Annotated in this window: 93 protein-coding genes; 42 read left to right on the plus strand and 51 right to left on the minus strand. The window is 73.5% G+C overall.

The annotated features are described in order from the left end of the window. Positions 1–648 precede the first annotated feature (648 nt). Positions 649–1,098 carry a PTS sugar transporter subunit IIA gene (locus A3IG_RS0119760; protein ID WP_026220447.1) on the plus strand — a complete coding sequence of 150 codons (450 nt, stop codon included), beginning with the start codon at positions 649–651 and terminating at the stop codon, positions 1,096–1,098. Positions 1,099–1,212: 114 nt separating this feature from the next. Further along, on the plus strand, positions 1,213–2,883 hold the full coding sequence (gene ptsP, locus A3IG_RS0119765) for a phosphoenolpyruvate--protein phosphotransferase (protein WP_018385322.1): 1,671 nt from the start codon (positions 1,213–1,215) through the stop codon (positions 2,881–2,883). 60 nt (positions 2,884–2,943) lie between these two features. On the opposite strand, the gene A3IG_RS30545 is transcribed toward ptsP, so the two are convergent. Both A3IG_RS30545 and A3IG_RS0119775 read right to left on the minus strand, forming a co-directional pair. Further along, complete coding sequence (locus A3IG_RS30545) at positions 2,944–3,897, minus strand: hypothetical protein (protein WP_018385323.1); 954 nt, start codon at positions 3,895–3,897, stop codon at positions 2,944–2,946. A gap of 106 nt (positions 3,898–4,003) precedes the next feature. Then, the gene (locus A3IG_RS0119775) at positions 4,004–6,016 is read right to left on the minus strand and encodes an acetoacetate--CoA ligase (RefSeq protein ID WP_018385324.1); all 2,013 of its coding nucleotides are present in this window, start codon (positions 6,014–6,016) and stop codon (positions 4,004–4,006) included. Positions 6,017–6,207: 191 nt separating this feature from the next. Between A3IG_RS0119775 and A3IG_RS0119780 the strand changes: the two genes are divergently transcribed. Next, the gene (locus A3IG_RS0119780) at positions 6,208–8,532 is read left to right on the plus strand and encodes a glycoside hydrolase family 31 protein (RefSeq protein ID WP_018385325.1); all 2,325 of its coding nucleotides are present in this window, start codon (positions 6,208–6,210) and stop codon (positions 8,530–8,532) included. Here the strand turns inward: A3IG_RS0119780 and A3IG_RS30550 are convergent. Continuing rightward, positions 8,485–9,381: an enoyl-CoA hydratase/isomerase family protein gene (locus A3IG_RS30550; protein WP_018385326.1), complete on the minus strand. Its 897-nt coding sequence runs from the start codon at positions 9,379–9,381 to the stop codon at positions 8,485–8,487. The two genes, A3IG_RS0119780 and A3IG_RS30550, sit on opposite strands and share 48 nt — an antisense overlap. A gap of 10 nt (positions 9,382–9,391) precedes the next feature. Beyond that, a complete protein-coding gene (locus A3IG_RS0119790) occupies positions 9,392–9,922 on the minus strand; it encodes an NUDIX domain-containing protein (protein WP_026220449.1) in 531 nt (176 codons plus the stop codon). Positions 9,923–10,187: 265 nt separating this feature from the next. Between A3IG_RS0119790 and A3IG_RS0119800 the strand changes: the two genes are divergently transcribed. Beyond that, complete coding sequence (locus A3IG_RS0119800) at positions 10,188–10,553, plus strand: DUF962 domain-containing protein (RefSeq protein WP_040911992.1); 366 nt, start codon at positions 10,188–10,190, stop codon at positions 10,551–10,553. A 172-nt stretch (positions 10,554–10,725) separates the two neighbouring features. Here A3IG_RS0119800 and A3IG_RS32035 read toward each other — a convergent pair whose 3' ends face one another. Then, positions 10,726–13,944, minus strand: a complete 3,219-nt coding sequence (locus A3IG_RS32035) for an AfsR/SARP family transcriptional regulator (RefSeq protein WP_018385329.1) — start codon at positions 13,942–13,944, stop codon at positions 10,726–10,728. Between the two features lie 590 nt (positions 13,945–14,534). On the opposite strand from A3IG_RS32035, the gene A3IG_RS0119815 reads away from it, so the two are divergent. Together A3IG_RS0119815 and glpK are read left to right on the plus strand one after the other, a co-directional pair. Continuing rightward, complete coding sequence (locus A3IG_RS0119815; protein WP_018385330.1) at positions 14,535–15,248, plus strand: MIP/aquaporin family protein; 714 nt, start codon at positions 14,535–14,537, stop codon at positions 15,246–15,248. A 90-nt stretch (positions 15,249–15,338) separates the two neighbouring features. Beyond that, the gene (glpK, locus tag A3IG_RS0119820; RefSeq protein WP_018385331.1) at positions 15,339–16,844 is read left to right on the plus strand and encodes a glycerol kinase GlpK; all 1,506 of its coding nucleotides are present in this window, start codon (positions 15,339–15,341) and stop codon (positions 16,842–16,844) included. A 161-nt stretch (positions 16,845–17,005) separates the two neighbouring features. Here the strand turns inward: glpK and A3IG_RS0119825 are convergent, their stop codons facing one another. Genes A3IG_RS0119825 through A3IG_RS0119840 form a run of 4 tightly spaced genes read right to left on the minus strand, consistent with a single transcriptional unit; the run spans position 17,006 to position 21,049 of the window. Beyond that, complete coding sequence (locus tag A3IG_RS0119825; RefSeq protein WP_018385332.1) at positions 17,006–17,623, minus strand: GTP-binding protein; 618 nt, start codon at positions 17,621–17,623, stop codon at positions 17,006–17,008. Continuing rightward, the gene (locus tag A3IG_RS0119830) at positions 17,604–18,020 is read right to left on the minus strand and encodes a DUF742 domain-containing protein (protein ID WP_018385333.1); all 417 of its coding nucleotides are present in this window, start codon (positions 18,018–18,020) and stop codon (positions 17,604–17,606) included. Before A3IG_RS0119830 ends, A3IG_RS0119825 begins: the two co-directional genes overlap by 20 nt. 9 nt (positions 18,021–18,029) lie before the next feature. Further along, the gene (locus tag A3IG_RS0119835; RefSeq protein ID WP_018385334.1) at positions 18,030–18,446 is read right to left on the minus strand and encodes a roadblock/LC7 domain-containing protein; all 417 of its coding nucleotides are present in this window, start codon (positions 18,444–18,446) and stop codon (positions 18,030–18,032) included. Beyond that, the gene (locus tag A3IG_RS0119840; protein ID WP_026220450.1) at positions 18,443–21,049 is read right to left on the minus strand and encodes a sensor histidine kinase; all 2,607 of its coding nucleotides are present in this window, start codon (positions 21,047–21,049) and stop codon (positions 18,443–18,445) included. Before A3IG_RS0119840 ends, A3IG_RS0119835 begins: the two co-directional genes overlap by 4 nt. A 531-nt stretch (positions 21,050–21,580) precedes the next feature. On the opposite strand from A3IG_RS0119840, the gene A3IG_RS30560 reads away from it, so the two are divergent. Then, a complete protein-coding gene (locus A3IG_RS30560; protein WP_157862290.1) occupies positions 21,581–22,018 on the plus strand; it encodes a hypothetical protein in 438 nt (145 codons plus the stop codon). Here the strand turns inward: A3IG_RS30560 and A3IG_RS0119850 are convergent. The 6 genes from A3IG_RS0119850 to A3IG_RS0119875 form a co-directional block, all read right to left on the minus strand. Next, positions 22,015–26,661 carry a hypothetical protein gene (locus tag A3IG_RS0119850; protein WP_018385337.1) on the minus strand — a complete coding sequence of 1,549 codons (4,647 nt, stop codon included), beginning with the start codon at positions 26,659–26,661 and terminating at the stop codon, positions 22,015–22,017. The genes A3IG_RS30560 and A3IG_RS0119850 overlap by 4 nt on opposite strands. A 101-nt stretch (positions 26,662–26,762) precedes the next feature. Then, positions 26,763–27,683 carry a hypothetical protein gene (locus A3IG_RS0119855; RefSeq protein WP_018385338.1) on the minus strand — a complete coding sequence of 307 codons (921 nt, stop codon included), beginning with the start codon at positions 27,681–27,683 and terminating at the stop codon, positions 26,763–26,765. Positions 27,684–27,783: 100 nt separating this feature from the next. After that, the gene (locus A3IG_RS0119860) at positions 27,784–29,289 is read right to left on the minus strand and encodes a hypothetical protein (protein WP_018385339.1); all 1,506 of its coding nucleotides are present in this window, start codon (positions 29,287–29,289) and stop codon (positions 27,784–27,786) included. Positions 29,290–29,386: 97 nt separating this feature from the next. Next, positions 29,387–33,130 (minus strand): hydantoinase B/oxoprolinase family protein, encoded by a 3,744-nt coding sequence (locus A3IG_RS0119865; protein WP_018385340.1) that lies wholly within the window; start codon positions 33,128–33,130, stop codon positions 29,387–29,389. 56 nt (positions 33,131–33,186) lie between these two features. Beyond that, entirely contained in the window at positions 33,187–34,584 is a 1,398-nt protein-coding gene (locus tag A3IG_RS0119870; protein WP_026220451.1) for a hypothetical protein, read from the minus strand. Positions 34,585–34,885: 301 nt separating this feature from the next. Further along, positions 34,886–36,358 carry a DNA-binding protein NsdB gene (locus tag A3IG_RS0119875; protein WP_018385342.1) on the minus strand — a complete coding sequence of 491 codons (1,473 nt, stop codon included), beginning with the start codon at positions 36,356–36,358 and terminating at the stop codon, positions 34,886–34,888. A gap of 341 nt (positions 36,359–36,699) precedes the next feature. Between A3IG_RS0119875 and A3IG_RS0119880 the strand changes: the two genes are divergently transcribed. Continuing rightward, positions 36,700–37,827 (plus strand): aminoglycoside phosphotransferase family protein, encoded by a 1,128-nt coding sequence (locus A3IG_RS0119880; RefSeq protein WP_026220452.1) that lies wholly within the window; start codon positions 36,700–36,702, stop codon positions 37,825–37,827. Positions 37,828–37,870: 43 nt separating this feature from the next. Here A3IG_RS0119880 and A3IG_RS0119885 read toward each other — a convergent pair whose 3' ends face one another. Both A3IG_RS0119885 and A3IG_RS0119890 read right to left on the minus strand, forming a co-directional pair. Further along, complete coding sequence (locus tag A3IG_RS0119885; RefSeq protein WP_026220453.1) at positions 37,871–38,371, minus strand: hypothetical protein; 501 nt, start codon at positions 38,369–38,371, stop codon at positions 37,871–37,873. Between the two features lie 130 nt (positions 38,372–38,501). Next, a complete protein-coding gene (locus A3IG_RS0119890) occupies positions 38,502–38,750 on the minus strand; it encodes a DUF397 domain-containing protein (protein WP_018385345.1) in 249 nt (82 codons plus the stop codon). Between the two features lie 271 nt (positions 38,751–39,021). On the opposite strand from A3IG_RS0119890, the gene A3IG_RS30565 reads away from it, so the two are divergent. The 4 genes from A3IG_RS30565 to A3IG_RS0119910 all read left to right on the plus strand — a co-directional run bounded on the left by A3IG_RS30565 (position 39,022) and on the right by A3IG_RS0119910 (position 43,246). Next, positions 39,022–40,968, plus strand: a complete 1,947-nt coding sequence (locus tag A3IG_RS30565; protein WP_078500720.1) for an ABC transporter ATP-binding protein — start codon at positions 39,022–39,024, stop codon at positions 40,966–40,968. A gap of 149 nt (positions 40,969–41,117) precedes the next feature. Then, positions 41,118–42,110 carry a dihydroxyacetone kinase subunit DhaK gene (gene dhaK, locus A3IG_RS0119900; protein WP_018385347.1) on the plus strand — a complete coding sequence of 331 codons (993 nt, stop codon included), beginning with the start codon at positions 41,118–41,120 and terminating at the stop codon, positions 42,108–42,110. 78 nt (positions 42,111–42,188) lie between these two features. Further along, positions 42,189–42,824, plus strand: coding sequence for a dihydroxyacetone kinase subunit DhaL (gene dhaL, locus A3IG_RS0119905; RefSeq protein ID WP_026220454.1), 636 nt, complete (start codon positions 42,189–42,191; stop codon positions 42,822–42,824). Further along, a complete protein-coding gene (locus tag A3IG_RS0119910; RefSeq protein ID WP_018385349.1) occupies positions 42,821–43,246 on the plus strand; it encodes a PTS-dependent dihydroxyacetone kinase phosphotransferase subunit DhaM in 426 nt (141 codons plus the stop codon). The genes dhaL and A3IG_RS0119910 overlap by 4 nt, the downstream gene beginning before the upstream one ends. Before the next feature lie 42 nt (positions 43,247–43,288). Here the strand turns inward: A3IG_RS0119910 and A3IG_RS0119915 are convergent, their stop codons facing one another. The 9 genes from A3IG_RS0119915 to A3IG_RS0119955 form a co-directional block, all read right to left on the minus strand. Next, on the minus strand, positions 43,289–43,765 hold the full coding sequence (locus tag A3IG_RS0119915; protein WP_018385350.1) for an NUDIX hydrolase: 477 nt from the start codon (positions 43,763–43,765) through the stop codon (positions 43,289–43,291). Continuing rightward, entirely contained in the window at positions 43,752–44,477 is a 726-nt protein-coding gene (locus tag A3IG_RS0119920) for a TetR/AcrR family transcriptional regulator (RefSeq protein WP_018385351.1), read from the minus strand. Before A3IG_RS0119920 ends, A3IG_RS0119915 begins: the two co-directional genes overlap by 14 nt. Next, entirely contained in the window at positions 44,474–45,430 is a 957-nt protein-coding gene (locus A3IG_RS30570) for an enoyl-CoA hydratase family protein (protein WP_018385352.1), read from the minus strand. Before A3IG_RS30570 ends, A3IG_RS0119920 begins: the two co-directional genes overlap by 4 nt. Further along, positions 45,427–47,109 (minus strand): AMP-binding protein, encoded by a 1,683-nt coding sequence (locus tag A3IG_RS0119930; protein ID WP_018385353.1) that lies wholly within the window; start codon positions 47,107–47,109, stop codon positions 45,427–45,429. The genes A3IG_RS30570 and A3IG_RS0119930 overlap by 4 nt, the downstream gene beginning before the upstream one ends. A 129-nt stretch (positions 47,110–47,238) precedes the next feature. Beyond that, positions 47,239–48,441, minus strand: coding sequence for an acyl-CoA dehydrogenase family protein (locus A3IG_RS0119935; protein ID WP_018385354.1), 1,203 nt, complete (start codon positions 48,439–48,441; stop codon positions 47,239–47,241). Further along, positions 48,438–50,552, minus strand: a complete 2,115-nt coding sequence (locus tag A3IG_RS0119940) for an ATP-binding protein (protein WP_078500761.1) — start codon at positions 50,550–50,552, stop codon at positions 48,438–48,440. The genes A3IG_RS0119935 and A3IG_RS0119940 overlap by 4 nt, the downstream gene beginning before the upstream one ends. A 106-nt stretch (positions 50,553–50,658) precedes the next feature. After that, positions 50,659–52,263 carry an acyl-CoA carboxylase subunit beta gene (locus A3IG_RS0119945; protein ID WP_018385356.1) on the minus strand — a complete coding sequence of 535 codons (1,605 nt, stop codon included), beginning with the start codon at positions 52,261–52,263 and terminating at the stop codon, positions 50,659–50,661. Continuing rightward, a complete protein-coding gene (locus A3IG_RS0119950) occupies positions 52,260–53,987 on the minus strand; it encodes an acyclic terpene utilization AtuA family protein (RefSeq protein ID WP_018385357.1) in 1,728 nt (575 codons plus the stop codon). Before A3IG_RS0119950 ends, A3IG_RS0119945 begins: the two co-directional genes overlap by 4 nt. After that, complete coding sequence (locus tag A3IG_RS0119955; protein ID WP_018385358.1) at positions 53,984–54,835, minus strand: TIGR03084 family metal-binding protein; 852 nt, start codon at positions 54,833–54,835, stop codon at positions 53,984–53,986. The genes A3IG_RS0119950 and A3IG_RS0119955 overlap by 4 nt, the downstream gene beginning before the upstream one ends. A 325-nt stretch (positions 54,836–55,160) precedes the next feature. Here A3IG_RS0119955 and A3IG_RS30575 point away from each other — a divergent pair, with 325 nt between their 5' ends. Further along, entirely contained in the window at positions 55,161–56,249 is a 1,089-nt protein-coding gene (locus tag A3IG_RS30575) for an O-antigen ligase family protein (RefSeq protein WP_407701035.1), read from the plus strand. A 122-nt stretch (positions 56,250–56,371) separates the two neighbouring features. Here the strand turns inward: A3IG_RS30575 and A3IG_RS30580 are convergent, their stop codons facing one another. After that, positions 56,372–56,593 (minus strand): putative quinol monooxygenase, encoded by a 222-nt coding sequence (locus A3IG_RS30580; RefSeq protein WP_018385360.1) that lies wholly within the window; start codon positions 56,591–56,593, stop codon positions 56,372–56,374. 115 nt (positions 56,594–56,708) lie between these two features. Beyond that, entirely contained in the window at positions 56,709–57,287 is a 579-nt protein-coding gene (locus tag A3IG_RS0119970) for a hypothetical protein (protein WP_051087567.1), read from the minus strand. A 394-nt stretch (positions 57,288–57,681) separates the two neighbouring features. Between A3IG_RS0119970 and A3IG_RS34620 the strand changes: the two genes are divergently transcribed. Next, positions 57,682–58,620 (plus strand): polysaccharide deacetylase family protein, encoded by a 939-nt coding sequence (locus A3IG_RS34620; protein ID WP_018385363.1) that lies wholly within the window; start codon positions 57,682–57,684, stop codon positions 58,618–58,620. Positions 58,621–58,650: 30 nt separating this feature from the next. Here the strand turns inward: A3IG_RS34620 and A3IG_RS0119980 are convergent, their stop codons facing one another. Continuing rightward, a complete protein-coding gene (locus tag A3IG_RS0119980; protein WP_018385364.1) occupies positions 58,651–59,460 on the minus strand; it encodes a glutamate racemase in 810 nt (269 codons plus the stop codon). 121 nt (positions 59,461–59,581) lie between these two features. Between A3IG_RS0119980 and A3IG_RS0119985 the strand changes: the two genes are divergently transcribed. Then, complete coding sequence (locus A3IG_RS0119985) at positions 59,582–60,142, plus strand: cysteine hydrolase family protein (protein WP_040912012.1); 561 nt, start codon at positions 59,582–59,584, stop codon at positions 60,140–60,142. A gap of 127 nt (positions 60,143–60,269) precedes the next feature. Here A3IG_RS0119985 and A3IG_RS0119990 read toward each other — a convergent pair whose 3' ends face one another. Continuing rightward, on the minus strand, positions 60,270–61,655 hold the full coding sequence (locus A3IG_RS0119990; protein ID WP_018385366.1) for an MFS transporter: 1,386 nt from the start codon (positions 61,653–61,655) through the stop codon (positions 60,270–60,272). Between the two features lie 268 nt (positions 61,656–61,923). On the opposite strand from A3IG_RS0119990, the gene A3IG_RS0119995 reads away from it, so the two are divergent. Next, complete coding sequence (locus A3IG_RS0119995; RefSeq protein WP_018385367.1) at positions 61,924–63,093, plus strand: glycosyltransferase; 1,170 nt, start codon at positions 61,924–61,926, stop codon at positions 63,091–63,093. Positions 63,094–63,261: 168 nt separating this feature from the next. Here A3IG_RS0119995 and A3IG_RS30585 read toward each other — a convergent pair whose 3' ends face one another. Together A3IG_RS30585 and A3IG_RS0120005 are read right to left on the minus strand one after the other, a co-directional pair. Then, entirely contained in the window at positions 63,262–64,515 is a 1,254-nt protein-coding gene (locus A3IG_RS30585) for a helix-turn-helix domain-containing protein (protein ID WP_018385368.1), read from the minus strand. Between the two features lie 104 nt (positions 64,516–64,619). After that, positions 64,620–66,527 (minus strand): AMP-binding protein, encoded by a 1,908-nt coding sequence (locus A3IG_RS0120005; RefSeq protein WP_018385369.1) that lies wholly within the window; start codon positions 66,525–66,527, stop codon positions 64,620–64,622. 271 nt (positions 66,528–66,798) lie between these two features. On the opposite strand from A3IG_RS0120005, the gene A3IG_RS30590 reads away from it, so the two are divergent. Then, entirely contained in the window at positions 66,799–67,920 is a 1,122-nt protein-coding gene (locus A3IG_RS30590; protein ID WP_018385370.1) for an AraC family transcriptional regulator, read from the plus strand. On the opposite strand, the gene A3IG_RS0120015 is transcribed toward A3IG_RS30590, so the two are convergent. After that, positions 67,908–69,161: a class-III pyridoxal-phosphate-dependent aminotransferase gene (locus tag A3IG_RS0120015; RefSeq protein WP_158676921.1), complete on the minus strand. Its 1,254-nt coding sequence runs from the start codon at positions 69,159–69,161 to the stop codon at positions 67,908–67,910. The two genes, A3IG_RS30590 and A3IG_RS0120015, sit on opposite strands and share 13 nt — an antisense overlap. Positions 69,162–70,270: 1,109 nt before the next feature. Between A3IG_RS0120015 and A3IG_RS0120020 the strand changes: the two genes are divergently transcribed. After that, positions 70,271–70,963 carry an SGNH/GDSL hydrolase family protein gene (locus A3IG_RS0120020; protein ID WP_078500725.1) on the plus strand — a complete coding sequence of 231 codons (693 nt, stop codon included), beginning with the start codon at positions 70,271–70,273 and terminating at the stop codon, positions 70,961–70,963. A gap of 178 nt (positions 70,964–71,141) precedes the next feature. Here A3IG_RS0120020 and A3IG_RS0120025 read toward each other — a convergent pair whose 3' ends face one another. After that, positions 71,142–72,641, minus strand: coding sequence for a TerD family protein (locus A3IG_RS0120025; RefSeq protein ID WP_026220459.1), 1,500 nt, complete (start codon positions 72,639–72,641; stop codon positions 71,142–71,144). Between the two features lie 215 nt (positions 72,642–72,856). Between A3IG_RS0120025 and A3IG_RS0120030 the strand changes: the two genes are divergently transcribed. The 4 genes from A3IG_RS0120030 (at position 72,857) to A3IG_RS0120045 (ending at position 78,797) form a co-directional block, all read left to right on the plus strand. Next, complete coding sequence (locus A3IG_RS0120030) at positions 72,857–73,990, plus strand: glycosyltransferase family 4 protein (protein WP_018385374.1); 1,134 nt, start codon at positions 72,857–72,859, stop codon at positions 73,988–73,990. A 486-nt stretch (positions 73,991–74,476) separates the two neighbouring features. Further along, positions 74,477–75,013 carry a DUF6643 family protein gene (locus tag A3IG_RS0120035; RefSeq protein ID WP_026220460.1) on the plus strand — a complete coding sequence of 179 codons (537 nt, stop codon included), beginning with the start codon at positions 74,477–74,479 and terminating at the stop codon, positions 75,011–75,013. 315 nt (positions 75,014–75,328) lie between these two features. Continuing rightward, a complete protein-coding gene (locus A3IG_RS0120040; protein WP_018385376.1) occupies positions 75,329–77,761 on the plus strand; it encodes a right-handed parallel beta-helix repeat-containing protein in 2,433 nt (810 codons plus the stop codon). Between the two features lie 187 nt (positions 77,762–77,948). Continuing rightward, complete coding sequence (locus A3IG_RS0120045; RefSeq protein WP_026220461.1) at positions 77,949–78,797, plus strand: DeoR/GlpR family DNA-binding transcription regulator; 849 nt, start codon at positions 77,949–77,951, stop codon at positions 78,795–78,797. A gap of 48 nt (positions 78,798–78,845) precedes the next feature. Here A3IG_RS0120045 and A3IG_RS30595 read toward each other — a convergent pair whose 3' ends face one another. Continuing rightward, positions 78,846–79,799, minus strand: a complete 954-nt coding sequence (locus tag A3IG_RS30595; RefSeq protein ID WP_018385378.1) for a glycerophosphodiester phosphodiesterase — start codon at positions 79,797–79,799, stop codon at positions 78,846–78,848. Between the two features lie 314 nt (positions 79,800–80,113). Here A3IG_RS30595 and A3IG_RS0120055 point away from each other — a divergent pair, with 314 nt between their 5' ends. Then, positions 80,114–80,452 carry a hypothetical protein gene (locus tag A3IG_RS0120055; RefSeq protein WP_026220462.1) on the plus strand — a complete coding sequence of 113 codons (339 nt, stop codon included), beginning with the start codon at positions 80,114–80,116 and terminating at the stop codon, positions 80,450–80,452. A gap of 102 nt (positions 80,453–80,554) precedes the next feature. Here A3IG_RS0120055 and A3IG_RS0120060 read toward each other — a convergent pair whose 3' ends face one another. Further along, positions 80,555–81,529 (minus strand): helix-turn-helix transcriptional regulator, encoded by a 975-nt coding sequence (locus A3IG_RS0120060; protein ID WP_018385380.1) that lies wholly within the window; start codon positions 81,527–81,529, stop codon positions 80,555–80,557. Between the two features lie 97 nt (positions 81,530–81,626). On the opposite strand from A3IG_RS0120060, the gene A3IG_RS0120065 reads away from it, so the two are divergent. Next, entirely contained in the window at positions 81,627–82,028 is a 402-nt protein-coding gene (locus A3IG_RS0120065) for a RidA family protein (protein WP_018385381.1), read from the plus strand. A gap of 299 nt (positions 82,029–82,327) precedes the next feature. Here A3IG_RS0120065 and A3IG_RS0120070 read toward each other — a convergent pair whose 3' ends face one another. Both A3IG_RS0120070 and A3IG_RS0120075 read right to left on the minus strand, forming a co-directional pair. After that, positions 82,328–82,729 carry a hypothetical protein gene (locus tag A3IG_RS0120070; RefSeq protein WP_018385382.1) on the minus strand — a complete coding sequence of 134 codons (402 nt, stop codon included), beginning with the start codon at positions 82,727–82,729 and terminating at the stop codon, positions 82,328–82,330. 340 nt (positions 82,730–83,069) lie between these two features. Beyond that, positions 83,070–84,260 (minus strand): ROK family protein, encoded by a 1,191-nt coding sequence (locus A3IG_RS0120075; RefSeq protein WP_018385383.1) that lies wholly within the window; start codon positions 84,258–84,260, stop codon positions 83,070–83,072. Positions 84,261–84,316: 56 nt separating this feature from the next. Between A3IG_RS0120075 and A3IG_RS30600 the strand changes: the two genes are divergently transcribed. Beyond that, a complete protein-coding gene (locus A3IG_RS30600; RefSeq protein WP_104530804.1) occupies positions 84,317–85,603 on the plus strand; it encodes an MFS transporter in 1,287 nt (428 codons plus the stop codon). A gap of 166 nt (positions 85,604–85,769) precedes the next feature. Beyond that, positions 85,770–86,129 (plus strand): DUF6480 family protein, encoded by a 360-nt coding sequence (locus A3IG_RS32040; protein WP_018385385.1) that lies wholly within the window; start codon positions 85,770–85,772, stop codon positions 86,127–86,129. A gap of 68 nt (positions 86,130–86,197) precedes the next feature. Here the strand turns inward: A3IG_RS32040 and A3IG_RS0120090 are convergent, their stop codons facing one another. Next, on the minus strand, positions 86,198–86,620 hold the full coding sequence (locus A3IG_RS0120090; protein WP_018385386.1) for a MarR family winged helix-turn-helix transcriptional regulator: 423 nt from the start codon (positions 86,618–86,620) through the stop codon (positions 86,198–86,200). 85 nt (positions 86,621–86,705) lie between these two features. On the opposite strand from A3IG_RS0120090, the gene A3IG_RS0120095 reads away from it, so the two are divergent. Next, positions 86,706–88,223 (plus strand): MFS transporter, encoded by a 1,518-nt coding sequence (locus tag A3IG_RS0120095; protein WP_018385387.1) that lies wholly within the window; start codon positions 86,706–86,708, stop codon positions 88,221–88,223. Positions 88,224–88,484: 261 nt separating this feature from the next. Further along, a complete protein-coding gene (locus tag A3IG_RS0120100) occupies positions 88,485–88,679 on the plus strand; it encodes a hypothetical protein (protein WP_018385388.1) in 195 nt (64 codons plus the stop codon). A 45-nt stretch (positions 88,680–88,724) separates the two neighbouring features. Here the strand turns inward: A3IG_RS0120100 and A3IG_RS0120105 are convergent, their stop codons facing one another. Further along, the gene (locus A3IG_RS0120105) at positions 88,725–89,141 is read right to left on the minus strand and encodes a RidA family protein (protein ID WP_018385389.1); all 417 of its coding nucleotides are present in this window, start codon (positions 89,139–89,141) and stop codon (positions 88,725–88,727) included. 247 nt (positions 89,142–89,388) lie between these two features. Here A3IG_RS0120105 and A3IG_RS0120110 point away from each other — a divergent pair, with 247 nt between their 5' ends. Continuing rightward, complete coding sequence (locus tag A3IG_RS0120110) at positions 89,389–90,411, plus strand: NUDIX hydrolase (protein ID WP_018385390.1); 1,023 nt, start codon at positions 89,389–89,391, stop codon at positions 90,409–90,411. A 93-nt stretch (positions 90,412–90,504) separates the two neighbouring features. On the opposite strand, the gene A3IG_RS0120115 is transcribed toward A3IG_RS0120110, so the two are convergent. After that, entirely contained in the window at positions 90,505–91,866 is a 1,362-nt protein-coding gene (locus A3IG_RS0120115; protein WP_018385391.1) for a dipeptidase, read from the minus strand. 144 nt (positions 91,867–92,010) lie between these two features. Here A3IG_RS0120115 and A3IG_RS0120120 point away from each other — a divergent pair, with 144 nt between their 5' ends. Beyond that, on the plus strand, positions 92,011–93,237 hold the full coding sequence (locus A3IG_RS0120120) for a geranylgeranyl reductase family protein (RefSeq protein WP_026220464.1): 1,227 nt from the start codon (positions 92,011–92,013) through the stop codon (positions 93,235–93,237). A gap of 145 nt (positions 93,238–93,382) precedes the next feature. Then, complete coding sequence (locus A3IG_RS32045; RefSeq protein ID WP_157862307.1) at positions 93,383–93,904, plus strand: hypothetical protein; 522 nt, start codon at positions 93,383–93,385, stop codon at positions 93,902–93,904. Positions 93,905–93,970: 66 nt separating this feature from the next. Here A3IG_RS32045 and A3IG_RS0120130 read toward each other — a convergent pair whose 3' ends face one another. Next, the gene (locus A3IG_RS0120130; protein WP_018385394.1) at positions 93,971–94,975 is read right to left on the minus strand and encodes a LysR family transcriptional regulator; all 1,005 of its coding nucleotides are present in this window, start codon (positions 94,973–94,975) and stop codon (positions 93,971–93,973) included. Between the two features lie 153 nt (positions 94,976–95,128). On the opposite strand from A3IG_RS0120130, the gene snpA reads away from it, so the two are divergent. The 4 genes from snpA (at position 95,129) to A3IG_RS0120150 (ending at position 100,466) form a co-directional block, all read left to right on the plus strand. Next, a complete protein-coding gene (snpA, locus tag A3IG_RS0120135) occupies positions 95,129–95,788 on the plus strand; it encodes a snapalysin (protein WP_026220465.1) in 660 nt (219 codons plus the stop codon). 346 nt (positions 95,789–96,134) lie between these two features. Continuing rightward, positions 96,135–99,245 carry a GH92 family glycosyl hydrolase gene (locus A3IG_RS30615; protein ID WP_018385396.1) on the plus strand — a complete coding sequence of 1,037 codons (3,111 nt, stop codon included), beginning with the start codon at positions 96,135–96,137 and terminating at the stop codon, positions 99,243–99,245. 134 nt (positions 99,246–99,379) lie between these two features. Beyond that, entirely contained in the window at positions 99,380–99,745 is a 366-nt protein-coding gene (locus A3IG_RS0120145) for an FAD-dependent oxidoreductase (protein WP_018385397.1), read from the plus strand. 154 nt (positions 99,746–99,899) lie between these two features. Then, positions 99,900–100,466, plus strand: a complete 567-nt coding sequence (locus A3IG_RS0120150) for a GNAT family N-acetyltransferase (protein WP_018385398.1) — start codon at positions 99,900–99,902, stop codon at positions 100,464–100,466. A 107-nt stretch (positions 100,467–100,573) separates the two neighbouring features. On the opposite strand, the gene A3IG_RS0120155 is transcribed toward A3IG_RS0120150, so the two are convergent. Together A3IG_RS0120155 and A3IG_RS0120160 are read right to left on the minus strand one after the other, a co-directional pair. Beyond that, the gene (locus A3IG_RS0120155; RefSeq protein ID WP_018385399.1) at positions 100,574–101,044 is read right to left on the minus strand and encodes an OsmC family protein; all 471 of its coding nucleotides are present in this window, start codon (positions 101,042–101,044) and stop codon (positions 100,574–100,576) included. A gap of 89 nt (positions 101,045–101,133) precedes the next feature. After that, a complete protein-coding gene (locus A3IG_RS0120160) occupies positions 101,134–102,048 on the minus strand; it encodes an NADP-dependent oxidoreductase (RefSeq protein ID WP_026220466.1) in 915 nt (304 codons plus the stop codon). A 282-nt stretch (positions 102,049–102,330) separates the two neighbouring features. Here A3IG_RS0120160 and A3IG_RS0120165 point away from each other — a divergent pair, with 282 nt between their 5' ends. Next, positions 102,331–102,855 (plus strand): hypothetical protein, encoded by a 525-nt coding sequence (locus A3IG_RS0120165; protein WP_018385401.1) that lies wholly within the window; start codon positions 102,331–102,333, stop codon positions 102,853–102,855. A 118-nt stretch (positions 102,856–102,973) separates the two neighbouring features. On the opposite strand, the gene A3IG_RS0120170 is transcribed toward A3IG_RS0120165, so the two are convergent. After that, on the minus strand, positions 102,974–103,993 hold the full coding sequence (locus A3IG_RS0120170) for an ROK family protein (protein WP_018385402.1): 1,020 nt from the start codon (positions 103,991–103,993) through the stop codon (positions 102,974–102,976). Between the two features lie 193 nt (positions 103,994–104,186). Here A3IG_RS0120170 and A3IG_RS0120175 point away from each other — a divergent pair, with 193 nt between their 5' ends. Continuing rightward, positions 104,187–105,167: a LacI family DNA-binding transcriptional regulator gene (locus A3IG_RS0120175; protein WP_018385403.1), complete on the plus strand. Its 981-nt coding sequence runs from the start codon at positions 104,187–104,189 to the stop codon at positions 105,165–105,167. Between the two features lie 136 nt (positions 105,168–105,303). Here the strand turns inward: A3IG_RS0120175 and A3IG_RS0120180 are convergent, their stop codons facing one another. After that, positions 105,304–106,584, minus strand: a complete 1,281-nt coding sequence (locus A3IG_RS0120180) for a DUF6986 family protein (RefSeq protein WP_018385404.1) — start codon at positions 106,582–106,584, stop codon at positions 105,304–105,306. A gap of 214 nt (positions 106,585–106,798) precedes the next feature. On the opposite strand from A3IG_RS0120180, the gene A3IG_RS0120185 reads away from it, so the two are divergent. Then, the gene (locus tag A3IG_RS0120185; protein WP_018385405.1) at positions 106,799–107,035 is read left to right on the plus strand and encodes a hypothetical protein; all 237 of its coding nucleotides are present in this window, start codon (positions 106,799–106,801) and stop codon (positions 107,033–107,035) included. A gap of 233 nt (positions 107,036–107,268) precedes the next feature. On the opposite strand, the gene A3IG_RS0120190 is transcribed toward A3IG_RS0120185, so the two are convergent. Together A3IG_RS0120190 and A3IG_RS0120195 are read right to left on the minus strand one after the other, a co-directional pair. Then, a complete protein-coding gene (locus A3IG_RS0120190; protein ID WP_018385406.1) occupies positions 107,269–108,231 on the minus strand; it encodes an electron transfer flavoprotein subunit alpha/FixB family protein in 963 nt (320 codons plus the stop codon). Positions 108,232–108,296: 65 nt separating this feature from the next. Further along, entirely contained in the window at positions 108,297–109,082 is a 786-nt protein-coding gene (locus A3IG_RS0120195) for an electron transfer flavoprotein subunit beta/FixA family protein (protein ID WP_078500742.1), read from the minus strand. A gap of 336 nt (positions 109,083–109,418) precedes the next feature. Between A3IG_RS0120195 and A3IG_RS0120200 the strand changes: the two genes are divergently transcribed. Next, the gene (locus A3IG_RS0120200; RefSeq protein WP_018385408.1) at positions 109,419–110,135 is read left to right on the plus strand and encodes a lysophospholipid acyltransferase family protein; all 717 of its coding nucleotides are present in this window, start codon (positions 109,419–109,421) and stop codon (positions 110,133–110,135) included. A 43-nt stretch (positions 110,136–110,178) separates the two neighbouring features. Here the strand turns inward: A3IG_RS0120200 and A3IG_RS0120205 are convergent, their stop codons facing one another. The 3 genes from A3IG_RS0120205 to A3IG_RS0120215 all read right to left on the minus strand — a co-directional run bounded on the left by A3IG_RS0120205 (position 110,179) and on the right by A3IG_RS0120215 (position 113,610). Then, positions 110,179–111,240: a threonine aldolase family protein gene (locus A3IG_RS0120205; RefSeq protein WP_026220467.1), complete on the minus strand. Its 1,062-nt coding sequence runs from the start codon at positions 111,238–111,240 to the stop codon at positions 110,179–110,181. Positions 111,241–111,314: 74 nt separating this feature from the next. Next, on the minus strand, positions 111,315–112,067 hold the full coding sequence (locus A3IG_RS0120210; protein WP_018385410.1) for an SDR family NAD(P)-dependent oxidoreductase: 753 nt from the start codon (positions 112,065–112,067) through the stop codon (positions 111,315–111,317). A 121-nt stretch (positions 112,068–112,188) separates the two neighbouring features. Beyond that, positions 112,189–113,610, minus strand: coding sequence for a DUF6421 family protein (locus A3IG_RS0120215; protein ID WP_026220468.1), 1,422 nt, complete (start codon positions 113,608–113,610; stop codon positions 112,189–112,191). Positions 113,611–113,851: 241 nt separating this feature from the next. On the opposite strand from A3IG_RS0120215, the gene A3IG_RS35745 reads away from it, so the two are divergent. From A3IG_RS35745 to A3IG_RS0120230, 3 genes are all read left to right on the plus strand, one after another. Further along, positions 113,852–113,983, plus strand: a complete 132-nt coding sequence (locus tag A3IG_RS35745; RefSeq protein ID WP_018385412.1) for a hypothetical protein — start codon at positions 113,852–113,854, stop codon at positions 113,981–113,983. A gap of 118 nt (positions 113,984–114,101) precedes the next feature. Further along, positions 114,102–114,818, plus strand: a complete 717-nt coding sequence (locus tag A3IG_RS0120225) for a glycerophosphodiester phosphodiesterase (protein WP_018385413.1) — start codon at positions 114,102–114,104, stop codon at positions 114,816–114,818. Between the two features lie 92 nt (positions 114,819–114,910). Continuing rightward, positions 114,911–115,297: a VOC family protein gene (locus A3IG_RS0120230; protein WP_026220469.1), complete on the plus strand. Its 387-nt coding sequence runs from the start codon at positions 114,911–114,913 to the stop codon at positions 115,295–115,297. Positions 115,298–115,343 lie beyond the last annotated feature (46 nt).

Raw genomic sequence — 115,343 nt, forward strand, 5'->3', positions numbered from 1 at the left:
GTGAATGCTTCACCCCTACACACCCAACCCACCACACATCGGCGGCAGGCCAGGCCTCGGAGGTCACATACGCGGCAGAGCGGCGGTCCGTCACCGGGAAAAATCGGCGACCACCACCAGCGTCCCTGCATATGTTGTTTCAAAGAAACCACCCGACAGGCAGCCCCAGCCCACACCACGCGGGCCAGAACCCACCCATCCGGGGGTATCAACTAATCTGGCGTTGATTTTTGGTACGCTGTTGAGTTCTCAAGGAACGAACGCTTGATGCTTTTTCTTTCTCCGCCTTCCGGCTTGGCCACTACCTTAGCGCATTCTCCGGACCGGTCCGAATCGCTCTTCCGCTTGTTGACGCGGTGTTGAACCGAGCGATCCGATTCGGCGTGTGAAGGACACACCTGTCCGCAGCGACCTGCCTCAGCGGAGGTTGAACCGTACATCGGTCGGTCCGCGAGTGGCAAATCGATCCTGCGGAGGGCCAGTTGGCGTCCGAGTCACTGTTCGGACCGCCTTTGTGATCACCGCAGGTGAGGACCGGCGGAGGCAGCCGGAATCCTATGTTCTGATGATTTAGGCTGCTGGGCAGTACCGCCGCCCAGTGACACCGTTGGACCGGCGCCTCTGTACTGCACCTTGGGAGGCTTCCCCATGACGACTGTGACGTCGCCGATGGCCGGTCGGGCGATCGGACTGTCCGCGGTACCTGATCCCGTGTTCGCCGGAGCGATGGTCGGCCCGGGGACGGCCGTCGATCCGGTCAGGGGGCCCGCCGAGGCAGTGGCACCGGTGGACGGTGTCGTGGTCTCCCTGCACCCGCACGCGTTCGTGGTGGTGGACCCGGACGGGCACGGCGTGCTGGTCCATCTGGGGATAGACACCGTGCAGCTCAATGGTGTGGGCTTCGAGACCCTGGTGAACAAGGGCGACACCGTCACCCGCGGCCGACCTGTGGTGCGGTGGAACCCTGCGGCCGTGGAGGCGGCCGGCAAGTCGCCGATCTGCCCGGTGGTGGCCCTGGAGGCGACCCGCGAGTCGCTGTCCGAGGTCGCGGAGGACGGCGCCGTCACCGTGGGGACCCTGCTGTTCTCCTGGCGCTGACCACAGCTCCGCGGCTGGTCGGGGCGCCCACCGGTCGGTGCTCCGACGTGGCTTGACCGAACAACGACGAACCCGCGGCGGCACCGCCGCCGCATCGACGGGAGACGAGTGAGCATGGAGACCACGCTGCGCGGCGTAGGCGTCAGTCACGGGGTCGCCATCGGGCAGGTGCGGCACATGGGAACCGCGGTCCTGGAACCGCCGGCCCGGCAGATCCCCGAGCGTGACGCGCCCCGCGAACAGAACCGCGCCCAGCAGGCGGTGGAGGCGGTGGCGGCCGACCTGGTGGCCCGGGGCAACCTCGCCGGTGGCGAGGCCCAGGCGGTGCTCGAGGCACAGGCCATGATGGCCCAGGACCCGGAGCTGATGGCGGACGTGGAGCGCAGGATCGCCGTCGGCAGCTCCGCGGAGCGGGCCATCTACGACGCGTTCGCCGCCTACCGCGCGCTGCTGGCCGCAGCCGGTGACTACCTGGCCGGTCGGGTGGCCGACCTGGACGACGTCCGCAACCGCATCGTTGCCAGGTTGTTGGGCGTGCCGCTGCCCGGTGTGCCGGACAGCGACGAGCCGTACGTGCTGATCGCGCGGGATCTGGCTCCGGCGGACACGGCGCTGCTCGACCCCGGGTTGGTGCTCGGGTTCGTCACGGAGGAGGGCGGTCCCACCAGCCACAGCGCCATCCTGGCGCGGGCGATGGGCGTGCCCGCGGTGGTGGCGCTGCCCGGGGCCGCCGACCTGCCCACGGGTGTGGTGGTGGCCGTGGACGGCAGCACCGGCGAGGTCGTCGTGGAGCCCAGCGAGGAGAAGCGGGCCGCCCTGGAACGGGCGGCGCGCGAACGGAGCGCCGTGCTGGCCGCCGCCTCGGGGCCCGGGGCCACCTCGGACGGTTATCTGGTGCCGCTGCTGGCCAACATCGGCGGGCCCGCCGACGTCTCCGCCGCGGTGGAGGCCGGCGCCGAAGGGGTCGGCCTGTTCCGCACGGAGTTCCTCTACCTGGACGATTCCAAGCGGGCCCCCTCCGAGGAGCGGCAGGTGGAGGCGTACCGGCAGGTGCTCGAGGCGTTCCCCCAGGGCCGGGTGGTGGTGCGGGTCCTGGACGCGGGCGCGGACAAGCCCCTGGAGTTCCTCAACCACGGCGACGAGCCCAACCCGGCGCTCGGGGTGCGGGGCCTCCGCCTGCTGCTGGACCACCCGGAGGTGCTGAGGACCCAGCTCCGGGCCCTGGCCAGGGCCGTTGAGGGGCTTCCGGTGCACCTCGAGGTGATGGCGCCGATGGTCGCCGACCGAGCGGACGCCAGGGCGTTCGCCGTGGCCTGCCGGGAAGCCGGGCTCCAGGCGAAGTTCGGGGCGATGGTCGAGGTCCCCTCGGCGGCGCTGCGCGCGCGGGCGCTGCTGAAGGAGGTCGAGTTCCTGTCCTTGGGCACCAATGACCTGGCGCAGTACACGTTCGCCGCGGACCGGCAGGNGGGGTCTCTGTCCCGGCTCCAGGACCCGTGGCAGCCGGCGCTGCTCGACCTGGTCGCGGCGTCGGCGGAGGCGGCGCGGGAACTGGGCAGGGCCTGCGGGGTGTGCGGTGAGGCGGCGGCGGACCCGGCACTGGCCTGTGTGCTGACCGGGCTCGGGGTGACCAGTCTCTCCATGGCGGCCCAGGCGATCCCGTTCGTACGGGCGACGCTGGCCACGCACACCCTGGCCCAGTGCCAACGCGCGGCGGCCGCGGCCCGGGCGCAGGACAGCGCGGCACAGGCGCGGACCGCTGCCATGGCGGTGCTGTCCGGGGAGTAGACGCAGGGGCGGTGCCGGGCACCGGCACCGCGGAAGCGGTCGCGGAGGGGCCCGGGGACGTCATGGCGCGTCCCCGCTGCCGTCCGGCCCGTGCCCGGACGGGGGGAGGTCGAGGGGGAACCCCGCCTCGTAGTCGACGCCGTGCTCCGGGGCGATGGGCTCGCCGGTGCGGTGGTCGGTGCAGTAGGCGTCGAACACCTCGCCCGCGGTGAGGGGGCGCAGCGCGCCGTCGCGCACGGCCCAGCCGCGGACGGTGTCCCGGCCTTCGGGCTCGGGGCGGGTGCGCAGGACCACTCCGCCTCCGCCCCCGCTGAGGAGGCCGGCGGCGAGGACGGCGCAGAACAGCGCGGCGTCGTCCTCGGGCAGCTCCCGGGGGCCGGGGGTGGAGCGGACGTGGACCGCGGCGAGCAACGGCGTGCCGTGCACGGTGGCGCTGCACACCAGGTGGTGCTCCCCCGGGCCGGCACGCTCCACCAGGGCGGTCAGCTTCCCGTGCATCTGCTGGTAGGCGACCGCGCCGGAACCGTGGGCGTCAACGACGGCGCGGGCGGCGGCGTGGACCCTTCTGCGTTCGGCGCCGTGGAGCGCGGAGTGGACCAGGTCGTCCAGCGGCTCCCCGCCGTAGGGCACCGCGGCGCCGGGCCCGGCGGCGTCCGCCGCGTAGCGGGCGCGGGTGACCGGGGTGTCGGGGTCCAGGCCGTGCCGGGCGCAGAAGGCAGTGAACTCGGCGGGGTCGAAGACGGCGACCCGCACGTGGAGGCCCCGGGAGCGCAGGGCGCGCAGCAGCTCCTCGACGTGGCGGAGGTAGGTGCGGTAGTCGGAGAAGCCGAAGCTGGCGTACTGGCGCATGGCGCAGAAGTCCTCGGGCCCGACGAGCACGGCCACGGTGCACGGGACGTCCCGGCGGAGCGCTGCCCGGGCGGAGCGGCCCCGGCCGCCGGCGGCTCGGGAGCGCCGGGGCCCCGGCGGCCGGGGTGACGGGCTCGGCTGCTCGGGCTGGTACCTGGTGGCCATGGCTTTCCCCCTTGGCTCGGCGTGTGACACGACAGGAGTCGATGCTCACTCACCGTAACCGGGGAGTCTGACAACCGGCACCGGGGCGTTCGCCGCCCCGGGCGGCTCAGCGGTCGGGGTTCGTCGCGGCGCGTTCCCGAGCGAGCCGGGCGAAGAACTCCAGGAGCGTCACGTCGTCCACCGAGCCGGGGTTGACGGCCTTGTCCAGGGCGGCGCCCTGGAGCAGCTTCTTCACCGGGACCTCGATGCGCTTGCCGGTGAGGGTGTGGGGCACCCCGGGCACCTCGATGATCTCGTCGGGGACGTGTCGGGGGGAGACCTGGTCGCGGATGGTCCGCTTGATCTCGTCGCGCAGGGCGTCGTCGAGGCGGCTGCCGTCGGCGAGGTGGACGAACAGCGGCATCCAGTAGCCGCCGTCGGGTTGTTCGACGCCGATCACCAGTGACTCGCGCACCTGGGGCAGGCGCTCCACGGCCTCGTAGATGTCGGCGGAGCCCATCCGCACGCCCGCCCGGTTCAGGGTGGAGTCGGACCGGCCGTGCACGATGACGGTTCCGCGGGAGGTGAGGGTGATCCAGTCGCCGTGCCGCCACACCCCTGGGTACGTGGCGAAGTAGCTCTCCCGGTAGCGCTGGTCGTCGGGGTCGTTCCAGAACCGGACGGGCATCGACGGCATGGGGCCGGTGACGACGAGTTCGCCGACCTCGTCGACGACGGGTGCCCCGGTGGCGTCCCAGGACTGCACGTCGCTGCCCAGGCAGGGGGCCTGGAGTTCGCCGAGGTACACCGGCAGGGTGGGCACTCCCCCGGCGAAGCAGCTACACACGTCGGTGCCGCCGCTGACCGAGGCGAGCCAGATGTCGGACCCCACTTCCTGGTACACCCAGGAGAAGCCGTCGGGCGGCAGCGGCGATCCGGTGGTGGCGACGCACCTGACCCGGCGCAGGTCCAGGTCGCGGCCGGGGTGCAGATCGGCCTTGCGGCAGGCCACGACGTAGGCCGCGGAGGTGCCGAAGACGGTGACACCGGTCTGTTCCGCGATCCGCCACTGGGCGTCCCGCTCCGGGTATCCGGGGCTGCCGTCGTATAGGACGACGGTGGCGCCGGCGAGGAGGCCGCCGACGAGGAAGTTCCACATCATCCAGCCGGTGGAGGTGTACCAGAAGAACCGGTCGTCGGGGCCGAGGTCGAAGTGGAGCGCGGTCTGCTTGAGGTGCTCGAGGAGGATGCCGCCCTGGGACTGGACGATGGCCTTGGGCAGACCGGTGGTGCCCGAGGAGTACAGCACCCACAGGGGGTGGTCGAACGGGACCTGTTCGACGTGCAGTTCGTGGTCCCCGGAGATGGCCTGGTCCCAGTCCACGGCGCCGTCCGGGGTGGGGGTGCCGAGCAGGGGCACGTGTACCACGGCGCGCAGGGTGGGGAGTTCGCGGCGGAGTTCGGCGACGGTGTCGGTGCGGTCGTGGGTCTTGCCGCCGTAGGTGTAGCCGTCCACGGTGAACAGGACCACGGGTTCGACCTGCTGGAACCGGTCGAGCACGCTGCGGGCGCCGAAGTCGGGGGCGCAGGAGGTCCACACTCCGCCCACCGCGGCGGTGGCGAGCAGGGCGACGACGGCGTGCGGGATGTTCGGCAGGTAGCCGCTGACCCGGTCGCCGGGGCGGACCCCGAGGTCGCGGAGCAGGGCGGCGACGGCCGCGACCTGGCGGCGCAGCTCGGCCCAGCTCGTCTGCTGCGGCTGGCGCCGCTCGTCCAGGTGGATCAGGGCGGTTTCCGCGGGGTGTTCGGTGGCCCGGCGCAGGGCGTGCTCGGCGTAGTTGAGGGTGGCGCCGGGGAACCAGCGGGCGCCTGGCATGGCAGCGTCGGCCAGGACCGACTGGTGGGGGCTGGTGAAGCGGACGTCGAACCACTCGGCGACGGCCTGCCAGAACTGGTCGGGTTCACGCACGGACCAGGCGTGCAGGGCGCGGTAGGACGCCAGGGGGTCGCCTTCGGTGGCGGTGGGGGCTCCGTGCCGCTGCGCCGCCCAGGACTGGAACCGGGTGATGTTGGCGGCTTCCACGCGTTCCGGCCGCGGCTGCCACAGCGGCTCGGTCTCGTCCTGTTCGGTGCTGCTCATCTGCGGCTCCCGGGTGTTCCCTCGACGTCGGGTGGCGGCGCCGGGTGGCGGCGCGTTGTTTGCCCTGCCCCCGCCCGGTGCGCGGGTGTGCGCCGGGCGGCTGGCAGGGACGATGCCATGTGATCCTCCCTGGTGCCAAGGGGACCTCTGACCGGGGGCCGCGATCCCGGTGGGTGAGCAGGTGGGAGGGTATGGGCATGGTGGTGCGTGGCCGGATGCGGTCCCTGGAGTCTCCCGGTGCCGGGCATCGGCTGCGTTCGCTGCGGGACGCCTTCGTGCGCCGCCGGTTGGACGCCCGCTACCTGCCGGCAGGAGGCAGGGAACGGGCGAGGGCGCCGGGTCAGGTGCGGAGCGCGGAGCCGTTGCCGGGCGGCGGGGTGTTCCGGTTCGCACGGGCCGTGTTGCGGGTGCGGGTCGCGGTCGGCGGCGCGGTGTTCTGCGGTTGGGACGGGGCGGCGGCTGAGCCGTCCCACGCCCTGGTGGACGGCTGCCCGGCGGCGGACACCCGGGCGTCGCTCGAGCCGGACACCGACGGTGGTTGGCGGGTGGTGTCCGAGCGGGCGCTCGTGGTGGTCAGCACGCGGGGAACGGTGGAGTTCCGCACCCCGGGCGGGGCGCTGTTGCGGCGGGACCTGCCGCCACGGTGGTGGGACGCGCCGGAGGCCGTCGGGGGCGGGCGGTGGACGCAGCGTTCCGAGTTGGCCGCGGACGCCGACGTGTTCGGCCTGGGGTGCCGGGCGGCGGGGCCGCGGCTCCCGGAGGGCGAGTACCGGCTGTGGAACACCGCGCCGGGTGTGGTCGGCCCGGGGGACGATCCGCTGTCGCTGACCATGCCGGTGCAGGTGGTCGCGGCCGGGGCGGGGTGTCACCTGGTGTTCCACGACAACACCTGGGACGGGTGGGTCCGGTTGCGGGACGGGGCGGAGGGCGCCGGTTCCGGGCACGACCGGCCCGCGGGGTGCGAGCTGCGGATGGACGGGGGGCCGCTGCGGTACTGGGTGCTCCTCGGGCCGCCGGCCCGGTTGTTGCAGGGGTGGACGACGTTGACCGGGCGGCCGGCCCTGCCGCCGCGCTGGGCGCTCGGGCACCAGCACGCGCGGTGGGGTCCGCCGGCCGCCGGCGGGGTGCGGGAGGTGGTGGCCGGTCATCTGGGGCGCGGACTGCCGCTGTCCGCGGTGCACCTGGACACCGACCACCCGGGGGGACGCCGGGGGCGGTCGTTCCCCGACCTGCCGGGGTTGGTCGAGGAGTTGCGGGCCGCGGGCGTGCGGCTGGTGTCGGTGACGCGTCCCGCGGTGCGGGCCGAGCCGGGGGACGCGGAGTACGACAGCGGCACGGCCGCGGACGTGTTCTGCCGGGACCCGCGGGGTCGGGTGCTGCGGACCACGACACGGGCGGGCACGTCGGTGTTCCCCGACTTCACCTCCGCGGCGGCCCGGCAGTGGTGGGGCGAGCTCCTGGAGCTCCACGGGTGCGCCGGGGTGTGGCACGTCGGGGACGAGCCGGCGGTGTCCGCGGCGTTCGGGGAGCGGACCCTGCCGCGGTCCACGCGGCACTGCGGGGACGGCGCGGGGGGCGACCACCGGTCGGCGCACAACGTGTACGGGCTGCTGATGGCGCGGGCGGCGCACGAGGCCCTGGAGCGGTCGTGCCCGGACCGGCGCCCGTGGGTGGTGGCGCGGTCGGGCTGGGCCGGGATGCAGCGGTACGCGGGCTGTGGGGTCGGGGAGGTGACGGCGCAGTGGGCCGGACTCCGGGTCGCGTTGGCGCTCGTCCTGGGCCTGGGGCTGTGCGGCGTCCCCTACTCGGGCGCCGATGTGGGGGCGGGTGCCTCCGGTCGGCCGTCGCCGGAGCTGTACCTGCGGTGGCTCCAGCTCGGGTCGTTCCTGCCGTTGTTCCGGACCCGCGGGTCGGCCGTGGGGTGGCCGGAGCCCTGGGAGTTCGGGCCCGAGGTGCTGGAGCGGGCGCGGGCGGTGTTCGCCGAACGTGAGCGGCTGCTGCCGTACCTGTACACGCTGGCCCACGAGGCGCGGCGCACCGGGGCGCCGTACGTGCGTCCGGTGTGGTGGCACGAGCCGGGTCTTGCCCCGCTGCGCGGTGTCGGTGACGCGTTCTTATTGGGGGACGCGCTGCTGGTGGCGCCGGTGATGGAGCCGGGGGTGGAACACCGCCGGGTTCGGCTGCCCAGTGGGCGCTGGTACGACCGGGCCACCGGGCGGGCGTACACCGGGCCGGGTGTGGTCGAGCTTCCGGCGCCACTGGAGCGGGTGCCGGTGTTGGTGCGCGCGGGCGCCGTGGTGCCGGTCGCCACGGCGGACGGGATGGAGTTGGAGGTGTGGGCGCCGGAGTCGGGCGACCTGGGCGGCGGCTCGCTGGTGGTGGATGCCGGGGACGGGTGGTCCGGGTCCGTGGTGGAGGAGTACCTGGTGCGTCGGGTCGACGGGCGGGTCGTGGTGGAGCGGGCCGGTTCAGCCGTCGTCGGCCGCCGGGTGCGCGTGCGCGGGGACGACGGGTGAGGGCCCGTCCCAGGTGAACCGGGGGGCGCGGCGTTCCGCGAACGCCGCGATGGCCTCGGGGACATCGGCGCAGGAACGAGACTCCCGTTCCCAGGCCAGGGACCGCGCCGGGTCCGGGCCTGGGGCGTCGATGAGGTCCTTGGCCGCGCGGACGGTGAGCTGGGAACGGCCCGCGACGGTCCTGGCGAACGCGTAGGCACGGCGCGGCGCCTGGTCCTGGTCCCAGACCTGGTCGACGAGGCCGATCCGCAGCGCGTGGGCGGCGTCGACGAGCTCGGCCGAGTACAGCAGGTACTTGGCCGCGGCGGGTCCGACCCGACGGACCAGGCGGTGGGTGGACTCGGCGTCGTAGACGATGCCGAAGCGGGCCGGGGTGATCCCGAACCGGGCTGTGGGGTCGGCGAAGCACAGGTCGCAGGCGACGGCGAGCTGGCACCCACCGCCCACGCAGACGCCGCTGACCAGGGCGATGGTGGGTTTGGGGAACGTGGCCAGGGCCCGTTCCGCGGCGGCGTTGGCGGCGTGGAAGGCGTCGGCGGAGCCCGGGGTGGCGTAGTGCCGCCTCAGGTCGTGCAGGTCCGCGCCGGCGGAGAACACGCCGCCGGTGCCGGTGAGCACCAGCACCGCGGTGTTCGGGTCCCGGGCCAGGCGGTCGAGGATGCCGGGCAGCGCGGCCCACATCCGGGCGGTGAGGGCACCCAGGGCCTGCGGCCGGTCGATGCGCAGGGTGGCCACCTGGTCGGCGACGTCGACCCGCAGGCCCTCGGGGAGTTGGTCCTCGTCGGGGCCCGTGGCGGGACGGCTCCGCGGAGGCTCGTCGGTCGGGTGCGGGGGCGCGGTGTCGGTCATCGTGGGCGGCTCACCGGTACAGCCCGTCGAACCAGCACCTGGCGGCCCTGGTGTGCAGGGGGAACGCCAGCTCGTCGGGGGCGGGCAGGAACTCCCAGCCGCCGGTCTCCTCGGTGGGGCTGGACGGCGGCAGGTCGGCGAGGTCCCGTTGTTCGAGCACCCCGAAGACCAGGAGTTCGCCGTGGCCGGTGCTGATCACGTCGGCCAGGCGGACCTCGGTGGCGTCGGCTTCGATGCCGGTCTCCTCGGTGAGTTCCCGCGCCACGGCCTGCTGCCAGGTCTCGCCGACCTCCATGTACCCGCCGGGCAGGGCGAGTCGGCCGCGGCGGGGCTCGATCCTCCGGCGGATGACGACCAGGCCGGGCGGGTCGTCGCGCAGGCGCGCCGGCAACAGGGCGACGGCGACCGGCAGCGGGTTGCGGTAGGTGGTGGCGCCGCACTCGGCGCAGTCACGGGGCCAGCCCAGGTCAGGCGGGAACGCGGTGCCGCAGGAGGAACAGTGGGAGTTCCTGGTGCGCACGGCAGGGTCAGTCGCGGACACGCTCGGACTGTATCCGCTGCGGGTGACGGCCCGGGGGGCGGCCCCGCCGGGGCCGGCGGTCCCCCGTCGGGAGGGGCCCGCGGGGGTCGCCGGCCCGGTGACCGGGTGACCGGCGCGGCGGGGCCACCCCCGTGGGTCCCGCCGCACCGGACAACTGTGGGGAGGCGTGCCGGGCCGTGGGCCGTTCCACCGGTCGGCGACGACCGGGGCGAAGTGGCGCTCCACGACCTGGCCTTGGGGCCTCACCTCGAACTACCGTGTGGGCATGGTGACGCCGAGCACACAGACGCACACAACGTTCGAGGAGTTCTGGCCGTACTACGTCGCGATGCACTCCAAGGCGGCCACCCGGTGGGTGCACCTCCTGGGGACGCTGACCGGGCTCGCGGTGACCGGGTACGGTCTGGCGCGCCGCCGCCGCAGGTTGCTCGCGGGGCTTCCGGTGATCGGTTACGGGACGGCCTGGCCCGCGCACTTCCTGATCGAGAAGAACAACCCGGCGACGTTCGGGCACCCCCTGTGGTCGCTGCGCGGCGACGTCAAGATGATCAGGACGATGCTCGCCGGGCGTGATCGCGAGCTCGCCGAGACCGCCGAGAAGTGGCTGGCCGAACACCGGGACGCGGCCTGATCGCAGCGCGGGACGCGGGGGCCTCGGTCCCCGTCCCGTCGTCTGTGGCAGCCTGCCGCGCATAGCGTCCCCGTGTGGTCTCGCGTCTCGCCACACGACTATGCCGAAGGGCGCTGACCGAAACCTGGACGAAACCTGGACGCGGCCGGTGGCCGTGGTGGCCGCTGACGGGTCAGCGGGGGTGCTCCACGGGGAGTCGGCCGGCGGCGCGCAGGCGCGCCCCGACCTCGTCGGCCTCGGGCATGCCCAGGTCGCGGTAGAGGTCCAGGGCTCGTTCCCAGTGCCGCAGGGCCACCTCCCGCCGGCCCCGGGAGTCCTCGATCTCGGCGATGGCGGCGTGTGCCCGGGCCTGGTGGGCGGAGCGGTGGATCTGGGTGGCCCGGGCCAGCGCGGTCCTGTGGTGGACCAGTGCCTGTTCGAGTTCGCCGCAGGCGCGCAGGGCCCGGCCGACGCCGTCCAGCGCCGGGATCTCCAGGTCGTGGTCCCCCGCCTCGCGGGTGAACGACAGCACCTGGCGGTGGGTCCGCAGCGCCGCCTCCGGTTGGCCCTGCATCCGTGTCACGTGGGCGAGTTCGTTCAGGGCGCGGTGGGTCCCCCAGGGGTTGTCCAGTTCCCTGAAGACCGTCAGGGCTTGTTCCAGGTGCTGCCTGGCTTCGTCGAGGTGACCGAGGCCGGCCTCGATCCGGGCCAGGTCCTTGAGCACCGCGGCCCGGTCAGGCGCGTTGTCGTACTGGCGCACGAGGTCCAGTGCCGTACGCAGGTGCGCCAGCGCCTCCCTGCGCTGCCCCAGCCAGTGCCCGGCGATGCCCACGGCACACAGCGTGGCCACCTCCTGGCTGCGGTCCCCGGTCCTGCGGACCAGGACCAGGGACCGGCTCAACGAGGCCAACGCCTCACCGAAGCGGGCCAACCGGACCTGCACGAGACCGAGTTCGAACAGGGCGCGGCTCTCCCCCGCCAGGTCCTCGTTGCACCGGGCCGCCAGCAGGGCCTGCCGGTGCAGGGTCAGCGCCTCGGAGTTCAGCGAGCGGGCCTGGAGGTAACGCCCGAGAATGGTGGACAGGTGGCTGACGTGGTGCTGGTGGCCGAGGCGGACGCCGAGGTCGGCGGCGGCCAGGAGGTTGCAGCGTTCGGCGTCCAGCACGGCCAGGGCCTCGGAGAGCCCGGCCATCGGGGGGCAGCCGGACCGCGGGGGCGCGATGCGTGGCCTGCGGTGACGACCGTGCGGGGCCATCACGTCCATCGCCACGGAGGCGGTGTGCACGTAGTGGTCGAGGAGCCGCCCCAGGGCCGCGTGCCGCTCGGCCGGTGACTCCTCCCGCTGGGCGGTCTCGGCCGCGTGCCGGCGCAGCAGGTCGTGGAAGTGGAAACGGCCGGGCTGGGAGGAGCGCAGCAGGTGGGCGTCGACCAGGGCCTCGAGTAGCCGACCTGTCTCCGCGCGGCCCGTCTCGAGCAGGGCCGCGGCGGCCCAGACATCGATGTCCGGCCCCGGGTGCAGGCCGAGCAGCCGGAACAGCCGGCGCTGCGGTCCGGTGAGCTGGCGGTAGGAGAGCTGGAAGGCCGCGGCCACCCCGCGGTCGCCCGCCTCGAGTTCGGCCAGGCGCTGCTCCTGGTCCCCGAGTCGCTCACACAGGTGAGCGAGGGTCCAGGCGGGCCGTGACCGCATCCGGTTGGCCACGATCCGCAGGGCCAGGGGCAGCCGGCCGCAGAGCCGGGCGACCTCCTCCAGCAGCTCCGGGCTCTCCCCCACCAGCCGTTCCTGGCCCAACACGGTGGTGAGCAGCGCGACGGCGTCGGACATCGGCAACACGTCCATGGACAGCGGCCTGGCGTCGTCCAGGCCGGTCAGCCGGTTGCGGCTGGTGATCAGCACCAGGCAGCCGGGGGCGCCGGGCAGGAGCGGGCGGACCTGGTCCTCGGTGGCGGCGTTGTCCAGCACCAGGAGCGCCCGTCGGTTCGCCAGGAGGCTGCGGAACAGCGCGGACCGCTCGGCCACGCCGTGCGGGACGTGCTCGCCCGGCACCCCCAGGCCGCGCAGCAGCGTGTTGAGGGCGTCGGCGGGATCGACCGGCGCCATGCCCTCGGCGAAGCCGTGCAGGTCGATGAAGAGCTGCCCGTCCGGGAAGTGCGGGGCGAGCCGGTGCCCGGCTCGCAGCGCCAGGGAGGACTTGCCGACGCCGGCCATGCCGTCGATGGCGTGGATGACCACCGCGGTGGGGCCCTCGATGTCCCGGTACCGCAGCAACTGGGCGAGCTCGGGGCCGCGGCCGGTGAAGGAGGCCAGGTCCGCGGGGAGTTGGGCTGGCGGGGGGAGGACCGTGGCCGCCTCGGGGTCGGGTGTGGCCTGTTCGGGGCCCCGCGTCGTGGCCCCGTCGCGCTCCGGACCCACCGGCCCTGCCCCGGCGGGAGCGGAACGGGTGGGAGCGGAACGGGTGGGGCCCGAGGCCGTCCCCCGCGCGTCGGCGGGTGCGGAACGGAGAGCGGGGCCACGCCCGTCGGCACGCGACGGCCGTACGGGGTCGGTGGGGCTCGTGGGAGCCGTGGCGACCGGAGTCGTCCGTGGCCGTCCGGCACCGGTGGTCGTCGCCGTCGCTCCGGCGCCCCGGGGTGGTGTGGGGCCGGGCGGGAGGGAGGCCGGGGCGTCCACCTGGCCGCGCAGGATGGCCAGTTCCAGCTCCCGGAGGTCCGGGCCGGGGTCGATGCCCAGGTCGTCCGCGAGCCGCTGGCGCAGGCGCTGGTAGGCATGGAGGGCGTGCGCGGTGCGGCCGGCCCGGTGCAGGGCCAGCATCAACTGGCCCACCAGCCGTTCCCGCAGCGGGTGGGCGGCGACCAGCTCGGTCAGCTCCGCGACCAGCCCGGCGTGCTCCCCGATCGCCAGGGCGGTGTCGAACCTGTCCTCGAGCGCGGCGAGCCGGAGTTCTTGGAGCCTGGCCGTGGTGGCGGTCACCGTGGGCGTGGGGGGAACGTCGGCCAGCGGCTGTCCGCGCCAGAGCCGTTCGGCCCGGCCGAGCAGGGTGACGCAGTGCTCCGGGTGGCCGGCCTGCTGCGCCAACCTGGCCTGGGCGAGCAGCCGCTGGTACCGGTGCAGGTCGAGTTCCTCGTCGGAGACGTCGAGCAGGTAGCCGGGGCGGCGGGTGACGAGCCGTCGGGCGGTGTCGGGACCCGCGGGCCGCAGCGCCCGGCGCAGCCGCGAGACGTAGCCGTACACCAGGGCCCGGGCGTCCGGCGGGGGTTGTTGGGGCCAGAGCTCGTCCACGAACTGGTCCACGGCGACCAGGCGCCCGGGGGTGGCCAACAGGATGGCCAGCACCGCCCGGGTCCGGGGAGCGCCGAGGGGCAGCGGGCAGCCCTCGTGCCGCACCTCGAGCGGTCCGAGTACGCAGAACTCCACTGCCGCCAGCCCCTCTTGCCGTTTCCCCCCGCGGATGTCGGGCCCAGCGGGAACACGGGTGGATGCCGTGCGTCTCGGGTCCTGCGGACCCCGGGTCCCTGGCACGCATGATAGGGACCGGGAACAGACGGTCGAAGCACGCCGGCGCGGTTCCCACGGGATCGCGCCGATCGGGGCAACGTCCCCACGCGGTGGGCCCGGTGGTCAGGGGACGAGGTCGGCGTCGCTCGCCGGGCACCCGGGCAGGCTGGAGGACCTCCCGGAACTGGACATGGTCATGATGTCCGGTCAAGTCCTGGTCAAGCCGGATCTCGGCCTGGTGACGAACTGGGAAACGCACCGAACCGACGGGTAACTGGACCTGTTGATCTCCTTGACGCCCCCTGCCCGCACGGGAAAACTTCCGTTGTCAGTCGGCGTGATCGCGTATCGATCCCGGGCAGAGGCCTGTCCGCGTCCGGGCACGGCCGACCTTTGCCGGATACCCGAGCGGTGCCGGACGGGGGGCATCGGTCTGTGCCCGCGGTCGGCTTCGTGACCCTATGAGGGGGTGGGTCCTCGGCTTTCGGCCCTGACACGAGGAGCTGCCAGTGTTTTCCAACGGCGACGTATTCATAGGCGAACTGATCGGCACCGCGGTGCTGATCCTCATGGGCTCGGGCGTGTGCGCCGCGGTCACCCTCAAGCACTCCAAGGCGAGGGCGAGCGGCTGGATCGTCATCACCTTCGGTTGGGGTTTCGCGGTGCTGGCCGGCGCCTACATAGCGGGTCCGCTGTCCGGTGGACACCTCAACCCCGCCGTCACCTTCGCCCTCGCCATCGACTCGGGCGACTGGGACCAGGTCCACCTCTACGTCCTGGGCCAGATGCTGGGTGCGATGACCGGCGCCACCCTGGCGTGGCTCACCTACTACGGGCAGTTCGAGAAGAACGAGGAGCCCACGCTGGGCATCTTCTCCACCGGCCCGGAGATCCGGAACACCTGGCAGAACCTGGTGACGGAGACCATCGCCACCATGGTGCTGATCCTGGGCGTGCTGTCGTTCGGCATGACCAAGGGGCTCGGTGAGAGCGGCAGCCTGACCCTGATCGTGGCGCTGCTCGTCGTCGGTATCGGCCTGTCCCTCGGCGGGCCGACGGGCTACGCCATCAACCCGGCGCGTGACCTCGGGCCGCGGATCATGCACGCGGTGCTGCCGATCCCGAACAAGGGCACGTCGGACTGGGGCTACTCCTGGATTCCCGTCGCGGGACCGCTCGCCGGTGCGGCGCTCGCCGCGCTACTGTTCCGGGCGGCCTTCTGACCCTCGGGCGCGCCCGACCCGCCTCCCACTCGTGACCCAGCTTCCGCACATCGACCCGGCGTCCTCCCACCACACCCGCGAGGCACCTCCATGACCGAATCGTTCATCGCCGCCATCGACCAGGGAACGACCTCAAGCCGCTGCATCATCTTCGCCGCGGACAGCCGCATCGTCGCGGTGGACCAGCGCGAGCACGAGCAGATCTTCCCCAAGCCCGGCTGGGTGGAGCACGACGCCACCGAGATATGGAACAAGACCCAGGAAGTGGTCGCCGGGGCGCTGGCCAAGGCCGGGATCAGCCGGGACCAGCTCAAGGCGATCGGCATCACCAACCAGCGCGAGACCACGGTGCTGTGGGAGCGGGCCACGGGCAGGCCCGTGCACAACGCCATCGTCTGGCAGGACACCCGCACCGACCGGCTCTGCACCGAGCTGGGCGGGGACATCGGCCAGGACAGGTTCCGCGCCACCACCGGTCTGCCCCTGGCCAGCTACTTCTCCGGCCCCAAGGCCGCCTGGCTGCTGGACAACGTCCCGGGGCTGCGCCGCCGGGCGGAGAACGGGGAGATCGCGTTCGGCACCATCGACTCCTGGCTGATCTGGAACCTCACCGGCGGCGTCGACGGCGGCGTCCACGTCACCGACGTGACCAACGCGGGCCGGACGATGCTGATGGACCTGTCCACCCTCCAGTGGGACCCGGCCATCCTCGAGGCCATGAACATCCCCGAGGCCGTGCTGCCGGAGATCCGTTCCTCGGCCGAGGTCTACGGCACCGCCACCGGTCAGCTCGCCGGGGTGCCGGTGGCCTCCGCCCTCGGCGACCAGCAGGCGGCCGTCTTCGGGCAGACCTGCTTCGACGTGGGCGAGGCGAAGAACACCTACGGCACCGGCAGCTTCCTGCTGCTGAACACCGGTCACCGGCCGGTGCAGTCCAAGAGCGGACTGCTGACCACCATGGGGTACCGCATCGGCCAGGAGAAGCCGGTGTACTGCCTGGAGGGGTCGATCGCGATCACCGGTGCCCTGGTGCAGTGGTTCCGCGACCAACTGGGCATCATCAACACCGCCGCCGAGATCGAGACGCTGGCGGCCAGCGTGGACGACAACGGGGGCGCGTACATCGTCCCGGCGTTCTCCGGGCTCTTCGCCCCGTACTGGCGCGGGGACGCCCGCGGCGTGGTGACCGGTCTGACCCGGTACGTCACCAAGGGCCACCTGGCGCGGGCGGTGCTGGAGGCCACCTCCTGGCAGACCCGGGAGGTGGTGGACGCCATGTACCAGGACTCCGGGGTGCGCATCACCTCACTGAAGGTGGACGGCGGGATGACCTCCAACAACCTGCTGATGCAGCACCAGGCGGACGTCCTGGACGTGCCGGTGATCCGGCCGATCGTCGCCGAGACGACCTGCCTGGGGGCGGCCTACGCGGCCGGCCTCGCCGTCGGGTTCTGGCCGGACCTGGACGCGCTGCGGGCGAACTGGAAGCGCGCGGCCGAGTGGACCCCGCGGATGGCTCCGGAGGTCCGTGACCGGGAGTACCGCAACTGGCGCAAGGCGGTGGAGCGGAGCTTCGACTGGGTCGAGAGCGAGTGATCCCACCCGACTCGGCCCGCGCCCCCCGCCGGGCTCGCCGCTGACTGTCCGTCGGGAACCGTTGTGCACGCCGAACGGCCCGTTCCCCTCACTGACGAGGGGAACGGGCCGTTCGGCGTGGCGTGTGCGCCCCGGCGACGGAACCGGCCGGGCGCGCCCGGCTAGGGGGCGCTGGGCTCCGGGGTCCTGCGGCGCACCGAGGCCTCCAGGGCGTGCTCGACCACGGAGATCAGCACCTCCTTGGTCGACTCCCGGTCACGGGCGTCGCAGAGCACCACCGGCACGCTGTCACTCAGGTCGAGCGCGTCCCGTACCGCCTGCGGCGGGAACGTGCGGGCGCCCTCGAAGCAGTTGACACCGACGGCGAACGGGATGCCGCGCCGCTCGAAGTAGTCCACCGCGGCGAAGCAGTCCTCGAGCCGCCGGGTGTCGGCGAGCACCACGGCACCGAGCGCGCCGGTGGCCAGCTCGTCCCACAGGAACCAGAAGCGGTCCTGGCCCGGCGTGCCGAAGAGGTAGAGCACCAGGCCCTCGCGGAGGGTGATCCGGCCGAAGTCCATGGCCACCGTGGTGGTCTTCTTCTGTTCCACGCCGGTGGTGTCGTCGACGGGCCTGCCGGCGGCGCTCAGCGCCTCCTCGGTCCGCAGCGGCCTGATCTCGCTGACCGCGCCGACCAACGTGGTCTTGCCCACTCCGAACCCGCCAGCGATCAGGATCTTGAGTGCTACCAGATCCTGTTCCGAGTTGGCGGGCCCTGTCTCAGAGCGCCCGAAGTCCATTGATCACCTCGCGCAGGATCCTTTCGTCCGGAAGTTGGGCCGGTGGCACCGGCCGGCGGACGCGGACCAGTTCCGCGTCCAGCAGGTCGCCGAGCAGCACTCGGACCACACCGACCGGCAGATTGGTGTCCGCCGCGAGCTCCGCGACCGACATCGGCTCCACCATGCACAACTCGATGATGTGCTGATGCTCGGGGGCGAGCGCCAGTTCGCTGCTCCCCTCCAGGTCGCCGTTGACCGCTCGGGGCTCAATGACGACCAGGGCGATCAGGTCGAGCTTGTCCTCGGCCGCGCTTCGGGTGCGACCACGAGTCATCGCGTAGGGCCGGACGACCGGCCCCGCCTCGTCGTCGTACCACTGGCCCCCGTTGGCTCCTCGATCCCCGTGTGCAGGCATCAGCCTGGCTCACCCACCCATCGGAATGCCGTCGCGCGGTGCCGTTGACAGATGGATGCCAACCCGCTTGACGAGCAGTGTCATTTCGTATGCGATTTGCCCGACGTCGGCCTCCGCGTCGGCGAGCACGGCCAGGCAGCTACCGTCGCCGGCCGCGGTGACGAAGAGGAAGGCGCCGTCGAGTTCGACCAGGGTCTGTCGTACGGCCCCGGCCCGGAAGTGCCGGCCGACGCCCTTCGCAAGGCTGTGGAAACCTGAGGCGACGGCCGCCAGGTGCTCGGAGTCCTCCCGGGTCAGGCCCCGCGAGGCTCCGGTGGCCAGACCGTCGCTGGAGAGCACCAGCGCCTTGCGGATGTACGCCACGCGCGAGACGAGGTCGTCGAGGAGCCAGTTCAGCTCTCCCGCCTGGTTCGTCGGTGCGGTCATCGACCGTCCCTTTCTGTGCTGGTTCCTGGTGCTTGCCGGGCCTGACGCCCGGCACCGCCATCGCCAGAACCGCCGTCGAGGTCGCCGTCGAGGGTGCGGCCGCGCTGGAAGCCGCGCTGGAACGACGCCATCCTGGACCGTACTTCATCGGCCGAACGCTCACGCACCGGAGCGTCGTCCGTGGTCTCGGCGTCGGGCTGCTGGACCCTGAGCTGCGGGGCGATGCTGGCCTGGCGGACCCGCTTGGGCAGACTGTAACCGCTCTCCTCCTGACCTGCTCCCGCGGTGCCACGGCTGCCGGCCCGACGCTTCCCGGTCCCCGGCGTGCCGCCGGACTCACCGCTCGGCGCGGCGTGGCGCCCGGCGGACCGACCGGCGTCGTGCTCTCCCGCGGGCACCGGACGGGGCAGCCGCTCCACGGGACGACCGCGGTCGGCGACCAGGACGGGAGAACGGCGGCGTGGGAGGCGCGGAACGTTGCCGTCCCCCGCGCCGACCGAGTCGGGGGCCTGGTCGTGCTGGTCCGCCTCGTGGTCGGCGGGCAGGTCGTCGCCCGGCAGGTCGCTCACGGGGCTCACGCCCCACTCGCGGAAGGCCTCCTCGCTCTTGGCACGCTCCCCCACGGGCCTCTCCTCGTTGTCATCCTCGCCCCGCTCGGAGTCCGCGGTGTCCATGGCCGGCTGTTCCGCCGTTGCGCTGTTCTGGTCGTCGGTGAGCAGGGTGCTGGGAACGAGGACCACGGCGGAGGTGCCGCCGTAGGGCGAGGGACGCAACGAGACGCGCACGCCCAACCGCCGGGCGAGCCGGCTGACCACGAACAGGCCGAGCCGGTCGGTGTCGGACAGCTCGAACTCCGGGGTCTCGGCGAGACGCTGGTTGGCCTCGAGCAGCGCGTCCGGGGTCATGCCGAGTCCACGGTCGTCGATCTCCAGCACGAAACCGTTGGCGACGCGCTCTCCGTGCACCTGGACCTGGGTGTGCGGTGGGGAGAACACGGTGGCGTTCTCGACCAGTTCCGCGATGAGGTGGGTGATGTCGGCCACGGCGGAGCCGACGACCGCCACCCGTGGGATGCGGCGCACCTCGACCCGCTCGTAGTCCTCCACCTCGGAGACCGCGGCGCGGATGACGTTGATGAGTTGGACCGGGTTGCGCCAGGCCCGGGAGGGGGCGGAACCGGAGAGGATGACCAGACCCTCGGCGTGACGACGCATACGGGTGGTCAGGTGGTCCAGGCGGAACAGGTCGGCGAGCTCCTCGGCGTCCTCGGTCCGCCGTTCCATGGCGTCCAGCAGGGTGAGCTGCCGGTGCACCAGGACCTGGCTGCGGCGGGCCAGGTTGACGAAGATCTCGGAGACGCCCTGGCGCAGCTCGGCCTGCTTGACCGCGGCCTCGACCGCGGCGCGCTGCACGTCGTTGAACGCCTGGCCGACCTGGTTGATCTCGTCGTCGCTGTCCCGGAACTCCATGTCGGGCGCCTCACTGCGCACGTCCACCGACTCGCCGGAGGCGAGGCGGCGCATCACGCGTGGCAGGCGGGTGCCGGACAGCTCGAGCGCGGCCTTGCGCAGTCGCGTCAGGTCGCGGACGAGGGCACGGGCGATGCGGACGGAGATGATGATGGAGGCGATCACCGCGAGCAGGCCGAGGATGCCGACGACCGCGGCGTAGACGTTGACCCGGGTCTCGTACGGCTCGGCGCGGTCGGCGTAACTCGAGGCCCGTTCGTGGGCCATCTGGGCGAGCACCTTGTTGCTGGCGATGATGTTGGCGCGCCACTCATCGGGCTTCACGACAGTCGCGGCGCCCTCGGCCCCCGCGTTGAGGATCTTCTCCTCCATGCGGAAGCGCTCCATGGGGATCTTCCCCTTGGCGAGCCTGAGGTGCTCCTCGCGGCTCTCCGCGGGCAGGTCCTTGACCCCGAGGGTGAACAGCACGCGCTGTTCGGAGATGGCGGCGGACAGGGCCCGGTACTCGCCCTGCGACATGTCACCTGACGCCAGTGCGGCGGAGACCAGGGAGTCCTCTCGGGTGACGGCTTCCCAGGCGCGCACCAGGGTGACCATCGAGCCGAAGTGCTTGGACAGGTCGTTGTTGTTGATGGCTCCGAGGTCGGCGAAGAGCGAGTAGCCGGGGTCAACCAGGGCGGTGTAGCCCTTGAACGCCCCGAAGCGGTCGACCGAACCGGAGTTGATCTTCTCGCGCAGCTCCTCGACCTTGTTGAGCTCCTTCAGCAGAACGTCCAGACCCCTGTTCTGCCGGTCATTGAGAATGTCCCGCTTGTCACCGTCCCTGGCGGAGTTCCGCAGCTTCTCGATCTCACCGTCGGTGCGAGCCTGGCTGGCCTGGAGCTCCTTCAGGGAACGGGCGTCCTCGCGCTGGGAGAGGTAGAGCATGGCCTGCCGCCGTTCGTCCTGGATGGCCAACATGGTGGCTTCCATGGGACGGCCGAATGCGGCCTGGACATCGTCGATGTCCCTCAGGTCCATCACGTCCTGAACAGCGTCCACCGCGGTGAACGCCCACAGGCTGACCAGGGACACCAGTGGCACAAGAAGCAGTACCACGATTTTTCGGCGGATCGATCTCCCGCGAGAGCGCATCTTATGCGTACACCTTTGAGGCTGGGAGGCAGTCACTAAACGGCGCGAGCTTACTACCGGCAGGTGACTGCTCCGAAGTCGTGAACGATGCGTTCTCGCACGTCAACTAGGGCGCAACATAACTACTTGTCCTAGGGTTTCCGGACATCCCGCCCAGTCGCGACCCAGTGTCAACCTAGATTGTGGCTTGACTCCAGCGACACTGCCGCCACTTCTCCAGCCATGACGCCAAAAACCAGGAGGAATCTGATAGAAAGGGATATAGCACTCCCACCATCCGTCACATCGCCCTCCCTATCAGCCCCCTTCCTGCTTCACCAGGGGTTTTCTGGTCGGCAGCGGGGGTTCCGGGCACTCGAGCACGACCCGGGAACGTTCCGGACGTTCCGCGCGCGCTCTCCAGGCCCCTCCCGGAGTCGGTCCGGAGAGGGTGTGGCCAGCGGCTCGGTGTCCGGATCAGCACGCCCGCGTGGGAGCTCCCGACGAGAACGGGGCAGGATGAGCTACGTGGCTGCGGATGGTGGGGGATTCATGGCTGCACAACGTCACCATGAGCTCATTGAACACGCCTTCGCCGCACACGAGCGCAGGAGCCGTTCGCTGTGGGTGGAGGAGCCGGTCGGCCGGCGGCGGATGCCCGACCCGGTGCGACGGTCGGCGGTGCGGGCGGTGATCATCATCGCCCTGACGATCATCCAGGTGAACATCGCGGTGCTGGGCGCCCTGGCCGCCGCCTGGATCGCCGCCCCGATGACCCTGTCGGCGGTGGTCAGCACGATCATCGCCACATGGGCGGTGCTCGACGTCTGGGTCACCCGTCAGGTCCACGTCCAGCGACACGGGGTGATCTCGGAACCGAGCAGCGTGGCCCGCGCACCCCGGGGACAGCGCGCGCAGGCTCGGCCGGGTCGCCCCGCCGACCCGCAGTCCCCCGGCTCGCCCTCCCCGCCCCGGCTGCGCGGCGCCTAGGCACCGGTCGGCTCCTGGGACCTCCGGAAGACCCGGGTGGCGGTGACCTCCCCGTGGACCGCGCCGCCGTCCGGGGTCGGCAGCCCGGGGCGCAGGTGCTCCTCCACGGAGATGTACTTCAGCCCGGCCCGCAGGTCGGCGTCGTTGCGCAGCCTGATGACCAGGGGGAATTCGGCCAACGCGGTGGTGTCGAACAGGCCCGTGGTGTACAGCAACTGGACACCGAGGGCGTCCGCGAAGGACCGTTGGAGTTCCAGCAGGTAGGCGGCGTTCGCCCGGCCGATGGGATTGTCCAGGAACAGGGTGCCGGCGTGCCGGTGCCGGTCCCGTCCCCGGTCGTTGCTGCGCAGCGCCGCCATGGTGCAGTACAGGGCGATGGCGGCGGTGAGCAACTGGCCACCGGAGAAGACGTCGCCCATCTGGCCCACCGGCACCCGCTCGGCCCGCAGCACCGCGTCCGGCTTGAGGATCTCCACGGTGACGCCCTCGGGCTGCAGCGCCGCGTGCACGCCCTGCTGGAGCAGGGTGAGACCGTCCCGCCGGCCCCACTCGGCCTGGCGGGAGGCGCCGTTCTTCCGCACGGACGCCCGGGTGGCCTCGTCGATCACCTCGCCGAGGCGCTCGGTGAGCGTGGCCGGGTCGGGCTCGGCGAAGCGGATCCGCAGGAACTCCTGCCCTGACCACTCCCCCAGGCCCTCCGGCAGACGGGACAGCCGCTGCGCCGAGTGCAACGTGTCCAGGGCCGCCTCGACCAGCCCGCGCAACCGGTCCACGATGCTGTCCCGGTTGCGCAGCAGTTGCTCCAGTTCGTCGCTGAGCACCCGCAGCCGGGGGGCGAACGCGGCGGCCCAGGCCGGGGCGTGCTCGGGCAGCGAGGCGGCGGGCAGCTCCCGGATCTGCTGGCGGGCGGGCGTGCGCACCATCTCGAACCGGGCCGCGTTGGCGTGCCGGACCAGGACGTCGCACGACTCCCGGACGGCGTCCTGGGCAGCGGCCAGGTCGGCGGCGCAGCCCCGCAGGGAGCGGCGCGACTCGGCGGCCGCGGTGCGGGCCCGCTCCAGGTCGTCGGGGTACGCCGTGGGTTCCTCCGCTCCCTCCTCGCCCTGTGTGGTCGCGGCCGGCAGCAGGTCCCGCAGCAGCGCGGCGACGTCGTCGAAGCCGGAGGCCCGTTCCTGGGCGGTGCGGTGGGCGCGCACCAGGGCGGCGTGGTCGGCGTGTGCCGACTCCCACGCCTCGGTGTCGGCCGCCAACCGCCCGTTCGCGGTGCGCAGCAGGGCCTGGGCGTGCTCGGCGTCCCGGGGCCGCAGGTCCTCGGGCAGCTCGGTGTGCGCGTCACCGTCGGCCGGGGCGTGGCGCTCCGCCTCCCCGCGCAGCCGGCCGAGGTGTTCGCTGGCCGCGGCCGCCCGCCCCTCCAGGGTGTGCACCAGCGCCTCCACCCGGGCCGCCGCGGCCTGTCGGGACGGGGCCTCGGCGCCGTCCGGGCCCTGGAGCAACGCGGCGGCGCGGGTGCGCACCTTGTTGGTGAGCCGGTCCAGGTCGGCCCGGGCCGCGCTCTCCTCGCCCTCCGCCCTGGCCTGTTCCGCGCGCAGGTCGGCCCCGACCCCCACCTTCTCGTACACCTGGGACGCGGAACGGTACGCCTCGCGGAGCGCGGCCAGGGGGGCGCTCGGTGGTTCCGTGGTGGGTTCCTCCGGCGCCCCGGCGATCTCGGCGCGCTCGGCACGCAGGGTGCGCGCGGTGCGCCGGGAGTCGTCGGCGGCGCGCTGGGCGGCCCGGCGGTCCTCGTCCGCGGCGCGCGCGAGGGCCAGGCACTCCAGGGCCCGGGCGTCGGCCGCCGCCCCGTCCTCGGCCAGCTCCGCCAACCGCCTGGTCGCCGCGGGGCGCTCCCGCAGTCGGCGGGCGAGCCCGGCCAGGGCGTCGGCGGCGCGGGAAGCCTGCTGCGCCTCCTGCTGGCGCTGGTCGCGCAGCAGTACCGCACGCGCGGCCTGCCGTTCCGCGTCGTCCGCGGTGGCCCGGGCCTCGGCGAGCCGGGCGCGCGCCTCGTCGTTCCTCGCGCGGGCGGCGGTCACCGCGTCGGCGAGGGCGGCCAGGTGGCCCGGCGGGCAGGCGGCGCGCCACGAGGCGAGCCGCCCGGCCAACGCCCGGTCGGCGGCGAGTCGGGCGGTCAGCGCCCGGATCTGTTCGTCGTGGTCCGTCACCCGGGCGCGCAGGACCCGCCGCTCGTCGTCCGCAGCGTGCTCGTCGTGCATCGCGGGGTTCGGCGGCACCAGGAAGACCTGCGGGTCGGTGGCGCCACCGGGCGGCGGCGGGGCGAGCAGGGCCGCGGGCGTGCCCACCGCCACGGCCGACCGCGGCAGCAGCGCGGCCGAGGCGAGCAGCTCGCGGGCCCGCTGGTAGGCGGTGGGGTCGGTGACCACGACACCGTCCACCAGCTCGGGCCTGGCCCCGAGCACCGTGGCGTGGTCCGCCGGGTCCACGGTCTGGGCCAGGAAACGCCAGCCAGGCAGGGCCGGGATGCCGTGCTCACCGAGGAGTTCCACGGTGGCCAGCACGTCGGGCCCGGGCGGCAGCAACCCGCCGTCGCCCAGCGCGGCCAGGATTCGGTTGTCGTCCGCCGCCGCCGTGCGCAGGTCGAACAACCGGCGCTCGGCCCCGGCGACGACCCCGTCGAGGAGTTCCTGGAGCCCGTCGGCGTTGGCGTCGAGCAGCGCGGGGGTCAGACCACCGAGCCGGCCTCCGCCCGTGTCCCGGCCGGACGCCGGCGGTCCCGCGGCGGGCGCCGCGGTGGTGGCCGGTCCCGGGGAACCGTCGGGGTCCGGCGCCGGTGCGCCGAGGAGTTCGGCGAGCCGCTGGTCCTCGGCGAGGCCCTGGGCAGCCCGCGCCGCGGTGGTGTGTGCGGTCTCCGCCGCGGCCAGCGCGTCGGCCGCGCGCGCCGCGGCCAGGTCGGCGCGGGCCACCTCGGCGAGGGCCTCGGCCCTCGCGGCGAGCGCCGCGTCGGCTTCCTGACGGGTCCGGGCCCAGGCCTCCTCCGAGGCACGGCCGGTCTCCGCGGCGGCCAACGCGGCGCGCACCCGGTCCTCGTCGGAAGCGGACTCCTCCAGCCAGCCGGCGCGCACCGCCTCCGCGGTCTCCCGCTCCACCTCGGCGAGGCGCTGGCGCAGGTGGTCGGCCTCGCTGCGGGCCCGTTGGGACTCGGTGGCCGCGGTGGTGGCGTCCCGGTGCGCGGTCTCCGACTCGCCCTGCAGCGCCTCGGCCCGCGCCTCCTGCTCGTCCGCCGCGGCGTCGGCGGCGTCGGCCGCCGTGTCCAGGGCGCGCACCAGCTCCCCGGCCGCCTGCGCCCGGGCGGCGAGGGCCGGCGCCGCGTCCCGCTCCGCCTCCCGGATGGCCGCGGCGACCCGGGCGGAGCGGTCAGCGGCGGCCCGGTGCCGCAGCACCAGCTCGGCCGCCTGCCAGGCGGCCTGCGCGGTGCGGGCGTCGGCCAGTTCACGGCGCACCGCGGCGGCCCGCTTCTCCCCCGCGGCCAGCCCGAGGGTGGCGTGTCGGTGGGCGAGTTCAGCGGCGATCAGGGCGCTGCGTTCGCGCGCCGCCTCGGCCGTCGTCACCGCGTCGGCGGCGTGTGCCACCTGCTCGGCGAGGTCCGCGGCGTACCGGCGTTCCTGTCGGGCGCGCGCGGCGAGCTGCTGGGAGAGCCGGCGGGTGCGGCGCTCGGCCTCGGCGTGGATGCCGCGTGCCCGTCCCCTGGCTTCGGTGGCCTCCACCACGAGGTTGAGCAACCGCACCGAGCCGGCGGTGAAGTCCCGCTCCGCGGTCAGTTCGGCACGCCGGCCCAGCTTGTTGGCGAAGCCGTGCACCAGGTCGGCGAGTCCGTCGGTGTCGCGGGTGTCGGTGACCGCGCGGAGCAGCAGGTCCACGAAGTCCATGTCGTGGCGGACCGCGAACAGGCCGGCGGCCTCGCCCTCGTCGGCGTTCATCTCCCGTTGGTAGCGGAAGAGTTCGGGGTCGAGTCCGAGGGTGCCGAGGTGCTCGTTCCAGCGCTCGTGGATCTCCTCCCAGACGACCTCCAGGTGCGGGTACGTCCTGCCGGCCTCGGTGAGGACGTCCCGGAACCCCTTCATGGTGCGGCGGCGGCCCCGTGCCCCGGCCACACCGGGCTCGGCCACGGGCAGCGCGTCCAGGGACATGCCGGGGCCGGGCCGGAAGGAGTACCAGCTCTCGGCGAACCTGCGGGGGTCGGAGGAGACCTGCCGCCCGCGCCACTCGCTGACCTTGCCGACGACGACGAGTTCACCGGTGCGGGTGTGCTGCCACTCCAGGGCGACGTGCCCGCAGTCGTCGGCGAGCAGGAACTTGCGCAGCACCCCGGAGCTGGCCCCGCCGAGGGTGTTCCGGTGGCCGGGCAGCATCACCGAGAAGATCAGTTTGAGCAGCACCGACTTGCCGCCGCCGTTCTCCAGGAAGATCACACCGGCCGGCGCGGGCCGACGGGGCGGGCCCTGCGGCTCGTCGTCCTCGAAGATGTCGGTCTGCCGCGGGGCCGGGTTCGGCACGGGTCCACCGACCCCGCGGAGGTCCAGGACGGTGTCCGCGTAGCGGGCCCCGGCGGGACCGATGGAGTACAGACGGACCCGGGACAGCTCGTACATGGCGCTTTCTCGTGCTCGGGCCGGCCCTCCGCGGGGGCGGGCTGGCTGTGGACTGCGGACGGGGGCCGGTGCCGGCCCCGACGGGTGGAGGTCGAATCAGGTCAGGTCAGGGAGTGGTACGGCAGGACGGCGCCGTCCGCCAGGTCCTCGTCCTGGTCGCCCGGCAGCAGCACCGGGGTGCCGTCGCTGATCGGAACCACCCCCAGGTCGAGGAGCTCGGCCATGGCCGCGCTCGACGCCAGGTCGCGGACCTGGAGCTGGTACCGGGCGGTGGTGCGGTACGTGCCGCCCGCCTCGTCCCCGGTCCGGTGCAGGAACCCGGAGTCGGCCAGGAAGGCCACGGCCTTGCCCACGATTCCCGTGGTGGAGCCGGAGAGCCTGCGGGCGTCCTTCGTCGCCCCGGTGGCGCTGCGCCGGGTGTACACCCGCCAGGCGGCTTCGAGGCCGGGGCTCTCCGACGCGGGATCGGTGTTCTCCCCGGCCTGTTCCGCCCTTTCCTGGAGGCGGCGGCACGCCTGCCGGACGAACGCGTCCACCCCGTGCACGCTGATCCGCCCGACGTAGCCGTCGTCGGCCAGGTCCTGGGGGCGGGGGAACGCGAGCGCGGCCACGGCCAGGTGGGCGAGCCCGTGCAGGAAGCGGTCCGTGGAGTCGGCGGCGGCACGGCGGGAGTAGTCCCCCAGGCGCACTCCGAACACCGAGTCCTCGGCGGCGGCCACCGCCATCCCCGCCCTAGTGGACACCTCGAGCACCACCAGTCCCAGGCCGGCGGCGACCGCGTCGACGAGCCGGGCGAAGGAGGGGTCCTCGCCGTGCCTGCGGATCAGCTCGGCGTACTGCGGGTCGCGGGCCGGCAGGAGCCGGGTGCGCAGGCCGAACGCCACCAGCCGGGCGGCGTCCGTCACGTCGGCGGGGGTGACCGGGGCCGGACCGCGGTCCTCGCGCCGCCGGTCGCCGCCGGGAACGTCGTCGTACCCCCCGCCCGGCGCGGGGGCGTAGGGCTCCGCTGGGGTGTCGGTCACGGTCGGGGTCCCTTCCTGCCGCCCGTCCGGGCGCGTGTCCAGCCGCTGACGCCGGGGCGTGCACGGCGCCCCGGGGTCCGTCCTTCCGGCCCGGGCGCGGTCATGACGCGCGCTCCGCGGCCATCCCGGTGACGTCGAGCAGCGCGGTTCCGACGATCAGGTCCGCCCCGCCGAACTCGGGGTCGTCCAGGGGCGTCCCGTCGTCCCTGGCGAACAACAGCCGCCGCTCGCCCTGCCGGTACGCGACCCCCACCGGAGGACTCGCCGCGTGCACGGCGAGCAGCGTCACCAGGTAGGGCAGCTCGGGGTCGAGGGTGCGGGCCTCGGTGAGCAGGCCGGAGAGCCGGCGCGGGGCGTCGGCCGGCAGGTCGAGCAGCCGCAGCGCGGTGTCCATCTGACGGGACGTGAACCGGCTGTCGTCCGGGGTGGCCACCAGCTCGGGCTCGGGCAGCTCGGCGCCCAGGTGGTCGCGCTCGAGCGGCGGGGAGAGCAGCAGCTCCACCAGGTCCGCGACGCGCACCGCGGCGGGGTTGCGCAACCCGGCGCCCCGGGCGAAGAAGGCGTCGGTGACCCGGGTCGCGTCGGCCACGGGCATCGGCAGCAACGGGGCCAGGAGCTGCCCGTACAGGTCGGTGCCGGCCCGGCCGGGCGGCGCGGCGAACGCCTGGCGGTCCTGCTCGGCCCGGAACAGGGGTCCGGCCTCCAGCAGCCGGGACTGGAGCTGGGTGTGCCGACGGATGCAGTCCTTGACGATGTCCACCAGCTCCGCGGCCCGCCGCTTGTGCTCGGCCTTCCTGGGGTCGTCGGCGTCCGCCTCGTCCCTGACCCGGCGGATGTTGGTCAGGATGGCGTTCTCGTGGCGGTACCGGTCGGCGACGTGCTCAAGCGCCTCGGCGATCAGGTCCGGCACGCGGTTCAGCCAGTCCACGGCGCGCACGTCTCGTCGCGTGGCCTCCAGGGCGCGGCGGAGCGACTCGGCGTACTGCACCGTGCGGTACCGCGCCTGTTCCGCGGCGAGCTGCGCGTCGGCGAGCCGTCCGCGCCCGATGAGCACCTCGAGCTTGACCTCGGCGGCGATCTGGGCGCTGGTGACGTCCGTGTCCAGCGCACCCACCAGCACGTTGACCGCCTCGTCGGTGGTGCGCAGGTAGACGCCGCCGTCGGGCCCGGGGACCTCCTCGATCAGCTTGAAGTCGTAGTCCCGGCGGACGTAGGCGCCGTCCGGTCCGAACGTCCCGTACACCGCGCGGAACCCGCGGTCCACGCTGCCGACGTTGATCAGATTCTCCAGCACCCAACGGGCGACCCGCTCGTGCTCCTCCGCGGGGCGCTCCGGCGCCTGGGCAGCGACCCGGGGCAGCAGCCGGCCGATCACCTGCTCGTGCTCCGCCCCCGTGTCGAAGTCCATGCTCAACGTCACCAGGTCGATCGCCGCCAACGCCACCTCCGCCATGGAGTACACCGCGTACTCCCCGGCCAGGTTCGCCTTGCGGGCGTCCAGGTCGTGCAACGGCGCGGTGCAGGCGAGCGCGCGCAGGCGGCGGGCGAGCCCCTCGTCCGCGGCGGGCCCGGGCGCTGGCCGGGAAACGGTGGCGGTCACCCGCACAGACTAGGGGCTGCCACGGACGCCTCCGTCCCGGTGGGGCGGTTCCCGGCCTGCCGGTACACGCGCCGCGGACCCTCCCGGAGGGGGTGACGCGCCGTCACGGGGCGTCGTCCTGAGGGGTCCCGAAGCCGCCGCCACCGGGGGTGTGCACGACCAGCACGTCGCCGGGGGCGACGTCCGTCACGTCGTTCCCGGCGAGTTCGGTGACCGTGCCGTCGGCGCGTTCGACGAGGTTCCTGCCCGGCGCGCCGGGCTCCCCGCCGGCCAGCCCGAACGGGGCCGTGCGGCGGTTGCCGGAGAGCAGCGCCACGGTCATCGGCTCCAGGAAGCGCAGCCGGCGCACCGCGCCGCGGCCCCCGTGCCACCGTCCGCGGCCCCCGCTGCCCTCCCGGACGGCGAAGCCGTCCACCCGGACCGGATAGCGCCACTCCAACACCTCGGGGTCGGTGAGCCGGGAGTTGGTCATGTGGGTCTGCACCACGTCGGCACCGTGGAACCCGTCACCCGCCCCCGAGCCGCTGGCGATGGTCTCGTAGTACTGGACCCGGTCGTTGCCGAAGGTGAGGTTGTTCATGGTCCCCGCCCCCTCGGCCTGCACACCGAGCGCCCCGTACAGGGCGCTGGTCACCGCCTGGGACGTCTCCACGTTCCCCGCCACGGTCGCCGCGGGGTACCGGGGCGCCAGCATGGAGCCCTCGGGGATGCTCACCTCCAGCGGTTTCAGGCAGCCGCTGTTGAGCGGGATGTCGTCGGCGACCAGGGTGCGGAAGACGTAGAGCACGGCGGCCATCACCACGGACGTCGGCGCGTTGACGTTGCCGGGCTGCTGGGGCGAGGTGCCGGTGAAGTCCAGCACCGCGCTGCGGCTGTCCCGGTCCACCCGCAGCACGACCTGGATCAGCGCGCCGCTGTCGGTGCGGTAGCGGTAGGCGCCGTCGGAGAGGTCGGCGACGATCCGGCGGACCGACTCCTCGGCGTTGTCCTGGACGTGCCGCATGTACGCCTGCACCGCGTCGAGGCCGAACTGGGCGATCATCCGTCGCAGTTCGCTGATCCCCTTCTCGTTGGCGGCGATCTGCGCCCGCAGGTCGGCGAGGTTGGCGTCCGGGTCCCGGGAGGGGTACGGGGCCGAGGTGAGCAGCTCCAGGGTCTCGGCCTCCCGCAGCCTGCCGTCCCTGACCAGCAGCCAGTTGTCGAACAGCACCCCTTCCTCGTGCACGGTGCGGCTGAACGCGGGCATGGAGCCCGGGGTGAGGCCGCCGATCTCGGCATGGTGGCCGCGGGACGCGACGAGGAACAGCAGCCGTGGCCGGGCGCCGTCCCCGCCGACCGGCCCTCCGCCGCCCGGCGGTGCGTCGGTGGGCCCGGGCTCCGCGGGGGACTCCTCGTCGAAGACCGGGGTGACCACGGTGACGTCCGGCAGGTGGGTGCCGCCGTGGTACGGGTCGTTGATGGCGTACACGTCGCCGGGCCGCATCGTCCCCGCGTTGCGGCGCAGCACCTCCTTGATGGACTCCCCCATGGACCCGAGGTGGACCGGGATGTGCGGGGCGTTGGCGATCAGGTTGCCCTCGGGGTCGAACAGCGCGCAGGAGAAGTCGAGCCGCTCCTTGATGTTGACCGAGTGCGCGGTGTTCTCCAGGCGCACCCCCATCTGCTCGGCGATGGCCATGAAGAGGTTGTTGAAGACCTCGAGGAGCACCGGGTCCACCTCGGTGCCCACCGCGACGCGGCGCGGCCGGGGCCTGACCCGGGTCAGCAGCAGGTGCCCGTGGTCCCCCACGGCGGCCTGCCAGTCCGGTTCCACCACGGTGGTGGCGTCGTCCTCGGTGACGATCGCCGGCCCCGCGACGGCGTCCCCGGGCCTCAGGTCGTCCCGCCGGTACAGCAGCGTCTCCTGCCACCGGCCCCCGGCGAACATCCGCGCGGTCGCCACCGGTTCCAGCATCCCGGTCCTGGCGGAGGGCGTCGCGGCCGGCCGGTGGGCCGAGCCGGAGGAGCCGACGGCCTCCACCGAGACGGCCTCGACCACCAGCGGCTTGTCCATGGCGAACGCGTACCGGGTGCGGTGCGCCCGTTCGAAGGCCGCGGTCAGCGCGGCGACGACGTCCGGGTCCGACGCGGCGGCCCCGGGCGGGGCGGCGTCCTGGTCGGCACGGGACGGCTCGTTCGGGAACGGGACGGCGAGGCTGGAGTCGGTGCCGGCGTAGCGCAGGTGCACCCGGGTGGTGGTGGTCACCGTCCCGTCGGGTACGCCGTCCGCGCGCAGCTCGGCCCTGGTCCGCTCGGCGAGCCGGGCGCGGGTCCCCCGCACCCGGGGCATGCTCTCCGCGCTGAGCTCGGCCTCCACGGACTGTTCGCGGATGGCCGTGGCGTCGGCCACCCCGATGCCGTACGCGGACAGCACACCGGCCAGCGGCGGGACGATCACGGTCTCGACACCGAGCGCGTCCGCGACCGCGCAGGCGTGCTGGCCCCCGGCACCGCCGAAGCTGGTGAGCGCGTAGCGGGTGACGTCGTGGCCGCGCTGGACGGAGATCTTCTTGACCGCGTTCGCCATGTTGAGCACGGCGATGTCCAGGAAGCCGGCGGCGACCTCCTCGGGGGTGCGCCGGTCACCGGTGGCCGCGGCGATCTCCTCGGCGAGCCGTTGGAACCTCACCCGCACGGTGTCCGCGTCCAGTGGCTGGTTCGCCTCCGGGCCGAACACCGCCGGGAAGTGGTCGGGCTGCACCCTGCCGAGCATCACGTTGGCGTCGGTGACGGTGAGCGGGCCGCCCCTGCGGTAGCAGGCGGGCCCCGGCACCGCCCCCGCGGAGTCCGGGCCCACCCGGTAGCGCTGGCCGTCGAAGTGCAGGACGGACCCGCCGCCCGCGGCCACCGTGTCGATGTTCATCATCGGTGCCCGCATGCGGACCCCGGCCACCTGGGTGCCGAAGACCCGCTCGAACTCCCCGGCGTAGTGCGAGACGTCGGTGGAGGTGCCCCCCATGTCGAACCCGATCACCCGGTCGAACCCGGCCAGGGCGGAGGTGCGGGCCATGCCGACCACGCCACCGGCCGGTCCGGAGAGCACCGCGTCCTTGCCCCGGAAGTGCGCGGCCTCCCGCAGCCCCCCGTTGGACTGCATGAACATCAGCCGGACGCCCCGCAGCTCCTTCGCCACCTGCTCGACGTAGCGGCGCAGGATCGGCGAGAGGTAGGCGTCCACCACCGTGGTGTCCCCGCGGGAGACCAGTTTCATCAGCGGGCTGACCTCGTGGGAGCAGCTCACCTGGGTGAACCCCAGCTCGCGGGCGACGGCCGCGACAGCGAGTTCGTGTTCGGGGTGGCGGTAGCCGTGCATGAAGACCACGGCGGCGCTGCGCAGCCCGTCGGCGTGCGCGGAGCGCAGGGCCTCGGTGGCGGCGGCCAGGTCGAGGGGCCGGACGACCCCGGAGTGCGCGTCCATCCGCTCGGGCACCTCGATGACCCGGTCGTACAGGACGTGTGGCAGGACGATGTGCCGGTCGAACAGCCGGGGGCGGTTCTGGTAGGCGATCCGCAGGGCGTCCCGGAACCCCTCGGTGGTCACCAGGACGGTGGGGTCGCCCCTGCGCTCGAGCAGCGCGTTGGTGGCGACCGTGGTCCCCATCTTGACGATGTCGATCCGCTCGGTGGGGATCAGCTCGTCGGGGGCGAGACCGAGCATCCGGCGGATTCCGGTGACGGCGGCGTCCTGGTACTGGTCGGGGTTGTGCGAGAGCAGCTTGCCGGTGATCAGCCGGCCGTCGGGTCGGCGGCCCACCACGTCGGTGAAGGTGCCGCCGCGGTCGATCCAGAACTCCCAGCGCCCAGTCATGCGGGCATTGTCCCAAAGCCGACCCGGCCCCGGCCCCGAAGAGTGCACACGCGGGGTCAGTTCGCCCTGAGCCGGCCCCGGACGGCGGTCTGCACCTCTGCCTCCTCCGCCGGGTCGGCGGCGAGCCTGCGCAGTCGGGCCAGCACCCGGACGTCACCGATGGCGGCGTGTCTCGCGGCCAGTTCCCGGGTGTTCTCCTCACAGTCCCAGAGGCACTCCACCGCGAACCCCTCGGGGAACGACGGGTCACACGCAGAGAGCGCGTGGGCGACGGTGCCCCGCAGGTGGGAGGAGGAGGTCTCGCGGTAGACGTGGCGCAGCAGCGGGGCGGCGCAGGGCACGGGGAACCTGGCGACGCCCTCCACCAGGGCGGCCAGGCCCGGGCCGTCGGGGCCCTCGCACCGGACCTGGCGGCGCAGGGCGGCCAGCACCGCCGGGGCGTCGCGCTCGCTCCCGGCGCAGGCGAGCATCCGGGCGGCTGCCAGGCCGAGGGAGTCGTCGCGGACGCACCACGCCCTGGCCCGTTGCAGGGCCTCGTCGGTGCGCATCCGCTGGAAGACCTCGAGGGCGACGTGGGACACCCGGGGCAGCGGGTCGGCGGCGGCGCACTCGACGAGGGCGAGCGCCGCGGGGTCGTGGCGGTCGACGAGGTGGCGCAGGGCCGCGGCGCGGGCGGCCTCCGGGCCCCGGCGGGCGGCGAGCAGGAGTTCCGGGCGGTCCTGCGGGGTGGCGACCACGGCCAGGCAGCGCGCGGCGGGCGCGTCGCGGTGTTCGGCCGGGTGGGCGTCGAGGCCGGCCTGGGCCCAGGCGAGCACCTCCGTCACGCTCCAGCCCGGGGTGGGGCCGCTGGGCCGTAGCTGGCGTTGCCAGCGGCTGAAACTGGCCTGTTCCTGGGCGGCGCGGACCCGGGGGTGGTCCAGGGCCCACAGCCGCCAGGGCCTCGGCTCGTACGCCTCGGTGACCGCACGGCACAGCGCGGCGTCGCCGTCGCGGTCGCCGGGGAACCTGGCCAGTACGGCGGGACCGAGTGCCCGCAACCCCTCGTCGTCGTCCCGCAGGGCGAGCTCGTCCAGGGCCCAGGCCCAGTTGGCGCCCACGGCGGCGTACCCGCGCAGCAGGTCCCGGGCGTCCCGCCGGCCGTAGCCTGTGAGGTGGCCGAGGACGGACAGCGCGAGGCCGGTGCGCTGCTCGTCGTCGTCCAGGGAGTCGTCGGGGTGGAAGAGGTGGTGCTCGATCCCGTCCAGTTCGCCCTCGAGCTCGCTGTACAACCGGGCGTAGTACAGGGAGCGCGACTCCACGCGCCAGTCCCGGCGGGGGTCGCGCAGGACGCAACTCTCCAACGCGGCGAGCGCGTCGGCCCGCCGCGCCGCGAGGGCGTGCAGGGTCCCGTCCCCTCGGCCTCTTTGCAGAAGACCGAGAAGGGACCCGCTGGGCGCTATGTCTGGGTCGAACATGAGGTCAGCATCCGGTGTCAGGTTGCGCGGTGGCAACGGGATTTTCCCTGCCCTTGACCGGCATCCTTAACCCTGGCAGGGGAAACATCGCTTGATCCACGCCAGACGGGACCCCGTTGCGGGCCGTCCGGACACAGTCAGGTGCCGTCGAGAGACGCAGCGTACCGGGTGGACCCCCACCTTTCAGCCTTACGCCCGAAACACACGATAAGTCCATGAACGTCCCGCAAGGGCCACCCCCACGGTGGACGGTGGAGCCTCACGGACCGTCCACCGGATCCGCGGCAGGCCCGGGTGACGACTACACCCGCGCCCCGCGGCCGGGCCCGCTCGGCATCACCTCTTTGATCTCCGCACGGAGCTGCCGGATGTCCGCCTGGTCGGCGTACGCGGCGCTGAGCCGGTACATCTCACGGAGCCGGTCCCAGGTGCGGTGGGAGGAGGTCTCCCCGATGCTGAGCAGTGCCAGCCGGGCGTAGCGGTCGGCCTGGTCGGGGTCGTCACCGAGGAAGCAGGCCGACGCCATGGAGATGTAGTCGAAGATCATCGACCGTTGCCGGCCCTCGGTGCGCAGGTGGATGGCCTTCTTCGCGTGGGCCTTGGCGGGCTCCGCGGCGGCCGGTTCGTGCTCGGCCAGCGACCGGTACGCCAGGGCCTGCATGCCGTGGAGGTCGGCCTCGTCGAAGAGCTGCATCCAGCCCGGTTGCGGCCCGTCGTCCCGGTCGGAGACGAACAGCTCCTCTGCCTCGCCGAGGGTGCGCCGCACGTCCTGACCCCGCCCCATGCAGGCCAGCGCCCAGGCCTCGACGGTCCGCAGCATGGCGCGGGTGCGGGGCAACGCCTCCTCACCCGACCCCACGGCGGCGAGCCGCATCAGGTCCAGGGCGTCGCCCGGCCGTCCGAGGTGCACCATCTGCCGGGCCGCCCGGGACATCGCCTCACCGGCGCGCGGACGGTCCCCGCCCTCCCGGGCGGCGTGCACCGCGATCACGAAGTACTTCTGCGCGGTGGACTCCAGGCCCACGTCGTGCGACATCCAGCCGGCGAGCGCGGAGAGGTTGGCGGCGACGCCCCAGAGCCTGCGGTTGAGGTGCTCCGGGTGCCGGTAGGAGAGCATCCCGCCCACCTCATTGAGCTGGCCGACGACCGCCTTCCGCTGGAGTCCGCCACCGCGGTGGGCGTCCCAGGCCCGGAAGACCTCGACGGATCTCTCCAGCGCCGCGACCTCCTCCACGCCCACCGGCGCGGCCTCGTAGCGGTCCGCGGAGGCCGGGTCCACGGAGGGCGGGGAGCCGAAGGGGGCCGCGGAACGGCTCGCGGCCACCGCCGGATCGCCGAGCAGCCAGTCGTGCATGGCACCGGTGAGTGCTGATCCTGCGGCGAGCGCCGCACCCGCGCCCACCACACCGCGTCGGTTGAGCATGAGGTCCATTCCCGTGAATTCGGTGAGGACCGTCGCGGTTCGCTCGGGCGGCCAGAGCAGGGAGTCACCGAGCAGGTGTCCTCCCGTGCGCCGCCGCCCCTCGAAACCGAGGTCCTCAGTGGTCACGACACGACCGAGGCGCTCGGTGAACAAGGTGGCCAACACCTTCGGCACGGGATCGCGCGGGGTCTCGCCCGTGGTGATCCAACGGCGCACCCGCGAGGTGTCGGTCGCCAACTGGGGATGACCCATCAGGGCCGCCCTCCGGTTGACGAGCCGGGCCAGTTCGCCCTTGGACCATCCGGTGAGCCCGAACAGGTCCGCGAGTCGGGTGTTGGGTTCCTTGCCCACGTTCCAGCCCCCAGGTTTCCTCGGCGTCTCGAGGCTAGTGGCGCGGATCGACCCGCTGCGAGCATTCGCCAGCCTTCGCCAGGGCCCGCCAGATGGTGTGCCACGCGCTGGGGGCGGTGCAGTAGGAACGCGCCACCCCGTTCCCCCGGCCGGGGGTGCGGGGCGCGGACGGTGGGGTGTCGCGCCGGACGACCGCATTCCCCAGGGTGCGGTCCCGCCGGGCGGACGGCCGTCCGTGCCGCCCCGCCCCCGGCCGCCCACGTGCGGGGCGGCACGCCAGTGGTCCGCCGGCCCCCCGCCGGCCGCTCCGTCAGGCCAGGAAGGGAAGCACCTCCCCCATCATGTATCCAAGCCCGTCCTCAGTGTCCGTCCAGTCCCGGCCCCGCCAGAACCGGGCCGGCGTCGCCCCGCCCCCGGCGGGCCCCGGTCGCCGTTCCCCCGACCCCGGGGCCCTGCAGGTCGAGGGGGTGACCGGATCACGCCCGGCACCGGGCCGACCACGACCTGCCCCGGGCACCGGCAGCAGGATCGACCTGACCGGTGCGCACGGCGTGCGGCTGCGAGCCGCGATCGGCTCGGTGCAGCGGATATCGCCGGGGTTCGTCCCGACGCACCTGGTGCGACGCAACAGTCACACCGTCCTGCTCGCTGGCACGGTCGGCCGGTTGCCGGTGGTCGCGAAGTGCCTGCTCGACCACTCCCCCGCCTGGACCGAGAGGTTCCGGCGGGAGATCGTCGCCTACCGGGGGTTCGTCCGGCACCGCCCCCCGGCCCGGTTACCCCGGCTGGTGGCGGCCGATCCACAGAGCTGCGCGCTGGTGCTGGAACGGGTGCCCGGGCGGCCGGCGGCGGCCCTGCGCCACCCGGCGTCCCCCCCGCCGCGCGCCGACATCCGGGCCGCCATCGGCGCCTTCTGCCGGCTCAACCTGTGGCGCCCGCCGACCGGCGTCTTCGACTCGCCGCTGGACTACGTCGGGGAGATCACACGCTTCCACGACCTCGGGCTGTTCACCGACCGGGACGTGAGCGACCTGAAGCAACTGCTGCGCGGCCTCACCCACGCCCCCGGGCAGTTCTGTCACGGCAACGCCTCGCTGTCGCACGTGCTGCTGTCGCCCTCCGGGCCCACCCTGCTGGACTGGCAGCGCGCCGGCTGGTACCTGCCCGGGTACGACCTGGCGGTCCTGTGGTCGGTGCTGGGTGACGAGCCGCTGGCGCGGCGCCAACTCAGCCAACTCGCCCAGTCCCAGGGGACGACGTGGCGGGACGCCTTCCTGGTGAACCTGATGCTGGTGCTCACCCGGGAGATCCGCACCCACGAGACCGCGGTCCAGCGCTCCGCGTACGGCGCGGACTGCTCCCCCTCGACCCTCGCGGCCAACGAGGCCCGTCGGTTGGTGCTGCGCCGCCTGCACGACGACTGCCACGTGGCACGTCGGGCGGTGCGTGCGGCCGTCAGCACCCGCTGAGGCACGCCCCGACCGCCACGTCCGGCGCCGTGGCGGTCGGGGGTCAGCCCTGCTGGAACATCTCCGCGGGCAGTGGCTTGAGTAGTTGGTACAGGTCGTCGGTGATCGGCCGGTCCCAGGTGGCGATGGTGACCTGGACGCCGTCGTCGCGGTCGAACTGGACGCAGGCGACCCGACTCTCCGAGACCTTGATCCGGCGCACGATCAGCAGGTTGTCGCCGTGCATCACCGGGGTGTCCTCGCGCTCCACCTCGTGCACCGGCTCCTCGTTCTCCAGGGCCGCGAGGAGCTGCGTCACCTCGAACGGCGCCGCACCGGGGCCCACTTCCCGTGCCGGGGACCCCTGGGGGAGGTTGCCGATGAGCATTGCCGGGCCCCGCCCGCCGTACAGGTCGTAGCGCAGGAAGATGCCCTGGCAGCTTCCGTCGGGGCCGGCGAGCAGCGCCGCCCCCAGGCTGCCGGGCCAGTCCCCGGGGTCCATGGCGAGCACGTCGAAGTCAGGGCCCGTGGGGGTGTTCGGGGAGCGGCGGCGCAGGAACGACATGGCGCCATCGTACGTGGCCGAACCGCCTGCCCCGGCCCGGCGTCCCCCGTGGTCCGGCACCGTGGACGGCCGGTCCTGGCCGGGTGTCACGGTGCCCGTGCTCGGGCCCACCCGGGGCGCTCAGGTCAGATCAGGTCAGGTCGAACTCGCCGTCGCGGGCGCCGAGGACGAAGGCGCGCCACTCGGCCGGGGTGAAGATCAGCGCCGGGCCGTCGGGGTTCCTGCCGTCCCGCATCGCGATGTAGCCCTCGACGAACGCGATCTGCACGTCGCCGACCCCCTGGGTGCTGGACAGCCATTCGGCACCGGACAGGTCCAGCTTGGGCTTCTTGCCCTGACCCTCGCCGGCGGCCGGCTGCTCGGTCATGCTCTCCGCCACGTGTGTCTCCTCCCGAGGTGGTGGGGTCACCAGACTAGCGATCTCCCAGCACCCGGACAGCCGCTCTTCCCGGTCAATCACCCCTGGAACAAAGGGGCGTGGGGGTGGAGCGGGGACGTGCGGACGGCGGGCCGCCGCCGGGCGCCGGGCCGGGTGGGAGCCGGGGACCCCACTCGGGGCGCGGCAACGGAACCGGCTTGACCTCAAGCAACCTTGAGGTTCTATCGTCCTGGCATCGGACGTCGTTGTTGGTCGCCCTGGGAGGCCGCTGATGGACATGGAAATGACCGCCTGGTCGTCGTTGCACCGCACCGCGACCGCGCAGGCGGACCGCCGGCCGTTCTCCCGGCAGACGTTGCGCAGGATCGGCGGCTTCGCCCGCCCGCACCGGCGCAGACTCACCTGGTTCCTGTTGCTGAGCGTGGTGACGGCGGCCCTGGCCGTGGCGACGCCCGTGCTCGCCGGGCAGGTGGTGGACACCATCGTCGAGGGCGGGTCCTCCGACACGGTGATCCGGCTGGCGACGGTGATCGCGGTGATCGCGGTGGCCGAGGCCGGGCTGAACCTGGTGGCCCGCTGGTTGTCCGCGACCATCGGGGAAGGACTGATCCTGCACCTGCGCACTGCCGTCTTCGACCACGTGCAGCGCATGCCGGTGGCGTTCTTCACCCGCACCCGCACCGGCGCGCTGGTGAGCCGGTTGAACAACGACGTGATCGGTGCCCAGCGCGCGTTCAGTGACACCCTCTCCGGAGTGGTCGGCAACCTGGTGACCCTGGTGCTCACGCTCGCCGTGATGGTCCGCCTCTCCTGGCAGATCACCCTGCTGGCCCTGGTGCTGCTCCCGGTGTTCGTGCTCCCCGCACGGCGGATGGGTGGCCGGCTGGCCCGGCTGCGGCGGGAGGCGGCGAACCACAACGCGGCCATGACCACGCAGATGACCGAACGGTTCTCCGCCCCGGGCGCCACCCTGGTCAAGCTGTTCGGTCGGCCGGCGAACGAGTCCGCGGAGTTCGCCGCCCGGGCACGGCGGGTGCGGGACATCGGGGTGCGCACCGCGATGGTCCAGTTCGTCTTCGTCACCGCGCTGACCCTGGTCTCCGCCCTGGCGCTGGCCCTGGTCTACGGGCTCGGCGGGTACCACGCGCTGCGCGGCAGCCTGGACCCGGGCGCGGTGGTCGCCCTGGCGCTGCTGCTCACCCGGCTCTACGCCCCGCTGACCGCGCTGGCCTCGGCGCGGGTCGAGGTGATGAGCGCGCTGGTGAGCTTCGAGCGGGTCTTCGAGGTGTTGGACCTCGAACCGCTGATCAGCGAGCGGCCGGACGCCCGTCCGGTTCCCGAGGGCCCGGCCTCGGTGGAGTTCGACGACGTCCACTTCGCCTACCCGTCGGCGGACAAGGTGTCCCTGGCCTCCCTGGAGGAGGTGGCGAACCTCGACACCCGCGGCGGCGAGGAGGTGCTGCACGGGGTGTCGTTCCGGGCCGAGCCGGGCCAGATGGTGGCGCTGGTGGGCTCCTCCGGCGCCGGCAAGTCCACCACGGCGCAGTTGCTGCCGCGGCTGTACGACGTGGACGCCGGCGCGGTGCGGATCTCCGGGGTGGACGTGCGGGACCTGACCACCGACTCGCTCCGGGAGACCATCGGCATGGTCACCCAGGACGGGCACCTGTTCCACGAGTCCGTCCGGGCCAACCTCACCCTGGCCCGCCCCGGTGCCACCGAGGAGGAGCTCTGGGACGCGTTGCGCCGGGCCCGCCTCGACGAGCTGGTCGCCTCGCTGCCCGACGGGCTCGACACGGTGGTCGGCGAGCGCGGCTACCGCCTCTCCGGTGGGGAACGGCAGCGGCTCACCATCGCCCGGTTGCTGCTCGCCCGGCCCCAGGTGGTGATCCTCGACGAGGCCACCGCCCACCTGGACTCCACCTCGGAGGCCGCGGTGCAGGAGGCGCTGGGCGAGGCGCTCGCCGGGCGCACCGCGGTGGTGATCGCGCACCGGCTGTCCACGGTGCGCTCGGCGGACCTCATCCTGGTGATCGAGGACGGCCGGGTGGTGGAACGTGGCACCCATGCCGAACTGCTCGCCTCCGGGGCGCGGTACCAGGAGCTCTACCGGACCCAGTTCGACCAGTCCGCCGACGCCCCGCAGCGGTCCGACGGCCCCGAAGGGACGCCCCGGAAGGAGCCGGCCGGCTTCGGCGGACACGGTCCCTCGGCATAGCGGGCACGGGCGGGGGGAGGGTGTCACTGACTCGACGTCAGTTGTCCTGCACCTGTCCTCCTCATCGTCGGCGCGGCGCCACGACACCCGCATTGACCTGCGATGACCCCGGGTATGACGGGAGGTGCTAGGCTCGCCCGGAGGTAGCGATGAAGATGCTGATCAACGTCCCCGAGACCGTCGTCTCCGACGCGCTGCGCGGGTTGGCCGCTGCCCATCCCGAGCTGACGGTGGACGTGCAGAACCGGTTGGTGGTGCGTCGGGACGCACCGGTGGCGGACAAGGTGGGCGTGGTCTCCGGCGGCGGGTCCGGGCACGAGCCGCTGCACGGCGGGTACGTGGGCATGGGCATGTTGGACGCGGCCTGCCCCGGGGAGGTCTTCACCTCGCCGGTTCCCGACCAGATGGCCAGGGCGACCGCCGCGGTGCACAGCGGGGCCGGGGTGCTGCACATCGTGAAGAACTACACCGGCGACGTCCTGAACTTCAAGCTCGCCGCCGAGCTCGCCGAGGACGAGGGGATCGACGTCCGGCAGGTGCTGGTGGACGACGACGTGGCGGTGACGGACAGCACCCACACCGCGGGGCGGCGCGGCACCGGCGCCACCCTGTTCGTGGAGAAGGTCGCGGGGGCCCTGGCCGAGGCCGGGGCCCCGCTGGACCGGGTGGCGGCGACGGCCAGGAAGGTCAACGAGTGCTCGCGCAGCTTCGGTGTGGCGCTGAGCGCATGCACCACGCCGGCCAAGGGCAGCCCCACCTTCGACCTGCCGCCCGGGGAGCTGGAACTCGGGGTCGGCATCCACGGCGAACCCGGCCGGGAGCGGCGCGGGATGATGACCGCCCAGGAGATCGCCGACGTGGCGCTGGACGCCATCCTGGAGGACCTGCCACCGGGCGGACCGGTGCTGTTGTTGGTCAACGGGATGGGCGGCACCCCGTTGCTCGAACTGTACGGGTTCAGCTCGCACGTGCAGCGCATCCTGGGCCAGCGGCACGTCGGTGTGGCCCGCACCCTGGTGGGCAACTATGTGACGTCCCTCGACATGGCCGGCGCCTCGGTGACTCTGTGCCGCGCCGACGAGGAACTGCTCCGGCTGTGGGACGCCCCGGTGCGGACCCCCGGCCTGCGATGGGGCTGCTGACCCGGTGACCGGGACGGCGCACGGCGGACGACGACCGGTTGCCCCGGCCGTCGGGTGACAAGGAGTGCGATGGAAGCGGTGCTCGATGCCGCGTTCTTCCGGCGGTGGCTGACCAGGGTCACCGCGGTGGTGGAGCGTGAGGCGACGGCCCTGACCGAACTGGACTCGGCGATCGGCGACGCCGACCACGGCAGCAACATGCGCCGTGGTTTCGACGCCGCCTCGGCGGCGGTGGACAGCGAACCGCCGGACACGCCGGGCGGGGTGCTGACAGCGGTGGGTCGTCAGCTCATAAGCAAGGTCGGTGGTGCCTCGGGGCCGCTGTACGGGACGGCACTGCGCCGGGCGGGCCGGGCCCTGGGCGGGGAACCACGGGTCAGTGCGGAGCAGTTGCGGGACGCGCTCGGCGCCGCGGTGGACGGCGTCCGCGACCTCGGCGGCGCGGCGGTGGGCGACAAGACCATGCTGGACGCGCTGGTCCCGGCGGTCGAGGCGTACGGCGCGGCGTTGGAGCGCGGCGCCGACCTGGCAGGGGCGCTGGACGCGGCAGCCGCCGCGGCCCGGGACGGGGCGGAGGCCACCATCGGGCTCCGGGCCCGCAAGGGCAGGGCCAGCTACCTCGGAGAACGCAGTGTCGGGCATCAGGATCCGGGAGCGACCTCGACCTCACTGCTGGTCGCCGCGCTCGCCGATACAGCCAGGGAGGCTTCATGAGGGACCGGTTGACCAGCGAGCGGCCCCTGGTCGGGGTGGTGCTGGTGTCACACAGCCGGGAGGTGGCGGCGAGTACCGCGGCCATGGCCACGGGGCTCGTCGGGAAGGACCCCGTGGCCCCGATCGCGGCGGCGGGCGGCACCGAGGACGGTGGTCTCGGCACCAGCGCGCTCGCCGTGCTCGAGGCGGCGCGCCAGGTGGACCGGGGTGCCGGGGTGGTGGTCCTCGCCGACCTCGGCAGCGCGGTGCTCACGATCAAGGCGCTGCTCGCTGAGGAGGACGACCTGCCGGAACGCACGGTGCTCGCGGACGCCCCGTTCGTCGAGGGGGCGGTGGGGGCGCTGGTCACCGCGTCGGCGGGGGCGCCGCTACAGGCCGTGGTCACCGCGGCCGAGGAGGCGCACCAGTACCGGAAGGTGTGACCGGGACGACGGCCACCACGGCGGCCGGTGACGGCGGGACGGCTACGACAGGGGGGCCCGGAACCACGCCGGGCCGTCGCCGGCGGCACACGCGATCACGGCCAGGCTGCGTTCGCTCAGTTTCGGGAGCGCGTCCAGGGCGAACCAGCCGACCTCGAGCGACTCGTCGTCGGCCACCCGGGCCTCGCCGGAGACCGCCCGGCAGCGGAACACCACGCTGAGGAACTGCGCCAGGTCCCCGTTGGGGTAGTTGACCTCCTCACTGGTCAGCACCGCGACCAGACGTTCCACCGCCACCCGTACGCCGGTCTCCTCGAGCACCTCCCGCGCCGCGGCGTCGGCCGGCTGCTCACCCGGTTCCACGATGCCGCCGAGCACGGCCCAGTTGCCGGTGTCACTGCGGCGGTTCAGCAGCAGCCGGCCCCGGTCGTCGAAGACCAGGGCCGTCACGCCGGGCAGGAAGAGGAGCTGGGAACCCACCTGGGTCCGCAGCTCACGCACGAAGTCAGGTGTCGCCATGGTGGCACCCTACCCACCCGCCCGGCCCTCCCCCGGTCAGGACGTCGCGGGGCAGGACGTCCCCTGGCGGGGACCCGTGCAGGGCGCCGTGCAGGGTGCGGGCCCACTGCCGCACCACCCGCGCACGGCGCCCGCTGTCGTCGGTGAGGAGCCCGGCCAGCCCCAGGCCCCGGGCGAGGTCCAACGTGGCCTGCACCGACTCCCGCACGCCCGGCCGGGACTCGTCCGCTCCCAGGAACTCCACCGCGGCCCGGTGCGCCTCCCGTCCGACCCTGGCCTCGAGGTCCGTCACCCGGGGACGGGGACGCTCGTCGTTGGTGGCCGCGACCCACAGTTGGAGGGCGGCCCGGAACAACGGCCCGGTGTAGAGCTGGACCAGCATCTCCACCACGGCCTCGGTGCGCCGCGGACCCGCCGGGGGCAGGGACGCGGCGTGCGCCCGCACCGTGGCCAGGCGCCGCGCGGCGACGTCCTCGACCGCGGCGGCGAAGAGTTCCTCACGGGTCCTGAAGTGGTGCTGCGCCGCGCCGCGCGAGACCCCGGCGCGCTTGGCGACCACGGACACGGTGCTGCCGTTCCACCCAAGTTCGGCGAGGCACTCCACGGCGGCCTCGAGCAGCCGGCGCCGGGTGGCCCGGCTCCGGTCCTGTTTGGGTGCCCTGGCCGGTGGGGGGTCACTCTCGGGGACGGCGCGGACCGCGTCGGCGGTCACCTGGGGCCGGTCCGGTCGGTGAGCCCGTCCGGTCCGGCGGCGGGGTCGGCGCGCCGCGCGGCGTCGGGAGGGGAGGCGGGGGCCGCACGGTGGGCTCCGGAGACCTGGCCCCGGTCCGCGTCGTCGCCCTCGTCCCCCCGCTGGTGCCCCTCCCGAGCAGGGCGCGACCAGTCCGGCTGCCGTCGTTCCAGGAACGCGGTCATCCCCTCGATGGCCTCGGCGGTGGCGAACAGCCGGGTGGAACGGCGCAGGAAGTCCTCGACGTCCCGGTCGAAGGCGCGCAGCACCTCCTCGGCGACCATCGCCTTGGACTCGGCAAGGCCCTGCGGCGAGGCCCTGCGCAGGCCGTCGAGCACGGGGGCCAGGGACTGGTCCACATCGGTGGCGGCCTCGGTGACCAGGCCGATCCTGGCGGCCTCCGCGGCGTCGAACCGTTCCCCCGTCAGGTAGTAGCGGGCCGCGGCGCGCGGCGCCACCCGGGGCAGCAGGGGCAGCGAGATCACCCCGGGGGCGAGGCCCAGCCGCGCCTCGGTGAAGGCGAACGTGGAACGGGGCCCCGCGATGGCGATGTCACAGGCCCCGACGAGGCCGAGTCCCCCGGCCCGCACGTGCCCGTTGATCCGGGCGATCACCGGCTTGCGCATGGCGACCATGGAACGCAGCAGCCACGCCAACCGGCGCAGCGCGTCGGCCGTACCCGACTCCGCGGCGCCGCGGCGCCGGCCCCCGTTGCGGCCGGTGGCCTCGCTGAGGTCGGCCCCGGCACAGAAGACGTCGCCGGCGTGGGTGAGCAGCACCGCCCGCACCTGCGGGTCCCACGCCGCGGCGGAGAGGTTCTGGTCCAGCGCGGTCATCATCCGGAAGGACAGGGCGTTGCGGTTGGTCGGCGAGTCCAGGGTGAGGACGGCGATGCCGTCCTCGTCGGTGCGCCGGACCAGCGGATCGGCCGTCATCGCTGCCCCAGGGTGGAACGGGTGCCGGACGCCTGCTGGGCCCGGGGCCGCTCGGGCGTGGTGTCGTTCCCGGGGTGCCGTTGCCGGCCCGGCGGCCGGGTCCTGGCCCGGGCGCGCAGCTCCCTGCGCAGGATCTTGCCGGAGGCGGCCTTGGGCACCGCGTCGATGAACTCGACCGCGCGGACCTTCTTGTACGGCGCGACCCGGTGGGACACGTAGTCGATCAGTTCCTCCTCGGTCAGGTGGACCCCGTCCCTGGTGACCACGTACGCCTTGGGGACCTCGTTCCCGTCGTCGTCCAGGACGCCGATGACGGCGGCGTCCGTCACCCCCTCGTGGGTGAGCAGAACCGCTTCGAGCTCGGCGGGGGGAACCTGGTACCCCTTGTGTTTGATCAGTTCCTTCACCCGGTCCACCACGTAGAGGTAGCCGGCGGCGTCCACCCGGCCGACGTCGCCGGTGTGCAGCCAGCCGTCGGCGTCCACCATGGCGTCGGTCTCCTCGGGCTGTCCGAGGTAGCCCTTCATCACCTGGGGTCCGCGCACCAGGAGTTCACCGGTCTGGTCCACCCCGAGGTCCAGGGCGGGATCGTCCACGGAGACGATGCGCATCTGGGTGCCGGGCAGGAGCTTGCCCACGGCCCCGGGGGGCGGGCAGGGGTCGTCGAAGGCGATCAGGTGGCTGCCGGGGGACAGCTCGGTCATGCCGTACGCCTGTCGGACGCACGGCACTCCGAGCCGGCGGGCGCAGGTCACGGACAGCTCCGCGTCGAGCGGCGCCGCGGCACAGACGATGGACTTCAGGCTGGACAGGTCGTAGTCGTCCACCACGGGGTGCTTGGCCAGCGCCAGCACGATCGGGGGGGCCACGGACAGCCGGTTGATCCGGAACCTCTCGATCGCGGAGAGGAACGTGCGCAGTTCGAACCTGGGCAGCAGCACCACCGTGCCGCCCTGGCTCAGCGGGGTGTTGAGCAGCGCGGTCAGGCCGTAGATGTGGAAGAAGGGAATCACGGCCAGGTGCCGGTCGCCGGGGTCCGGGTGGTGCGCCGCGTCCACCTGGACGAGGTTGGTGGAGATGCTGCGGTGGGTGAGCATCACCCCCTTGGGCGCCGCGGTGGTGCCGGAGGAGTACGGCAGGACCGCGACGTCCTCGGCCGGGTCGAACGTCAGCTCGGGTTCGGCGGCGGTGCAGGACAGCAGGTCGGCGAGGCTCCGGTACCCCGGCGCCCCGTCGCAGACCAGGACCTCGGGTAACGGGTCGGCCCGCTCGCCGAGGAGTTCCACGGCTGCCAGCGCGGTGGGCAGCAGCCCGGAGACGGTGGCCAGCCAGCGGGCCGAGCTGTCCCGCAACTGTTTCGCCAGGTCCTCCGCGGTGGCCAGGGCGCTGGCCAGGGTGACGGTGGCGCCGGCCCTGGTCGCGCCGTAGAACACCGTGGGGAACGCGAGGGTGTTGGGGCTGAACAGCGCGAGCACGTCACCCTTGCGCAGTCCTGACGCGGCGAGCGCGGCGGCGACCCGCCGGTGGTCATGGTCGAGTCGGGCGTAGCTGACGGTGGTGCCGTCGGTGCCGTCCACCAGGGCCGGCTGGTCCCCGAGGGCCGACGCGCCGTTCAACACGAAGTCGTGGATGGTCTGGTCGACCACGGACACATCGCCGTACTCGCTGCGGAACACCATGACCGCTCCTTGTCGCCTGTGGCGGCTCACCGCGGTGGCTCGCCTGTGCTGACGTGCCTGTGCGACGTGCGTGTACTGACGGGTACCGCAGGGTCGGCGATACCGGCCGGAAGTGCAGCGTGCCATCCCTCAGTAGGACTTGGGGAGTCCCAGGGTGTGCTGGGCGACATAGTTGAGGATCATTTCCCGACTCACCGGGGCAACTCGGGCGGCCCGTGATCCCACCAGGAGGGCCCCGACGCCGTACTCGGCGGACAGACCGTTCCCGCCGAGGGTGTGCACCGCCTGGTCCACGGTCCTGACGGCGGCCTCGGCCGCGGCGTACTTGGCCATGTTGGCGGCCTCCCCGGCCCCGGCGTCGTCACCGGCGTCGTAGAGGTAGGCCGCCTTGCGGGTCATCAGCCGGGCCAGCTCCAGCTCGATGCCGCACTGGGCCAGCGGGTGGGCCACCGCCTGGTGGGCGCCGATCGGGGTGTCCCAGACCTGGCGGGTACGGGCGTACTCCACGGCGCGCCGCAGCGCGTAGCGGCCCATCCCCACGGAGAACGCCGCGGCCATGATCCGTTCCGGGTTGAGCCCCGCGAAGAGCGGGCCCAGACCCGCGCCGGCGTCGCCGACCAGCGCGTCGGCCGGCAGTCGCACCTCGTCGAGGAAGAGCTGGAACTGCCGTTCAGGGGCGGTCAGCTCCATGGGAATGGGCCGGTACTCGAAGCCGGGGGCGTCGCGCGGGACGACGAACAGCGCAGGCCGGAGCCGCGCTCCGCGCCCGGCCTGAGGGGACTCCCCCCCGGTGTCCGCCACCCGGCCCACGATCAGCACGGCGTCGGCGGCGTCCACCCCGGAGACGAACACCTTCCGGCCGGTGAGCACCCAGTCGTCGCCGTCCCTGCGGGCCACGGTGGTGAGGCGGTGCGCGTTGGACCCGGCGTCCGGCTCGGTGATGCCGAACGCCATCAGGCGGGTGCCGTCGGCGAGGCCGGGCAGCCAGCGGCGGCGCTGCGCCTCGGTGCCGAAGCGGGTGATGACGCTCCCGCAGATCGCCGGGGAGACCACCAGCATCAGCAGCGGGCACCCCACAGAACCCAGTTCCTCGAGGACGATGGTCAGCTCGGTGATGCCGCTGCCCCCGCCGCCGTACTCCCGGGGGATGTTGACCCCGAGGTAGCCCAGCTTGCCGGCCTCCCGCCACAGTTCCTCGGTGCGGCCACCGGTCCTGGCGGCGGTGAGGTAGTAGTCGGGCCCGAAGCGGCGGCCGAGGTCGCCGACGGCTCGGCGCAGCGCCCGGTGCTCCTCGCTCTCGACGAACACGGTGTCCATGGGGTGGGTGCTCATGTGTCTGCCTCCTGATGGGCCGCCCGGGAGTGCTCGGCTGGGGGTGCGGGCCGGTCGTGGCCCGGGGACGGGACGCGGGGCGCCGTGGTCGCCGGGTCCTGCGCCGCGCCCCGGGGCGGGGGCGTGGCGGCGGTGTCCCGCGGGGTGACCACGGCGAGCGGAGCACCGAGGTCCACCTGTTGTCCCGTGCGCACCAGGACCTCGGTGACGGTGCCGGTGGCCGGTGCGTTGATCTGGTGCTGCATCTTCATCGCCTCGAGCCACAGCAGGGGTTGCCCCGCGGTGACCCGGTCGCCGGGCGCCGCGGCGACCCGGGCCACCGTGCCGGGCATCGGTGCCAGCAGGGACCCGGGGGTGGTGGGCGGTTCCGGGTCGGGGAACCGGGGCAGGGCGGTGAGGGCCACCGCGCCCAACGACGATTCCACGTACACCTGTTCGCCGTGGACGGTCACCTCGAAGGCCCGGCGGACCCCCGCGGACTCCAGCACGACCCGGTGCGGCGCCAGGTCCAGCAGGCGCACCGACGGGTGGTCCTCGGCGGCGAGGCCGGCCCGGGTGAGCCGGTAGCGGACCTCGTGCTCGGTGGCCGCGGAGCGGTAGCGCTTGTGCGCGGGAGCCGAGGGGACGTTCCGCCACCCACCGGGCAGGGTTCCGAGCACGGGGGCGGCGGCGCGGTTGGCGGCGGCGTCGGCCAGGGCCGCGGCGAGCGCCGAGAGTCGTTCCGCCTCCTGCTCGGCGGCCGGACGGGAGGTCAGCGTCCCGTGGTGGCGGTCGAGGAACCCGGTGTCCACCCGACCGGCCAGGAACTCGGGGTGGCGCAGGGCCCGCACCAGCAGTTCGCGGTTGGTGGTGGGGCCGTGCACCCGGGCGCGGGCCAGCGCGTGGGCGAGCCGGCGGGCGGCGGCGTCGCGGGTCGGTGCCCAGGCGATGACCTTGGCGAGCAACGGGTCGTAGGACACCCCGACGGTCTCGCCGTCGGTGACCCCGGCGTCCAGGCGCAGCCCGTCGGGGCCGGCCGCGGCCGTGCCCCCGGGCGCGCAGGCGAACCGGGCGGTCACTCCTGGGACGTCCAGCCGGTGCAGCACCCCGGGGCTGGGCCGCCAGTCGCGGGCCGGGTCCTCGGCGTAGAGGCGGACCTCGACGGCGCAGCCGCGCGGGGCGGGTGGCGCCGGCGGCAGGGCGTGGCCCTCGGCCACGAGGAGCTGGAGTTCCACCAGGTCAACGCCGGTGACGCACTCGGTGACCGGGTGCTCCACCTGGAGCCGGGTGTTCATCTCCAGGAAGGAGAACCGCCCGTCGGGGGCGAGCAGGAACTCGACGGTTCCCGCCCCCGTGTAGTCGGTGGCCCGGGCGGCGGTGACGGCGGCGCGGTGGAGCCGCCGCCGCACCTCGTCGGACAGGCCGGGTGCCGGGGTCTCCTCGAGGACCTTCTGGTGACGGCGCTGGAGCGAGCAGTCCCGCTCCCCCAGCGCCCACACCGTCCCGTGGGTGTCGGCGAGGATCTGCACCTCGACGTGCCGGGCCCGTTCCACATAGGGCTCACAGAAGACCCTGGGATCGCCGAACGCCGCCTCGGCCTCGGCGCCGGCGGCGGCCAGGGCGTCCGGCAGCGCGTCGGGGGTGCGCACCACGCGCATCCCGCGCCCGCCTCCCCCGGCCACCGCCTTGACCAGCAGTGGCCAGGAACCCTCGGGCACGGCGGCCGGGTCCACGGCGTCCAGCACCGGCACCCCGGCCTCCGCCATGATCCGTTTCGCTTCCGTCTTGGCGGCCATCGCGGTCATGGTGTCGGGGGCGGGACCGACCCAGATGAGGCCGGCGTCGATGACCGCGCGGGCGAACTCGGCGTTCTCAGCGAGGAAGCCGTAGCCGGGGTGGACCGCGTCAGCCCCGGCGGTGAGCGCCGCGCCGACCAGTGCGTCGACCCGCAGGTAGGTGTCGGCGAGGGCGGTGCCGGGCAGTCGGACCGCGGCGTCGGCCTCCGCGACGTGGGCGGCGTCGGCGTCGGGGTCGGCGTGGACCGCGACCGTGGACACACCGAGCCGGCGGCAGGTGTGGGTGATCCGGCGGGCGATCTCGCCCCGGTTGGCCACCAGCAGCGTGGAGATCATCGCCATTCGCTGTCCCCCAGTGAAGACCGTGCGGCCCGGTGCGGGCCGGGATGGGTTCCCCGGATCCGAAGACCCGTTGAGCTCGTCAAGGCGGTGCAGGTGGGTGTCACATCCGGAAGACCCCGAAGCCGCCGCGGACCCCGCGCACCTCGGCGCCGTGCACGGCCGACAGGCACAGCCCGAGCACGGTGCGGGTGTCCCGGGGGTCGATCACCCCGTCGTCGTAGAGCCGACCGGACAGGAACAGCGGCAGCGACTCGGCCTCGATCTGCTGCTCGACCGCTGCCCGGACGGCGGCGTCGGCGTCCTCGTCGTACGGCTTGCCGCGGGCGGCGGCGGACTGTCGGGCGACCAGGGAGAGCACCCCCGCGAGCTGCTGCGGGCCCATCACCGCCGCCTTGGCGCTGGGCCAGGCGAACAGGAACCGCGGTTCGAAGGCCCGCCCGCACATGCCGTAGTGCCCGGCTCCGTAGGAGGCCCCGAGCAGCACCGACAGGTGCGGCACCCGGCTGTTCGCGACCGCGTTGATCATCATCGCGCCGTGCTTGATGATGCCGCCCTGCTCGTACTGGCGGCCGACCATGTAACCAGTGGTGTTGTGCAGGAAGACCAGCGGGATGTCCCGCTGGTTGGCGAGCTGGATGAACTGCGCCGCCTTCTGCGACTCCGGGCTGAACAGCACTCCCTGGGCGTTGGCGAGGACCCCCACCGGGTGGCCGTGGACGCGCGCCCAGCCGGTGACCAGGCTCGGCCCGTAGAGCGGCTTGAACTCGTCGAAGTCCGAGCCGTCCACCACCCGGGCGATCACCTCCCGCGGGTCGAACGGCGCCTTCAGGTCCTCCGGGACGATGCCGAGCAGCTCGTCCTCGTCGTACCGGGGCGGTCGCACCGGCGCCGGGGACACCGGTGGGCCGGCCTTGCGCCAGCAGAGCCGGGCGACGACCCGCCGGGCCTGCCGCAGCGCGTCCGGCTCGTCCACCGCGAAGTAGTCGGCGAGCCCGGAGGTGCGGGCGTGCATCTCGGCGCCGCCCAGCGACTCGTCGTCGGACTCCTCCCCCGTCGCCATCTTGACCAGGGGCGGACCGCCGAGGAACACCTTGGACCGCCCCCTGACCATCACCACGTGGTCGGACATCCCCGGCACGTAGGCGCCCCCCGCGGTGGAGTTGCCGAAGACGACGGCCACGGTGGGGATCCCGGCCGCGGACAGCCGGGTCAGGTCGCGGAACAGCGCCCCGCCGGGGATGAAGATCTCCTTCTGGCTCGGCAGGTCGGCGCCGCCGGACTCCACCAGGTTGACCAGGGGAAGCCGGTTGGCCAGGGCGATCTCGTCGGCACGCAGTGCCTTGCGCAGCGTCCAGGGGTTGGTGGCGCCCCCGCGGACCGTCGGGTCGTTGCCGGTGATCATGCACTCCACGCCCTCGATGACCCCGATGCCGGTCACCAGGCCGGCCCCCACGGGGTACTCGCTCCCCCAGCCGGCCAGCGGCGACAGCTCGAGGAACGGGGAGTCCGGGTCCAGCAGCAGCTCGATGCGCTCGCGCACCAGCAGTTTGCCGCGCCCCCGGTGCCGTTCCACGTACCGGGGACCTCCGCCGCCGACCGCCGTGGCGTGCTCCGCCTCGAGGGCGGCCAGCCGGTCCAGCGCGATCCGCCGGTTGGCGGCGTACTCGGCGCCGTTGACGTCCAGGGCGGAGCGCAACACCGTCACAGCAGCACCTCCGGGATGTCGAGTTCGCGGGCGCGCAGCCACTCGCCGAGCGCCTTGGCCTGGGGGTCGAACCGGGCCCGCGCCGCGGCGCCCTCGCCGAGGAGTCCGTCCACCACGAAGTTCACCGCCCGCAGCCGGGGCAGCAGGTGGCGCGACACCGGCAGGTCCGCGGTCTCCGGCAGCAACCGGCGCAGCGCGGGCACGGTCAGCTCGTGCGCCAGCCAGCGCCAGCCCGGGTCGTCCCGCGCCCACACCCCGACGTTGGCCGCGCCGCCCTTGTCGCCGCTGCGGGCCCCGGCGACGAGGCCCAGCGGGGCGCGGCGGGTGGGACCGGGTGGCAGCGGCGCCGGGAGCGGCGGGGCGGGCAACGGCGACGGGTCGGGCGGGGCGGTGCGCGGGGGCGGGGCCACCGGGACCCGTTCCCCGTCGGGGAGCACCACCGTGTGCGGCACCGACGCGGCGTCCACGTACCGGGCCAGGAACACCCCGTAGGGGCTGGCCGCGGCGGGCGGCGCGAGCAGGTGGAAACCGGGGACGCTGGCCAGCCCCAGTTCCACCGCCGCCCCGCTCACGGCCCGGCCGACCACGTCCGGGTCCTGGTCACGCACCACCAGGCGCAGCACCGCGCTCGCCGCCTCCTGCACCGGTGCGTCGGGGTGGTCGGTCCTGGCCAGCGTCCAGCGCACGTCGGCCGGGCGGCGCCCGGCCAGCGCGGCCTCCATCTGCGTGCGCACCAGCTTCGCCTTGGCCTCGACGTCGAGTCCGGTGAGCACGAACGCGACCTCGTTGCGCCAGCCGCCGAGGGCGTTGAGACCGACCTTGAGCAGCGGGGGCGGCGGCTCCCCGCGGACCCCGCTGATCCGCACCCGGTCGGGGCCCTGCTGGGTGAGCTCGACGGTGTCGAGCCTGGCGGTCACGTCAGGCCCGAGGTACCGGGGGCCCGCGGTCTCGTAGAGCAGTTGGGCCGTGACGGTGCCGACGGTGACCGCGCCCCCGTGGTCGGGGTGCTTGGTGACCACGCTGCCGCCGTCCTCGGCGATCTCGGCCAACGGGAACCCGGGGCGGAGCATCCGTTCCCCCGGGAGGTCGGTGAAGAACGCGTAGTTGCCGCCGGTCGCCTGGGCCCCGCACTCCAGGACGTGCCCGGCGACCACGGCGCCGGCGAGCCGGTCCCAGTCGTCCGCGGCCCAGCCGAAGTGCGCCGCCGCCGGCCCGCAGACCAGCGCCGCGTCGGTGACCCGCCCGGTCACCACCACGTCCGCGCCGGCCCGCAGCGCCGTGGCGATGCCCTGGCCCCCGAGGTAGGCGTTGGCTGCGAGCACCCGCTCGCCCCAGCCCCTGGCCAGCAGGTCGTCACCCTCCACGTGGGCGATCCGGGAGGGCACGCCGACCCGCGCGGCGAGGTCCCGCAGCGCGCCGGCGAGCCCGGCGGGGTCGAGTCCGCCCGCGTTGACCACGATCCGCACACCGCGGTCCGCGGCCAGCCCCAGGCCCTCCTCCATCTGCCGGAGGAACGTCTTGGCGTAGCCGCGCCCGGGACCTCCCGCGGGCCCCGGCCTGTCCCGGTCGCGGGCCAGGATCAGCATGGTCAGCTCGGCCAGGTAGTCACCGGTGAGCACGTCCAACGGACCGCCGGTGAGCATCTCGCGCACGGCGTCCAGCCGGTCACCGTAGAACCCCGAGGCGTTGCCGACGCGTAACGGGGCCGGGCCGCCCGGGGTCACCCGGCACGCTCCGGTGCCTGTCCCCGGTCCTCCCGCGGTCCCGCCGCGTGGTCCCCGACGCCCACGGGCCCCGGCGGCCGTCCTCCGCCGGGAGGGCCGGCGAAGGCCTGGGCGATGTCGAGCCACCGGTCGGCGTCCCGGCCGTGCGCCGTGACCGCCAGGTCCGCGCGGTGCCGGCGCTGGGTCACCAGCAGGCAGAAGTCCAGCGCGGGACCGGTCACCCGCTGCCCCGCGTCCTGCGGCCCGAACGCCCACAGGCTCCCGTCGGGTGCCGTCAACTCGATCCGGAACGGCTCGCTGGGAGGGGACGCGCCGCGCACCAGGTAGGCGTAGTCCCTGGTCCGCCACCCGATCCTGGCCACCTGCCGGAGCCGGGCCGTGGCGGTGCGCCGCCGCCCCAGCGCGTCGGCGACGTCCTGGCCGTGCGCCCAGGTCTCCATCAGCCGGGCGGTGGCCACCGAGGCGACGCTCATCGGCGGGCCGTACCAGGGCACCCGGGTCCCGGGGCTGGCGGTGCGCAGTGCCCGGTCCACGGCCGTCCTCGACTGGCGCCAGCGGCGCAGCAGCGCGGCGGGGTGTTCTCGGGCGCCGTCGTTCGCCGCGTCGTCCACGAAGGTCCGGGACCGCCGCAGGTCGTGTTCCGCCCGGGCGCGGAAGCCGTCGGGGTCCGTCAACGCCAGCAGGGTCACCTCGTCGGTCCAGGCGAGGTGGGCGATCTGGTGGGCGACCGTCCAGCCGGGGGACGGCGTCGTCAACGCCCAGGAGGCCGGTGCCAGCGGCGCCACCAGCGCGTCCAGTTCGTCGCCCTCGGCCGTCAGGTCGTCCAGCACCGCTGTGGGGTCCGCCACGGCTCAGTCCTCTCCTGGACCTCGCGTCGGTCGCGCGTCGCAGCACAGGGTGGCAGTGGTCCAAGAAACAATCAAGCACGCTTGCATGCTTCTTGGGTACCGTCACAACTCCAGCAGACCGTTCCGGTTGGCCGAAACCCGTGCCGTGCCCGCCCAGAGCACTCATGGTTTCTGCGCGGCATGTCCACATCCGTGCCAGTCACCCGTTACCGTGTGCCCACCCGATCCGCGCACGGCGGCCTTCGGCCACGGACCGGATTGCGGGGGCAAGTCCGGGGAACGGTGGCACTTTCCCCGGGTCGCATGGTGTCGGGGGGTCGGACGGATGCCGGTGGCAACCGGAAGTATGCCGTCGTCGCACGAACAGAACAGCAACGCACCCGACCTCGTCGGGGCGGCGTTCCTGGTGTGCTGCGCCCTGTGGGCGCTGATCAGCGCGGCCGGGCGGGACGCCAGGCCCGAGGGGTTCCTGCTGGCGCTGCTCGCCGTGGTGGCCGGGTACGCGGCCGGTCGGATCGCCGGCGCGGTGCTGCCCCTGGCCGCCCCGGCGCTGGCGGCCTTCGCCGTGGTCGCGGTCGTGGGCTGCGTACCGGACGGCCTGTCCGGGGAACCACTGGCCCCGCCGCTGGGCTACAGCAACGCCAACGCCGCCCTGCTCACCCTCGCCGCGGGCGCCGCCTGCTGCGCGGCCTGGGCGACCAGGATCACGCCGCTGCGCCTGGCCCTGCGGCTGCTCGCGGTGACCGCGGCAGGCATGTCCCTCGCCCTGGGGTCGCTGGCCGGGGGCGCCGCGGCGTTCGGCGTGGTGCTGTGCTCGCTGGCCGCGGCCCGGGTGCGGCGCCGGCTGCTCGGCCTGGCCGCCCTGGCCCTGTGCTCCGCGGCGGTGGTGACCAGCACCTTCCTGGTGGGGGCCGACCGGATGCCGGAGCCGGACGTGGTGCGCACCCAGCTCACCGAGGAACGGGTGAGTCTGTGGCACGACGCGGTCGCGTTGGTGGAGAAGGACCCGCTGCGCGGAGTCGGCCCGGACCGTTTCGGCCAGGAGAGCCCCGCGGCCCGTGGCGAGGCCGACGCCGACAAGGCCCGCTCCGCGGGGCTCCAGCAGGCCGCCGAGCAGGGCGTCCCCGGGGTGCTCCTGCTGAGCGGCGCCTACCTGTGGACGTTCTTCGCGCTGTGGCGGTCCGGTCGTTCCACCCCGGTGGTGCTGACCGCGGCGGCGGCGCTGACCGGCCTGGCCGCCCAGGCCAGCGTGGACAGCGTGCTCAGCTACGCCGCGGTCACCTCGGGCGCCGGTCTGCTCGCCGGGATGGCGACGGCCAGGCGGCTCACCGACGAGCCCGCCGACGAGGACGAGCCGGGCCCCCGGTCGGAGCCCGACCGGCTGCCCACCTCCGCGGGCGGCTGGTCGCCGTGATCACCGGCGGACGTCCGCGCCCCCCGGGGGCGCCGGCGACGAGGAGCGGCTCCGCCTGCTGGGGCACGGCTCCGGCCGGACCGGGGAGGCCACCCGACCGGCACGCACCGCGGGGAACCGGCTCAGGGGCCGAGTCCCGCCCCGCCCAGCGGTGTCAGCTCGGTCCTTTCCGGCGGCCCGGCCAGCAGCGGCGTCGCCCGCTCGACGAGTTCCCGCACACCCCGCGCCGCAAGCGACGCCTCGTGGTCCTCGGCGCTGCGCCAGATCTCGGTCACCCACACCGTGTCGGGCTCCTGCGGTGAGACGTTGACGACGTACGCCTGGCAGCCCCGGGCCCCGTCCATCAGGCCGGCGGCCTCCAGGAGGAGAGCTCGGCCAGTTCGTCCCGCCGTCCGGGGCGGGCCACGAACCTCACGTACAGGCCGAGCGCGTCGCTCACCCGTCCACTCCGTCCGCGGCTCAGACCGCACCGGGGCTGGGGCGGGAACCGGGTGGGTGCGGGGCGTGACGACGGAGCCTGGCCTGGATCGCCCGGACCGCACCGGCCGCGTCATCCACCGTGACGGTGAACTCCCGGCCGCCGCCCAGCTCGAGCACGATGCCCTCGCCCCTCCGGACCACCACCGCGGTGCCCTTCTCCGGGCGCCAGCGGTACCCCCAGCCACCCCAGTGGCACGGGGTCACCTTGGCCTGTCGCACGGCGGCGACCTCTTCCCAGCGGAAGCGGCAGCGCGGCAACCCGAAGTGGCCGCAGCGCACCTCCAGCCCGTCCCGGTCGACCCTGACGGCCACGTGCACGAAGGCCAGCGTTCCGGCGAGCACCAGGAGGCCGGCGGTGAAGCAGCCCGCGACCGACATCACCCAGGGGGTGATGTTCCCCTCCCAGGTGTAGCCGACGACGAGCACGATGCCGAGCGCGAGGCAGGCGGCACCCACGACCGCGAGCAGCCACTGCACCCGACTGGTCGCACGGCCCGTCCACACCTCGGCGGTGTCTTTGGGGAGAGCCTTTCCGGCTCCACCACGGAGCTGGTTCATACTTCGCAGCGTAACCGGACGCCGGTTCGGACGCCGCTGGACCTCACTCCCGCGGTGGACGCCCCGGCCCGGCGGAGCCGCCCCGGCGACGCCCGGACAAGTCGGGACCCATCCAGCGGAGTTCCGGTCGTCCCGGGCGCTCCACGGCCCCGTTGGGGGCTCCCACGCCGTACGGCCGGACGGCGGTGTCCCGAACCAGGTCCGACACACCACGCCCATATTGGGCCGAACGGGTGAATTCTCCCGGGCCCGCTCCGGACCGGCCCCGTCGGACACCCCTCCTGTCCAAGGCCAGCGACACCGGAGAACCGTTCGATTCATTCGAAGGCGACCTCCCCGGACCGGTGGTCCCCGCGGTACCTTGAGCGGCGCTGACCCAGGGAGGGGGAACCTCTTGCCGGAGTCCACCGTGGCCAGGCCCAGGCGGCGCAGACACTGGGACGTGGCGCTGCGCATCTCACCGGCCCAGCCCTACTTCCGCGCCCGGTCCTCGAACCGCCTCGCGGTGCTCGCCTACCCCGGCGTGGAGGACCCGGGGCGGTTCACCGCCCAGCTCGACCGGCTGCGCCAGGTCGCGAACCCGGTGGGCCTCACCGAGGTGGCCGAGGCCGTCGCCACGGGCCGGTCACTCCCCGCACACAGCGTGCTGCTCACCTTCGACGACGCCGGCCGCTCCCTGGTGGAGCACGGCCTGCCGCTGCTCGCCGAGCGGGGCATCCCCGCGGTGGCGTTCGTCGTCGCCGAGCTGATCGGCACCGACCGACCGTTCTGGTGGCACGAGGCCGAGTTCCTGGTGCGCAACGGCGGGCGTGCCCGCGGCCTCGCCGGCACCGCCCCGACCGCGGCCGTCGGGATCATGCGCCGGATGCCCGACCCGGACCGCCGCAGGACCCTCCAGGAGCTACGGGTGACCGCCCGCCGGCCGGCCCCGCCCCGGCGCCAACTGACGGTGGCGGACCTGCGCCGACTGGCCGAGGCCGGGGTGGAGATCGGCAACCACACCCTGGGCCACGCCTGCCTCGACCAGTGCGACGAACACACCGTGCGGACCGAGATCGCCGAGGCCCACCAACTCCTCACCTCCTGGCTCGGCACCCCGCCACGGGCGTTCGCCTACCCCCACGGCACCGCGGCGCCACCGGCCCAGGACCAGCTCAGGCGCCTCGGCTACCAGGCGGCGTTCCTGTTCGACCACCGGCTCGCCGACGGCCGCCCGTCGCATCCCCTGCGGATCAGTCGGCTCCGCATCGACTCCGCGGTCTCCGTCAGCCGACTGGACACCGTGCTCTCCGGCCTCCACCCGGCGCTGCACCGGCTCCGCGGCGGAGCGTGACCGCCCCGGGCCCGCGTCCGTCCCCCAGGGTCAGCACGCACGGTCCCCGGCGGGGCCGACGGCCCCGGCACCGACCACCCCGGAGACGAGTACCCGCCCCTCCGGGTAGGCCAGGGCCCGTCGCGGCAGGACCCCGGTCCGGCCGCTGAGCAGCACGGACACCGAGCCGGCGCCGCGGGCCCCGGGCTCCCGCAGCCGACGCAGCGCCTGACCGGCGACGGCCTCCGCGGAGCCGTACAGGACCACCGGGGGGCCGCCCGGCCGCTGCACCGCGGCCCGGATCTGCTCCGCCACCAACTCGTAGTGCGTACAGCCGAGCACCACCGCCCGCACCCCGACGGGGGTGCGGGCAGCCGCCACCGCCACGGCGTCGGCCACCGCGTCGGGGTCCGCGCGGTCCACCGCGTCGGCGAGGCCCGGGCAGGCCACCTCGGTCACCGGCACCGTCGCGGCGAAGTCACTGATCAACCGCCGCTGGTAGGGGCTGCCGGTGGTCGCCGGGGTCGCCCAGATCGCCACCGGACCGCCCGACGCCGCGGCCGGCTTGATCGCCGGAACGGTGCCGACCACCGGCAGGCCGGGTTCGAACTCGTCCCGCAGCGCCGCCAGCGCGTGCACCGACGCGGTGTTGCAGGCGATGACCACCGCGTCCGGCCGGTGCGCCGCTGCCGCCCGCACGCACGCCAGCACGTGCTCGCTGACCTCCCGCGGGGCACGCGGCCCCCAGGGCATGCCGTCCGGGTCGCAGGACAGCACCAGGTCCGCGTCCGGCCGCAACTGCCGCAGCGCGGCGGCCGCGGGCAGCAGCCCCAGCCCGGAGTCAATAAGCGCGATCTTCACAGAACCACTTTATGTGGTGCCCGCCGAAGCCGGGGGCGGGAGGCCGATCAACGCGGTGACCGAGGTGACGGCCGCCGCCGTCCCTGTCGCCGACCAGCGGGTAAGCCGCTACGGTGAGCCGGTGCCTCACACCCCCGCGCTCCTCGTCATCGACATGCAGAACGCCCTGGTGGCCATCGCGCACCGGGCCGCCGAGACCGTCGCCGTGATCAGCGGGCTCCGCGAACGGGCCAGGGCCGCGGGCGTACCGGTCGTGACGGTCCAACAGCAGGATGACGAACTCGAGGTCGGGACCGAGCGCTGGCGGGTGACCCCCGAACTCGCCCCCGACGCTGGCGAGACCGTCGTGCACAAGACCAGCCCGGACGGTTTCCTCGGCACCGACCTCGACAGGACCCTGAGGGCGCTGGGGGTCACGGAGGTGGTGGTCACCGGGTTCGCGACCGAGATCTGTGTCGACACCACGGCGCGGCAGGCGCTGAGCCACCAGTACGACGTGGTGCTGGTCGCCGACGGGCACACCACCTCCGTCCGGCCCGAGACCGGCGAGTACGCCTCGCCGAACGACTCGATCGCGCACCACAACGAGATCTTCCGGCACCTCGGCTTCCCGGGGCGGAGCATCCGGGTGCTGCCCGCGTCCGAGGTGGACTTCGCAGCCACTCGGGAGCCGCGCCGGTAGGCGGTTCCTGCGGGCATCGGCTCGGGCACCGCCCGGTGACGGTCAACGGTGTGGCGCGACGGTCCCAGAGAAACGATTCGGCTCACGCGCTCCGAGTTCACGCGCTCCGAGCTCACGCCCTCCGAGCTCACACGCTCCGGGCGCGGGCGGCCAGCAGGGCGGCCAGGACACACGGCGCGAGCAGCAGCCCGAAGGCGGCGCCGTAGCCGACGGCGTCGGCCGCCCCACCGCCCAGGAACACGTTGAACAGTGCGGAGGAGAAGCCCAACACCGCTATCTGCCCCAGGTTCTGGGTGGTCTGCATCGCGCTGCTCGCGTGGCCCTGCCGGCCGGGAGGGCTGTGGGTGAGGGACAGCACGGTGAGCGAGGGGGCGAACATCCCCATGCCGACTGCCGCGACGACCATCGCTGACGCGGCGGTGTACGCGGGCGTCGCGGGCAGCGTCCCGGCGATGGCGAGCACGACGGCCGCCGCCTGCACGATCGCGCCGGCCGCCACCAGGCGATGGCGCGGGGAGCGCTCCAGCAGGCGGCCCTGTACCCAGGAGGAGCCGGCCCAGGCCACGGCGGCGCCCGTGAAGGCCAGGCCGATCACCACGGGAGGAGCGTCCCGTTCGGTGATCAGCAGCAGGGGCACGTACGCCTCCAACGTGAAGAACACCCCTGAGCCCAGGCCGCGGAGCAGGACCGTGGCCGGCAGGCCGCGTTCGGCGCGCCACGTACCCGGCGGCAACAGCCGTGAGGCGAACGCCGTCACCAGGACCAGCGCCCCCGCCGTGCACAGCAGGTGGCGCAGGTCCCAGCCGGAGACGCCGTACTGGCCCAGCGCCGCTCCCAGGCTCACCGCCGTCGCAACCACGAGCGCCGGGCGCGGCGCCCCTTCTCCCGACGGTGCGGGCACGACGCCCCAGGAGGGTCCGCGCAGCACGACCGCCACGGCCACGGCGGGCAACACCGTGATGCCGGCCAGGCCGAAGAACACCGCGCGCCAGGACCACCACTCGGTCACCAGCCCGGCCAGCGGCGGACCAACCAGCGAGGGGACGACCCAGCAGGCGCTCATCAACGCCAGGACGCGCGGGCGCAGGCGGTCGGGGTAGGCCTGACCGATGGCGGCGTTGACGGACACCGCGACCATCCCCCCGGCCAGCCCGTCCAGGAAACGCCCGGCGGCCAGGTGCCAGATGGAGGTGCTGGCGGCCGAGACCAGCAGGGTGACCACCGCGAGCACCATTCCCGCCGCCAGCGGACGGTGCGCCCCGGCGCGGTCCGCCCAGTGACCACCCAGGACCCCACCCAACAGGCTCGCGGCCACGAAGCACCCCGCAACCAGCGGGTAGAGCGACACCCCGTCCAGGTCCTGTGCGGCCGAGGGCAGGGTGGGCACCACGGCCAACGCGGCGAATCCGGTCAGGAACATCACCGCGGCGAAACTGACAGTGGCTGGCGCGTGGGTTCCGGAGAACAGTCCCCCGGTCGCTTCCCCCCGCACCGGTGCGTGGTCAGCGGTCATCGACGCGTCGTCGGAGACCGCCGCGGTCGGTTCTGCGCGGGCGGGCGAGCCACTCGGTGGGTCTTGGGGCACGAGCGCACAAGCTACGGGGGCACGCTACCGGACGCCACCCATTTGGGGGCCGTCAGAGCCCCGGCGGCGGAGCGCCAGCCGGCCCCCGGCGCCCGGCAGGTCGGACGCCGCACGGGCGGGCGGTCACGGGGGATCACCGGCCACCGACGGCGAGCGCCCACCAGAGGAGGGAGAACCGCGAGACACTGCGGCAGTGATGTTCGCTGCCGTGGTGACCGCCGTGTTGTCCCTGCTCGCCTGGGTGTGGCTGACCCTGTGCCAGGGGGGGTTCTGGCGCACCGACGTGCGCCTGCCGCCGCGGGACGGCCCCGCCGGAGGGTTGCGGGAGTGGCCGTCGGTGACCGTGGTGGTCCCGGCCCGGAACGAGGCGGGGGTGCTGCCGGTCAGCCTCCCCTCGCTGCTCGCGCAGGCCTACCCGGGGCGGGTGCGGGTGGTGCTGGTGGACGACAACAGCGACGACGGCACCGCCGAGCTGGCCAGGTCGCTGGCCGGGCGGCACGGCGGGGTGCCGCTGGAGGTGGTGGCGCCCGGTGAGCCGGAGCCGGGGTGGACGGGGAAGCTGTGGGCGGTGCGGCACGGGGTGGCACTGGCCCGTTCCGAGTTCGTCCTGCTGACCGACGCCGACATCGCGCACGAGCCGGACTCCCTGGCGGAGTTGGTCTCCGCCGCCGTCCGCGCGGACCTCGACCTGGTCTCGTTGATGGCCAGGCTCCGGGTGGTGACCGCCTGGGAACGGCTGGTCGTTCCCGCGTTCGTCTACTTCTTCGGCCAGTTGTACCCGTTCCGCTGGGTGAACCGGCCTGGTTCCCGGACCGCCGCCTGCGCCGGCGGGTGCGTGCTGGTGCGGCGCGCGGCGCTGGAGCGGGCGGACGCCCCTGCGTCGATCCGGCACGCGGTGATCGACGACGTGGCGTTGGCCCGGGCGGTGAAGCGCAGTGGCGGCCGGATCTGGCTCGGCCTGGCGGACCGGGTGCACAGCGTGCGGCCGTACCCGGGCCTGGACGAGCTGTGGCGGATGGTGGCGCGCAGCGCCTACGCGCAGTTGCGGTACCGGTTGTCGCTGTTGGCCGCGACGGTGCTGGGGCTGGTTCTGGTCTACCTGACGCCGCCGTTGGCGACGGTCGCCGGGGCGCTGTCCGGGGACCGGGTGCTGTTCGGGGTGGGGGCCGCGACGTGGCTGCTGATGTCGGCGACCTACCTGCCGATGCTGCGCTACTACGGTCGGACGCCGTGGTACGCACCGCTGCTGCCGTTCACCGCGGGCCTGTACCTGGTGATGACGGTGGACTCGGCGGTGCGGCACCACCGGGGCCGGGGCGCGGCGTGGAAGGGGCGCACCTACTCGGCGCCCAGCGGAACCACCTGAAGCCGGTGCGGCACGGACCTCCACCGCCACGGGCCGGGCGGTGTCCCCGGGCCCGGCACCGCCGAGGTCACGGGACCGCGGGACACGTCCCCGGCGGTCGGCCCGCGGGGTGTTCCGCCCTGCCGGTCGGTCGGTCGCCGGGCACACCCCGGGGCGCCGCCCGGGCGGTCAGTGTCCCGTGGAGAGCAGTTCGTGGGCCTGGAGTGCCAGGGAGAGCTCCACCAGGTCCCTGGGCACCGACAACGACCGCCTGGTGAGCCGTTCCAGGCGGCGCAGCCGGTTCAGGACGGTGTTGCGGTGGCAGTACAGGGCGGTGGCGGCCCGGGACGAGGCGCCGTCAGCGTCCAACCACGCCTTGAGGGTGGCCAGCAGCAGGTCGCGGTCGGAGGGCTCGAGGGCCAGCACCGGGGCCAGGGTGCGCTGGCTGAGTTCCCCGGCCAGGTCGGGGCGGACCACGAGCAGCGCGGCGGGGAGTTCGTCGGCGAGGCAGGCCGCCCCCTCACGGGAGGTGACGGTGCGGGCGGCGAGCTCAGCCAGCCTGCGGGCGGTGCCCAGTTCGCTGAGCCCGGAGACGTCGAGGCTGACGCCGGTGCACCGGCCGGGGGCGGTGGGCAGGGCGTCCACGAGCGCCGAGGGCGCCGTCTCGCCCAGGACCGCGAGGCCGATGGCGCACTCGCCGTGCATGCGCCAGATCGTCCGCACCCCGGCGACGCGGCCGGGCAGTTCTGCGGCCACCACGGGACCGCCGCCCGGCGCGGGCCGTTCCACCACCACGGCGTACCGGCCGTGCTCGGGCAGGGCGAGCCCCCGGGCGACGGCGGAGCAGAACGCCGGGTCGGACTCGCCGTTGAGCAGCGTGTCCAGCAGGCTCCCGAAGGCGCCGACGCGGCCGTCGCCCGACCCGGCCTCCGCCTCGGCCGCGCGGAAGGTGCGCACGGCCGCCGCGCAGTGCAGGTCAACGATGTTCCACACGTCGTCGACGAGGAGTGCCGAGGGGGAGCTGGCGAGGTCCTCTTCGGCGGCCCACCGCATCAGGGCCAGGCACAGCACCTGGCCACCGGTGTGGTAGGCGCGCAGCATGGAGTCCAGGGGCACGCCCTGGCGGGCTCTGGCGTGCCCGAGTTCGCTGGCCCAGTCGCAGGTGGCCGCGCGTTCCTCGGGGCGGACCCGGAAGGCCGCGAGTCCCCTGCTGAGCGACCTGTCGATCCACGGTGCCAGTTCCCCGGCGGGGAACCTGCTCCCCCGGTACGCCTCCTCGGTGGAGCGGAGCGAGGCCACGACGCGTTGGGTGAGGGTGGACCTGTGGGAGCTGAGGGTGCGTAGGCCCCGGTCCCGGAGCGCCGCCGCACGGGCGGGGCTGAGGCGGTCGGAGGGCGCTTCGGGGACCGCGGTCACGGCCGCGGTGGCTCGGTGGGTCGGCATGTATACCTCCTCGTCATCGACGGGACCGGCGACGTTCGTGGCGCTTTCCTGTTCCGTGGGTGGCGGCGACGGCCGGTTGCGGACGCGCCGGCCCTCGTGGTGGTTCAGGCCGGGTCGGGCCGGCCGACGGGTCCCGTGGTCCGCGTTGTCACCGGGAGGCCGGCGAGGGCGTCGAGCAGGGCCTCTTGGGTTCGGCCCGCCCCGGTGTCCGGTGTGAGGGTCAGGACCACCTGGCCGGTGTTCTCGGTGGTCGCCCCGAGTTCGACGGCGACGCCGGGGAACCGGTCGGCGAGGAGCTGTCGGGCGGCGCGGACGGCGGCGTCCTCCCGCAGCGGCACCTTGTTCACCTTGCCGACGGGGGTGACGGGCAGGGCCGGCAGGACCCGGACGTCCTTGGGCACCGCGGCCCGTTCGACGGTGTGTTCCCGCGCCCAGGCGAGGAGTTCCTCGCGGGTGGTGTCGGCCCCTTCCGCGAGCTGGACGTACGCCACCGGAACCTCACCGCTGTGCCGGTCGGGGCGGCCGACCACGGCGGCGGCCACCACCCGGGGGTGGGCGAGCAGCGCGTCCTCCACCGGCGCCGGGTCGATGTTGTGGCCGCCGCGGATGATGAGGTCCTTGGCGCGTCCGGTGAGGAACAGCCAGCCGTCCTTGAGGGTTCCGAGGTCACCGGTGTCCAGCCAGCCCTCGGCGTCCACCGTGTCCCGGGGTCCACCGCCCCAGTAGCCGGCGAAGACGTTGGGCCCCTTGATCTGGACGCGTCCTGGTTCGCCGGCCGCGGCGACGGCTCCGTCCCCGCCCAGGACCCTGATCTGCTGGTAGGGCAGCCGCAGCCCCACGGTTCCGGGCGGCGGGGCGTCGGCGCAGGCCGGGGTGAGGGCGGTGACGCAGGTGCCCTCGGTCAGGCCGTACCCCTGGAACACCGGGGTGCCGCAGTGCTCCTCGAACCCGCGGCGGACCGCGTCGGGCAGCGGTGCCGCGCCGGAGTACACGCAGCGCAGGCTCGACAGGTCCGCGCCCTCCGGCACCGGGATGCGGGTCAGCGCGGAGAGCACCGTCGGCACGGCGCTGAACGTGGCGATCCGGTGGTTCTGCACCAGTTCCCAGAACCCGAGCATGGCTCCGGTGTCCCGGAAGCCCTCCGGGCCGAGGAAGACAACGTGGAGGCCGGAGAACAGCGGTCCGAGGCCGGTGGCGTGGACCGCGTTGACGTGGAACGGGGGCAGCCCGCAGAGCATCACCTCGCCCGGCGTCAGCTCGAGCCCGAGGGTGAGCGCCCAGGCGGTGTACACCTCGTTGCGGTGCCGGTGGGCGGCGAGCTTGGGGCGTCCCGTGGTGCCACCGGTGTGGAACAGCGCGCAGACCTGGTCCTGGTGCGGGGGGACGACCGGTGCCGCGGTCTGCTCCGGGGCGACGCGCTCCAGCGGCAGGACCGGCACCGGCCAGCGCGGTGCGGGGCCTGGCTCCTGGGCCCGGGGACCGGCTCCCGGAAGGGTGTCCACGGTGAGGACGGCCCTCAGCTCGGGCAGGTCGCCGGCGATGTCGGCCAGGTGGGCGTGGCGGGCGGGGTCGGCCTGGTGCGACGGCACCACCAGGACGTGGGTGCCCGCGGTGCGCAACAGCGACCGGAGGTGATCGCTGGCCAGCGCGGGGTTGACCGGGTTGGCCACCCCTGCGGCCTGGGCCCCCCACTGGCCGGCCATCACCCACGGCCCCTGGGAGAGCAGCAGGGAGGTCACCGGACGGGCCACGTCGCCGGCGACCGCACTGATCGTCCTGGCCACGCGGGTCACCCGGTCGGCGAGGGCGCGGAAGGAGAGGACCTCCACCGGCTTCCTGCCGCCGGTGGCCAGATACGTGTGCGCGGGCGCGTCGCCGTAGCTGGCCGCGGCGGCCAGCAGCAGCTCGTAGGTGGTTCCCGGCAGTCCCCACCGCTTCAGTGGCTGTTCCTCGATGCGGGCCAGGTCAGCGGGGTGGCGGACGACCGGGCGGGCCGCGATCCCCTTCGGCACGACACCCTCCGCCGTCTGTTGTGCACCCCGCGCACGCTGGGTGGTCACAAGCGAGGGTTGACGGGCCGGATCGGCCATGGTGACATCCTTTCGTGAACTGACGGGAAGTTGAGGCTAAGTGAGCGAGCCCTGGCAGCCCCATGCTCATAGCGGCCAAAACATTGACCGTGGCGGCCAGCGGCCGGACCGGGGAACCCGGCCGGTCGTCATCCCCCCGGTCGGTGTCGCTTCTGTTCGGGTGCCCACACGGCTCGGACGGGAAGGAGCGGAGATGGCGGGCCCAGGTGCGGGTGAGCCGTTAGCCGGACCCGCGCTGGGCCGACTCCACCTGCTGGGCACCGCCAGTGCGCACGAGATGGTCCAGACCGCCCACGAGCACGGGGTGCCCTGGCACCGCAGCCTCCGGGACACCGGAATCGCCCCCTCGCAGTTGGGCGACGCCACCGGCACCATCTCCATGGGGCAGGAACTGGCCCTGGGCGGCAACCTGGTCAGCGATCTGTCGCAGGTACCGGGCCTCGGTTTGTCCATCGGCGCCCGCTACCCGCTGACCATGTACGGCGTGTGGGGGCTCGGCCTGCTCGCGGCACCCACCCCCCGGCAGGCCGTGGCGTTCGGGCTGCGGTACGTCAACCTCTCCTACGCCTGCTGCGCGCTGAGCGCCACCGAGTCGGGCGGCGAGATGAGGATCAGGATCGACGCCACGGCACTGCCCGAGCAGACCCGGCGTTTCTTCACCGAACGGACCCTGGGCGCCGTGGTCAGGCTCCTCGACGACCTCATGCCCGACGGCGGCTGGCTGCGCTGGGTGAGCCTGGCCGGCCCCGGTCCCGACGAGCCCGAGCGGTACCACGAGACGCTGGCCGCCCCCGTGTCGTTCAACCGCCCGAACACCGAGGTGCGGGTGGACTCCCGTGCCCTGGACCGGCCCCTGCCGTTGGCCAGTGAGCCGGCGTTCCGGCTGGCGGAGCAGCAGTGCCGGGAACTGCTCACCCGGCGCAGCGTGCGGTCCACCCAGACCACCGTGGTCCGTGAGTACGTGCTCCAGCAGTTGCCGCACGGCCCCGACATGGCCGGTGCCTCGGCGGCACTGCGGATGAGCGAACGCACCCTGCGGCGCCGGCTCGCCGAGGAGGGGACGTCGTTCAGCGCGATCCTGGACGAGGTGCGCAGGACCCGGGCGGAGAGCCTGCTCGGCGAGGGCATGCCGGCCACCCAGGTCGCGCGGCGCCTGGGGTACACCGAACCGGCGGCGTTCACCCACGCGTTCAAACGCTGGACCGGGCGGTCCCCCCGGTCGTACGGGACGACGGCGACCGAGCCGCCCGGGGCCGCGCCGCCCGCGCGGCCGGCCGGCGGAACCCGGCCACCCGGCCCGGTTCACCACGCGTAACGCAGGTCCCTGGCGAGTGCCGCCGCGGCCTCGCCGACCGCGTTGACCACCCAGTCGACCTCGGCGTCGGTGAGGGACGCGGGGGGACAGAGCCGGACCACCGCGCTGTCCCCGAGGCACTGCCCGGCCAGCACCCGCCGGTCCAACAGCCCCTGGGTGAACCGTCCGGCCAGGTGTGCGTCCGCCAACTCCACACCGAGCAGCAGCCCCTGGCCCCTGACCCCACGCACCTGGTACGGAACGACCGGCCGCACCGCGCAGGACAGCCCGTCCAGCAGCCGCTTGCCCAGGTGTTCCGCCCGGGCCGGGACGTACTCGCGGTCCATGACCTCGAGGGTGGCGGTGACCGCGGCCATGCCGAGCGGGTACCCGCAGAACGTGGAGGCGTGCAGCAGCGGGTCCCGGCCCATCGGGGCGAACACCTCCTCGGTGCCGACCACGGCGCTCACCGGCACGCAGCCGCCGCCCAGCCCCTCCCCGGTGAGCAACAGATCGGGCGTCACCCCTTCGACGGCGCAGCCCCACCAGGCGCCGAGCCGACCGAGGCCGGTGTGGATCTCGTCCACCACCAGCAGCGCGCCCGTCCGGTGGCACGCCTCGGCGACCTCCCGCAGGTACCCGGGCGGAGGCACCCGCACCCCGCCCTCGGCCTGCACCGGTTCGACCACCACGCAACAGCCGCCGCCCCCGTCCTGGGCGAGTGCCCGGCGCACCGCGGGGACGTCCCCGTACGGAACGGTGACCACCTCCGGCCGTACCTGGTCCCCGGTGGTCCGGGCCGCGGCGCCCTGGTCGCGGCCGACACCGCGAGGTCCGCCGGTGACGGCACCGCCCAGCGTCATGGCCAGGTAGCCGCCGTCCATGGTGATGACGCGCCTGCGGCCCAGCGCCCAGGCCAGCCTCCGGGCCGTCCGCACCGTCTCCGCCCCGGTGCAGCCGAAGTGCACCCGGTCCAGACCCGGGGGGCAGATGGCGGCGAGCCGGCGGGCGGCGTCGGCCAGTTCACCGGAGAGCAGCGTTCCGGTGGCCACCGAGTGGCGGTCGAGCTGTCGGTGCAGCGCCTCGAGCACCGCCGGGTGCCCGTGCCCCAGGGGGAAGACCCCACTGCCCGAGCAGTCCAGGTACTCACGCTGGTCGACGTCCCACACCCGGGTGCCGGCCGACCTCGCCTCCACGGGGACCACCCGCCGTGCCGCGGTCCTCGCCGTCGCGCTGCCGACGTGCCGTTCGTACCCGTCCACCACTTCGTGCCACGGCCAAACAGAATTCCCCCGCCTCATCGCTGCGCCTCCTGGTCCTGGCCGGTCTTCGGAGAATGCATTACAGGGCGTGCAGGCTCGGATCAGCGTAGGTCGTCGCCCTACTCCCCTCAAGCCAGGAAACGGCAAAGTCACCGGACGCGGAGCCCCGGAACCGTCACCTCTCAGCAGTGGCCAGTATGCACAACACGACAGCGACCGTCACGGCGCCCGACGGGACACTCCACTTCGGCAGGTCCGGTAGGGACGGGAAGAGGAACGCAGAAAGCACGGATCGCACCGCGCCACGACAAAGTGATCGCCGCGGGGAACACCGGCGGGTAACGTTCCTGGTGGAACACCGGCGAGTTCGGCCGCGTCGGGCGGCCCTGGTGCCGTCCGGCGTCCCGATTGATCGACGCCGTTGTGCGCGCGTACAGGAGCACCGGGCCGCACGGTGCCCAGTCACAAGAAGTCCTGGTCGTGCCGGAGTCGTGCGCGACCAGGCGTTGACGGTGCGCAGGTCGCGTGCAATGGTTCCCTGAATAACCAAGACAGGCACCTGATTACCGCTCCAACCGAAGCTCCCACTCGGCCGAGCCCGTGGCCGCCCGGTAATTCCTCAGCGGACGAGGAACCCATGAGCCGCTCGCCGAACCGGAATCACAGGGAACGAGGTTCACGAGAGAACTAGATTCGCGGTCGAACGAGATCCGGGCCCGCACGGCTGTGCGTCCTGGTATCCCGGTCGTGGATATCAGGACACCGAACGGCCGGGATTCGTTTCAGGTTCGGCCGGGGGTTGCTCCACGATTCCCCGAGCCTGACGTACAGCCAGACTGGAATCACCCTGGAGAACCACCTTCGGATAGGTTTCCCGGTCGGACGGAATTCGCGGCCGGGCTGCTCGGCCGGGGCAGCCCGGCGACGAGTTCTGTCTGCCCGTCCCACCCATGGGCATCGCGGGACCGCGCTGACGGCGGTCGGCGATCCGGCGCGGAGGGCTTGCTGAACGGGGGACAGCAAGCCCTCCCCTGGGACGCTTCGCCGCTGCCCGCGGTGGGCGGCGCACCTTCCCGGCCCGCAGGACAACCAGCGAGTCCGGAGGACGCATGAGTGACATGCCCGGCACCGACGCCTATCCACGGGAGCGCGACGACCCGTACTGCCTGTCCGACGCCGAGGCCTACGCGCTGCTCCGGGAGGCCCCGTGGCGACGGTTCGTGGTACTCGGAGACGGTCTCGCCGAGGGCCTCGGCGAGAAGACCCCCGGTTACCGCCCCGTCCCCTGGCCGGAACGGATCAGGTACGCCCTGTCCCGCCGCGTCCCCACGGTGGCGTACCTGAACCTGGGCCGGCACAACCTGGTCACCTCCGAGGTGCGGGCCTCCCAGGTGGACCGGGCGCTGGCGTTCCACCCGGACCTCGCCGCGGTGATCTGCGGCGGCAACGACCTGCTCACCGAGCGGTTCGACCCGCGCCGGGTGGAGGCGGACCTCGAGGCGGTGGTCACGACGCTGCTCGGGACCGGCGCTGACGTCATCCTCTTCACGCTGATGGACATCTGCGCGGGCGTCCCCGAACTGTCCGCGCTGCGACCACACATGAACGCGCTCAACGAGAGCGTGCGGGACGTGTCGCTGCGCCACGACACCCTGCTGGTGGACCTGTGGGGGCACCCGATCTGCTCAGCGGGGGACGTCTACAGCTCCGACCTGACCCACCCCTCGACGCGGGGCCACGCGGTCCTCGCCAGCCAGGCGCTGCGTCGGCTCGGCGAGCGCCTGGCCACCGCCGCGCGCTGACCCGGCCGCGCCCCGCGCGGGGGGCACGCCGAGGGGTGTGCGCCGACGGGTGTGCGTGCCGCCACACGGCGCGGGGGCCGACCCGGGTGTGGCCGGGCCGGCCCCTGCGGTGGTCCTGGTCGATCGTGCACGGGAGCCGCCGGTCACCTCCGGCGGCCACCGTCGCCCACCTCGGACGCTACTTGCGGCCGGGCGTCCAGTTCATGCCCCAGCCGTAGGCGTAGTCGATGGTGCGCTGCGGGCTGACGCCGCGCTCGGGCACCAGGAAGCGCGACTCGCGCTGCACGATCAACTCGCCGTTGACGTTGGTGATCTGGGCGAGGGCACACACGTTGGACGGGACGGTGCACTCGTCCAGCGAGAAGTCCACCGGCGCGCCGTGCTGCGGGTAGAGCGTCACCGTGGCGTGCAGGTTGGCGAAGCTGCGGGCGCCCTCGTAGATGTAGACGAAGATGAGGATGCGGCGGAACAGGTCCTTGTGGTCCAGGTTGACGGTGAGGTTCTCACCGGTGTCCATGGCCCCGGTGCGGTCGTCGCCGTCGAGGTGGATGAACGGCGGCTGGTGCAGCGAGCCGAACGAGTTGCCCAGCGCCTGGACGATGCCCTTGCTGCCGTCCACCAGCTCGAACATGGCGCACAGGTCCAGGTCGAGGTCGGAGTGGGAGGCCGCGGCCCGGCCCGCCTTGCGGATCCAGCCCTTGAACTGCTTGTGCACCTGCCAGTTGAGGTTCACCCGCATCGTGCCCGAGGTCCCGCCCTGCTTGGTGAGCGAGACGGTGTTCATCTCCTTGGTGAGCGTGACCTTGCTCAGGTTCACCTGCCCGGTGGGCGCCGGGGCACCCGGGGCGGGCGGGGCGTTGTAGCCGCCCGGGGCGGGCGGGGCGTTGTAGCCGCCCGGGGCCGGCGGGGTGTTGTACGACGGCGCCGGGGCAGGGGGCGGCGTGGGAGCCGGGTAGCCGGGGGCCGGGGGCTGCGGGGCGTTGTACGAGGGCATCGGAGCGGGCGGCGGCGTAGGAGCGGGGTAGCCGGGGGCGGTCGGCATGGTCGGCTGGGGCGGGGGGTAGCCGGCGCCGGGCATGGAGGGCGCGGGCGGCATCGGAGCCGGGGGCGGGGTGGGGGCCACGGGGGCGGGCGCCGGCGGTGCGGGGGCCGGAGCCGGCTCGTCGTCCACGCTGATCCCGAAGTCGGTGGCGAGCCCGGCGAGGCCGGAGCTGTACCCCTGGCCGACCGCTCGGAACTTCCAGGCTCCCTGCCGCCGGTACAGCTCGCCGAGGACGAAGGCGGTCTCCACCGTCGCGTCCGTGCTGTCGAACCGCGCCAGCTCGGCACCGTTGGCCGCGTCGAGCACCCTGATGTGCAGTCCCCTGACCTGTCCGAAGCTGCCACCGTCGGACGAGGCGGCGAGCACGATGGTCTCGATGGTGGGCTCGACGGCTGCGAGGTTCACCAGCAGGGTGTCGGTGACCGCACCGCCCGCGGGGCGCTTGCCCTCGTGCCGCACCGCGCCGGAGGCGTGCTGGGGCTGGTTGTAGAAGATGAAGTCGGCGTCGGACCGTACCTTGCCGGAGGACAACAGCAGTGCGGAGGCGTCGGCGTCAGGCGTGCCCGGCCCCGACTGCCAGCCGAGCTCCACGCGTACCGAGGAAGCCGGTACGGCGGTGTTCGTTCCCTTTTGCATCGACATGCGCTCTTTCCCCCTGCTTGACCGGGCTTGCGGGTGCACCAGTGGCCGCCTACACCAATGCACCCTAGCGGAGACCCAGCGGGGGTGAAGCGCCGTGTGTGACCCGCAGCCACCCCAGGGTTCCGGCCTTTCCGGTCCTATTCGGCCCTCTGTGCCGGGCACGACTGGAATCCTGAGGCGATTACCGGACGCGGAGAGGTGTCGCAAGCATGCACGTGCTGCACGTCATCGACAGCCTGCACGACACCGGAGGAGCCGGGCACGCACTCGCGGTGACCGCGCCCCACCTGGTGCGCGACGGCGTGCGACTTGACGTGGCCTGCCTCCAGCCGGGGGACACCGCGCCGCTGACCGCGGCCGGAGTCGACGTCTTCGCCGTCGGTCACCGCGGTCGGCTGCGGGCCGCCGCCGCGCTGAGCGGGCTGATCCGGCGCCGGCGCCCCGACCTGGTGCACACCACGCTGCACCAGGCCGACCTGGTCGGCCGTGCCGCGGCCAACGCGGCGCGGGTGCCGGTCATCTCGTCCCTGGTCCGATCCGCCTACGGCCCCGAGCAGTTGGCCAGGTGCGGGCGGACGTCCCTGCGGGTCCGCGGCGCGCAGGTCGCCGACGCGCTGACGGCCGTGGGGGTGCGTCGGTTCCAGGCGCTGACCCGGCACCTGGCAACGGAGATGTCCCGCAGGCTCGCCGTGGACCCGATGCTGATCGACGTGGTGCCGCAGGGCCGGGACCCCCGGGTCCTCGGCACCGTGACCGAGTCCCGCAGGGCGGCGGTCCGCGCCGCGTTGGGGCTGGGCCGGAACCAGCCCGTGGTGCTGGCGGCGGCCCGGCAGCACCACTCCAACGGCCTCGACGTGCTGATCCGCTGCTGGCCCCAGGTACGCGCCTGGGAGCCGCACGCGGTGCTGCTGCTCGCCGGCCGCCCGGACGAACACACCCCGCGGTTGAAGGCGTTGGGCGCGAACGACCCCTCGGTGGTCTTCCTGGGCCACCGCAAGGACGTCTACGGGTTGATGGCCGCGTCGGACGTGGTCGTGGCGCCGTCCCGACGGGAGGGGATGAGCAGCACGGCGATGGAGGCGATGGGTGTGGGCGTGCCCCTCGTGGCCACGGACGTGCCCGCCCTGCGGGAGACCGTCGGAAGGGACGAGCACGCCCTGCTCGTGCCCCCGGAGGACGGGGACGCGCTGCACCGCGGCCTGCTGGACGCCCTCACCTACCGGGGTGCCGCCGCCCGCAGGGCCACCGCCGCCAGGGAGCACTTCCTGAGCCACTACACGCTGGAGCGGATCTCCCAACTGATGATCGCCTTCTACCGCAAGGCGCTGCTCCGCACCGTGTGAGCGCCGTGGCGTCGCACCGGTCCGTGCGACGCACGGCGAACGCGACGCGGGGCGACGCGACGGCCGGCCCCTTGCGGGACTGCCGGTGTCGTGCGGCGCCGACGACGCGCCAGGACAACGACCGGTTTTCGGCGCTTCCACCGGCTCCGCTCGCGACGGCAGCTCCGGTGGAGCCGATGTCCCGACACACCGTCAGCCACCATCAGGGCCCGGTCACCGTGGTCGAACGCCGTCATCGCAACCCCGGTTGGGGGCCGGCCATCCGCCTCCGGCCAGCACGTCGGAACGGCGAGATCCAGCCAATCCTTGACCAGGACCGCGGTCGTGAACACCGCGGGGACCGGCCCTCACCCGTTCCACGAGCGCGAGCCGGGGACCCCTTTTTCACACTTCGGGGCCATTGCGGAACTCCGCCGTCATCGGGCGCGCAAATTACCGCGCCAACCTGTCTCCCCACAACGCTCAATGTGGGCATACCTTATGGTCATGACCACCCCCCGCGGCGCCTACGGCGGTTACTACGGCTCGTCGGCATTCAAAGAGACACCGATCTACGACAGCCTCGTCGCCGAGCGCGGAACCCCGCAGATCGCACCCATCAGGGTCCCTCCGGCGTACGAGAGCCGGAGCAACCTGCCGGCGCTGCCCGCGCTGCCCTCGTCGGTCTCGCCGCCCGCCCACCACCAGCCGGCGCACACACCGGCCAACGGCACCCCCACGGGCTACCCCGGTGGGCACCCGCACCCCGGTGGGCACCCGCAGGGGGCGCCGATGGCCTATGTGCCGCCGCAGTCCGCGATGCCGCCGCGGGGCGGCTACACCGCGGGCGCCCAGTACCAGACCCAGGCGCCATACCAGGGCGCCCCGCCGCAGGACCAGGGTCCCGGCATGCGCCCGGTGCCGCCGCGTCCGGTCGCCCCGCGCCCGGCTGCTCCCTACGGGGGCCCCGTCCCGCCGCGTCAGGGCCCCGCACCGCACCCCGAGCAGGGACACCCCCGCCCCTACCAGGGCCCCGGTTACTGAGCCGGCCGCGCCCGCGGGGGCGCCACGGGCGACCGGAGGGAAAGGTGGGACGCCTCCGCCGGCACCGGCCCGGCGGAGGTCGTCAGGCGTGCCCGTGACGGCCCGTGCGCGGTCGAGCCGCTGACCACCGCGGGGCCGGCGGGAACGGCCCGATCCAGCGGTCCGGCCGGGGTGCTCCGCCGGGCGCCCGTCCCGCGCGCGATACCGTGGTCCGGCCGGTTCCTCGCGAGGCCATACTCTGCCCGAAGACCGGCGTGCCGGCGGCAGGGCCGGGTGGGTGGAGCAGCTCACAGGACGTGGGGGCAAGTCAACACGATGGCACAGCGCGTGGTTCAGGTGACGCACACGAGCACCTCCAGGTGGCGCCGCAGGACGGGCGAGTACGACACCCTCACGGCGGCCCTCGAGGCGGCGGGTGACGGTGACGTCGTGTCCGTGCAGCCGGGCACCTACCAGGAGAACGTGGTCGTTGCCCGCCCGATCACCCTTCGCGGGGCCGACGGCCCCGGCACCGTGCGGATCGTGCCCACCGGCGGGGTGGCGCTGACCGTGCGCGCCCCCGCCACGGTCTCCGACCTGTACGTGGAGGGCCAGGACACCTCGGTGCCGGCCGTGCTGGTGGAGTCCTGCGCCGCGGAGCTGTCGGACATCCGGGTGGTCACCCGTTCGGCGGTGGGAATAGAGGTGCGGGAGGGAGCCACCCCGACGGTCCGGCGCTGCGTGGTGGACAACCCCGCCGGGCTCGGCATGAGCGTCTCCGGCAGGTCGGGTGGGCTGTTCGAGGACTGCGAGGTGGTCCGCTCCGGGCAGACCGGCCTCTCGGTGCGCGAGGGGGCGTTGCCGCGGCTGGAACGGTGCCGGGTGCACCACGCCTCGGGCGCGGGCCTGGCCGTCTCCGGGGAGGGCACCGGGGTCGAGGCCGTGGGCTGCGAGATCTACGAGGTCCAGGGGACCGGGGTGCAGCTCACCGCCAGGGCGGTGGGCGACCTCGCGGACTGCGAGGTGCACCGGGTGACCGCCGACGGGATCACCCTGGACACCGACGCGGTGCTGCGGATGACCGACTCGCAGGTGCACGACGTCCCGGAGAACGGCATCGACCTGCGTTCCCGTTCGGTGCTGACGCTGCACAGGACCACGGTGCGCCGGTTCGGCCGCAACGGCCTCTCGGTGTGGGACCCGGGTACCAGGGCCGACGCCAACGACTGCGAGATCCACGACAGCACCGGCGACTACCCCGCGGTGTGGATCAGCGACGGCGCCGTCGCCACCCTGGACTCCTGCCGGGTCCACGACGTGCCGGACGCGGTGTTCGTGCTGGACCGCGGGTCACGGGCGGACATGGTGGACAGCGACCTGTCGCAGGTGCGCAGCACGGCGGTGTCGGTGAGCGACGGCGCGACGGTGCAACTGGACGACTGCCGGATCAGGGAGGCCGCCACCGGCGCCTGGTTCCGCGACCACGGCAGCGGCGGGGTGCTCGCCTCGTGCACCGTGGAGAACACCGCCACGGGCGTGATCGTCACCAAGGGGGCCGACCCGACCGTGGAGCGGTGCACGGTCCACTCCCCCGCCGAGGCCGGCTTCTACGTCTCCGCCGGGGGGCGGGGCACGTTCCAGGACTGCACGGTCACCGGCAGCCGGGGCTACGGCTTCCACGTCATCGACGGCTGCCGCAGCACCCTTCGGCGCTGCCGCACCGAGCGGTGCGCCCGCGGCGGTTACGAGTTCGCCGAGGACGGTCCCGTCACGGAGGGCTGCACCAGCGACGAGAGCGTGGAGCGGCGGGCCGTGATCGAGCACCACGCGACGCCCGCCGAGAGCCCCTCGCAGGCCGCCCGGCAGACCGCCACCACGTTCGGGGTGCTCGGCGGGATTCCCTCCCCGCGCCCCGCGGGGGACCAGTCCCCACCGGCCGCCGACCCGCCGGTGGACAGCCGGGACTCCGACGACGTGCTGGGGGAGCTGGACTCGCTGGTGGGCCTGGCCACGGTCAAGCAGGAGGTCCGGGCGCTGATCGACCTCATCGCGGTCGGCAAGCGGCGTCAGGCGGCCGGCCTCAAGGCCCCGTCGCTCCGCCGCCACCTGGTCTTCACCGGTTCCCCGGGCACGGGCAAGACCACGGTGGCCAGGCTGTACGGGGAGATCCTCGCCTCGCTCGGGGTGCTGGAGCGCGGTCACCTGGTCGAGGTGGCGCGGGTGGACCTGGTGGGCGAGCACATCGGTTCCACCGCGCTGCGCACCCAGGAGGCGTTCGAACGGGCGCGCGGCGGGGTGCTGTTCATCGACGAGGCGTACGCGCTGGCCCCGGAGGACGCGGCCCGCGACTTCGGGCGTGAGGCGATCGACACCCTGGTCAAGCTCATGGAGGACCACCGCGACGCGGTGGTCGTCATCGTCGCCGGCTACACCGCGGAGATGGAGCGGTTCCTGTCCGCCAACCCCGGGGTGGCCTCGCGGTTCTCGCGGACCATCACCTTTGCGGACTACTCGCCCGAGGAGCTGCTGGCGATCGTCGAGCAGCAGGCCGTGGACCAGCAGTACCAGCTCTCCGACGGGGTCGCGGAGGCGCTGCTCAAGCACTTCACGATGCTGCCGAAGGGCCCGGCGTTCGGCAACGGGCGCACAGCGCGCCAGACGTTCGACGCCATGGTGGAACGGCACGCCGGACGGGTGGCCCAGCTCGACGATCCCAGCCACGACGAGCTGCAACTGCTGTACCCCGAGGACCTGCCGGCCCTGCCGTGAGCGGCGCCGCGGCCCCGCGCCGGGGACCGGCGGCGTCCCCCGGCCCGGGTGGACCCGGGCGTCGTGGGTGGGGCCCGGGGACGGCTCGTGCTGGAGCACCACCCGTGGGAGGATGCTCGACGGCGCGCCGCCGGCGCGGGCGTGGCCGGTGGTGCTGGACGGAGCGGGACGTAGGGGGCTGACGGCTGTGAGTGACAACCAGAACCTGTTGGCCGAGCAGCGGCGCGCCCTGATCCTGGACGAGGTGCGACGGCGTGGCGGGGTCCGGGTCAACGAACTGACCCGCAAGTTGAACGTCTCGGACATGACCGTGCGCCGTGACCTGGACGTACTGGCCCGGCAGGGCGCGGTGGAGAAGGTGCACGGGGGTGCCGTCCCGGTGGCGGACGCCTCCAGCCACGAACCCGGGTTCGAGGCCAAGTCGGCCATGGAGATGTCGGCGAAGGAGGCCATCGCCCGGGCCGCGGCCGAGCTGGTGGTGCCGGGGAGCGCCGTCGCCCTGTCCGGTGGCACCACCACGTTCGCCCTGGCCCAGCACCTGCTCGAGGTGCCCGACCTGACCGTGGTGACCAACTCCGTTCCGGTGTCGAACGTGTTCGAAACAGCCCGGCGCTCGCAGGCCCGCGCCGCGCTGCCCCAGCAACCGCGGGGGTCGGCCGTGGTGGTCCTCACCGGGGGCACCCGCACCCCGTCCGACTCCCTGGTGGGCCCGGTCGCCGACCGGGCGATCGAGGGCCTCCACTTCGACGTGCTGTTCCTCGGGGTGCACGGGATCTCGGTGCGGGGCGGTCTGTCCACGCCGAACCTGGCGGAGGCGGAGACCAACCGCCGGTTCGTGGAGTCGGCGCGGCGGGTGGTGGTCGTGGCGGACCACACCAAGTGGGGGACGGTCGGCCTCAGTACGTTCGCGCCGCTGGACGCGGTGGACACCCTGGTGACCGACTCGGGGATGCCGGGTGAGGTCCGTGAGGAGATCTGCGAGCACCTGCGGGAGCTGGTCGTGGCCGGGGAGCCCCGCACGGCGGAGGCGCCCTGACGCCCGGCCCCCGTGGGGCCGGGCATCGGGCGCCGGGCGGGACGGGGGTTACCGGCCGCTCACGGAGTCGGCCGTCTGCGGGCCGAAGGTGGTGTTGTTCACCACGCCGCGTACCAGGTCCGGGTAGTTGGTGATGATGCCGTCCACCCCGGCGTCGGCGACCCGGCGGGCGGTGTCCGCGTCGTTGACCGTCCAGGTGAAGACCTCCAGCGGCTTGCCGTGCGCGCCCTTGACCTCGTGCACCGCCTTCACGTACTCGGGGGTGACGTCGGCGAACCGCGGGTTGATCTGGTCGGCGAACTCGGCGTACTTCGGGAGGTTGTCGATCGACGGGGTGCCGAGGAATCCGGTCTTGGCCTCGGGCACCAGCGCGTGGAAGGTCTCCACGGAGTCCGCGCTGAAGCTCTGCGTGATCAGCTTGCGCTGGATGTGCCGGCGGTCCAGCCAGCCCTCGTCGTCGAGCACGTCCACGATCTGCTCTTCGATGCCCGGGTAGAGCTCGGGGGCCTTGATCTCCATCAGCAGGTTCTGCCCGGTGTCATCGAGGAGGTTCACGTACTCCTCGAGCGTCGGCACCCGCTCGCCGGTGAACTCGGCACCCTTCCAGCTACCCGCGTCCAGGGTGCGGATCTCCTCCAGGGTGAAGTCCGCCACCTTCCACGGCGAGCGGCCCGGGAAGCGCTCCTCGACGTCGGTGGTGCGCTTCAGCGTGGTGTCATGCATGATGACGAGTTCGCCGTCCTTGGTGCGCTGGACGTCGTTCTCCACCCACAGGATGCCGAGGTCGTCCGCCTTGCGGACCGCGGCCAGGGTGTTCTCGGGGGCGTAGGCCGAGGCGCCACGGTGCGCCACGACCGTGGTGCGGTCCGAGATCGCTGCCGGGGTGGTGGACTGGGCCGCCTCCTGGTCGGACTCCGTCGCGTGTGCCGCGGCGGCGCCGGCGATCAGTGCGGTGGTCAACAGCGTCACGGTGACACTGCCCGAGACGAGACGTCGGAACATGCGGTCCCCTTTAATCGTGCGTAGTGAGTCTGCGGAAGGTGAGCCTTCTCCCTCAGTTCTTCCGCAAATAAACAAGAGCATGACAACAGAGTGAAGATTGTTGTTCGAGTTGTTCATGAGGTCTCCTCAAGCCGCACGTTCTCCTCACCTTCGGGGCGTCGCCGGCGTCCCCCGCGTCTCGCCCGTGCCACCGCGAAGGGCACCCACGAACAACTGACCGAGCTCTGCTTCCCCACTGGCATCCCCGGCTGCGGCCCGGCAGACTTCCCAGTAAGGAAGACCGCCCAGGATGAACACTGGTGGGGGTGCACGGCATGACGGAGCCCGACTTCAGCGCTACGGGCGTGCAGATCGGCAAGTGGCTGCGGCCCCTGACCCGCGCCGGACAGGTACTCATCACCGATGGGCGGCTCCGGCTGCTCACCAGCCGGGGGTCGGAGATCGACAGCGCCCCGGTGGACCGGGTGCAGGCGAGCGCCTCCCGCTTCGGGCCCGACGGCAGCGCCTGGGCCACGGTCAACGGGACCCGGTACCTGCTGTCCATCAGCGGCGCCGAATCCGACGCCCCGGGCGGTCGGGTCGCCCGGGAGAGCGCCAGGCGAGCCGTACGGAGCTTCCTGGACGCGCTCCACCACGCCCGTCGAAGTGCCTGAACGATCCGAATCCCGACGGCGGGTCACCTGAGCCAGCGGCAGGACTCCGCCGCAGGCCGCCGCGTCAGCGACGGCGGACCGTGCGGCGCAGTTGCGCAGCCCTCAGGGTGACACCCCGTAGCGGGCGGCGATCGCGGCGGCGCGGTTGCGCAGGGAGGTGCACAACCACTGCGGCGCCAGGGCTTCCGCGTGCGCGCCGAGGTGCCACAGTGCCCATTCGGCGTGTCTCGAGTCCTGGAAGGTCACCTCCAGCCGCAGCCAGCCGTCCGCGTCGGCTTCCTCGGCGAGGACGGCCAGCGCGGTGCCCACCAGGTCCTCCCGCCGCGCCGGGTCCATCCGCACCAGCACGGTGACCTGGTCGCCACCCGTCCGGAACCGTGTACTGCGCTCCTGCCAGGCCCGGGACAGATCCACCCGGTCGGGTCGCTGTGCCGGTTCGGCGAGTTCCTCGGCGGCCAGGATGCGGGACAGCCGGTAGGTGCGGTCCTCCCCGGACCGCGTGGCCAGCAGGTAGCCCTGGCCGCGCACGGTCACCAGGCCGATCGGGTCCACCGTGCGCCACTTCGGGGTCTGGTCCACGGCGGCGTAGTGGATGCGCAGCTTGTGTCCGGCGAACACCGCGCACCGAACCTCGGTCACGACGGTGTCGGGCACCTCCTCAGCGACCTGCCGGCGCGAGAGGAGGTCGGTTTCGGGGTCGATGAGCAGTCGCTGAGCCGCTCCGGCCGCGGTGGCCCGACAGCTTTCGGGTAGCGCGTCAACCACCTTGCGCATGGCGGATGCCAGCGCCGAGCCGAGTCCGAACGCCTGCGCGCCGCGCCGCGACCCGGCGACCAGCAGGGCGAGTGCCTCGTCGTGGTTCAGTCCGGTGAGCTCGGTCCGGAAACCCGGCAGCAACGCGAACCCGCCGTGCCGACCGCGTTCGGCGTAGACCGGGACTCCGGCGGCGGACAGCGCCTCGATGTCGCGCAGCACGGTGCGGGTGGACACCTCCAGCTCGCGGGCGAGCGTGGTCGCGGAGAGCCGGCCGTGCTGCCGCAGCAACAGCACCAGCGATACCAACCGGTCGGCGCGCATGCGAGAACCCTACGGGAATACATGACACACGGTGTCGTACTTCGTTGGGAGGCTTACCAGCACGACGAAGATCCACTGCACACGAAAGGTGATCCACATGGCACACGCCCTGGTCAATCCGGATGGTCTGCACGACCCCGTCCCGTTCGGCTACAGCCACACCGCCACCGTCCCCGCAGGTACGGAACTGGTGCTCGTCGCGGGTCAGTACGGATCGGGCCCAGACGGCGCGGTCGTCTCGGCCGACTTCACCGAGCAGGTGAAGCAGGCGTTCCGCAACATCGGCGTCGCCCTCGCCGCCCACGGGCTCGACCTCAGCCACGTCGTCCAGCTCAGGACGTACGTGGTGGACCATGACGTCAGCAAGCTCGGGCCCATCGCCGCGGCCGTGCAGGAGGGCTGGGGTGCGGAACCGCCCACCCAGACCCTCATCGGGGTCGCGAGCCTGGCCGCGCCTGACGTGCTGTTCGAAGTCGAGGCCGTCGCCGCCCGGCCCTGACTCGCCACCGCCCGCGTCCGGGCGGTCCACCCGGCGCGGGTGAAGGTGCGACGGGGCGACGAGTGAGCAGCGGCGCCGGAAGCTACGGGGTGGCTGACTGCCATGGCGCGCAGGGGGCGGGTGAGCAGCGCGCCGGCAGTCAGCTCGAGCGCGTACACGGGCCGGTCGGTGCCGGGGACGGGGCCGAGGTAGGTGTGGCCGGTCGTGTGGGGCGGGCGACGGCAGCAGTGCGGGTACTTGCCGCGGACGGCGGGAACAGGGGGGCCAGGCGATCACCGACGATGAGGACAGCCACGTCCTCACGCAGGACCCGCGGGGCCGCGTCGGTCCTCGACGTGGACGACGTTCAGTTCGGTGCCGTCCCGGTGGCGCTTGGCACGTCCGCACAACCCGACAGCGAGGTCCTCGTGACCACTGGGCTCGTCGGGCGCGACATGAGTGAGGACGTCCCGGTGGTGACCGGTGACCACCCAGCCGTCGGCGTCCCTGACGTTGATCACCCCGAAGTCTCCCGCGGCAGAGCCTGCTTCCACAGGGCCGTACTTCCTGAGAATCTCGATGGCCTGTTCGGCAAGGTCTCCATCGGGAGCGGCAAGCACCACACAGGTGCCGTGTTCGAACAGCACCCACGACTTGCGAGGGTCGGGGAGAAGGCGCTGCCAGACGTCGATGATCATTTCGGTCTTCACGGTGACCATCATGTCGCAGGCCCCGACACACAGTCACCATCCACTGATGCCGTTCGCCAACACGCGACACCTCGACATGCGAGCCCAACCAGTCCCGGGGCCGACCAAGCACAGCGCATCACCGAACCCTTTCCGTGACGTTCCGCCAGGAACTACCGCTCGATCCTTTGACCCGGGGGCAGAGTGGGACTCCGGGGACAGGGAGCCCTGTCGGGTTGTGCCGGCACGTCGGCGCAGCAGAGCGCCATGCGTCAGGGCGCCCCGCGGCGCCGTGTCGGAGCGGCCCGGTGGGCCTCCGCCAGGGAAGCCGCGTCGAACCCCGGTGCGCCGGGGACCGTGTGGAAGCCGGCACTCAGGCCGGCGCCGCCTCCAGCGCGGTGACCGGGTCGTCCAGGACCGGCTGCCAGGCCAGCTCGGCGGCCCCCACCAGACCGGCACGCCCGATCCCCGAGGGCAGCAACGGCACCCCCCGCCCCCACAGGCTGCGTTCGGCGACCACCGCGTGCAGGCGCCGCGGCTGCGCGGACAACAGGGCCGAGTGCAGCCCGCCGAGCACGATCCGGTCCGGGTTGAGGATGTTGACCAGGCCGGCGAGACCGAGTCCCAGTCGGTCCGCCAGGAGGTCCGCGGCGCCCCGTACCCCGGCGTCGCGGTCCGACTGACGGAGCAGGTCCACGGCCTGACGCAGCAACGAGGGCTCCGGCCCGGGGGTACGCCCGGCGTCCTGGAGGAACGCCAGCGGGTCGGCCTCGACGTCCAGGCAGCCCCGGCCCCCGCACCGGCAGGGGCGCCCCGCGGGGTCCACCGTCAGGTGGCCGACCTCCAGGGCCAGTCCCGCACTGCCGGTGTGCAGCCGGCCGTCGAGGACCAGCGCCCCGCCGACTCCTCGGTGCCCGGTGGTGACGTACAGCAGGTGACGGGCGTCCCGACCGGCGCCGTGCCGGTGTTCGGCGAGCGCCTCGAGATTGGCGTCGTTGCCCACGAAGTACGGCGGCGGGGCACCACCGGGCCCCTCGAGGCCGGCCCGCCGCACCGCGGCCCCGAGCTCCGCGGACACCGGGGTGCCCACCGACCAGGCGACGTTGAAGGCGTCGAGGGCCTCTCCCTCGGGCTCGGAGACCGCTGACGGCACGGCCATGCCCACCCCGACGCACCGCAGTTTCGTGGCCCGGAGCAGGTCGGCGCCCGCGGCCACCACCGCGTCGATCACCGCTGCCGGCTCCTGGGGGACCGTCACGCACCCCCAGCGGGTGTCCACGACGCGTCCGCCGAGACCGACGAGCGCCGCCCGGTACCCGTCCACGTGCACCTGGAGGGCGAGCACCACCGGGCCCCGCGGGGCGACGGCGAGCCGGTGCGAGGGCCGGCCGTGGGTGCCGGTCGGCGGAGCGGTCGGGTGGGTGTCCACCCGGATCAGCCCCAGGGCCGCCAACTCCCCGGCGGCGGCACCCGCCGTGGCCCGGGTCACCCCCAGCTCAGCGGTGAGCGCCGAACGGGTCGGGGCCCGGCCGGTGTGCACCAGCATCAGGGCGGCGCCCAGCACGTTCCTGCCTCGTTCCGGCCTTGTCCGTGTCCGAGTCACCACCCTATTCTCACTTTGTGCCGCTGCTAAACAAAACGGACCCCGCACTGGTCCGCGTGCGGGTCGCCGTCACCGTCCTGTTCGCCCTGACGGGAGTGGTCTTCGCCGGTTGGGTGGTGCGCATCCCGGCCGTCAAGGAGCAGGTGGACGCCTCCCCCGGGGAGCTCGGCATCGCCCTGCTCGGCGTCTCGGCCGGCGCGGTGCTCACCATGACGGCCACCGGCCGGCTGTGCGCCCGGTTCGGTCCGCACCCGGTGGCCGTGGCCTGCGCGACGCTGCTCTCGCTGAGCGTCGCGCTTCCGGCGCGGACCCACTCCGCGGTGGCCCTCGGGCTGGTGCTCGTCGTCTTCGGCGCTGCTTACGGCGGTCTCTCGGTGGCGGTCAACAGCGCGGCGGTTGACCTGGTCGCCGCGGTGCGCCGACCGGTGATGCCCACCTTCCACGCGGCGTTCAGCTTCGGAGGGCTCCTCGGCGCCGGCCTCGGCGCCCTGTTGGCCCCCCACCTCAGCGCGGCCCGGCACCTGCTGCTGCTCACCGCGCTCGGGCTGGTCACCACCGCCGCCTGCTCGGCGGCCCTGCTGCGCGGCTCCGCCGCCGTGTGTCCGCCCGAGGGCGACACGCGCCCCGCGTCGCGCGCCGGACGGAACGCCGGTCCGGACCGGCTGCCGTTCGCGGTGGTGGTGTTCGGCCTGATCGCGCTCTGCACCGCCTACGGTGAGGGCGCGCTCGCGGACTGGGGGGCGCTCCACCTCGAGCAGGACCTGCACACCGGAACCGGCCTCGCGGCCGTCGGATACGCGGCGTTCTCCCTGGCCATGACGGCGGGTCGGTTGTGCGGCACCTGGCTGGTCGAACGGGTGGGCCAGACCGCCGCCCTGGTCGGCGGCGGCCTCACCGGGGCCGCGGGCATGCTGGTCGGCGCGCTCGCCCCGCAGGTCTGGCTGGTCCTCGCCGGCTTCGCCCTCACCGGGCTGGGGCTGGCGAACCTCTTCCCCATAGCCATCGCCCGCGCCGGTGCGCTGGCCGGCCCCCGGGGGGTGGCCGTCGGCTCCACCCTCGGCTACTCCGGCATGCTGGTGGGTCCGCCGGCGATCGGCCTCCTCGCCGAGCAGGTCGGGCTGCCCCTCGCGTTGACAACGGTGCCGTTGCTCGCGGGGTTCGCCGCGGTCATCGCCTACGTGGTGCGGGGCACCGGTACTGCTCCGGCCGACCCACCCCGGCCGGCCGCCCCCTCGGTGGCGGGCGGAACACCGGAACGGTCGCTCGCCCGTCCCCCGGGCGACGAGGAAGCGGAGCGGAGTTGATCCCCCCGAAAGCGTCGGTGCCCCCGGCAGCGTCGGTTCCCGGCGCCGCGCCGGCCCCGCCGACGCGGGGAGGACACCTCCCGTTCCCGGCGACGGGGGAACTCGTTCGGAGGAGGTAGCCGTGGCGGACCTGGGTACCCGTGGAACCCCGGACCGTGGAGGAGCCATGGCACCCCCTGACGACCCGCGCCGCCTGGGCGGGAAGGAACCCGACACCGCGGAGCAGCCCCCGGCGGACGGCAGCCCAGGACCCCGGACACCGAACCGCCCCGGGACCGGCCCCGAGGGGCGGGACGCCCCCGGTGCGGAACCCGAGAGCGCGGACCGCCCCGGGGTGGAGCCGGGCGGTGCCCCACCGCAGGAGACCCCGCCCGTGGAGCCGAGCACGACCACCGACCTCGCCGCCACCAGCCCGGAGGAGAAGGCCAGGGGTTGGGCCAGGACCCCGGTGATCCTCGTCCTGGCGTCCGCGTTCCTCGTCACCTTCGGGTTGGTGGCCATGGTGGTGAGCAGGGTGGTGGACTGACGCGGGCCCGTCCCGACGGCGCGGCACCGGACGGACCAGGTCGCCCAGCGGCATGGGCGGTGGTGCGGCTACCCGGGGCCCGCTGCGGCCGGGAGCAGCCTGGCGAGGACCGCGCGGTGGGTGGGCCGGGCGGCGTCGCACCGTGACCGGCCCTCGTCGGTGAGGCAGACCCGTACGCCGCGGCGGTCGTCCGCGCACATGGCCCGGGTGACCAGGCCGTCCTTCTCCAGTCGGCCGATCAACCGGGACAGCGCGCTCTGGCTCAGGTGGACCGTCTCGGCGAGTTCCTGCACGCGCAGCGGCGGCTTCCCCGCGGTCACGCAGGCGTCGGAGAGGCGGTCCAACACCTCGAACTCACTGGCGCCGATGCCGTGCCGCTCGTTGAGCTGCCGGTCGAGCTCGCACCAGGTGGTGGCGTGCAGGGCGAGCAGTTCCCGCCACCGCGCCACCAGGGCCCTGTCCGCGTCCGCGGGCATGTCCTTCGACGGCATGCCCGCACGGTACCAGAGGGGAGCCCTCCATGCAATTGCATTAAATGTTATTGCATTAGATGCAGGCGCATGTAATCTGCTCCGCATGCACATCTCCGTTCCCAGCAGTACGACCACCGTCGAGGGGCGCTGGGGTGCCCGACTCTGGGGCACCCTGCTGGTGCTCTGCGGGGCCATGTTCCTCGACGCCCTCGACGTCTCCATGGTGGGCGTGGCCCTGCCCTCCATCGGCTCGGACCTCGACCTGAGCACCGCCACCCTCCAGTGGGTGGTGAGCGGGTACATCCTCGGCTACGGCGGGCTGCTGCTCCTCGGCGGCCGGGCCGCCGACCTCCTGGGGCGCCGCCGCGTCTTCCTCATCGCCCTCGGCGTCTTCGCCGTCGCATCCCTCCTGGGCGGCCTGGTCAACTCCGGCCCCCTGCTGATCGCCAGCCGCTTCGTCAAGGGGCTCAGCGCCGCGTTCACCGCTCCGGCCGGCCTGTCCATCATCACCACCACGTTCCCCGAGGGCCCGGCGCGCAACCGGGCGCTGAGCATCTACACCTCCTGCGCCGCCACCGGCTTCTCCATGGGCCTGGTGCTGTCCGGACTGCTCACCGAGGTGGGCTGGCGCTGGACCATGCTGCTGCCCGCGCCCGTCGCGCTGATCGCGCTCGTCGCCGGGATCAAGCTGATCCCGCGCAGCGCCGGCACCCGCCCCGAGCGCCGCGGTTACGACCTGGCTGGCGCGGCGACCGGCACGGCGTCCATGCTGCTGCTGGTGTTCACCGTCGTGGAAGCTCCCGAAGTGGGCTGGCTCGCGGGGCGCACCCTGGTGTCCTTCGCGGTCTTCGCGGCGCTGCTGACCGCCTTCGTGACGATCGAACGCCGCACCCGGCACCCGTTGGTCCGGCTGGGCGTGCTCCGCTCGGGCCCCCAGGTCAGGGCCAACCTGGGAGCGGTGCTGTTCTTCGGCTCCTACGTCGGCTTCCAGTTCCTGGTGACGCAGTACTTCCAGTCGCTGGTCGGCTGGTCCGCCCTGGAGACGGCCCTGGCCTTCCTCCCCGCCGGGGTGCTGGTGGCGGTGGCCTCCACCCGCATCGGCCCCCTGGTGGACCGGTTCGGCACCGCCCGGGTGCTCGCCGTGGGGTTCGCGGTGCTGACCCTCGGCTACGCGCTCTTCCTCCGAGTGGACATCGAACCCCGCGTCGGTGCGGTGATCCTGCCGACCATGTTGCTGATCGGCCTGGCCTGCGCCCTGGTCTTCCCCTCCCTCAACATCCAGGCCACATCCGGCATCCCGGACGACGAACAGGGCATGGTCTCCGGGATGCTCAACACCAGCGTGCAGGTCGGCGGCGCCCTGGTGCTCGCCGTGGTCACCGCCGTGGTCACCAGTGACGAGGAGGCGGCGACCACCCCCGCGGCGGTGCTGGACAGCTACCGGCCGGGCCTGGCGCTGCTGACCGCCGTCGCGGCCACCGGGCTCCTGCTGATGCTGACCGGCCTGCGGCGGCGCCGGCCCCCGCACAGCGTCGTGGTCGCCCGGGGGGAGCAGGCCCAGTCGCAGCCGGCCACGGCCCCCGAGGACGTCGCGGTGCCCGAGGCGTCGGCGGTCCGTTAGTCCGTTAGTCCGTTAGTCCGCTGTTCGGCGCCGTTGGGGCAGCGGGACGGTGGGGTGTGGGGGCGGCCGGTCCCCACACCCCACCGTGGCCGTACCCGGCCGCGACACGGGGACCGAAACCCGGCGACGCACCACCGGACATCACTGCCTTCGTCGAGAGAAATACCCGTTTGGAGCACACGTCCGGCGATGGGCGAGTCGCCCGATTACGCCACACTGTCCTGCAACACCGTGCCAAGGGCGCGGTGGAGGAGGGTGTGCATGGTTCTGTCGATCTCCGCGGTCCTGTTCCTGTTGATCCTGGCCGCGATCTTCCTACACAGCGGCAGGCTCCGCTGGTCCCATGCCCTGGTGTGCGTGCTGCTCGGTTTCTACCTCGCGCACAGTTCGATGGCCGAGGGCATCGAGAGCGGGCTCTCGGCGACCGCGGACGTGGTCAGCGACATCCATCCGTGAGCGGCGGACGGCCTCATGTGTCGCCCGCCGCTCACGGCCCGGACGTCAGGGCCGTTCGGGCTCGGTGGCGGCGGTCTCCGGCACCACCGCCACCGCGGTGATCTCCACGAGCTGACCGGGATAGCCCAGCCAGGAGACGCCGAGCAGGGTGGAGGTGTGCGGGCCCACGGCCAGCCCGGAGGACCGGACGACCTCCCACACGTCCAGTTCCGGCCCCACCACGTACACCGTGGTGGCGACGACCCGGGTCAGGTCACTGCCGACCGCCCGCAGCGCCTGCTCCAGATTGGCGATCACCTGCCGGGCCTGTGCGGCGATGTCGCCCTCGCCGACCAGGTTCCCCTCGGCGTCCAGGGGGACGGCCCCCGCGGTGAAGACGAGCCGCTCCCCCGCCTCGACCACCGCGGCGTGCGCGTAGTCGGGCGGGGGGAACAGGCCGGGGACGGTTACGCGCTGAGCCATCGTTGTCACTGCCTTCTCATCGTGCTGACGGACCCGGCTCATCCTCGTTGACCTCAGATCCGGTGTCACTCAGGTTTCCCCGCGCCCTACCCGCCGGCCAGGAGCCTGCCCCGCGGCACGCGCTCAGGCGGCCGGCAGCACCCCCGCTGCCCGGGGTCCGCGTTTGCCGGCCCCGGGGACCAGGGCAGTTGGTAGGGGTGCACCGCCCCCGGCCCGGCCGGGGGCGTCCGCCGAGGAGGGGGAGAGCGTGATCGTGTGGATCAACGGCGCCCGTGGCGCCGGCAAGACCAGCACCGCTCGGGCCCTGCTCGACCTCCTGCCGGGCAGCGTGCTGTTCGAGCCGGAGACCGTGGGCGCGGAGCTGCGCCGGGCGTTGCCCGCCCAGCGGTACGGCGGGGCCACCGACATCCAGGACTCCCCCGCGTGGCGCCGGCTGGTGGTGGACACCGCGGCAGCGCTCCTCAGCGAGGTGCCGGGTCCCCTGGTGGTCCCGATGGCGCTGCTGCGGCAGGAGTACCGGGACGAGATCTTCGGCGGGCTGGCCTCCCGCCGCATCCCGGTCCACCATGTGCTGCTCCACGTTGAGGAAACGGTCCTTCACGAACGGCTGTCCCACTGTCCCACCCGTCCCAGCGGCACCACGGACCAGCGTGGCCGTCACCTCGCCGCCTACCACGCCGCGTTGCCCTGGCTCACCACCGACGCCTGCCTGGTGGACAACGCCCGGCTCGCCCCAGCCCAGGCGGCCCAGCGGATCGCCCACCTCGTGGCCGGGGGGGCGGCGGAACGCGCCATCGTGCAGACCCCGGAGCCGACGGGCGCGACGCTCGCTGCCGGGGTGCTGCTCTTCGACGAGGACGGCAGGGTGCTGCTGGTGGACCCCACCTACAAGCCGGGCTGGGAGTTCCCCGGCGGTGTGGTGGAGCCCGGCGAGGCACCGGTCCGCGGCGGGCTGCGCGAGGTCGAGGAGGAACTCGGCGTGGCGTTGGCCGGCCAGCCGAGACTGCTGGTGATCGACTGGGAGCCGCCCGTCCCTCCCGGCTTCGGGGGGTTGCGGCTGCTCTTCGACGGCGGGCTGCTCGATCCGGCGCAGCGCCGCCGGCTCCACCTGCCCGGCGACGAACTGCGGGAGTGGCGGTTCTTCACCGAGGCGGAGGCGGCCACCAGGCTGCCACCGGTCCGCCGGGCCCGGCTGCACTGGGCGCTACGGGCTCGGGAACGCGGCGCGACCCTCTACCTGGAGGACGGGACACCGGTGGGCGACGGGTGACGTGGGCGCCCGGGGGCCGGTCGGAGGAGTGCCGGCCCCCGGTACGGTCTCACGGTCCGGCGGGGCGCACCGCCTGGTGGGGACGGGGCCGCGTCACCCGCGCCCCGCGGCGTACTCCCGGCAGAACAGGGCCTCGGCCACGGCCAGGGCGGCCAACTCGGTGGGGTCCACGCTCTCGTTCACCGCGTGGATCTGCGCGGCCGGCTCGGACAGGCCGATGAGCAGGATCTCCGCGTCCGGGTAGACCGTGCTCAGGGTGTTGCACAGGGGGATGCTGCCGCCCATGCCCGACACCACCATGTCGCGGCCGTACGCCTCGCGCATCGCCTTGGCCATGGCGGCGTACGCGGGACTCGTGGTGTCCGCGCGGAACGGCTGGCCGTGGCCGTGCCTGGTGACGCTCACCCGGGCGTTCCACGGGGTGGCCGCCTCCACGTGGGCGACCAGCGCCTCCTGGGCGGCCTCCGCGTCCACGCCCGCGGGCACCCGCAGGCTGATCAACGCCGTCGCCCGGGCCTGCACCGAGGGCGTGGCCCCGGTGACCGGGGGGCAGTCGATGCCCAGCACGGTGACCGAGGGCCGCGCCCACAGCCGGTCCGCTATCGATCCGGACCCCGGCAGGTCCACGCCGTCCAGCACCCTGGCGTCCGCCCGGAAGTCCTCCTCGGGGTAGTCCAGGCCGGTCCACGGTTCGCTCGTGGGCAGCCCCTGCACCGCGGTGTTCCCCTCGCGGTCCCGCAGCGAGTCGCAGATGCGGATCAGCGCGGCCAGCGCGTCCGGCGCCACACCACCGAACTGGCCCGAGTGCAGGTTCCCGGCGAGCGTCTCCACCGTCACCTCGATCACGCACATGCCACGCAGCGACGCGGTGACCGTGGGCAGGCCGAGACGGAAGTTCCCCGAGTCCCCGATCACCACGGCGTCCGCGGCCAGCAGCTCCGGGTTGGCCTCCACGTACCGCTCGAGCCCGCCGGTCCCCTGCTCCTCGGAACCCTCCACGATGACCTTGACGTTGACCGGTATGCCCCCGTTGTCGCGCAGCGCGCGCAGGGCCATCAGGTGCATGATCAGGCCGCCCTTGCAGTCAGCGGCGCCCCTGCCGTACCAACGTCCGTCCTCCCGCTCGGTCAGCTCGAAGGGCGGGGTGAGCCACGCCTCCTCGTCGAGCGGCGGCTGCACGTCGTAGTGGGCGTAGAGCAGCACCGTGGGCGCACCGGCCGGCCCCGGCAGGAACCCGTACACCGACTGGGTCCCGTCCGGGGTGTCCAGCAGCGCCACGTCCCGCATGCCCTCCGCGCGGAGCGCGTCGGCCACCCAGCGGGCCGCCCGGTCGCACTCCTGCGACGGCAGCAGCCGCGGGTCCGCGACCGACGCGAACGAGACGAGCTCGGCCAGTTCGGCCCTCGCCCGCGGCAGGGCGGCCTGGACGGCGTCGGCGAGTGGGCTGTTGGACATGGTGCTCCTCAAGGGTCGGTGCGCACGCGGGTGGTGGTCGCGGCGTGGGTCCCCGGGCGGACGGTGCGGCGGGCCGTGGGCCGCGGGTCCTGGAGGGGGTCTGCTCCACGCCGATGATCGCACAGCCACCGTAGGATGCGACGCGTGAGTAACGAGCGGTCGACACAGGACAACGGTGGTGGGGCGGACGCTGTGGAGAAGGTCGTGTGGGACGTCGTGGTGGTCGGTGCCGGACCGGCCGGGGCCTCGGCCGCACATGCCGCCGCGGCCACGGGGCGCAGGGTGCTGCTGCTGGAGCGGGCCGAGCTGCCCCGGTACAAGACCTGCGGCGGCGGCATCATCGGCCCGTCCCGCGAGGCCCTGCCCCCCGGCTTCGACCTGCCGCTGCGGGACCGGGTGAACGCGGTCACCTTCACCATGAACGGGCGACTCGGCCGCACCCGCCGCTCCAAGCGCACCCTGTTCGGGCTGACCAACCGCTCGGAGTTCGACGCCGCGCTGGTGGACGCCGCCGTCGCGGAGGGCGCCGTGCTGCGCACCGGCGCGACCGTCTCCCAGGTGGAGCAGCACGGCCCGGTGGTCCCCGACCGCCGCACGGTGGCGGTCGTCCTCAACGACCAGGAGGTGGTCCTGGCCCGGGCGGTGGTCGGGGCCGACGGCAGCGCCAGTCGGATCGCCCGCCACGTCGGGGTCAAGTACGACCAGGTCGATCTCGGGCTCGAGGCGGAGATCCCGGTGCCGGACGCGGTGGCCCAGGACTGGGCGGGCCGGGTCCTCATCGACTGGGGTCCGATGCCCGGGTCCTACGGTTGGGTGTTCCCCAAGGGCCGGGTGCTCACCGTGGGCGTGATCGCCGCGCGCGGCCAGGGCAACGCCACCAAGCAGTACCTGGACACCTTCGTGGCCCGGCTCGGGCTCGCCGGTTTCGAACCCGAGGTCTCCTCAGGACACCTGACGCACTGTCGGGCCGAGAACTCCCCCCTGTCCCGGGGACGGGTCCTGGTGGCCGGGGACGCCGCCGGCCTGTTGGAGCCGTTCACCCGGGAGGGCATCTCCTACGCGCTGCGCTCCGGCCGGCTCGCCGGGGAGTGGGCGGTGAAGGTGGCCGAGGCCCCCGACGGGGTGGCCGCCCGGCACCAGGCACTCAACTACGCCTTCGCCATCAAGGCCGGCCTCGGCGTGGAGATGAGCGCGGGGCGCCAACTGCTCGCCGCGTTCGAACGGCGGCCCAGCCTCTTCCACGGCGCTCTCACCTCGTTCCCGCCGGCCTGGGGGGCGTTCTCCAAGTTCGTCCGCGGCGCCACCACGTTCAGCGAACTCCTCCAGCGCCATTCCGTCGCCCGTCGCGCCCTGTCCACCATCAACCGCTGACCCCGGTCCCTCGCGGCCCCCTGGCCCCGCCCGCACCAGCCGAAACGTCCCAGACGCGCCCGCCCGCCCGCTGCCCCTCCCGGGGGCCGGGCGATCGGCGTGAAACCCGGGACCGGTCCCGTGGACGTTGCCTAGGCTCGGTGCCATGCCCCGTAGGAAGTCAGCACTCGTCCCGCTCGCCGCACTCACGGTGGTGCTCGCGGCCACCGGTTGTGGTTCGGGCTCCGACGCCGGTTCCCTCCCCGTCGAGGACACCGCCCCCGACCAGCCGCCCCCGGTCAGCGCCGCGCCGACGGGTGCGGCCTCGTCGTCACCGTTACCCCTCCCCGCGCACCGCGCCGCTGACGGGAGCGACGTCTCCGCCTGCGGCGACGGGCGCTGCGAGGTGCGGGTCGGCCCGGGCACGGCCCTCCCGGTGCCGCGCCGGCTCGACGTGACGGGGCTGGAGGTCAGTTCGGTCAGCGCCGACCGGGTGGGGCTCACCGGCCAGAACCTCGGCAACAGCAGCTACGGGAGCTGCTCGGGCCTCTACTGCCACACGTCGAGCTCCAACGGCGCCTTCCGGGTCACCCTGGGACCGCGGAGCACCGTCATCGAGAACTCCCTGCGCGTGGAGGTGGTCGCGGTCGAGGACGGGGCGGCGGTCCTGCGCCTCTCCCCTGCCTGAGCCCCCTCGGCGGCGGCGGCCGGTCGGTGGTTCCTCGGGGTCCCGTACCACCGGGACCGGCGCGGGTCAGGGGCAGAGCTCGGCCGCGCCGGGGGCGCAGGGGCGGCCCGGGAAGGGTCCCGTCGGCGTCCCGTCCCCGCCTCCCCGGGCGTTGAGCAGCCAGTCCCGGTACACCGGGGCGTTCCAGGCGGCTTCCCAGTAGGCGGTCTCCAGGGCTTCGTAGATCCAGTCCACGTCCGTCCCCGGCCGGGACACCAGCAGCAGGCACACCCCGAGGGGATCGCCGAGCAACGGCCTGACCACGGCCGTCGTGGCGGGTGGGCTCGAGAACGGCTGGCACGGTGAGACGACCTCGCCGGCCGCCACCAGCAGCCCCGTGGTGTGGTAATCGCCCAGCATGACGCGTTGTTCGCGGGAGACCGTGCCGAGCGCCCGCCGCAGCCCCTCCCACTCGCCGTCCGCCGCCGGGTCCACCATCCACCGGGAGTCGGCGAGGTCGGACAGTGGGACCACCTTCCGCCGGGCCGCGGGATGGCCGACCGGCAGGATGACGAACTGGGGTTCCCGTTCGACCAGGACCCGTTGGCTCAGGCCGGCGGGTAAGCGCAGGGGGCTGCCCTCGACCTCGTGCACGAACGCGACGTCGAGCTGGCTGGAGGCGACCATCCGCAGCAGGGTGTTGGCGGAGACGTTGACCTGGAGGCGGATCTGCGCCTCGGGGCGGCGGTCGCGCAGGCCGCGGAGCCAGTCGGGCAGGACGAGGCTGGCCGTGGAACCGACGCGCAGGTGCGCGGTGCCGGCTCGCGCCGCCTCCGCCTGGCCCTCGGTGATCAGGGCGTCCATGTCGCTGAGCAGGGGGCGGGCCCGGCACAGCACCACCCGTCCCAGCGCGGTGGGACGGCACCCCGAGCGCTCCCGGTGGAACAGCAGACCCCCCATGAGCCGCTCGACACGTTGCAACTGCGCCGTCAACGACGGTTGGCTCACGCCCAGTTCGCGGGCGGCTCGGTGCAGGCTGCCCGCGTCGGCGATCGCGCACAGGACGCGCAGGTGTCTCACCTCGAGCTCCATGCGCGGAAGGGTATGACTGCAACTCATATCCCGCCAGTAGGCGAAATTCGCCGAGATAGCCCCCGGCTATCGCCGGATCGGATCGTTCCGCCTCTTGCGGCGCCACGGGAGCCTCGTCCTGTCACCAGCCCAGGACACCAAGGAGACCTCATCATGAGAGCCCCGATGAAGGCGCTGCTCGCCGCCGCGCTCGGCCTGACCTCGGCTGCGGCGGCACTCGCCCCCGCCGCGGCGGCGGAGCCCACCTCCCCCCTGCCCACCGCTGCCAGCACGTCCGGGTACGCCCAGTACGCGGGCTCCGCCGAAGAGGCCGCCAACAACAAGGCGTTCTTCGAGGCCGTACTGGCCTCGGTGGCCGAGAAGCGGGCCGAGAACCCCGAGGCGGCCACGGTCACCGTCACCTACAGCACCGCCTCCGCGCCCAGCTTCCGGACGCAGATAGCCCGCAGCACCCAGGTGTGGAACAACGCCGTCCGCAACGTGCAGCTCCAGGAGGGGTCCAACCCCGACTTCAGCTACTACGAGGGCAATGACTCGCGCGGCTCGTACGCGTACACCGACGGCCACGGCAACGGCTACATCTTCCTGGACTACGCGCAGAACCAGCAGTACTACTCGCCGCGCGTCGTCGCCCACGAGACCGGTCACGTCCTCGGCCTGCCGGACCACTACACCGGCCCGTGCAGCGAGCTGATGTCCGGTGGCGGCCCCGGGACGTCCTGCACCAACGACCAGCCGAACTCCACCGAGCGGTCGAGGGTCGAGCAGCTCTGGGTCAACGGGCTCGCCGAGGCGCTGGCCGAGGTGGGCTGAGCTCCACCGGCACCGGGCGGTGGGACACCGGCGGGTCCCCCGGTCCCCCGGACCGTCGCACGAACCGTGGTGGACGCCGCCGCCGAGGCCCCCGGGCCGGAGCCTCGTGGCGGCGTCCCTCACGTCCCCCGACAAGCCCCTGGTGCGCGCCTCTTGACCCAGCGCCACCCGCTCACCCAGTGTGTGGGGGTCCGAGCCCCACAGCACAGCGAAAGGCATGTGCATGAGACGTCGAAGAGTTCGCCTGGCTGCCGCCGCCGCCACCGCGGCAGTGCTGGTCAGTGGTGGCGCCGTGTCGGCTTCCGCGATCCCGACAACGTTGTCAGAAACCGCAGGCGAGACAACGTTGTCGGCACTCGTCGGGGACCCCGCCGACTACGTGGACCCGCTCATCGGCACCGGGCGCGGCGGGTCCGTCGTGGGCGACATCAACAACTTCCCCGGCCCCGCCGTCCCGTTCGGGATGATGCAGTTCTCCCCGGACACGCCGGGCTCCTACGCCGGGTACCAGTACCACCGGGACCGCATCCGGGGCTTCAGCCTCAACCACGCCTCGGTCGGCTGCACGGCCTTCGGCGACGTACCGCTCCTTCCGGTCACCGGCGACGTCGGCGAGAAACCGTGGGACCGCTCCGAACGCTTCTCGCACGACGAGGAAGAAGCCGAGGCCGGCTACTACGCGGTGACCCTCAAGGACTCCGACGTGCGCGCCGAGCTGACCGCGACCACCCGCACCGGGCTCGCCGCGTTCACCTTCCCCGAGGGCGACCGGCCGGCCCAGGTGCTGGTCAAGGGCGGGGCGAGCCTCGCCGGCAACAAGGCCGCCAGCGTGCGCGTCGTCGGGGACCGCCAGGTCACCGGCTCCGCCACCACGGGGAACTTCTGCGGCAAGGGCAACCAGTACACCGTCTACTACTCGATCACCTTCGACCGTCCGTTCACCGCGCACGGCACCTGGGACGGGAAGGCCGTGTCGGCCGGCGACGACGCGGTGGACGCGCCCCGCGCCGGCGCCTACCTGACGTTCGACACCGCGGACACCCGCACCGTGCGCGCCAAGGTCGCCATGTCCTACGTGTCGGTGGACGGCGCCCAGGCGAACATGGCCGCCGAGGTCCCCGGCTGGGACCTGGACCGGGTGCGGCGGCAGACCCGGGACGCCTGGACGGAGGCGCTGAGCCGGATCAGGGTCGCCGGTCGGGACACCGGCGAGCTGAAGACCTTCTACACCGCGCTGTACCACTCGCTGATGCACCCGAACACGTTCAACGACGTCGACGGTCGCTACATCGGTTTCGACAACGAGATCCACACCCTCCCCGAGGGGCGCACCCAGTACGCCAACTTCTCCGACTGGGACACCTACCGGACCCTGGCACCGCTCCAGGCACTGCTGTTCCGGGAGGAGGCGAGCGACATGGCCCAGTCGCTGGTCAACGACGCCACCCAGGGCGGCTGGTGGCCCCGCTGGCCCCTGGCCAACGGCTACACGGGCCAGATGACCGGCGACAACTCCGTTCCCCTCATCGCCAACCTCCACGCCTTCGGAGCGCGTGACTTCGACCTGGACACGGCGCTGAAGTACCTGGTCAAGGGCGCCACCACGGTGGACGACACCCCAGGTGCCTACAAGGAGCGGCCGGACGTCCAGAACTACGTCGAGCGCGGCTACGCGCCCAACAACGACGCCTCCCGCGGCGACCACCAGCGGGTGGGTGCCTCCGTCACCCTCGAGTGGGCGATCGACGACTTCGCCATCGCGCAACTCGCCCGCGCCGCCGGGGACGACGGGACCGCCCGGGAGTTCACCCGGCGGGGCCAGAACTGGCAGAACATCCTCAACCCCGCGACCGGCTACCTCCAGCCCCGCGGCCAGGACGGCCGTTTCCCCGACGGACCGGGGTACCAGCCGCCGGCGCCGGGGAGGTTCGGCCAGGACGGCTTCGACGAGGGCAACGCCGCCCAGTACAACTGGCTGGTCCCGCAGGACACCGCCGGTCTGATCACGGCGATGGGCGGTCGGAAGGTCGCCGGTGACCGCCTGGACACGTTCTTCACCAAGCTCAACGCGGGCGCCAACGAGCCGTACATGTGGGCCGGCAACGAGATCAACTTCGGGGTGCCCTGGGTCTACAACCACCTCGGCACCCCGTGGAAGACGCAGCGCGTCGTGCGACAGATCGCCACCACCCTGTTCGGCCCGACCCCCAACGGGGAGCCGGGCAACGACGACCTCGGCGCCCAGTCGTCGTGGTACGTGTGGGCCGCCGTCGGGCTCTACCCCTCGACGCCGGGAACGGCCGACCTCACCGTGCACGGCCCGCTGTTCGAGCGGGTCGTCCTCGATCTGCCGGGCAACGCACAGGACCTGGACATCCGCGCTCCGGGAGCGTCGGCGGACACCCCGTACGTCCACGGTCTCGCGCTCGACGGCCGTTCCTGGGACCGCACCTGGCTGCCGCCGTCCGTGGTGAACACCGGCGGGCGGCTGGACTTCGCCCTCTCGGCGAGCCCGGACACCGACTGGGCCACCTCCCGGGATGCCGCTCCCCGGTCGTACCGCGGCGACGAGCAGCCGTTCCTGGCCAACGCGGACCGGAACCAGGTCACCATCGCGCCCGGCGGCAGCGCGGAGGTCACCGTGCACGGGCAGCGCCTGGGCGGGAAGGACACGTCCCTGACGGTCAGCGCGGAGCCCCCGGACGGACTCGTCGTGTCACCGGCCGAGCCGCACCTGGAGCTGGACCCGAAGACCGGCTCGGGCACGGTGGACCTGGAGGTCACGGCCGCGCCCGGGACCTCCGAGGGCTACTACGAGTTCCCCCTGACCGTGCGGAACGACGACCCCGAGGGCGAGCCGGTGCGACGCTCGGTCATCGTGCTGGTCGCCCCCGAGGGGAGTCTGGCCGCGGCACTCGACAACACCGGTTCGTCCGACGACGCCGACCGCGGCCAGGGCGACCTCGACGGCGACGGCAGCACCTACTCGCGGCAGGCACTGGCAGCGGCCGGGCTGAAGGGCGGGGCGCGACTGGAGGCGTCGGGGACGTCGTTCGTCTGGCCCGCCGCCCCGCAGGGTCGGCCGGACAACGTGGTCGCCGCCGGTCAGACCCTGTCCCTGGGAGCCTCGGCGAAGGACGCCCGACGACTGCTCTTCGTGGGATCCGCGACCCACGGCGACCACCGGGGCAGCGCCACGGTGACGTTCACCGACGGCACCACGGCCACGGCGGACCTGTCGTTCGGCGACTGGGTCATGCCGGGCGGCGGCAGCACCCCGGTCTTCGGGAACACGGTGGTGGCCCGCACCGACCACCGCAACCAGTCCGGCGGGCCCGGCGCACCCGCGTACGTCTTCGCCACCGCGCCGTTCTCCGTGCCCGAGGGCAAGACGATCCAGAGCGTGACGCTTCCCGAGAACCCCAAGCTGCACGTGTTCGCGGTCGGCCTCGGCTGAACCCCGTCCCGGCCGGGACCCAGCGTCCCGGCCGGGACCCGGTGGCGGGCGGGCCGCCGCCTTCCCCGGAGCCCGGTGACCTCCCCGGTCACCGGGCTCCGCCGTGACCAACACCTGGGTACCTGTCGGGGCGGGTGTGGCCGGACGCGGTGTGCCACGGCTTCTACCCGATCGACATCCACCGTCCGGACGGCAACGGCATCGACAAGACCCACCTGCGACACGGCGTGGTCCCGACCGTTCCCCGCGACGCCATGGTCCCGAACGACAACCCGTACGCCATCGTGGCAGGACGCTGCGTCGGCGCCGACCAGGCGGCGAACTCGGCACTGCGGGTCCAGGCCACCGCCATGGCGACGGGGCAGGCGGCGGGTGCCCTCGCCGCCCTGTCCGGGGACCGGGGCGGCGACGTCACCGGCGTGCCGATGGCCGACCTGCACCGGGTGCTGGTGGACGCGGGGGCCATCGTTCCCACCCTCCCGGCTGGCGTCGACGATTGACCTGGCCCGGCCCGTACGGCGGCCCCCTGACGGACAGGCCAGAAGGGGCATCGGAGCAGAAACCACTCGACACACGGCCGTATCCCGCCGCTATCGTCTGGCGCATGACGTGCGCGGCCGACAGCACCTGCACCCAACGGAAGTGGTGGGCGCCATGAGTGAGATGTGGACCGGCGAGAAGGTACGGCTGCGGGGTGTGGAGCCGGAGGACTGGGCCGGCTTCAAGGACCTGGCCCAGCACACCATCGACGCCCGCAACGCCGACCTGGTCGAGCCTCCCCGTTCGGACGCGAGCTTCCGTTCCTGGACCGCTGAGCGCGCTGTGCGTCCGCCCGGAGGTGCGGCGTTCCGCCTGGTGATCGAGGTGCTGGCCGACCGCGCGTTCGCAGGGGCCGTGACCGTCGGGGAGACCGACAGCCGCGCGGGACGGTTCAGGACGGGCATCGAGATCGCCCGTGACCACCGCCGCAGGGGCTACGCGGCCGAGGCCACCGAACTGCTGCTCACCTACATGTTCGCCGAGCAGCGCCACAACAAGTGCGAAGTCGAGGTCTACGCGTTCAACGACGCCTCCCTCGGCCTCTACCGCAAGCTGGGCTTCGTCGAGGAGGGGCGGCTCCGCCAGCACGAGTTCTTCGCCGGTGGCCACCACGACGTCGTGCTGCTCGGGATCACCGCCGCCGAGTACTGGGCCACCCGCCGGCAACCGTCGGTGCGGTGACCCGCACCCTTCGGTGTTCACGTGGTCCCCGGCGGCGCGGAGCACTGCTGAGGACCGCCCGGCCGCCTGCCGGCTCGGTGGCACCCCGAGCCGGCACGCCCCGGCGGCTACCGAACCCGGATGCCCGGCTCGTGGCGCACCGGGAAGTTCACCGAGTTCGCGATGAAGCAGATCCGGTTGGCCTCGTGGTGCAGGGCGGAAGCCTTCTCGGTCATCGCCTGCTCGGTGACGGTCACCACGGGCCGCAGCACCACTTCGGTGAACCGGCCGCCGCCGCCCGGCGTCTGCTCCATCACCCCGGTCGCGGCGTCCTGGTAGGCCGTCACCACCACGCCGTTGCGGGCGCACAGGGCGAGGTAGCTGAGCATGTGGCACTCGGAGAGCGACGCGACCAGGAGGTCCTCGGGGTTCCAGCGGTCCGGGGTGCCCCGGAAGGCGAGGTCGGCGGTGCCCCTGATGGTCGGCTTGCCCTCGGCGGTGACGTCGTGGTCGCGGTCATAGTCCCGGTAGGACGCGGTGCCGGTCCCGGTGTTTCCGGTCCAGCGCACGGTCACCTCGTAGGTGTGTTCCTTGCCCACGTTGCTGCTCCCTGGAGTTGGTCGGGCACGAGCGAACGTCGAGCACGCCGCCCGATGTTCACCGGAATGCGCGTTCTGCTGCCCTTCGCTTAGTCTACGGTCAATGTGATCTTTCCCGGGCCCCCTCCGGCGAGGAGCGACCGGTGCGCGTCGGCGGCCCGTTCCAGGGGGAAGGTCTCCCGGACGCGCACGGCCAGCTCGCCGCTGGCGTGCAGGGCGACCAGGGCGGCCAGGCGCGCCGCGGAGCGCCTGGGGGGAACGGTGCGGATGCCCAGGCGCTCGGCCCGGGCGTGCTCCACCAGGGTGGTGATCCGTCGGGGGTCCTCCACCAGCTCGAGGGTGGCGTCCAGCGCCGCGCCGCCCACTCCGTCGAGGGAGACGGTGACGCCCCGGGGCGCCAGGGCGCGGACGCGCGCGGTGAAGTCGTCGCCGTAGGCGACGGGCAGGGCGCCGAGGGAACGCAGGTGGTCGTGGTGGTGTTCACGGGCCGCGCCGATCACCGTCGCCCCCCACAGCCGGGCGAGTTGGACGGCGATGGTCCCGACCGCACCGGCCGCTCCGTGCACCAGCACGGTGTCCCCGGGGCCGGTCCCCATCTCGGTCAGCGCGACGTGCGCCGTCTGTGCCGGGGCGGTGAACCCGCCGGCCACCTCCCAGGGCATGGTGGGGGGCTTGGTGACGACCTGGTCGGCGGGCACCACCACGAGTTCCTGGTACGAGTTGAGGACCTGGAAGCCCAACACCTCGTCGCCGGGACGGAACCCGGTGACGCCCTCGCCGACCTGGTCGATGACCCCGGCGTACTCGTTGCCCGGTGTGCAGGGGAACGAGACCTGCACGCCCCGCGGCATCTGGCCCCCGACCACCGCGATGTCCACCGGCTGCACACCCGCCGCCCGCACCCTGATCCGCACCTCGCCCGCGCCTGCCCGGGGCTCCGGAACGTCGATCAGCCGTAGCACCTCGGGGCCGCCGTGCTGGTGAAACGCCACTGCCCTGCTCATCTTCCCGCTCCGTCCACTCGGTCCGCGCCGCCGCACCACCGGCGGGACGGCCGGTGGTGGAGGACTCCACCCTGCGACCTCAAGTCAGGTTGAGGTCAAGCGCGGACCCGGGGGCGCGGATCGCTGGGGAACCGCGTACAACCCTTCGCGGCGTTCACCGGTCTCACCGGTTATCCGAAAAGCACGTGATCGGCGCGTCCCCCAGCAAGACCCTTGAAGTCCTGCCATATGCCGCCATGACTCTTCCGGTGGCGGCCGTCGAAGAGAAGGAAGCATCCGGACATGCGTCACTTGAAGGCCACTCTGGCCACTCTCACCTGCGCGTTAGTCCTCGTTCCCGCCGGCGTCGCCACTGCGGGCAGCGGCGCGCCCTCGGGACCGTCCGCACGGGCCACCACCCCCTCCACGGCGGGCACCCCCGCCGGCAACCCGAACAGCGCACGCGCCGAAGCGGCCGGGGTGTGCGCCGACGCCTACCAGATCGGCGCCACCGGCTACGTCGTCCGGAACGGCGTGAAGATCGGCTCCGTCAAGCAGTTCTACTCGCCGCAGTGCCAGGAGAACTACGGATACCTGTGGGTGTGGGACGGCTTCCACGACACCGGCGCGGTGTACGACGCGAGCGTCGGCGTCTTCAGCTACAAGAAGGACACCGTCCTCGGCGGCCGGAACTGGTGGGACACCACCCAGCAGGAGTTCTGGAGCTACGGCACCGACACCGTCAACGAGTGCACCTCGGCGGTCGCCCGCATCCGCAAGGTCGGCGACCCCGTCGACGAGGAAGCGGCCTCGGCGAAGCGCTGCTGAGTCGCCTCCCGCCACCGTGACCCGTGGAAGCCCCCCGCCGCAGGGGGCCCCGGCCCGCACGGGCGCCGCCGTGCGGGCCGAGCCGGGTCACGGGGTCGATCGGTTCCGGCGCGGCGGATCAGGCTCCCTGGGGGCCGGCGGTCGGTGAGGTGTGGAGCGCGATGCCCAGCGCCCGGGCCGCTGCCGCTGCCGCGCCGACCAGTCCGGCATCGGTCCCCATCAGGGCCGGACGCACCTCCACGGACCTGGTGAACGACAGGGTGGCGTAGCAGGTCAGCCAGCGGCGCAGGGGGCCGAAGAGGAGTTCCCCCGCGCTGGCCACCCCACCGCCGATCACGGCGACCTGGATCTCGGTCAGGGCGGCGGTGGCGGCGATCCCGGCGGCGAGGGCCTGGGCCGCGCGGTCGAACGAGGCCACGGCCACGGCGTCCCCGCTCCGGGCGGACGCGGCCACCGCGGCGGCCGAGGCGTCCTCACCGAGCGGTGTCCAGCCGTTGGCCAGGGCCCGCCGGGCGATGTTCGGGCCGCTGGCGATGGTCTCCAGGCAGCCGCGGGCGCCACAGGGGCAGGAGTCGCCGTCCAGGTCCACCATGATGTGGCCGATGTGGCCGGCGTTGCCGGTGGGGCCGGGCTGGGGGGCGCCGTTGAGCACCAGGCCACCGCCGACCCCGGTGGAGACGACCATGCACAGGGCGTTGTCGAAGCCGCGGGCGGCACCCAGCCAGTGCTCGGCGGCGGTCATCGCCACCCCGTCGCCGGTGAGCACCACGGGGAGGTCGCCGACGGCGGCGGCGACCCGGGGCACCAGGGGGAACCCGCGCCAACCGGGCACGTTCACCGGGCTGACGGTGCCGAGGGAGGCGTCCACCGGCCCGGCGCTGCCGATGCCGACCGCACTGGCCCTGGGCCACTGCGGGGCGGAGGTGAGCTCGGCGAAGACCTCCTCCACCGCGGTCATCACGGTCTGTGCGTCCTCGTTCGCCGGGGTGGGGCGGAGCGCGCGGACCAGCAGGCCGCCCCTGGTGTCCACCAGGGCACCGGCGATCTTCGTTCCCCCGATGTCGAGCGCCGCGAGCAGTTCGCCCGAGCCCTGGTCACCAGTGGATGAGGGGGGGACGACCAGGCCGTCGGTGCGCATCTGCGTGATGCCTCCTTTTTCTGCTGCCCCGGTCGTGCCCGGGAGTGTACTCGGGGTAGTCTCGCCTTTGCTGACAACGTTGTCCAGCCCTAGCCTGCACGCTTCAGAAGACCTTTCAGGAGGACGAGGAGCCGTGGTAGAGCCAGAGCGCGCTTCCGGAGCCGCCCCACCGCGGTACGGCGCCCGCCCCACGATGAAGGACGTGGCCGCCCGAGCCGGGGTCGGCCTCAAGACCGTTTCCCGGGTGGTGAACGGCGAACCGGGGGTCACCCCGGACACGGTGCAGCGGGTCCAGTCCGCCATAGAGGCCCTGGGGTTCCGCCGCAACGACAGCGCGAGGGTGCTGCGCAAGGGGCGCACCGCGAGCGTCGGCCTGGTGCTCGAGGACCTCGCCGACCCCTTCTACTCCTCGCTCAGCCGGGCGGTGGAGGAGGTCGCCAGGGATCACGGCTCGCTGTTGTTCACCGGGTCGAGCGCCGAGGACCCCGAACGGGAACAGGAGCTGGCCCTGGCCTTCTGCGCCCGCCGGGTGGACGGGCTGGTGATCGTCCCGGCGTCACAGGACCACCGCTACCTCCAGCCGGAGATCGCGGCGGGGATCGCCGCGGTGTTCGTGGACCGGCCGGCCGAGCAGCTCGAGGCCGACGCGGTGCTCACCGACAACGCGGGCGGGGTCCGGGAGGGGGTCACCCACCTCATCCGGCAGGGCCACCGCAGGATCGCCTTCATCGGTGACCAGCGGCGCATCCACACGGCGGGCGAGCGCCTGCGCGGCTACCGCGAGACCATGGCCGACGCCGGTCTGCCGGTGGACGAGTCCTGGGTCTCCATGGGCCCGACCGCGGCGGAACGGGTCCAGGCCGAGGTCACCCGGATGCTCCAGGGACCAGAGCCGGTCACCGCGGTGTTCGCCGGGAACAACCGGGTGTCCGTCACCGCGCTGCGGGTCCTGGTGAACCAGCCCAGACCGGTCGCCCTGGTCGGGTTCGACGACTTCGAGCTCGCCGACCTGCTCTCCCCCGCGGTGACCGTGGTCGCCCAGGACCCGGCGAGGCTGGGCAGGACCGCCGCGCAGCTCCTCTTCCGCCGTCTGGAGGGCGAGACCGGGCCGCCGCAACGCCTGGAGCTCTCCGGCCGCCTGATCGTCCGGGGCTCCGGCGAGGTGGCCGGCTGACCGAGACCGCGGCGACGTGCGTCGCGGCGACGGGCACGGCACCAGCCCGGACGGACGGCTCTCCCCGTGGCGGGGAGGCGAGGGGGCGCAGCGGGCGCGTGGCGCCTGCGGGACGGCGTCCCTGCGGGCCGGCCGGTCACCCCGGCGCACGCCGCGGCGGCCGTCCGGCCAGGGCGTCAAGGCGGGCACGGTCCAGGCCGGTGGCGGCGGTGACCTCCGCCGCGTCCAGGGCTCCGCAGTCCAGGCCGCGCACCAGGTGCCCGCTGAGCGCCCGCACGGTGGCCGGCTCGTCCAGGACGTCACCGCCCGTCCCTCCCGCGGGACCGCGGTCGGCACCGTACCGGGCCAGCCGGGCGGCGATCTCCGGCAGTCCCTCCCGGTAGAAGGCGTACACCGCCGCGTACCGGGTGACCAGGTGCCCCGGGTGCATGTCCCAGCCCTGGTAGTAGGCGCGGGCCAACGAGCGGCGGACCAGGTCGTGGTGGAGCCGCCAGGCACGGCACACCTGGTTGGCGGGTCCGACCGGAAGCACGTTGGTGGAGCCGTCGGAGAGCCAGACCCCGGTCCCCGCGGCGGCCACCTGCATCACCGCCTTGGCGTGGTCGGCCACGGGGTGGTCCGGGCCCTGCTGGCCCGGGCTCACGCCGCAGGCGGCGCTGTAGTCGAAGGTCCCGTAGTGCAGGCCGGTCAGCCGGCCGTCGGCGGCCTCGAGGAACCGGGCGACGGTGGCCCGGCCGTCCGCGCCGAGTATCGACTGGGGCGTCTCGATCTGGACCTCGAACCGGAGCCGCCCGTCCGGAAGACCGAAGGCCCGCTCGAACTCCTGCATGAGCCGGGCGAAGGCTGCCACCTGCCGGGGGTCGCTGACCTTGGGCAGCGTCAGCACCAGTCCTGCGGGGAGTGGTCCCGCGGTGAGCAGTGCGGTGAGGAACACGTCCAGGGTGCGCACTCCCCTGTCGCGCTGCGGGGCCTGGAGGCACTTGGCGCGTATGCCCACGAACGGCGTCCCGACGGCGGTGGCGATCCGCGCGGCGCGCACCGCGGCGGCGTCCTCCTCGGCGTCGGGGCGGGCACCGTAGCCGTCCTCGAAGTCGATCCTCAGGTCCTCCACCGGTTCCCGGGACAGTTTGTCGCGGACCCGGGGGTGGACCGCGGCGGCCAGGTCCTGGCGCATCCCGAGGACGCGGGCGAACGCCTCCGGGTCGGGCGCGTGCTCGTCCAGCGCGGCCAGTGCCTGCCTGCCCCAGGCCCGCGGGGTGTCCGCGGCGACGGTGTCGGCCGGGACGTAGACGGTGTGCGCGGGTTGCCGGGTGCCGGGGTCCCCGGGGTAGCGCCGGGCGAGCGCGGCGTCCACCTCCCGGAGCGCGGCGTCGATCTCGGCCCGCACGGCGGCTGACAGCGTGGTCCTCGCCTGCACCTGGGGCGGCCTCCCTCGGGTCCGCGCCGGGTGGCGCCGGCGGCGTGAGCACGACGGTGGATCGGAGGTTAACTGCCCCGTCCGGCGCGTCGGCAACCGGTCGGCGTGCGGAGATCTCCCGGACACCACGGCGAAACGCCACCGACCCGAAGCGGCCACGGGGTGTTGACCCTCGGGAAAAACCCCCGACACGGGCGGCGGTCATGGTGGGTGCATGACCGAATACCTGCTGACGGTAACCGCCGAGTTCACCCGTTCCCGCTTCGACCCGGAGGGGATCGACCCCGAGTTCCGCAGGGACCTGGGGGTCGGCGCCCCGCCCCGGCTCCCCGGCCACGTCGCCGACCGCGTCGCCTCGGGTGCCAGGGCCGACGCCCCGTCCCGACTGACGTGGCGGCAGGCCCGCCGCCGGCGGCGAAGTGGCGCGCCGGCCGTGCCGACGCCCTCGTAGGTCCCTCGCGCGGCGCGCGCGTACGGGAGTGTCGTCCCGATCCGTCCCACGTGCGGCGGCCGGCCCGTCCGGCCGGCCGGGGACCTACCCCAGCCCGTCGCCCGACCGGTCTGATCTCCCCGGTCCGGGCGGCGGGCCCTCGATGTCGGCGAACCGCCCGCGCCGAGGGCCGGACAGCCCTCGGGCCCGCCGTCGTGGACGGCGGGCCCGAGGCGGCGCGGATCGGCCGGACGTCAGCCCTTGCGGGCCTTCACCTCGTCGGTGAGCTGCGGCAGCACCTGGAACAGGTCGCCCACCACGCCGTAGTCGACCAGGTCGAAGATCGGCGCTTCGGCGTCCTTGTTGACCGCCACGATCGTCTTCGAGGTCTGCATCCCGGCGCGGTGCTGGATGGCGCCGGAGATGCCCGCGGCGATGTAGAGCTGGGGAGAGACCGTCTTTCCGGTCTGCCCCACCTGGTTGGTGTGCGGGTACCAGCCGGCGTCCACCGCGGCCCGGGAAGCGCCGACGGCTGCGCCGAGCTCGTCGGCCAACGCCTCGATCACCGCGAAGTTCTCCGCGCCGTTGACCCCCCGACCGCCGGAGACCACGATCGCGGCCTCGGTCAGCTCGGGACGGCCGGTGTCCTCCCGCGGGGTACGGGACACGATCTTCGTTCCGGTGGCGGCGCTCCCGAAGAGCACCTTCAGCGGTTGCACCGTCGCGGACACCGGGGCCGGCTCCGGAGTGGCGGAGTTGGGCTTGACGGTGATCACCGGCGTTCCGCGGGAGACCCGGGAGCGCACGGTGAACCCGGCGGCGAACACCGACTGGGTGGCGACCGGCCCCTCGGCGCCGGCCTCCAGGTCCACCGCGTCAGTGATCAGGCCAGATCCGAGCCGGAGGGCGAGCCTGGCGGCGACCTCCTTGGCCTCTCCGGACGACGGGAGCAGCACGGCCACCGGGTTCACCGCCTTGGCGACCTGCTCCAGCGCGTCCACCTGCGGGACCACCAGGTAGTCGGCGAACTCGGGGGCGTCGGCGGCGTGGACGGTGCTCGCGCCGTACTCGCCGAGGGTGGCGGCGGCGGTGTCGGCCCCGGGACCGAGGTGCACGGCGACCGGCTCGCCGATCCGGCGGGCCAGGGTCAGCAGTTCGAGGGTCGGCTTGCGGACGGCGCCGTCCACGTGATCGACGAGGACGAGGACTTCACCCATGGGAATCGTTCTCCTGAAGACTGTGAGGGGACGGACTCGGTCGGCCGGTTCGCCGGCGTGAGCGCTCAGACGAACCTGCGTTCCGCGAGGAACGCCGCGAGCTGACGGCCGCCCTCGCCCTCGTCCTTGACCACCGTGCCCGCGGTGCGCGCCGGGCGCTCCGCCACCTCGTCCACCGCCGACCACGCCCCGGCGAGACCCACGTCGGCCGGGTCGATGCCCAGGTCGGACAGGTCAAGGGCGAGCACGGGCTTCTTCTTGGCGGCCATGATGCCCTTGAACGACGGGTACCGGGCCTCCCCGGACTGGTCCGTCACCGAGGCCACGGCCGGCAGCGCGGCCGAGAGCCGCTGGCTGGCGGTGTCCCCGTCCCGCCGTCCGTTGACCGTGCCGTCAGCGACGGAGACCTCCGACAGCAGGGTGACCTGGGGGACCCCGAGGCGTTCGGCGAGCAGCGCGGGGAGCACGCCCATGACCCCGTCGGTGGAGGACATCCCGCACAGCACCAGGTCGTAGCCGATCTGCTCGACGGCCTTGGCCAGCACCAGCGAGGTGCCCATCACGTCGGTGCCGTGCAACGCCTCGTCGTTGACGTGCGCGGCCTTGTCGGCGCCCATGGACAGGGCCTTGCGGAGCGCGTCCTTCGCGTCGTCCCCGCCCATGGTCAGCACGGTGATCTCGACGTCGTCGTTCGCCTCCTTGATCTGGAGAGCCTGCTCGACGGCGTACTCGTCGAGCTCGGACAGCAGCCCGTCCACCGCGTCTCGGTCCGTGGTGTGGTCCTCGGCGAAGTGCCGGTCACCGGTGGCGTCGGGCACGTACTTCACACAGACAACGATCCTCAAGCTCACGCCTGTCTCCTACAGCTTCGGTCACGTCCGGCGCGGGGGGCCCTGGCTGCCGCTGTGCCCTGGCCACCGCTTCCTCGCAGCATATGCGCACCCTACGCACGAGTACGCCAGCGCACGCGGTTCGGCCGAGCGGGTGAGCCGGCGGGCCGGCGACCGTGGCGGGCCGGTCCGCCGCCGCGGACGTGACGAGAATCTCCGTGCACGGCGGGCCCGGGGACGTGACTCGGTCCGCCCCGTGGGGCACGATCGGCCAACCGCCGCCGTTACCTACGGCAGTACTCGACTTGTGCTCGGGCCACGGCACACATCCACGGCCCGTGAGGGAAGGTGTAGCTCGTGGCCGAACTGGTCTACCCGCCGGTCATCGCGGCGGCGCGCACGATGTTCCGGGTCCTCGACTGGAAGATCGACCTTGCGGGCGCCGAGTGGGTTCCACGCAGCGGTGGCGCGCTGCTGGTCAGCAACCACATCAGCTACCTGGACTTCGTCTTCTGCGGCCAGGCGGCGCAGCCGTCCCGGCGGCTGGTGCGGTTCATGGCCAAGCAGTCGGTGTTCGACCACCGGATCTCCGGTCCGCTGATGCGGGGCATGCGGCACATCCCGGTGGACCGGGCGGACGGGGTCCAGGCGTTCCAGCACGCGCTGCGGGCGCTGCAGGACGGCGAGGTGGTCGGGGTGTTCCCCGAGGCCACCATCAGCCGCTCCTTCACCCTCAAGCGCTTCAAGTCGGGCGCCGCGAGGCTGGCGACCGAGGCCGGGGTGCCGATGGTGCCGATGGCCCTGTGGGGGACCCAACGGCTGTGGACCAAGGGCCGCCCGCGCAACTTCTCCCGCAGTCACATCCCGGTGCGCATCCGGGTCGGCGAGCCGCTGCGGCCGGAGCCCGACGAGAAGCCCGACGCCCTGACCGACCGGCTGCGGGACCGGGTGGAGACGCTGTTGGTGCAGGCCCAGCAGGACTACCCGGACCGGCCGAAGGGCCCGGACGACGGCTGGTGGTTGCCGGCGCACCTCGGCGGCACCGCGCCCACCCCGGAGCAGGCCCGGCAGTGACGGGAGCGGCGGCCGTGCCCGGGCACGGCCGCCCACCGCGCGGTCACTGCCGGGGCTGCTCCTTGGCCATCTCCTCGGCGATGGCCGCGGCGAAGCCGTCGATGTCCTCCTCGGTGGTGTCGAAGGAGCACATCCAGCGCACCTCTCCGGTGTGTTCGTCCCAGAAGTAGAACCGGTAGCGCTTCTGGAGCCGCTCGCTGACCTGTCGGGGCAGCAGGGCGAAGACCGCGTTGGACTGCACCGGCCGCACCACGGTGACCCCGTCCACCGTCCGCACGGCCGCCTCGAGCCGGCGGGCCATGGCGTTGGCGTGGCCCGCGCTGCGCAGCCACAGGTCCCCGGCGAGCAGCGCCTCGAACTGCACGGCGACGAAGCGCATCTTCGAGGCGAGCTGCATCGACAGCTTGCGCAGGTACAGGAGGTTGCGGACCCGGTCCGGGTTGAGCACCACGACGGCCTCGCCGAACAGCAGACCGTTCTTGGTGCCGCCGAAGGAGAGCAGGTCCACGCCGGCGTCGGTGGTGAAGGCGCGCAGCGGGGCGTCGAGGGTGGCCGCCGCGTTGGCGAGCCTGGCCCCGTCCAGGTGCACCAGCATCCCGAGCTCGTGGGCGTGGTCGCAGATCGCCCGGACCTCCTCGACGGTGTAGCAGGTGCCGAGTTCCGTGGTCTGGGTGATGGAGACCACCTGGGGTCGGGCGCGGTGCTCGTCGTCCCAGCCCCAGGCCTGTCGGTCGATCAGCTCGGGGGTGAGCTTGCCGTCCGGCGTGGGGACGGTGAGCAGCTTCAGCCCGGCCACCTTCTCCGGTGCGCCGCACTCGTCCACGTTGATGTGGGCGCTCTCCGCGGCGATCACGGCGCCGAAGCGGTCGGTGACCGCTTGGAGGCCGACCACGTTGGCCCCGGTGCCGTTGAACACGAAGAAGGCCTCGGCGCGGGGGCCGAAGTGGCGGCGGAACACCTGCTGTACGGCCGCGGTGTAGTCGTCCTCGCCGTAGGCGACCTGGTGGCCGCCGTTGGCCAAGGTCAGGGCGGCGAGGACCTCCGGGTGCGCCCCGGCGTAGTTGTCGCTGGCGAATCCGCGCACCGACGGGTCGTGGTGGCGCACCGCGTCGGTCCCCGGCGGGGTTCCGGAGGGGCCGCCGTGGGGCCCGTCGTCGGCGCGGTTCTGGTCGTCGGGGGTCACTTGGGTTGGGGCGTCAGCCACTGGCGCTTTCCGTTCACTTCCTCGGCCGGCCGGGTCCACAGGCCGGCGATGGCCTCGGCCAGCTCGGCGACGTCGGTGTATCCCGGGAACTTCGCTTCCGGGCGCTGGGCCCGCATCTGGTCGTGCACCAGCGCCTTGACCACCAGGATCGTAGCCGCGGCGGTGGGCCCGGACTCACCTCCGGCCCTGCGGAAGGAGTCCGCGAGCGCCAGGGTCCACGCCTCGGTGGCCGCCTTGGCGGTGGCGTACGCGGCGTTGCCGGCGGTCGGTTTGCCCGCGCCGGCCGCGCTGACCACGACGAACCGGCCGTGGGGACTGGCCAGCAGCGGGTCGTGGAACGCCAGCGAGGTGTGCTGGACGGTCCGCACCAGGAGGTTGTGCAGCAGGTCCCAGTCGGCGAGGTCGGTCTGCGGGAACGAGGGCGCGCCGCGCCAGCCGCCCACCAGGTGGACCAGGCCGTCGGTCCGGCCGAGGTCCTTCTCGGTGCGGACGGCCCACTCCCGGGTGGCCTGCGCGTCGAGCAGGTCCACGGTCTCGGTGCGGACCGGGGGGGCCGCGGGCGCGTGGCGGGCGGCGTCCTCGGCCGCGGCGGCGAGCCCTTCGGCGTCCCGGTCGCAGGCGACGACGGTGGCGCCGGCCGAGGCGAGCCGGCGCAGCGCCGCCTGTCCCGCCGGCCCCGCCGCCCCGGCCACCGCGATGACCGCGCCGTCGAGGTCCTGGGCGTTCATAGATGTCACCTAATCCCGTCTGGGTCGTGTGGGGGCTGTGCTCCGGGAGGCGATGGTACGAGCCCACGGGTGTCCACCGTCCCGGGAACCGGCCCCGGTCGGTGACCGGGGCCGGGACGGTTCAGGCCGCCGCGCGGGCGGTGATCCCCCGGGTGGAGGCGATCACGTCGCGCAGCTTCTTGTTCAGGGCCTCGTAGAACATGCTCAGCGGGAACTCGTCCGGCAGCACCTGGTCCACCAGCTTGCGCGGGGGCTGGTCGAGCGGCAGCGCCTCGGGGCCCTTGGCCCAGACCGAACCGGGGTGCGGGGACAGGTACCGGGAGACCAGCTCGTAGGCGGCGAGCCAGTGGACCACCTTGGGCCGGTCGATGCCGGCGCGGTACAGCTCGTCGATCTCGGTGCTCAGGCGCTGGGTCACGGACGCCGCGAGCTCCCAGTCGAAGCGCAGGGTGTTGTCCGTCCACCGCAGCGCGTCGTGCTTGTGCAGGTAGGCGAAGAGGAGCTGCCCGCCGAGGCCGTCATAGTTGCGCACCCGCTGCCCGGTGATCGGGAACCGGAAGAGCCGGTCGAAGAGCATGGCGTACTGCAGGCAGCGGCCGAGCTCCCGGGTCCGCTCGTCGGCGCCCTCGGCCTCCAGCCGCACCCCTTCCCGGAACGCGGTCAGGTCGCAGCGCAGCTCCTCCAGGGCGTACATCCAGAACGGCGCCCGCTGTTTGATCATGAACGGGTCGAACGGCAGGTCGCCGTGGCTGTGGGTGCGGTCGTGGATCAGGTCCCAGAGCACGAACGTCTCCAGGGAGCGGTCCTGGTCGGTGATCAGTCGCTCGGCCTCCTCCGGCAGCTCGAGGCCGAGGGAGGCGACGGCGGCCTGGCTCACCCGGCGGAACCGGGCGGCCTCGCGGTCGCAGAAGATCCCGCCCCAGGAGAAGCGCTCCGGGACCTCGCGCACGGCGATCGTCTCCGGGAACAGCACGGCGGAGTTGGTGTCGTACCCGGCGGTGAAGTCGTCGAAGGTGATGGGCACGAACATCGGGTTGTCGTAACGGGTCCGTTCCAGCTCGGCGAGCCAGTCGGGCCAGAACACCCGCAGCAGCACCGCCTCGAAGTTCCGGTCCGGGTTGCCGTTCTGGGTGTACATGGGGAAGAGCACCAGGTGCTGCAGGCCGTCCACCCGGTTGGCGGCGGGCTGGAAGGCCAGCAGGGAGTCCAGGAAGTCGGGCACGCCGAACCCGTCCCTGCCCCAGCCCTCCAGGTCGGCGACGAGCGCCTGCAGGTAGGCGGCGTCGTGCGGGAACATCGGCGCCAGGGCCTCCACCGAGGCCACCATCCGCCGCAGCTCCCCCTGCACGGCGGCACGGTCGGGGGCTCCCTCCGCGGCGAAGTCGATGGAGCCGTCGTTGGCCTGCCAGGGGCGCACCGTCTCCACGGCGTCTTTCAGCCCGGCCCACGCGGGATGCCTCTCCGCCCCTACGGCATGACCTCCACCGACGGCCGTCGCGAGAAGTTTGCCGTCCTCCACCGTCTGGGACAGGAGATTTTCCATGACTACCCCTTGTGAGCCGAAGAACCATCGGTTTCAGCAGGGTATATGCAGGTGTTCCTGCACTCAAGAGGATCTACAGCAGATCGTCCCGTTCGGAACCGCAGTTACCGATGTTCTTGCTGTAGCCGCTGGGGCTTGTCTGCCCCGTATCCGAAGTTCTATGCCAGTGGGGTGCACGACATGCACGCACCGCCCCTCCCGGGCGCACGATGGAGGGGTCTGAAGGGAGAAAGGGGAGGACATGAGCACCCGCGACGTCATAGCCCTGGCGCTGATCACCGGTTTCGTCCTCGGAATCGCCGAGGTCAGGGACGTCTACTCCGCCCAGGACCCGCCGCCCGCCCGGCCCCAGGTGACCACCTCCGCACGCTGACCCGCGTCTCCACCGGCCGTGTCGGTCCGCCGGTGCTGTCGGTCCCCCGGCGCTCCGGCTAGGCTGCGGACCCGTCCCGCCCCGACGAGGGGCGACGAACCCGTGGAGGCGGTCCGCCGTGAGTTTCCTCACCATCGGCCACCGGGGCGTGATGGGCGTCGAGCCCGAGAACACCCTGCGCTCGTTCGTCCGCGCGGACCGCGAGGGCCTCGACGTCATCGAACTCGACCTGCACCTCAGCTCGGACGGCGCGCTGGTGGTGATGCACGACGCCACCGTGGACCGCACCACCGACGGGACCGGCGCCATCAGCGACCTCACCCTCGCCGAACTGCGCTCCCTGGACGCCGGCGGGGGTGAGCGGGTGCCGGTGTTCGAGGAGGTCCTCGACGCGGTGGACGCCCCCCTCCAGGCCGAGATCAAGGACCGGGCCGCGGCACGCGCCCTCGCCGAGGTGATGCGCCGCCGGAACCTGCTGGAGCGCGTCACCGTGATCTCGTTCCACGACGACGCGCTGCGCGAGGTCGCCGAGCACCTGCCCGGGGTCCGCACCGCGCTGGTGGCCAGCCGCTACGGCGAGGAGGTGGTGGACCGGGCGGCAGCGGTGGGCGCCCCGATGGCGGTGCTCAACCTGCGCCGGCTCACGCTGTCCATCGTGGAACGGCTGCACGCCAGGGACATCGCGGTCGTGTCCTGGGTGGTGAACACCCCCCGGGACCTGCTGCTGGCCAGGACGCTTGGCGTGGACGGTGGCACCACCGACTTCCCGCAGGTCAAACGGGCGGTGGAGGCCGAGGAGGCCGGCACCAGGGAGATGGCCGGCAGGCCCGGGTGACGCCGTCGCGGCCACCCGCGGCCCGGAGGTGACCCCTGCGGAGCGGCGCGGCGGTGTTCCCCGGAACGCCCCCGCGCACCTACAGTCCCGGGATGGTCAACGTTCTCAGCAGCCGGGTGCTGCTCCACCCCACGGATCTGGAACGGACCCGCGCCTTCTACCGGGACGGCCTCGGACTCGCCATCTACCGCGAGTACGGGACGGGCTCCCAGCGCGGCACGGTCTTCTTCCTCGGCGGCGGCTTCCTGGAGGTGACGGGCGGGTCGCCGGAGCCGCCCGCGCCCGGCCTCGAGCTGTGGCTCCAGGTGGCCGACGCCGAGGCCGTCCACCGGGAGCTGGCCGAGCGCGGGATCGAGGTGCTGGGGCCACCCACCCGACAGCCGTGGGGCCTGATCGAGATGTGGCTCACCGACCCGGACGGGGTGCGGATCGTCATCGTCGAGACCCCCGAGGACCACCCCCTCCGCTACCGACCCTGAGGCCCGTGTCTCCCACGGACCGCCGCGTCCCGGTCCCGCAGGGTCA

This window comes from Wenjunlia vitaminophila DSM 41686 (genome assembly GCF_000380165.1).
GTDB lineage: Bacteria > Actinomycetota > Actinomycetes > Streptomycetales > Streptomycetaceae > Wenjunlia > Wenjunlia vitaminophila.

Coding starts and splice junctions, on each gene's coding strand:
- A3IG_RS30570 (WP_018385352.1), bottom strand. CDS start 45,430: ATGACGGCCGATCCGCTGGTCCGGCGCACCGACGAGGACGGCATCGCC.
- A3IG_RS30575 (WP_407701035.1), top strand. CDS start 55,161: ATGCCGGTGGCAACCGGAAGTATGCCGTCGTCGCACGAACAGAACAGC.
- A3IG_RS0119835 (WP_018385334.1), bottom strand. CDS start 18,446: ATGACCGCACCGACGAACCAGGCGGGAGAGCTGAACTGGCTCCTCGAC.
- A3IG_RS30580 (WP_018385360.1), bottom strand. CDS start 56,593: ATGGACGGGGCCCGGGGCTGCCAGGCGTACGTCGTCAACGTCTCACCG.
- A3IG_RS0119885 (WP_026220453.1), bottom strand. CDS start 38,371: ATGTCGTTCCTGCGCCGCCGCTCCCCGAACACCCCCACGGGCCCTGAC.
- A3IG_RS0119840 (WP_026220450.1), bottom strand. CDS start 21,049: ATGCGCTCTCGCGGGAGATCGATCCGCCGAAAAATCGTGGTACTGCTT.
- snpA (WP_026220465.1), top strand. CDS start 95,129: ATGAGAGCCCCGATGAAGGCGCTGCTCGCCGCCGCGCTCGGCCTGACC.
- A3IG_RS0120035 (WP_026220460.1), top strand. CDS start 74,477: ATGACCACCCCCCGCGGCGCCTACGGCGGTTACTACGGCTCGTCGGCA.
- A3IG_RS0120020 (WP_078500725.1), top strand. CDS start 70,271: ATGAGTGACATGCCCGGCACCGACGCCTATCCACGGGAGCGCGACGAC.
- A3IG_RS0120215 (WP_026220468.1), bottom strand. CDS start 113,610: ATGGAAAATCTCCTGTCCCAGACGGTGGAGGACGGCAAACTTCTCGCG.
- A3IG_RS0119910 (WP_018385349.1), top strand. CDS start 42,821: ATGAGGGACCGGTTGACCAGCGAGCGGCCCCTGGTCGGGGTGGTGCTG.
- A3IG_RS30550 (WP_018385326.1), bottom strand. CDS start 9,381: ATGACCGACACCGCGCCCCCGCACCCGACCGACGAGCCTCCGCGGAGC.
- A3IG_RS0120095 (WP_018385387.1), top strand. CDS start 86,706: ATGCACATCTCCGTTCCCAGCAGTACGACCACCGTCGAGGGGCGCTGG.
- A3IG_RS0119850 (WP_018385337.1), bottom strand. CDS start 26,661: ATGTACGAGCTGTCCCGGGTCCGTCTGTACTCCATCGGTCCCGCCGGG.
- A3IG_RS0119880 (WP_026220452.1), top strand. CDS start 36,700: ATGTATCCAAGCCCGTCCTCAGTGTCCGTCCAGTCCCGGCCCCGCCAG.
- A3IG_RS0119800 (WP_040911992.1), top strand. CDS start 10,188: ATGGTGACGCCGAGCACACAGACGCACACAACGTTCGAGGAGTTCTGG.
- A3IG_RS30585 (WP_018385368.1), bottom strand. CDS start 64,515: ATGCCGACCCACCGAGCCACCGCGGCCGTGACCGCGGTCCCCGAAGCG.
- A3IG_RS0119775 (WP_018385324.1), bottom strand. CDS start 6,016: ATGAGCAGCACCGAACAGGACGAGACCGAGCCGCTGTGGCAGCCGCGG.
- A3IG_RS0120090 (WP_018385386.1), bottom strand. CDS start 86,620: ATGCCGTCGAAGGACATGCCCGCGGACGCGGACAGGGCCCTGGTGGCG.
- A3IG_RS0119870 (WP_026220451.1), bottom strand. CDS start 34,584: ATGTTCGACCCAGACATAGCGCCCAGCGGGTCCCTTCTCGGTCTTCTG.
- A3IG_RS0119780 (WP_018385325.1), top strand. CDS start 6,208: ATGGGCATGGTGGTGCGTGGCCGGATGCGGTCCCTGGAGTCTCCCGGT.
- A3IG_RS0119935 (WP_018385354.1), bottom strand. CDS start 48,441: ATGAGCACCCACCCCATGGACACCGTGTTCGTCGAGAGCGAGGAGCAC.
- A3IG_RS0120210 (WP_018385410.1), bottom strand. CDS start 112,067: ATGAACGCCCAGGACCTCGACGGCGCGGTCATCGCGGTGGCCGGGGCG.
- A3IG_RS0120065 (WP_018385381.1), top strand. CDS start 81,627: ATGGCACACGCCCTGGTCAATCCGGATGGTCTGCACGACCCCGTCCCG.
- A3IG_RS0120170 (WP_018385402.1), bottom strand. CDS start 103,993: ATGCGCACCGACGGCCTGGTCGTCCCCCCCTCATCCACTGGTGACCAG.
- A3IG_RS0119995 (WP_018385367.1), top strand. CDS start 61,924: ATGTTCGCTGCCGTGGTGACCGCCGTGTTGTCCCTGCTCGCCTGGGTG.
- A3IG_RS0119930 (WP_018385353.1), bottom strand. CDS start 47,109: ATGGTGTTCCGCAGCGAGTACGGCGATGTGTCCGTGGTCGACCAGACC.
- A3IG_RS0119940 (WP_078500761.1), bottom strand. CDS start 50,552: ATGATCTCCACGCTGCTGGTGGCCAACCGGGGCGAGATCGCCCGCCGG.
- A3IG_RS30590 (WP_018385370.1), top strand. CDS start 66,799: ATGGCGGGCCCAGGTGCGGGTGAGCCGTTAGCCGGACCCGCGCTGGGC.
- A3IG_RS30545 (WP_018385323.1), bottom strand. CDS start 3,897: ATGGCCACCAGGTACCAGCCCGAGCAGCCGAGCCCGTCACCCCGGCCG.
- A3IG_RS30560 (WP_157862290.1), top strand. CDS start 21,581: ATGGCTGCACAACGTCACCATGAGCTCATTGAACACGCCTTCGCCGCA.
- A3IG_RS0120150 (WP_018385398.1), top strand. CDS start 99,900: ATGAGTGAGATGTGGACCGGCGAGAAGGTACGGCTGCGGGGTGTGGAG.
- A3IG_RS0120025 (WP_026220459.1), bottom strand. CDS start 72,641: ATGCAAAAGGGAACGAACACCGCCGTACCGGCTTCCTCGGTACGCGTG.
- A3IG_RS0120070 (WP_018385382.1), bottom strand. CDS start 82,729: ATGATGGTCACCGTGAAGACCGAAATGATCATCGACGTCTGGCAGCGC.
- A3IG_RS0120055 (WP_026220462.1), top strand. CDS start 80,114: ATGACGGAGCCCGACTTCAGCGCTACGGGCGTGCAGATCGGCAAGTGG.
- A3IG_RS0120100 (WP_018385388.1), top strand. CDS start 88,485: ATGGTTCTGTCGATCTCCGCGGTCCTGTTCCTGTTGATCCTGGCCGCG.
- A3IG_RS0119825 (WP_018385332.1), bottom strand. CDS start 17,623: ATGGACTTCGGGCGCTCTGAGACAGGGCCCGCCAACTCGGAACAGGAT.
- dhaK (WP_018385347.1), top strand. CDS start 41,118: ATGAAGATGCTGATCAACGTCCCCGAGACCGTCGTCTCCGACGCGCTG.
- A3IG_RS0119865 (WP_018385340.1), bottom strand. CDS start 33,130: ATGACTGGGCGCTGGGAGTTCTGGATCGACCGCGGCGGCACCTTCACC.
- A3IG_RS30565 (WP_078500720.1), top strand. CDS start 39,022: ATGGACATGGAAATGACCGCCTGGTCGTCGTTGCACCGCACCGCGACC.
- A3IG_RS0120175 (WP_018385403.1), top strand. CDS start 104,187: ATGAAGGACGTGGCCGCCCGAGCCGGGGTCGGCCTCAAGACCGTTTCC.
- A3IG_RS0120190 (WP_018385406.1), bottom strand. CDS start 108,231: ATGGGTGAAGTCCTCGTCCTCGTCGATCACGTGGACGGCGCCGTCCGC.
- A3IG_RS0120230 (WP_026220469.1), top strand. CDS start 114,911: ATGGTCAACGTTCTCAGCAGCCGGGTGCTGCTCCACCCCACGGATCTG.
- A3IG_RS0120030 (WP_018385374.1), top strand. CDS start 72,857: ATGCACGTGCTGCACGTCATCGACAGCCTGCACGACACCGGAGGAGCC.
- A3IG_RS0120185 (WP_018385405.1), top strand. CDS start 106,799: ATGACCGAATACCTGCTGACGGTAACCGCCGAGTTCACCCGTTCCCGC.
- A3IG_RS0120165 (WP_018385401.1), top strand. CDS start 102,331: ATGCGTCACTTGAAGGCCACTCTGGCCACTCTCACCTGCGCGTTAGTC.
- A3IG_RS0120060 (WP_018385380.1), bottom strand. CDS start 81,529: ATGCGCGCCGACCGGTTGGTATCGCTGGTGCTGTTGCTGCGGCAGCAC.
- A3IG_RS0120115 (WP_018385391.1), bottom strand. CDS start 91,866: ATGTCCAACAGCCCACTCGCCGACGCCGTCCAGGCCGCCCTGCCGCGG.
- A3IG_RS32045 (WP_157862307.1), top strand. CDS start 93,383: ATGCCCCGTAGGAAGTCAGCACTCGTCCCGCTCGCCGCACTCACGGTG.
- A3IG_RS32040 (WP_018385385.1), top strand. CDS start 85,770: ATGGCACCCCCTGACGACCCGCGCCGCCTGGGCGGGAAGGAACCCGAC.
- A3IG_RS0120130 (WP_018385394.1), bottom strand. CDS start 94,975: ATGGAGCTCGAGGTGAGACACCTGCGCGTCCTGTGCGCGATCGCCGAC.
- A3IG_RS0119760 (WP_026220447.1), top strand. CDS start 649: ATGACGACTGTGACGTCGCCGATGGCCGGTCGGGCGATCGGACTGTCC.
- glpK (WP_018385331.1), top strand. CDS start 15,339: ATGACCGAATCGTTCATCGCCGCCATCGACCAGGGAACGACCTCAAGC.
- A3IG_RS0119830 (WP_018385333.1), bottom strand. CDS start 18,020: ATGCCTGCACACGGGGATCGAGGAGCCAACGGGGGCCAGTGGTACGAC.
- A3IG_RS35745 (WP_018385412.1), top strand. CDS start 113,852: ATGAGCACCCGCGACGTCATAGCCCTGGCGCTGATCACCGGTTTCGTC.
- A3IG_RS0119970 (WP_051087567.1), bottom strand. CDS start 57,287: ATGAACCAGCTCCGTGGTGGAGCCGGAAAGGCTCTCCCCAAAGACACC.
- A3IG_RS0120160 (WP_026220466.1), bottom strand. CDS start 102,048: ATGAGCAGGGCAGTGGCGTTTCACCAGCACGGCGGCCCCGAGGTGCTA.
- A3IG_RS0120105 (WP_018385389.1), bottom strand. CDS start 89,141: ATGGCTCAGCGCGTAACCGTCCCCGGCCTGTTCCCCCCGCCCGACTAC.
- A3IG_RS0119990 (WP_018385366.1), bottom strand. CDS start 61,655: ATGACCGCTGACCACGCACCGGTGCGGGGGGAAGCGACCGGGGGACTG.
- A3IG_RS30595 (WP_018385378.1), bottom strand. CDS start 79,799: ATGTTCCGACGTCTCGTCTCGGGCAGTGTCACCGTGACGCTGTTGACC.
- A3IG_RS0119915 (WP_018385350.1), bottom strand. CDS start 43,765: ATGGCGACACCTGACTTCGTGCGTGAGCTGCGGACCCAGGTGGGTTCC.
- A3IG_RS0120040 (WP_018385376.1), top strand. CDS start 75,329: ATGGCACAGCGCGTGGTTCAGGTGACGCACACGAGCACCTCCAGGTGG.